Below are 115,343 nucleotides of genomic sequence, written 5' to 3' on the forward strand. Positions count from 1 at the left end.
CGACGACCCGGCTGAAGTAGTAATCCCGCGGTGAGTTCACGTAGGTGTTGAGACTCGACTGGCTGATCGTTTCGACGGGTTCTGGAGACACGTTAACCGGTTCTTTCCCGAACCCATCACCGGCTTGTGCTGGGGGTCGATTCTGATGGCTTGTTGCAGGCAGATCGGAGAACCGATCGTAGTCTGCCTCGAGGAGCTCTTCGAAGTACAGACACGGCGTGACGGGCGATCCGCCGGTCGCGTCTTGGACGAGATAGTGTTGCTGATTTCCGCTCTGTAACAGCAGTTGGAAGCTCTTGAGGTTCCGCGTGAACTGTGCGTCCTGATCGACCCATGGGCGACGTGGTGCCGAGTGCGTCCACCGGTCGTCGAGGCCTAGGTAGAAGACGACTTCACGACCCACGTACGACGCCGATTTCGCGTCGGCGAGCAGTACGCCCTCGTTCTCTCGATCGACCGGTACTTCGTAGGTCTGGAGGTAGAACGACAACTCGTCGACTCGCGATTCAGTGACGAATTCGTCGGCGATTTCGAGCGTCTTGAGCTCCTCACGGAAGGCATCGAGCGTGTCGCCGAAGCGGCGTTCAAACTCCGAGAGAGCGTTCGCGAACGTGTACTCCTGGATATCGTGTGAGTAGTCGATCAGCCACGAGAGTTCTCCATCGTCGAGTTCGTGCAGTCGCTTGTCTGCGTCACGGTCGTCGACGTCGCAATCAAAGGCCGTCAACAGTGACCGGATCTCGCTCACTCGGGTATCCGTCCCGCGGTGGGCGGTCCGAAGGAGATGGAGGAACAATCGGTGGTCGCTGCGATCGGTAAAGCCTGGTCCGCCGAAAAACGGGATGTCGGCCGCTTCGAGCGCGGACTCAATGAGCGGCGAGTACTCGCTTTCCTGATCGAGGACGATCCCCACGTTTTCGGCGTTCGCTTCGGAGACGGCATCGACGACCGTCTCCACGATCGCCGTTGGCGAGTCATGGATGCGGAACGGCGGGAGATCGAACGTCGCGTTAGTGAAGAGGTCGACCGTATCGTACCCGGCCGGTAGATACGCTCGTTCGAGTTGGGTGAGCATTTCGGGTTCGACGACGACCACGTCGAGATCCGGATCGATCGTCTCGGTCGTGAGCTTCATCGACGCCGTCTCGAGTTCCGCGATACGCTCGACGGCTCGTTCGGTGGCGTCGTCGACGTAGGCGTCGTACTCAAAGATCGCGTCGTGTGACCCGTGGTGTTCCCAACACTGGAGGATGTTCCCAACCGCGTACGCACAGCGTTTCCACGAAATGTCCTCGTTGCCGATCATGCCGAGGAATGCGAGGCGATCCTCGGACTCCTGGCGTCGACCGGCTGCGAGCCGGCGTGGCGGGATCGCGAACGGACCGAGATGCGGGCGATCGAGATGGCGGTTGAGGGCACTCGCAAGCGGACCGTCGGGCGTAATGACGAGGTCGTACTCCGCGACGTCGTCGTAGAGTTTGCTTGGAGACTTTGCGCGGGGAAATGGCACATTCGGAGGAGTCGGTGGTGTCAGATAAATCTTCGTCAGAAGATTTTGAGAACCGGCCTACTCAACGAGTCTCCATAGCCAGCTGACACGCCCGCTGTTCCCACCGGGCGTGTCTTGGCCGGTGAGATGCGTTGAAGCCATCGAACACTTCCTACCAAGATATCGGTCTCGCTTCACTCTTGGCGAGGCTGACAGCTTAGGAGGGACTTACCGAGAGCGGCCAAAATAAATCAGAGAGGTCTGAGAACTCAGTCGACGGTCGCTAGCACCCGGACATCTGTTTCCGAGTGTCGTTCACGCTGAGTTCGAGCGCCCCGTTCTTCCAGGAAGTCCTCGATTTCATCTGCCAGCGTATCGGCGTCCTCTCTATCGACGTGTACGATCAGCGTTGGCTGGTCTGGATCGTTGTTGTCGATGACAAGCGATACGTCTTTGAATTCATTTGGCTGTCTGTACGCCTCGAATTCCTCAGCGAGCTTATCCCCAAGGTCATCAAGCTTATCCACTGGATTGGCTGTCATAGGAGGTATTCAACCCCAGAGAAGCCCTTTGTAGTGATGCACCAAAACGTTCGAATCCTATAGTCTAAACGCTGTCACAATATATAATTGTAGTTAGATAGAATACCAGGGTTAATGCCAAGTTTCATCCTCGATTTAGAGATACTTTCGGAAAACGATTCACCAGATTTGGGAGAGATGGTGACGGACGTTCAGGTTCAATCTGGATTCATCGATGAGCTGAAAAGAACATTTACGAATAGATTAGATTCAGAGGAAGAGTTAACGACGAACTTCGAGCTCTCAAGGGTCTATCAGCAATCTTGGACAGAGGATGGAAACGAGGAAATAATAAAGGAGAATATTACATCACTGTCAAAACAGCTACATCCAGTACAAAAGGCCGAGAAGGGATTGTTATTCCACAGTACGGACTCCGAAGTACTCGTGGCACACTACCACGCTAGTGAGGGATGGGTAAAGGATTCAAACGAACTGATCAGCGGAGATCGTGTCGACAAAGATAGCGTCATCAGTATGTTCGCATTAGAGCCATCGGCTGATGGTGACGATTTAGCAGTTGACGCTGACTACTATACGAAGTCAACCACGTTCATGCAGATCTTCGGAGTCCTCTCAGACGATGTGCTTCGGGAGATTCCGGAACGAGAGGTATACATCAACGGAAATCCGCTCTACGACGAGAGGTATACTGTGACGTACTCTTTTGCACGAGACCAATGTTTGACCATGATCAAAGACAGTTCCTTATTGCTCAATTCGGATTCGAACTCGTTCTTAATTGAGAAATCACTCGAAGGCGAACCCCATATGCTGGAATACGATTTTGAAGGAGGGTGGTTCGGACTAACACGGAGCGAAGATATCTCGAAATTCGAGCGCGATACCATCCAATTCAAGCACGGATGGCTGACAGCCAGCCGCATCTACCGGAACCTTGTCGGTAATGAGACAGCGTACACAGAACACAGCTCAAGGGTCGAGTTGTCCGAGTCCAATATACAGAAATTCGAAGGAGAAACCGACAACGGAGATGTGGTGTTCGCAAAACATAGCGATGAAGGAGTTATCAGTCAGGAGTTCGCGGATGATATTCTCCGTGCTGTTGTCGGTACTGAACACTATCGCCTCTACTTCGCGTCTCACCAAACAGTATCTGAAAGCAAGAATCTACGACTGGAATCCGAAGACCATTCCCTTGTTTTCTCGAATATCAAGGCCGACTCAATCGAAGAGGTGGATGCAGTACTTCAGGTGTTGTATGACCAAGCTTCTGACGAGGACCTTCCGAGAAGCAGGAGATACCTGACCGCCGCTGGACTCTTGGCAGGTGTCAGTTATACATCGGATGACACTGCATCAGACTCACTGTCAGGTATAGTAAGGCAGAGCTCCTTCAGGGGCATCGAGGGTTTCATCCAAGACCAGCTTGACTCGGGTGGGACAGCCGAAGCCTTTAGAGGGTCGTTAAATGCTCTCTTCGATGATGTGGGTACGGAGACCAGTACTGCTGACTTGGTGGATGGCGAATTTGATTACGATAGTTTCAGTCGGTTGGTGGAGATGATCGACGAAGCCGGCGAAGGGCTTGGATTGTCTGCTGGTGATCTTAGCGAACTTGACGAGGAAGGATACCGGAGTGTCATCACTGTTGGACTGGATCAACGAATCGACGGTAATCTCACTCGTGAGGCAGAAACCGGACGAGGACCCTCTGATATTCGCCTACGGAATGATGAAGGGGAAGTCATCTACATTGGCGAATGTAAGTACTGGAATGAGAGCAATTCTGGCGTAAAATCGAATCTCGAAAAACCTCTCGAACAACTGGCGACATACGACCAGGGTGAGACATTCAATTCCATCATTATCTTCTTTGAGTCAGATGATTTCCAAGAAATCGACATCCGAAGGGTGTGGGAGAAGATAGATGAAAGGTTGGAGGAACTCGAGGGAGACTTCGAATTGGAGGATGATATGAACGATACCCCGTATTCACGCATCTATCGCCGACCTGATGGAGGAGTAGATGATCGATTCCTCTCTATCCACGTGATCGATGTCAGCGCCCAACAACATCATCAGGTGAGTGCTGAAACCGTTAGCTAACTGTTTCAGTCTCGCACCGTCTCCGATAGCGCGGAGATTTGCTTCGAGAGCAGTGTTTGGCATCTATTGGTTCATCTGGGAAGTCCATGCTTACAAAACTACCCAGCTACTGTGGCTGCTTTGTTGACTTCTCTCGGTTATCGAGGAATTGATCACACCACGTCGGAAGGGAATCCATCGGTCCATTTTCAGCCACAGTCCCATCGCCTGCAATCCGGCTAAACACGCCGTCCCGTCCCCACGCACACACTACTGGCTCCTGGTCTTGATCGGGTCGAGTCACGATTCGCAGCTGGAGCCGCGACGGCTCCTCACTCACATCCTGCAGTACTGTGAGGAGCGCCCCGAGAAGGGGATGACCTGGCGCAAGATGCTGAACCGATGGGAACTCGTCAGCACACACAGCCGAGAACGTCACCGCCACTTCATCAGCAGCAGTCGCAATAGCCTGTGCAATCGTCTGTTCCCCATCCCTGTCTGGAACCTCAATCGGTGCGTCACCTACTGAGAGGCGATATGTACTGTCCGCAAAGTCGAAGTCTCCGTCATCGTACTCGAAGTCAATCTCGTGAATCGTGGTGAATTCGACACCGGCCTCGGCAAGCGCGTCGTTATCGACCAACACTGACTGGAGGCTTGGTGTCTCGAACGGAGGTTGATACTCGTATTCCTCCTCGCCGACGTCGACGAGATCCGGGTGACTGTAGGACTGCCACGCATCGAGTTTTGCTTCGTCGACGACGTCCTGAGCGACGAGATCGTCGACGTCCTCGAGTGACTCTCCGACATCGACGCGGTCGCCCTGATCGCGTTCTTCGAGTTCTTCAGAGAACTCGCGGTCAGCTGATTCGACCGCAGACTTGTCGTCAGCGCTGTCCACGTTCAAGGTCGCATCCCGAATCTGTTGGCTGACGCCGGAGAGTATGGGTTGCATCTCACCGACGACGTTTTCGAAGAGGCCAATCCGGTCGTCAAGGCGATCATAGATGTCCGTCTCAACCGTATCCTCGTAGCTGTAGTTGAGAATGCGAATCTCGTCGAATCGTTGGCCGATACGGTCAATCCGACCGATACGCTGTTCAACCCGCATCGGATTCCACGGCAGGTCGTAGTTGATGAGCGCCCCACACTCTTGGAGGTTTAGCCCCTCACTCGCGGAGTCGGTACAGACGAGGATATCGACCTGCCCATCATCACGTGAGAATTCACGCTTCACGCGCTCTTTCCCGACGTGTTCCCACGTTTCAGAATCGGGGTCGTACAGCTCGCCGCCACGACCGGAGTACGTCGCGATTGTTGCTCCAAGAAGGTCCGCGAGACTGTCCCGGATGAAGTCCATTGTGTCCGCGTACTGCGTGAAGACAATCACCCGGTTGTGACCAGCCCGGTCCAGCTCGTCGAGGTCGTTGTACAGCTGCTGAATCTTCGGGTCTGTATCAACCAAGTCTAAGTCGTTGACGAACGCTTCCAGGGCCTCGATTTCTTCCTCGATAAGCTGTTTCCCCTCTTCAGTCACGCTCGGGATGAGTTCAGAGAGGTCCAGGTCGTCGCTACTAGCATCGAGTTCATCCAGAACGTCCCCGTCGTCGAGGTCTGCGTTTTGTAGCGTTTCGAGGACGACCTGCTCCGCATCACCATAGTCCCGATCACGAGCGCGTTCCCGTCCGGCAAGCACGGTTCGTTGCGCCCGAAGTGTCTCAAGCCGGTGTTTCAGGCTCTGACTGATCGCATACACACTCGACGTGAGTCGCTGTCGGTACGTGGTCATCACGAACCCGATGGCGCGTGTTTGGGCTTCGTCAGTCTGTTGGGCTCGCTTGTAGAACTCACGTGTGTACTCGTCGATCTGGTCGTAGACCGCCCGTGTCTCCTCGGTAAGTTCGATTTTCCGTTGTTCGGGATTCCGGTTCGGAACGGTCGTATCGAGGAGTCCGACCGCCTCGTACTTTCGGAGTGTATCCCGTGTATTCCGGTGGATGAGCGCGTCGACGGGCGTGGACTCCGCGAGAACATCGCGGATGACTCGCCAACCGCCCGGGGAAAGTTCGTCAAGTGCGTCCTGTCGGTCGCTACGGGACGCCATCAACCACTCGTCGGCGTCTTCAGGATAGAGGAGCCGTTTGAGTTTCGTATCCTCGCTCGCCTCGAAGCGGTCGATGTCATAATCTGCCATCGCCTCGTCGACATGGTCGAGGTAGCCGTCGTAGGCGTCTCCATAAGCTCGTGCGAGCCGGCACGCGGTCAGCACACGCTCTTTGGCAATGGCACGGTCCTGTCTGTCCTCATTGATCTCGAGTTCGTCTGCAAGGTGCTGGAAGACTTTTGAGGAGAACGGTCGGTCCGTCGGGATCCGGTCTTGGTGTTCCAGTCCATCGAGCGTGGCTTGCGTGTCCCAGGAAGCCTCCGCTTCGTCGGACTCTGAACTCGGGTTGTCGAGAACCTCGTTGAGGGCCTGCGACAGCCCGTCTCGAGTTTCGAAGAATTCCATGAAGGTATCCCGGTTATCCCAACCACCCGGAAGATCCAGCAACTGCATCAAATCGTAGAGTTCGCCAGAGTGCAATTGCATCGGGGTAGCCGTCAAGAGGTAGTAGGCGTGCGTATAATCGCGAAGCTGTTCGAGAAGAGCGTAGAAATTACTGCCACGCCGAGCGTTGTGCGCCTCGTCGACGATGACGGCGTCCCACACGCCCATCCGGTCTTCCGTATCATGGTCGCGTCCGCGACAGCTTGCCGGGATAACGTTCCGAGACCGGTCGGATATCCGGTCTAAGGGGGCGACCTGATCCCAGCGGTCGTCGAGACGAGCCGTATGCCAGGACATAATGACGACCGTCGGTCCATCCAGCGGCGACGATGCATCGGCATCAGTCGACTGTTGTTCGTAGAGGAACCGCCAGATGGGGCTGTCCGCCCATTCGCGCTCCCCGGTTAGGTCGAGGTCCGTTGCCGATGGTGGATAGTGGTCGCGACCGCGGACGTCCCGGAATACGTGATCGCCCGCTGTGTCCCGGTCAAACCGGACGGCGTTGATGTTGAACTTCTCCCAGAGCTCTTCCTGCCACTGCCGCTGCAGACTCGCAGGAACCAGCAACAACCCGGTTTCCAGCTCGCCGGTGAGTCCGAGCCGGGAGAGTGTAAGACCGGCCTCGATCGTCTTCCCGAGTCCCACCTCGTCACACAGCAAGAAGCTCTGTGGATACGTATTGACGAGTGTGTCCGAGACAACCCGTTGATGCGGCCACGGCGTGATCGTGCTCGCTTCCTCGGCCAGTGCGAGCCCACCGGGCGAGAGCGGTCCATCCTGAATGATGTTCGCTTTGTCGCGCTCCGTCGGCGGAGCTGTACCGTTCGCGATCTGAATCGCTTCCTGGAGATCGCTCTCGGTGTCTGGGGCTTTCCAGTCGATGATGTCCTCTTCGATCGCCTCGGGGAGGTCATACACTTCGACGAAGGGGTGTTCATCACTCCACAGTCGCTCGAAGGTCTCCTCGTCGCCGGCGACGTAGTCCGCCTGTTCAGGAACCCACGACCGATGAACTTTGAACCGCTCATAGTTGCGAGCCCAGCCGCCGACCGTCTCGTTGACGCTGCCCTCGAACGAAATCGTGTTTCCGTCGCTATCGTGGAAGAGTCCAACTTTTGGATGGAAGATCTCCCAGTCGTGAGAGGGAGAGCGTGGATAGGCGACCTTGATGTGGATCCGGCCCTCGCGGAGGAGACGCGCGAGAATACGGAGATTCGCATCTAGGCGTTCGTCATCGAGGTCCTCGAGGTTTTCCTCAAGGCGGTCGGTGAGCGTCTCTAGAACCGGACGGTCTGACTCGTAGAGTTCGGTGCCAACGATGAGACGCATTTCACCATCGTTCTCGACGAGGGCGTGAATGCCGTTGGCAGCAGCCGCGAGTGCCGTACTGGAGAAGTAGCCCGCAATCCGATCGTATTGCTGACTGCGTTCCAGTGCGGGCTCGTAGAAGTCCTTGACGAGATGGGCGCGTCCCTGCTCGGGTTTGCTCTCGTAGATGGACTGCCACTCGCGGTCAAGTAGATTAGTCATACTAGAGGAGTTCCGAGTTAGGCGTGGTCACCGAGTTCGGTCTGTTCGGCCCTGTCTTCTGAGACGTTAGTGAAATCAGTGGGGGTGAATTCGAGACCAAGTGCGTCGTGGGTCCGACCTAAGGCGAGGTCGCGAGCGGCTTCCCATTCCGAACTCCTCTGGGGAAGAACTTGCAGGAGAGCTTTCAGTGTTGCCTTGAAGCCTGCGTCTGTGTCGAAGTTGCGTTCTTTGAGCCAATCGATCGCGACATCCTCGCCCTGTTTCTCGTAGACGTGCATAGCGGCGTGAGCCGCATCGAGGGCGATCGTGTAGGACAGTGCTTCAGGATCGACGGGCGTCCGGTTAGATCTCTCTTCGGGGGGCAATGTGATATCTTGGACGCGGTCCTCATGAGTTTTCAGCTGAATGTCGCCACGTTTCTTCCCCCAAATTTTCGTAGAGCGTTTGATTTCGTCGATATCGACGCCCACGCCGAGGCCCAGTTGGTGACCGTCATCGTAGTGGAAGGTGTCGGATTCGTGAACCAGCCAAGAGAGGATATACCACTCAGTAATGTCGTCCAAGTCTCCGAGTCCTTCACCCTCAAGATACTCCTCAACAAGGACCCGCGTCACTGCTTCACGGGCTTCTTCGAGAGCGCGACGGGGTGGAACCTCGTTATCTTGGTCATCAACAACTGGATAGGCGTCAGCGTAGACTTTCAAAGTTGGTCCGAATGCAGAGATAATCACGTCCGTTTTTGTAAGTGAAAGACCCGAATTAAGGAGTTCGCGGGCAGCATCCTTAGCAACGTCTCGTGTATCTGTACGAACATCACTCCAAAGGGTCGGGGTCGAGTCCGTCTCGTGCTGATTAGCATCAACGGGTTTGCGGCCCGTGAGGAGTAACGTGCTGTCGGCTGACCCGCCACCTCGGGTATCGGTCCTCTGTGGCATTTCACTCGTGATGGGATGTGTCGAAGTTACAGTAAACCCAGATCTAATGAGTGATTTGGTGAGAGTATCCCACGCGCTGGACTCCTTATGCGTGAACATGACGGTCATTACTCCACCAGGCTCAAGCACTCTGTAGAGTTCCTGAAAAATCTCTGCCATTTTATCTTCATAATCTTCAGAGGCGAACTCCTTTTTGGACTTTAAGCTATCTGCGACTTCCTCGTACTCAGCGACATTCGCCACAGCCTCGTCATCCTTATCTGAGAGTTCACCGGTGAACATCTCGGGGAAAGTGTCCCCAAGGTATTCTTTCAACCAAACGTAACAAATGTCCGAAAGTTCGGAATAGATAATGCTGTCGTAGTACGGCGGGTCAATAACAACCGCCTGGACGGTGTCAGATTCAATATTCAAGTCGGCTGCGTCGCCGACTAGAACCTCCGATTCGGGATCTTCGATATCTTGAAGATATGAGACAAGCTCCTCGTAGGAGTCGCGGACACGATTGAAGTTATCTTCCCATGATTGATTTCCTGCACACAGGTTGTTATCAACGAACGACCATTGGAGTGTGAAGTGCTTCCCGCCAAGAGCATTTGCGGGGTATCCTTTTCCAGTGTCGAGTGGTGCAAACCGTGTATTTCGATCAATAGCCTTACTGGATACAAGAGAGAGAATCGTGAGGATAGCTTCTGCCTCCTTCCCTGAGTGGCTTTCGCGGATTTCGTCTTCTACTTCCTCAAAAGCTCGAAGATACTCATAATGAGTGACGAGTTGGCGATCAATAAACGCATCTCGCCATTTACTGACTCCGTACGGGCCAGCTCGATCCTCATCGCCGATGTACCGATCTTGAGTGAGAATTGTATTCAGTCGGAAGTCAGATTCCGTACGCTCAGAGGCTTTTTCACAGGCTTTGTAATCTTCCTTGGTCGGGGCCCGCCATCCAGAACCATCGTTGACATACTTGACACCGTAGATTGTCGTGTCATACTCGCCATTCTTAAACGCTGTACGGATATCATCTGACTCCATCACGACAGGACAATTCAGACATTCTGCGCCACTTCGGGAATGAGGGCCATTCTGAGGGTTGAACTCGTTTTTCGATACCTCATCAGGTAGCCGTACACAGTCGTACTCGACACTTTTCGTTTCTTCATTCAGACGCGGGCGGGCAGCAACGCCGCTTGTCGACGACTGTTTCTGAAGCCACCACTTCTTCACTAATGGTATTTCGAATCCACAGTCAGGGCAAGTGACGATATATGTACAAGCATAATGGGATGGACTACGGCGGTCGTTCTCACTAGGGAAGTACTCTTCAAGCCGCTCTGAACCGAGCTCATCAACTTTGTCACTCCACCGGTTCAATTCGCTCTGCAGAGAACCCACCTTCGGCGCGTACTCATTCATAACCTTGAGCATTAGCGACGGGATGGGATTCAATTCGTTTGCAATCGTTGGGAGATCGTACCGGAGTGCTTCAAATGGAATCACACCGCCACCAGCTGTTGGATCTAGAACGGTAGGTAGTTCTCCGTCCCATTGACGCCGAAGAAGTTGGTGAATTTCATTTCGTTCGTTCTCACTCGGTGACTGAGTGAATGGACGGGGGTAATCGTAGTGGTCTTCTAGTGTTCCATCCCGTTCATCCTCATTACTCTTCTTTCGTGCGACGTATTCTACAATACTCTCACCGTCTGTTCCTTGAGATGGGCCAATCTGCATCCACCGAAGCATATCGTCAGCATCAACCCTCGAAGGTAGGACAGAAGCTAGGACGGCAAGTCGGGAGGCGGGAGTTGGTCGCCGCGCAAACCAAGGATGAAGATACCGGTGAGGCGGCATATGTTGGGGGTTAGCCTCTTTTAGATTCTCGATTCCAACTGCCTTGAGCGGGAGATTCCCCTCAATAGCAAGCTGATCTAATTCGGATTGCCCATCGATATCAGGGTTATTTTGAGTCATGGAAAATCACTCAATATGGTCCGTCAGCAGCACTCGAAGGGCCTTTTCGCCGTTCGGACTCGACGGAGACCGACACTTTGCGTACCAGTAGTAACACTCCTCATCGCTCATCCGTGCAACACCTCGAGCCAGCGACCGCATCCGGTCGATACGCTGGATCGGCTTCACGCCACGGAAGGCAACAGCAAGCCGTACGCCTGCTGTCTCGGGTAGGAACACGAATCCAGCCCCCCCAGTGAGAACTTCTGATGAATCTCCTGGCGTGCCCTCAATCGCCTCCCGGACGACGTCCTGGAGCGCACGTACGCGGGTCGGGTCAAGCCGTGCGACCTTTGCGCCGGCCCACTCATCCCACGTCCAACCATCGAGCTTGGAAAGGAGGTCGTCGCCAGCGATGTCCGAGACGAGATCCTCGACTGGTGTGATACTCAGCGAACGACCATCTCGCTCTAGGCGATCGCGGCGGGCTTCAGCCTGTTCACGAGGGAGTAGTTCGTGGAGCGTCCACTCGCCGCCACCGTCTGTCTCTCGTCGGACGAGCGTGAACGTCGGGCGGCCACCGAACATACTCGTCCCGTAGCGAACCAGCCGATCCTCCTCTGTTCCCTCAGCGGGTGAGGTCTCAAATTCCGAACCGCGACTCGCCATCAGACCGTCACCTCCGAGCTCGCCTGAATCGGGCCACGCCCTTCGACCCGGACGTCGATGTTGCCCGCATCGAGGTCATTATCGAGGGCAGCGAGGAGGTCGTCACCCTCGTTTGTGATCGGTTCGGGCTCGTCAAACTGGAAGCGGAACTGGATGGTCTCTCGATCATCGCCAAACGAGCCGGGCTGGTCGATCACGTCCCGGAATCGGCTCGGTGAGCCTGTGAATTCTGCACTGTACGTCCCGTCGTCAGTCCGGGTTTCGTACTGCATTCGGACCGTCACCGAGTCTTCACGGGCTTTGAATCCGGGGCGCTGGCTGACGAACTTGGCCGCCTGGAAGGGATCGTCCCCACCGACTTGGATAGTCACTTCTTCGATCAGCGGCGTCCGGTCAGTCCCGGCCTTCGATTCCGCATCTCGACGGACTTCCGAGAACGCCCGCGAAGCGGACATCATCTTCTTGCTCGCCTCCCAGGATTCCTCGGGCTGGCACTCCTGGCATCGACCTCGTTCGTCCAGCAGCTGCACGCTAGCGACCTCTTTGCCACAGGAGCTACAGGTCGTATCGGACTGGTGTTCCTCACAGTAGTAGGGTTCGCTGCCTTCTGGGTTTTCAACCTCCGCCCCACACTCAGCACAAGTGGCAACCGTCTGTTCTGGCCGGTCGATTTCGTCGAGGTGGTCGTCGACGAGCGCGTCGATCTCTCGATAAACGACGAAGGCGCCCCCGATCTGGACATCGCTGTCCCGAATCGAGGTCTCGATATCGGGGGATTCCGCGAACGGTTCCGGGTGGGGCCACGTCGACGGCTCTGTCGTCCCAGCCCAGTACGCCGCCCCAGACTCGCCATCCCAGTATGCGTACCCGTGGTCACTAACGAGAGAGGAGACAGTCTCTCGAATCGGTTTCGTGCTGAAGAGGTAATCCAATCCCGGCTTCTTCGCGTATTGGTTGACCAGCGCTTCGGTGGACATAGCGTCCTGGGTCTGTTGCCAGAGTTTCTGTTGGACGTGGGCCGACCCACGAGCGCCGGCGTCGCGTTTCACGATCTTATCCTCGAGCGTTGTCTGGACAGCGTCAACCAGTGTCGTCCCGCCGTTGGATTCGGTCACACCGATAGTGATGTGGGTAAGCCCGTCCCGGTCAGGGTAGTAGAGGTGCCGGTAGACGTTCCGAACGAGCTCTCCGAGCATCAGCTGTGCCTCGTCGCTCCGTTCTCGAAGCTCCTCGATTTGTTCCGAGGAGAGGTCGGATTTCTGTTCAGGGCTATCAAGCAGAGCCTCGATAGCCTCGAGACGCCGAGCTTCGTCGATTGCCGCATCCATTCGATCAGTGTCAGGGGCGAGGAACAGAGCGTAGTTCTTGTAGATTCGCGTCTCAGTCTCTCCCTCGTGTTTTGCGGCTTGCTGCTCGTAGAGCTGAGTCACCCGAGTCGGCGGCGTATCGCCGCCGTCTTCGACAGCAGCGGTGTCCGGATGCATCACCGCGAGCTTCGGGGTATCCGGGGTATCCGGTAAGTCCGCCGGCGATTCAGGGAACTCCACCGGCTGGAAGCCACCATCGCCGATTTCCTTCGAAGTGAGACGGTTCTCGAAACGCGAATGAGCACTCGCTTCGGGGGTAGACTCGATCCGCTGGTCGATAATTCGGATCAGGTTTGGTTCTTGCTTGAATCGGAGGCGCTCTTCCTCGTAGAGGAAGTAACACGCGACGTCCATATCGTCGCCCCGGAGTGCGGATAGTGCGGCATCGTAGTCGTCGAAATTCAGATCGGGATGGCCGATAGCGAGGTTCAGATCGGCGTGAGTTAGGCCTGCGGCCTGTTCACCGTATGCGAGGCTGTGCCAGAGAACTGTCGTCGTCAGATGGGTACCGAGAGGCGGTAGGCCGTTTTCGGTCCATTTCCGGTCCTCAAGCTGGGCGTGCGCGGTACCATCGTCGTCGTAGATGTCGGCGGTCACTGCGGGGCCGAGATCGACGAAGTCGAATAGGCGCTCACGAAGGATCGTCTGAATACCCCCGCCAGGATCATCGTCGGCGACTGTGAGGTCGTAGATCCGGATCCAGTGGCGATCGTAACTGTCGGGCTGGTGATTCCAGAGGTAGTAGACAGCTCGTGCAAGTAAGCGGAGGGCGTCACGAGTGCGCTGGAATCGAGGGATCGTATCGATCTTGTCCGTGAGAGCGTCGATTAAGGAGGGATGGAAGGGGTATTCGCGAGCGAGGACATCCACGTAGCCAGCGTCGGTGGCTTCCTGTGGATACTGCCGGTCTTCCTGATCATAGAATTGGAAGTATGAGTCAGCGGCTTCGCTCGCGGCGTTTTCTGGAACTTCCGAAAAGAGTCGGTGCTGAAGGACTTGTCCGATCTCGTTTTCGTCGGTCGGTGTGACCGTCTTGTGCTGCCGCCGGCCGATCTCGTTGACCTCCTCAATATGATCACGGACGCCATCACGAACCCGGTCAGCCTGCTCACCAAACGCCGTATCCGCGATAGAGTAGACGACCGTGACGTGCTCCGACTCGGCAGCCGCTTCGAGGAGCGCCATCACGAACGAAAGCGTCTGATCGGCGAGCGTCTTGTCGCCGACAGGCGTGCCCGCGGCTTTGTTCATGTAGTCGGCGATTTCGTCGATCAGAATGAGGGCCGGCTGGTCGTGCTGAGCGAAGAGTTTCGAGAGAGTCCCCTCACCGGGGGCGTCCCGGTCTTGGTCGTAGTCCTTGAGGTACTCGTAGCCATCGAGCCCGTAGAGCTGGTACGCGAGTTCACCCCACATCGTCCGGGTATTCGGGGCATCCGGATCGTCGTCGGCGTGACGGGCATCTTTGCTGTCAGCTTTTGTGCCGATGAAGACCCCCGTCGCGATGTTGAGGCCCTCGGCTACCGCATTCTGGTAGTCAGCTGCAAGTTCCACATCACTGTCTAGCAGGTAGTGCGAGAGGCCGTCAATATTGGCAGGGTTCTCAGCAAGATGGTACGAGGCGATGAGGTCATGCGTTTTTCCACCACCGAATCGCGTGTCGAGACAGAGAATACTCGAAGTATATGACCCCGGGTCATACTCTGTCGTCGCCAAGAAACGGCCTGTGAGATTGGAGAGCAGCGTACGGAGCCCCTCCGTGGGATAAGTCATATCGTAGAACGAGTCGGGGTCTCGATAGACTGGTGCTGCCTTCTCAGGGTTGTGGACGACAGTCGAGAGTTTCGCAGCAAACTGTTCCTCCTGGAGTGAGCCGTCTAAGACATCATCTCGTGGCTGACAGCTTTCAAGAAGAGATGGATATTTGCTATTCATGGAATCCGTGCACCAGTAATAAATCCTTCAGATGTCGTAGCTGAGGACTTCTCCTGTAGTTCTAATTGATTAAATGTCGATGTTCTTGATGCACAATTAGTCACAGATTTCCACAGAATCAGACCCAATTTCAGGCCAGAAGGTGTCGTCCGTCCGGCACACTTACAGGGCTCTTTGTTCATCTGTATTCCGGATGGAAACAGCTCCCAAGAAGAACTCACTAGTCTCTTACCATGGGAATTTAGCATAGTTTAGTACATGTGTCATTGCACACCTCAAATGGCTTTCGCTAATACTTGTTAGTTTGCTCGTTGATATTTTTTATTAACGGGTAGATTATTGTCAGCGAATGATTCGCCCTGTAAGTTACTCACACTCTTTTTTAAAAAGTGTCGCGGGATACCGGTCTACGAAATGGGAGGTTCCCGTCGGGATCTGAGCGGTAATCAGATGATCTCTCAAAAAATGTCCTCTGAATCCGGTCACCATTATGAGTGATTCTAAACCGACACCGCCTGGAGAAGCTAACACCCAGACTATTTACGATACCTGCGAACCTCGTCAAGATGTTCTTACCGGAGAGCTCGCGGAAGACCAATTCGCAGCCAGTCTCGCGGACGTCGCCCATAGCGATGATGCCCCCATTGTCTACGCTGACACCCAACTCTTCTTCGAGAAAACCTACCCCACTAGCGGTCTGCAGGAGCTTCTCACGCGTCTCGCAACCCGTTTCGTCGGCGCACATAACGACGACTACACCGGCACGAACGGCATTCTCCGACTCGACACCAGCTTCGGTGGCGGGAAAACCCACAACCAGATCGCCGCGTATCACCTCGCAGAATCGCCGAGTGCTGTTCCCGACCTGTCTGACTTCATCCTCAACCAAGAAATCGCCGATGAGTATACAGACGCCGCTGCACTCGGCCTCGACGTCAACTCGGCCGTCTTCGTGGGCACACACGTCGACGCCGAGGATGCTCGCTCGAACTACGACGACCCTGACGCCCCCGCGACGAAGACGATGTGGGGAGAAATGGCCTACCAGCTGTTCGGGCGGGAAGGCTACGAGTTCCTGCGCGAAAACGACGAGAATCGAACGCCTCCAGGAACAACCAAACTCGAACGGCTCTTCGAGCGGAACGACAATCCGTCGCTCATCCTCATTGACGAGATTGCCGCATATCTCGAGCAAGCTGCCGCTGTCGAAATCGGGGATTCGACGCTCGCGAAGCAGACGAATACCTTCCTGATGTCGCTGCTGTCCGCGACGCAGAACAACGACAAGATCACTGTTGTCCTCAGTATCGCAGACACCGCCTTCGCCGACCAAGCCGAAGACGTCCGTGGTCTCGTCTCCGAGACCATCTCTGAGTTCAACAGTATCAGCGACCGTGTCGAGGGCTCCATCACGCCGACGGAGGACAACGAAATTGCCGCTGTCCTGCGACACCGCTTGTTCGAGAGCGTCGCGGAAGATGGGCGCGATACGACTGTTGCTGCCTATATGTCCCTCTACACGGGTGATCGGGACTCCTTCCCCGACAGTGCGGCTAACCCGGAACACCGAGACCGCCTCGAAGACAGCTACCCGATTCATCCGACGGTCATCGATACACTCACAGAGGAACTGGACTCCCTCCCGTCGTTCCAGCGCACTCGTGGTGCGCTCAAGCTGCTCTCCCGCGCAGTCTACCGCCTCTGGCAGCACCAGAGCGACTACCAAGAACGCCACTTTGTCCGTCTGTTCGATATGTATCCCTCCGATGGGGACGTTCGTTCGACGCTTCTCCGACTGTTCTCGTCGGTCGACATGGACTTCGAGGCCGCGATCAAAGCCGACATCTTCTCGGAAGATGGCACGGCGAACGCAGAGGAAGAGGACCGGAATTGGGTCAAGAACGGACACCCCCCACTCGGAACACATCTGACGACGGCAATCCTCTGGAAAAGCATCGTGAAGGGCGCCGACGGGCGCGGCACTACACGCCGGCCTCTTCGACACGCGATTGCAAACACCGAAGTCGAGCTTGCGCACTACGACGACGCGCTCAATAACCTCCTTGGAGAGGGACGTCGGTCTGCGTGTTTCTACCTGCACGGAGACAACGGTGAGAAGATCCAGTTCAAGTCAGAGCCGAACCTCACGAAACTCATCGATTCCGTCGTCGAGCAACTGCAAGACGGGCTCGCCCGACGGCATCTCGAGGAAGCCCTTGACGAGGCACTCGGTCAGGGCAGTCTGAATGTGATTGTCGGACCGGAGGAGCCACACGAGATCCCGGATACGGCCGACGAAGCGCATCTGTGCGTGATGGACTTCGATACGGTCACCATCACAGACTACGAGACCGTCCCCGAGGCAATCCAAACGCTATTCAAGAATACAGCATCGTCGAGTGGCGGACAGAAAACGCCACGGGTGTTCAAGAACAACGTCGTCTTCCTCGCGGCGAGCGCGAACGACGTGACCGACGCGAAGCGGACCGCAGAGCGCGTCGCCGCCATCAAACACATCCAGAATAATCTCGGCGACCAGTACGAGCTCAACACCGAACAGCAGGACAAGCTCGGTGAACGCCTCGATAGCGCGAAGGGAACGCTCGATCAGGACATCAAAAAGGCGTATACGCATCTCTACTTCCCGACTGGAGATGGCCTGGCTCATCGGAACGTCACCACCGACAGCACCATCCATCAGAGTGTCATCGAGAAGCTCGATGAAGCAGGCGCGATCATCCCCGAAGGAGAGGACGCCTACGGTGTTGACTGGTTCGAGGCGACGATCTGGAACGTCGGCTCGACCTCGATGACGACGAGAGCGATCGAAGAACAGTTCGGGAAACGCCAGGATGCGGAGATTCTCCTGTCACCCATCCCACTGCGAAAAACGATCGCCCAGCTCGTCCGTGAAGACGGGTACGCCTACTGGGACGAGGAGCAGAAGACCGGGTACTACACGCCCGAGACGACGCTCACTGCAACCGATCACGAACTCGACGACGCGAAGAATCTGCACGCGGGCCTCAGCTATCAGGACGTGAAGCTCTCGCAGTCGCACACACTCTACACCTCGCTCGATGAGCTGGTCGACGACGTCGGGAGTGAGATCGACTGGGAGGAACCCGACGAAGACGAAGAGCAAGAGGACGAGACTACTGACGACGATGATGAGGAGACTGGCGGCAGTAGTGGCGGCGGTTCAGGTGGCGATGACGAACCTGAGCCGTTCAGTAAACTCATCGAAGTTCGCACCTCTGAGCCCGCACACGTCTCTCGGGCCCTGCAGGAAATGCGGGCTGACATCGCGGATGAGCTTACCAGCGCTCGCGAGGAGTATGACGGACACCCTGACGAACTAACGCCCATCGTCGAAGGCGTCTGGATCCATCTGGACGGGGCTGATGCGTGGAAGGGCGCGTGGTTCACTGCGAACAAACTCAGCAACGATGAGGACTTCGCAGAGGACACGACGATGGACTTCGATTATGAGGCCAACGACGGAGCCGACTCGAAGTCGGAGTTCGAAGTCGATTTCAATGGACGCCCGGAGGTCTTCGCAAGCCACCTCCGATTCAACATGGAGCCGGAAGATCTCGCGAATCCGGATGGTGGTCGTACCGCTGAAGCCGAGTTCGCGATTGAGTTCGACGAGGGCGATGACCGTCTCTATGGCGACACCTTCGACCACCTGGACGAGCTCCTCGCGGTCGACAACGCGTTCACCGTCACGATGCACACGCAGATCCGTGTGATCGAATCCAGCGAGGTGACCCAAGTATGAGCCAGGGCATCGCCGAGGGGAATTCGTTCGCCTTCACCACCGGCGCGTACGGGAATCGACCGACGTTCGTGTTGACGCGTGATCGGGTCGACGACCAGCACGAAATTACGCTCTACGAGCTGGCGCCCCGTGATATCGCGACGGCTCGACGAGAACGGTTCGAGAGAGTACAAAAAGCAGTAAGCGTCTCAGTACGTGAACTGGAGGAGGCCATTATCGGCGATCGTTCCCCGTCCGAACTCCCCGGGGCAGATGACGCGGCGTACGATTGGGACGACTGGTGTGCGATTCGTATCGCGACGTTACGCGGCGGGGCGTTCAACGAGGTGAGTTTCCTTATCGAATCCACCTTCCGGGAGCTGAGTCTTGATCCTGAGACCGTCTGTACAGGCGACCCCGCAAGCGTCAGTCTCCCCGAAGCGGCCGGGGTTCGACTTTCGATCGCGTTCCGTGCGATGAAGCCGATGCGACGTCGAGACCGTCTCCGTGAAGTCGCAAAGGGAATCGACCAGATGAGCCTGGGTGAATGCTACTACTGGCACGCCAAGGCTCGCTCGCCGTCCTCGCCCAGCGGTACGAAAGCACTTCGCGTTCTGCTCGCTGATCATCTTAAATAATAATGTCTGAGAACAATTCCGCACCCGATAGTATAGAGCAAGAAGCACCCGACAATGTAGCAATTGAATCCCGACTGCCTCTAACAGCAATTGACATTGAAAGTCAAAAAGACATGAAGTCAGGTCGTTATCATGCACTAAGAGGCCTCCACAAATGGTTTGCTGGAAGGCCTACCCCTGCGGCCAGACTTTCTGTTTTGGCATCTGCTTACCCTGGCCAAATAGAGGCCGACAAACTCCTCAAGATTATGCGATTCGGACCAAAAGCGATGGAAGAAGGGATCTCTGACTATATACAAGAGAAATTCGCACAAGATCGGAACGGAAAAACAATCGATGAACACTACGGATATCCTAATCCGAATACGATCTCCCCAACCGAGGTTCAACTCTCAAATTTCCACGAGGAAGTCAAAGAAGCGTGGGGAGGTGACCTACCGACTCTTCTCGATCCGACCGCTGGACGAGGGATTATCCCATTCGAATCGATTCGATATGGATTTCCGACGATTTCAAACGAGCTCAATCCAGTACCGTCGCTGATTATTAAGGCAGGAGTGGAGTACGCCCCAGAAGTAGGCTCGCTAGAAGAAGACGTAGAAAAATGGGGAGAGAAGATTCATAAAGAAGCTAAAAGATCAATTGAAAAGTACTATCCGACAAATTCTGAAGAACGCACCATTCTGAGCTGTGCGTGTACATACATTATTAGATGTGACTCCTGCGGTGGAGACATTCCACTAGTATCGAAGTGGTGGTTGAATCAAAGTTCAAAGGGGGGAGCTGCTGTCCGACCAAAGTACGAAAATGGAAGTGTTGAGTACGAATTCGTCGATATGGACAGAACACCTAAGTCGGAATATGACCCGGCCAATGCACCTGTTTCTCGGGGAGACGCAGAATGTCCCTTCTGTGGAGTAGTTACAGAAGAGAAGCAAATACGCAACAAAATCCATGATGGGGATTTCGAGTACAGTGTATATGGTGTAAATTATGAAGATGCAAGCGGTGATCGGAAATACCGAGCCGGAGATGAAGTTGACAATCAGGGAATGAAAAAAGCGGCGGAGCGGGTCGAAACAGACTTCGCCATGCTGGATTTTCTCTCTGAGCCAGTCGAACACGGATTAAATACATCGCAAATCAAACGGTATGGCATTGACCAGTGGCAGGACATTTTCATCCCCCGCCAACTGGTTGTGCATTATGAATACCATCAAGCGTATGAAAAGTTCAAAGATGAGATTCAGAGGGAATACTCTGAAAGGAGATCTAAAGCGATATTAACTATTCTAACACTTGGTGCTAGTAGGGCATTTAGCTTCAATTCTCGTCTTTCACAGTGGTACGATTCTCGGGGGTATCCTGACCCACTATTTACCGACAATAATTATGCAATCAAGAAAATGTTCGGGGACAATAATTTGTCGGCTCCGAGAAGGGGATATGTGCAGAGTTTATCACATGTTTTGGATTCCTATGAGGAATTGGCCACATATGATGTGTCAGGTGATCTTGAAACTCACTCGATAGACGCTGCATCACTTAATACCGAGATATCTAAAGGGGATGTCGATATTGCAGTAGTTGACCCTCCGTACTATAGTAGTATCATGTATGCCGAGCTCTCAGAGGCATATTACGTACTTCAAAAAAGATATTTAAAAGACATATTCCCAGACCTGTTCAGCTCTACTCTCCCGAATAAGGATGATGAAGCAGTAGCTAATCCATCCAGATTCAACGAGATCGCCGGTGATAATGAATCAAAGAAGGAGTTAGCAAACCAATTCTATGAAGATAAAATGAATGATATTTTTTCAGAAATTCATAGATTACTAAGTGGAAACGGGATCATGACGGTCATGTTTACACATCGGGATATGGATGCCTGGGATACCCTAACTACTGCTCTAATTGATGCTGGGTTCGTTATTTCAGCAACACATCCCATCAAGACAGAGAAGACAGACCGTGTAGGACTCCAAGGAAAATCTAGCGCCGACAGCTCCATCCTATTGGTCGCTCGAAAAACAAGTGAGACCTCCTCCGATGAGTCGACGTTATGGGAGAATATTGCGCGCGATATCGAATCTCTTGCAGAAGAAGAGACAGAGAAAATTCTCAATTCAGAGTATAATATTTCGAAGACAGACACCGCAATTGCAGTATATGGTCCTACGCTTCAACGATTTGCAGAAGCCCATCCAGTAGTTAATAAGAAAGGTGAATCGATTAGGCCCCGAAAGGCGCTGACAGAAGCCCGTAAAGCGGTCACAAGTGTGATCGCAGAGAAATTCCTTAATACAAAAGGGTTTGAACAGCTGGATGCGTTGACTCGTTGGTACATCCTCGCATGGTTAATCTACGAAAACGATACGATACCATATGATGAAGGACGGCAATTAGGAGTAGCCGCAGGAGTCGACATTGACGATATAAAACGTTCCACGAAATTATGGCGAGGAGGAACCGAAGTCACCCTCCAAGGTTATCAGGACAGAGTTCAGGATATTATTCTGCTACAGGACGATAGCGTTGATAATCCATCCTCCAGAAAATATCCAGTAAATCCCACAGACACGAGGTTCACGTATACGATCGATCTAGTACATTCTGCGCTTCACGTATATGATCGTGACGGCCCCAGAGCAGCGTGGAAATGGCTTACAGAGCGGAATTTGAAATCCAACGACGAATTTAAAGTTGCAATTACTGCACTACTGGAAGTACTGCCAGAAGACGAAGATATGTATGAAGTTCTGACCAATTTGATCTCAGGTGAGACAGGAGACTATCTCGATATAAATGTTGATCATATCGATATGTCTGGTTTAGAGAGGCAGACTTCCTTAGAAGAACACGACAAATGACCCTCAGGGACGCCTCATGGGAGCCGGTGTACGAGAGCGAGTTCCAGACCAACCGGACGCTTATGGAGACGTTCTACCGGCCATTCCTCAACGAGATCATCCGCTACGACCGGCTCGCCGGCTATCTGAGTCTGCGTAGTCTGGCGGACGCTCTCGAAGGGGTTGACTCCCTCCTCGAGACTGATGGAACAGTACGTGTCATCGCTGGAGCCGACCTCCAGAAGCGCGAGAAGGGAGCGATGTTCCCTGATGCAGATGAACCCCTGGAACCGTGGGTTCAGTCCCAACTCACCATCATCGCGACCCTCCTCGACCGCGGCGACCTCCAAATCAAGGTCGGTGACCCCAAAGGCGGTGACGGGATCTTCCACCCGAAGCTCGGCATCGGTGTCGATCGCGAGGGCAACAAGATCAGCTTTGAGGGGAGTATCAACGAGACGCTCAGTGCGTGGCAGTACAACTACGAACGCTTCAAAGTTCATCGCTCCTGGAGCCGCGGCGAGGCGAAGTATGTCGAGGAAGACGTTTCGACGTTCAACGCACTCTGGAACGGCTTCCACCCCTCCGTCGATGTCTTCGAGCTCGACGAAGCTGCCCGCCAGGACCTTATCGACTGGAAGGACACCGATGGAATGCTCGAGGAACACGTCGAGCGCGTCAAGAATCACGACCCCCAGACGACGGTGCCCGAAGACGATACCGCCGGTGTGGTCTCGATCGCCGGACGGACACCAGGAGGAATCCACCTCGCAGAGGAGATCAGTACTGTCACGCCCTGGCCCCATCAGCGAACGATCTCCGATACCGCGGTCAGTATCTACCCGAACAACCTCCTGTTCTGTGACGAGGTGGGGCTCGGCAAAACCATCGAAGCAGGCCTGACGCTCTCACGGCTGATGCAGGTCGGGGAGGCTGAGCAGGCGCTGTTTCTGGTTCCTGCAGGGTTGGTTCAGCAGTGGCAGAATGAACTCCTCGACCGCTTCAATATCCACGCCTACTATCACGAACGGTCCTACGACGGCGATTACATGATCGGCCCTCTCGGAGACGCAGAGGGTCACCGTATCCCCACATCCGGAGCGATCGACGCCGACGCGTGGGAGAACACGCCGATTGGTTCGTTCGTTACGGATAGAGATGAGTCAACCGTCGTGATCGAGTCGTGGCATACCGCCCGCCGCGAGGGCAATCAGGGACACGTCGCCCCACGCATCGACGAGAACGTGTGGGATCTCACAGTCGTCGACGAGGCACACAGTGCTCGCGAGGAGACGAAACTCTACGACTTGCTCGGACAGGCCGAAGAGGCCTCCCGGTGTCTCTACGCTCTCACGGCGACGCCCATGCAGCTGAATGTTGGCGAGCTCTACGATCTCCTTCGACTATGCGATCTCCCAGAGGGTTGGGACGACAAGGACCGATTCGTCGAGTTCTTCGAAACACGGCAGGCACTCGAGGACAGCCTCAGTACCGTCGGCTCTCGGTATCAGAATATAGCCGATGGACAGCAACAGGTTCTCCAACAGTTCCAGAAAGAGCTCGATCTGGAGGAGGACGAAGGCCGACCAAGAATTGAACGGTTCGGGAAACTCATTCACGAACATCTCACGTCGAATCCCGGCTACGACGAGCAGGCGAAGGCGCTAGTCGAGGCGACGGACACGGAGTCAATTCAGCAGCGGAAAGCCCTCGAGAAACTCGTCGGCGTGCGCGAAACCTCACCCCGATTTGACGATCCGCGCTCGCTCATTTTCGACTGTGGGCCAACGGAGTGGAGCGCACTAGTGGAGGCTTCTCAGTGGGCGACACCGGTTCAGTCCCGCATCTTCCGGAATACTCGAGCGGTATTGGAGCAGTGTCAGGATCTCGAGCTGCTCGACGATACGGTTCCGACTCGGGATGTCGAGACAAAACGTATCGAGCTGGGTGACGCAGCCCCGCTGTACGATCAGGTAGAGCAGTATATTGATGAGACGTATAAGCAGTCGCAGAAAGTCCTGACAGGGAAGGAGAAACTCGCGTTGGGCTTCGTGATGACCACGTATCGTCAGCGCCTGACGAGCAGTCTACACGCCATCAAGCAGAGCCTCCAGCGCCGGATGGAGAAGCTCGACGAGAAGGTTGAGGACATGACCGAGGAGGTCTCCGAGCTTAGTAGGGACGCCGGAGTGACGGAGGCGACCATCGACGAGGCGATCGGCCAAGCATCCCTCGACGCCTATCAGCCAAGTAGTCGTGGTGCCGCCGACGTGATTCAGGCGGAGCGGACGGCCCTCCAAGAGTTCGTGGACGATCTCAGGCAGGCCCATACCGACCCGAAGGTAGCGCAGTTGCGCCGCGACATTCGCTCGCTCCGTCAGAGCGCCCGTGATAACATCATCATCTTCACACAATATCACGATACCCTCGAGCATATCCGTGAGACCCTGACAGACACACATCCGAACGTCGGTACGTACAGTGGTGGTGGCGGGATGCAGTACGACGAAACATCCGGAGAGTGGGTGAACGTCGGTAAAGAGGCGATCAAGCGCGATTTCACTGACGGGGACACCAATATCCTGATCTGTACAGACAGCGCGAGTGAGGGGCTGAACCTCCAGACTGCAGATGCGCTGATCAATTTCGATCTGCCGTGGAATCCGATGCGGGTTGAACAACGCATCGGTCGAATCGACCGTATTGGCCAGAAGAACGAGGTCGTGAAGATCATCAACTACGCCTACAAGGACAGCATCGACGGCGACATCTATGAGGAACTGGAGGGACGGTTACAGCTGTTCGAGAACGTGGTTGGGCCGATGCGTCCGGTACTGAACAGCATCGAACAGGACATCAAAGACGCTGTTATGGGTAGTTCCGGGTCTGATGACACTAGAGAGCCCAGTGAACAAGTCGTCGAAGAAGCGGACTCACGGGCAAAACGTGCCCAGGAGAAAGCCGAGGAGACCGGGCTAGCAGGTGAGCCAGAAGAGGTGTCGACGAAAGAGGCGATAATCGAAAGTTCCGGACTTGACGGGTGGGAACCCTATTGCTATCCCGCATTCGATGAGATCGGGACCGGTGATCGGTCGTATGAACCGTTGGTGAGCTTAGAGACGATCGAGATACAGCTTACGCAAAGCGACCGCCTCGAAGAGACAGACTGGTCGTTTACTGCCCTCCGGAACCATGCCCGCGCCGACGACTACGAAGATATCGTCGACGATGCATACGTTCTGGAACTGCCGGAGGAGGGTGCAGTAGCAATGCCGGAGTCGCTCGGAGAGACAGCTCAGGCAGAGCTTGGAGGGGGTAGCGGTGTTGTTGTGACGTTCAAGCCAGAGATTGCTGAGCAGTTCCCGTCAATTCGGCTGCTCCTACCTGGAGATCCACTATTCGAAGCGCTCGTCCGCGAAGCTGCTCCAGCAGAAGTTGATAATGTCGAGTTCGTCTGTGGCCAATATGGAGAAAGTGGATCTTCAGTTACTCGAAGTAGCCGGGTTGCTGATGCAAAACAGGCGGCTGTTGTAGAGCCCGCAGTAACGAGTGAAAGAGAGATTAATCTACTAGGGGGGTCGAATCCAATAACAGATATCGACGATGCTGAGCAGATTGTTCTAAATTGGTTGTCGCAATTTTAGCAAAGTAAATAGGTAATAATCAACGGTCACTATGTAAAATTATATCTGCATATTCGTTACGTAATCGAGATTGTTTGAGTACTATTATATTAATTTGAGCAGATACAGGCCTGCTTGACAAACACACTAGTTTCCAATATAGCTGTCCTACGTATCACAACATAGTTTGGCTTACCAGTACACGGGAGATGGCCGTATTCATGCCACCTACACATGAAAGCACACTCACCGAGCGTGATTTCGAACGACTACTTCAAGCCACCCACCGAATGAACGATACCAATGCAAGTTTGGAGGCTCATGCTATCATCCTTATTGGTGGCCGTTTAGGACTTCGCCCAGGCGAACTCACGCATCTCTCTGGAGAGTGGATCGATTGGCAACGGGAGATGATTCGAATTCCAAACCATCATTCCTGTAATAAGGGACGCAACGGCGGCTTGTGTGGCTACTGCCGTCAAGCGGTTAGTCAACAATCAGACTCGGCTAAAGAATATGCAAAACTCAGTAAAAAATACTGGCAACCAAAAACATCAGCAGCAGCTCGTGCTGTGCCTTTTCATTTTTCGTCTCGAGTCCATATTGCATTAGAGTTTTTAGATGAGGAACACGGAGGGTGGCCGTATTCATTATCTACACTTCAACGTCGACTCAATAGCGCGCTTGAACATGCTCCAAAATTACAGTCAAATACAACATCACCGCATGGGCTTAGAGCAACGGCAGCTTCCTATCACGCTGGTCGTGGATTAGATATGACTGCGCTTCGAGCAATGTTTGGCTGGAAAGATTTGGAAACTGCTCAACAATATTTGAATGTAGATGGTGCTATGACTCGCCGAGCTCTTACTAGTATTCATTGACGGTATGACCTGTGGTGTTTAGTTAGTAGCATTGTGTCAACGAGCGAAGCCTAGAAGCCATGATTCTGCGGTTTCCGGTTCAACGTGGCTGAAGCAATTCGAGAACGACAAGGTTCGACGCTTTAGTACTCGACCCACACTCTAATCCGGATGAATTGGTGAAACGGTGGTGGGGGTCTTGAGGTATTCGTGACCATATTCGGGCTAACCGACCATCCGAATATCTGGATCGACCACGAGAATATCGTGGTTACTCTCCTGGGGCGAGTTCCTGAGAGATGTGTAATGTCTCCAGTCTTCCGAGATAGCTATCCTCAACTCCTCAAATCGAGTGTTGACCACTCTCCCGTTATGAGTCAAGTATCCTTCCGGCTGAATTAATTCCTGAAACACTGGTGGGTGTCTTGTAGATTTGTCTGAGCTCGCCCCTCCCCGGCTCGAAATAGAATTCGTGAACTCCTGACGACACTCTCGCTACATTGGTGAAACAGTGGTGTGTGTCTTCAGACTGCCATCGATCTGTGGGGGCCACACATCACGTTTGCAAGTGAAGAACGGAGATGTGGTACTATTACCGAATCTCGAGCAGTTTCACTTGCAGTAGTGGTGTGTTGTTCGGGCTACTCACCCGTGACTCTCATTTGATGCACTGCACTTGCAATTACGGTATGTCTCTCGCCTTAATCTCTCAGACTCTTACCAAAATCATGGCCAGATTAGACAGGAACTGTTAGGTAAGAACATGGGTAGCTGATACGCTGTAGGAGCGGTCCGTGCTGAACAGTCCGGCAAGCACGTGTGAGCGGCAGCGACAGTATCACGGCCAGGTGGTCAAACTGCCCTACATTTCCCGTGCTTACAGCGGCACTCCGGGGTGCATACTGCTCCGCCCATGCTCCGCATCCAAAATGGATGGCGGTGAGCACACATAGTGTCGAATCTCGTCTCACTATTCAAATTAACGGCTCTGTTGTAACTCTCAGTAGTTGATAATTTTCTACGCTCACTCGTTCAGTACAGGGTAAGCGATTACCGAAGCGATTATCCATCTATCCGAAATGTGCCAAGAACCGCCTGCTGAATATAGAGGATGTACTCAGCAAGCGGGTGTCGTTCGTTCCATTCCTTGAGCTAGTAAAAAACCGATAAGTAGGAGTGCCGATAGATTTACTGGGTATTTCATACGGGTCGTTATCCTTCGATACAACATTGTACTTCACACAGAATCAAGCTGTAAGCAACGTGCTATACGAACCTTGTCTAGCTACATACTCAGTTCATCATTCAGTTTTTGGGCGTTCCGTCGGAGCCGATCAGACTTGACCCAGTAGCTGGCGTGCCACGTCGTAATCACCCATAGATCCTCTGACTCAATACGGTATAAACCGCTGTATGCACCTTTCTCGAGTTTCGGATGATAGCTATCAATCACAGGCGAATCCTCTGAATACGCCTCGATCTTATCTTCCGGGTTATCTAGATAATCCCACACCGTCTTCCAACCATCCTTCCCAACGCAAACCAACACTTTCGGCTCGACAACATCGAATATTTCTTCAGCAAACCTTTCCCTCGCCTCCGACTTACTCGGTCCTCCCAGCCCGCTGATGTATCCATCGTCCGGAGTCGCCAGCTTATACATCCAAGTATAACAGACATCCCCAAAGAAGCCATCCAGCGGAGAGTCCTCGCTGCAGTCCAAGTAATCCTCCAAACTCCCAGATCCGTCCATCAAATCCAGTTCGCTGCGAAGACCGTCAATCAAATCACTGAACATATTGTCCCGATGGGTCAGGAACCCGTCCAGATTCGCAGCCACCTTCGCCGCTTTCCATTCTAGATCGGCGCCGACCTCGTGCTGACGTCCATACTCACCATCCGTGAACGTAGAAAGACTAAGCGAGTTCTGCATCCCAGGGTTCAACGTCGCCATCATTACATCCTGACCGCAGGTAGGAGTAACCCGGTAGAAAGCCTCCAAAGGAAGCTCTTCGTCCCCGAGGAACTCCCGAACGTCTTCTTCCTCAGTGATCCGCCCATGGGTGAAGGCGTTGACCTGTTCAAAGTATTTCTCTGGATCTATGACGCCGCTGCTTTCTAGTTTTGCGATGTAGTCTTGGGCCAGTTCCTTGTGGAATTCCCGGGCGTCTTTGTCGAAAGCTGTCATCTATCGGGGTGACCTTTCGAGACTTCGTTATTTAACGTACCGCTAAAACAAGGGGAAGCATGTCTCGCTCAGTACCGTTGCGATCCCTCATTCCCTGAAAAGTGTAATAAGTATCGTAACCGGTCAACAGGATGCCCAACTAATGATTGTGGACAGGCTCATATGAAAACAAGTCATCCATCAAATCCATCCTCTGAGGTTGTATTCTGTGCGTTCAGCATCTTCGAGAAGAGTGAGGAGATCCCTCTCAGGCCCCAAACTGGCGGCTTGTTAACTTATCAGGAAGTACTAAGTGTTACCCGATCTGCGACCCGAACTGCAAATCTTCCGCGAAAAACTCGGGCAAAGACCCGACTTGCCAAAGCACAGCAACGAATATTGCATCCATATCCTCCCGCATAGCACGCTCGAGCGGGGTGTCTTTGAACGTACGCGCGTACTGCGCTGCGAGGCCAAATGCGAACATGAGCGCGAAACCCAGCACGTTCTCCTCAAGGATATCAACGTGCTCCATCTCTCTCTGCGGCGTCTTAATCGAAGTGGGGTGTGCGCCGAAATCGCTGAGCCGCCCAATTAACGCATCGAGCGACTCATACTCATCGGTGAGCGTGCCGAGGAGATGCCGTCGAAGCCCGTCCACATAATCTGCGAACGGGAGAGGGTCAAACGGGCCATACTCGTTCTCTCGGATTTCGGACCGCGCATCCTGGAATTTCTGTTTCGTCTTCTCTTGCTTCCGGTTCATCTCTCTTACGACAAGGTACAATTCGAGGAGTACACGGATCCGTGAGTATGCCGTGCTGTAGTGGTGGTATTTCGCGGAATGATATACTGAGAAGAGCGCTCTGACTCCTCTACGGAGATAGAACATCTGCATTTTGTGTTCGTCGCCGATGACATCGCCGTGCACGTGCCGTAGGCCGGTGTCAGTATCGTGGAGATTCTGCGTGGCCGTGAGAAGTACTCGAGCGTACTCGCCGTGCGGGTGGTTCAGGTCGGAGTAGTCCTCGGCGACTTCCTCGTGGAGGGCTTCAATGGCTTCAAAATCGTATTGACTCCACATGCAGGATGTATTCGTAGTATGTCGTGTCCCGGTATAAGGATGAGTGTGTCACTTTAAGTTATGTTTCGAACAGAGAGTCAGTTTTATCCTGTCCTGTCTTCGACTACCACTATGTTCTCTTTCTAACTGACTTTCGGACCTTGCTGAATATGTGCCCTACTTCTTGACGGCTTCGGAGAAATGAATTCTCGGAGGAGTCCTTTTATCAACGATCTCCTAATTGGTAGGATAATGTCCCTCCTTCAAGGTGTCCCCGTCGGTCCAGAACTGTTGACCGTGGAGGCGGAGCATCTTTTCGTCAACCGCAAGCTGATCCTCGGAGACGGTCGAGATCGGCTGTAGATCAGCTTTATGAACCCAGTCGTGAATAGCGACGTGACTCCGTTCAATTCCATACTCACCAAGTAATTTACTTATTTCGCGTAGTGACATACCAGCCAAGTGGCAGCGGATCCCTACTTCAATCGCCCACCGCGGAGTTCGATCTCGCTCCACAAACGACAAGTCGATCCACGCGATACCTTCGCTGAGGCGGTCGAATTCTGCCATAGACACTCAGAACTCGTCCGCCTCATCCTCTAACTTAACGCGATCTTGGTATTGAAGCTAACTTTTAATACATATAAATTCACAAGAATAGGCAGTCTTGAATGATGAGGAGTCTGCTCAAAGCGTGATCGATCTAAGCTTCTCCCAGTTCGCGGGACTATTCTTTGGGATTATCGGCACCGGGAGCGGGCTTTTCGCCGGCGCGTATCGTGTTCTCAGTCAAGACTTGCCGATTCCCTCGGCAGCTGTACTGTCAGGTGTCACTTCACTCGTGATTATCGCCTTATTAATCAGCTTGTACAACCGAATTACGATTGAACGTTTGAAGCGGGGGGAATTATGACTCCAGACGATGTAATTGAACTGTTCGTCGCAGGAATCATCCTTGTTATTGGTGCGTTCGTCGTTGCGACGATCAGCGCGCCGAGTATCGCAAGCATCCTCGATAACATTATTGTTGAAGTTATATCCGGTCTTGTCTATGTAATGGTCGTCTTCGTGATCATTGCGATGTTTTACCAACTCTTCAAAAACATATGAATTCCCAAACATTCAACGCGGCTGTAGAATATTTCCTCAAGAAATCACATGAGTAGAACTGCTTAGAGTCGGGAAAATACAGTTGAATTGCTGGATTCGCGCCCTGTATTCAGCGAGCTACGTTGAACATCAACGGAAGTCGATAGAACTAGTGACGATAGGTTCGCCCTTTTCAGCAACCGGCTGTTTCAGACAAGAATATGTCTGAAGAAGAGGATTTTAACAGGGCCAAATTAACTTATACCAAATATGAATAAGACGCGTCACACACAATCTAATTCAAAATGGGAACTCGGTAGCAACCTTCGGAGGCGTCGGGACACTACCGGCAGTCGCATCCCCACCCCTACTACATTCCAGAGAAGTTGCCCGTCTCATCCCCAATCGAGATCGACGACGAGCTCCACACCGGTGACTGGGATTCCGGCCGTTTCCGGAAACCGGATATTTCCACAATCAGAATCGAGTGGAGGCGGAGTAATAGCGGAAGCGTTCCAACGGCGATCAGAGCCTTTCCGGAATCCACCCAGTCATACTTTTATGACTCACACCGGAACTAGTCACTCACCGACAGATGATTCGCGATGCTCGCGTTCTCCGTGCCGGGTTCGTCCCTCGTGAGGTCGAGCATCGCGACGCCGAGGTGAACCACCTTTCCAGCGTCCTCGAGCCGATCACAAACGACGAGCCCGCCGACACGGCGATCGTCACCGGCCCAAGCGGCGCCGGTAAGACCTGCATCTCGAAGTTCGTCACCGAGCGCCTTCGCGAGGAGGTTCTCGACGTCGAGGCGACCTACGTCAACTGCTGGCGGAACCACACCCGATTTCGTGCGCTCTACCAGATTCTCGACGATCTCGGAACGACGATCGACATCCACCGTCAGTCGACACCCCACGACGAACTCACCAATCGACTCCAGGAGTACGACGGTCCTCGAACCGTGGTCATCCTCGACGAGGTCGATCAGCTCGAGGACCCGAGCATCATCTACACCCTTCATGATCTCCCACAATTCGCGATCATCTGCATCGCGAACACGGAAGAAGAGCTGTTCAGTCAGATCGACGATCGCCTCGTGAGCCGCCTCCGGTCGAGCGAGCACGTCCGGATGGACAAGTACCACGACGACCAGTTGTTCGACATTCTGCGTGCTCGCGCGAAGTGGGGCCTCGACGAGGACGTCATCGTCGACGACCAGCTCTACCGGATCGCGGATGCGGCCGCCGGCGACGCCCGCCTCGCGATCGGAATTCTGCGGACCGCGGCCAGCAAGGCCGATCGCGAGAACTGCGACCGGATCACCGACGACATCCTCCTCGACTCAGCCGAGGATGCACGTGCCCAGATCAAACAGAAGAGCCTCGAGTCGCTCACGCCCCATCAGCGCGTCGTCTACGAAATCGTGCGCGATCACGGGCCAATTGGACCGAGTGAGATCCACGAGCACTATTCCGACGACGTCGACGATCCTCGAACGAAGCGGACGGTCCGGACATATCTCTCGAAGATGGTCCAGTACAACCTCCTCGAGGCCGAGGGAACGAGTCGGGATCGGGAGTACTCGATCGTCGATTCGAAGGTCGCTTCGCCCATGGGGTGACCAACCTCGCTCACTACTCGTTATTTGACGCTCGCCGTTTGATCAGGTATCCGAGTCCACCTGCTGACGCGATCGCCTGTAGTACACCGAACCCAGGTTGTTCCTCAGCCGTTACGTCATCCTGCTCTGGAGTCGGACTCTTCGTTGGTTCCGTACCTGCTGTTGAGACATCGCTGGAGTTCGCCGCACTACTCTGTGGATTCTCAACCACCTCGATCGGACTCCCACTTACTCGTCTCCCATCAACACGAAACTCGTACGAGCCAGGAGTGTCGAACGAGTGCTCAAACTCGATCGTCTCGCTTTCACCAGGCGATATCTGCTTTTGTTTCGTACTGATCTCTCGCTGATCGACGCTCAAACTCGGCGTTGCGGTTGCAACACGGCTCACTCGATTTTCGATATCGACGGTCACGGTGACCGACTCGTCGACGCCGATTTGATCAGCGGATCGGCGCACAGATAGTCCGAACAATGCGTGCTCAGCCGTCGAACGTTCTCGGTGAAAGGCGACGATATCATCGAGCATCTCCCCGTTCACCAAGTGTCCGACACCCTCGTACACTTTGGATGTCATACTCGCGCCGGCTTCTTCGTACACGGACATCGTGATTGGGAGCCGTTCCGTGATCCGGTTTTTGCCGTAGACGTCGACAGCCCGATCGCCATACTGTGTGGAGATTCCGTAGTACCCTCGTGGATCCGTTTCCGGGAGTGGCTGGTCTTCTTCACCGTTGAAGAAGAACTGATCAATGTTCATCCAAGCCTCTTCGTCGAATGATCTCCCCGTGAGATCTTCATAATCAGCCGTACCGAGCGGATAGGGCAGGCGTGTCCCGTTCAGCGTGTCGTGGGGGAGCGGAGCTGCACCCGTCCCGCCAACCGAAATGGTGCTGACTCGACCTGGATGCAGGAACGCAAATCGCGACGTGAACGTCCCTGCTCCCGAAAATCCCTCCATGTGAATCAGATCGCTTACTGGGTATCCTTCATCGCCCAGTCGTTCTCGAGCGTCATCGATCATGTTCACGATCTGCTCGTCAACCCGCTCGATCGTCTCTTGTGGGAATGCGTCGGTTGTAATGTCGTCCAATCCGGTTTCCGGCCGTAACGTTTGAATCGCTAAGGTTTGGACGAGATCTAGTCCGTCTTCGGGTAACCGCGGCAATCCGGGGATAAGCCCCGGGAATCGAAGCTCACCAGCAGCCCGGAATTCACTATCGGTGATTTGGTCTTGCAGTTCATCCCGTGTTTCGACCCGTGGGGCATTGTTTGGCTGAACGTAAATCGGACGTTCAGTTGTCTGATCTGTCGTGGGTTTAAACAGAGCGTACGGAAGGTAGAATCCGGAATCAGGATCGGCTTCAACGAGTTCGACTGCCGGTCCTGCATCCGCAATTGACTCATCAACCGCCACGAGTGCACTATCCCGGGCAAGAAGTTCATCATCAGCCCAGATCTCGGCCCGTATCTCCTGTGTTTCGGGGATTGGCTTACTCAGTTCGAGAGGTCGATCGGTAACGTCGGTACCGGCACCCAGTTCGATCGTTCGATAGTTGATGTTGGTTCCGTCGACTTGATGATCCGAAATGATGATGAGTGTGGCTTCGACGTCGGTTCGAGCCTCTGCGACGACGATCGTCTGACCATCCGTCTCTTGATCGTCGATCGCGATCGACGCATCTGTGGACTGAGCAGAGACTGATCCTGAGTGACCGATCGCAGCCACACCGACAGCCGAGACGGCTGACCGTTTCAAAACTCGTCTCCGGCTCCACGACGGAGTCTCACACCACATTATAACACCGAATGCAGATGTGAATCACTAAATGATTTGTATATCGTACGTACATCCAGTCCGATCGCGTTTGTTCTCAAACGATATCGTAGACAAACGTAGCGAACAGCCTCGTAGTCACTCACCTTGCTCTTGAAGAAAAATATTCACAATGAGACGCGTGTTTTGTGGATTAACAATAAGACGATATGTGCCATCCAGTTCGGCAGTATGTGTTTCCATCGTCGTCTCCGACGATCGAGGTCCTGCAGTAAGAACATCGTTTCCGTTCGGATCTTGCAACGTAAATGAACCGGTATATGGGGCGCTCTCGGAGCCCGTATCTCTCACACTAACGCGGATCTCGGTCCCAGCCAAGACGTCAAACTCTACCGTTTCGGGACTCCGACTTACGGTCTCAGAAATATCTGAATCCTCGCCAAGAGAGATGTTTCCTTGATCTAGCTGATATGCGGCCCACACTCCAACGGAACTCACTACCACCGTCCCAGTGGCGCCGATATAGTGACGTCGGTTCATAGAGTAATTCCAGTACAATTTCGGTGCTTTCTATTAACATTTACTCAGACGGGGTTGATACTCCTCTGACATTGGTTTATTCAGCACGGCCCTTCGAACAACAACGCCATTTATCGGAAAAGTTGGTTGAGAGTCACAACCAAGTAGCCATTTTATCCTGCAGCGTAGATTGCGTAATTGAGTATGACTGCAAACGAAACCCATCCGAGATACGGAACCAGCAATGCGGCCGCGATACGACTAACCCGAGAAAATAGAACGATTGTGGCAACAATTGTGGCCCACAGCAGAAGGATCAAAACGAGTCCCAGATCAGCTCGCTGAAGCCCAAAGAAAACCGGTGTCCAGCCTAGATTCAGGGCAAACTGGATGGCGAATATACTGAGAGCGACTTGGACAGATCGTTGATCCGTTCCATGCCGCCAGACGATGAATAAAGCTGCTCCCATCAGTGTGAACAGGAGCGTCCATACGATTGGAAAGAGAATTTCCGGTGGATAGAACCACGGACGGTCGATCCATCCCGTATCTGCACCAAAGAATACCGCCGGTAATGCCCCAAGCGCATTCACCGATAGAATCACCCCAAGGGCGATAACTCCCTCACGTGTCGTTAATCCATACCGTTGAAACATGCCTCCCTCTACTCTAGGAGTAAAGGTAGTGGTTGCGTCTGATGAGACTTAACGTACGTAACCTGCGGGCCGTCGTTGTCTGCGTGGGCCGCGGTCACGCTGATCGACGTCGGCCAAGAGGCGACCTGCGGTTGTGCTTGGCGATGCAACGGACCTGATTCTTCGGCGATCGGTCACGAGATCGACGTGAGTCGCCGGGCAGATACGGTCGTTCACCAGGGATACGGATGAGTGTTGGGCGACGATCGACGGAACAACAAAGGGGGAATGCAGCCAATCAGGATGTTGTATGATGTTGGGGGGTCGAATGGGTCGGAGTCAACTTTCCTAATTGGCTACACGGGAGATTCACACACAGATGAGAAAAAAGACCGTCGGAACCGGACTGCACAGCCGGATTTTCGTGGAATTTGGACCGGCCTTGATGCCGGCGCGATCGTTCTGGTCGTAATCAACGTCGTCGCTGGATATCATCAGCCTGCCACCCAGTACACACCGTCCCGTTCACGACGGGCGACAGCCTGCTCGTTCATGGTCTCGTAGAAGGCCACGAACTCTTGGGCAGTCTCCGGTCCCGATTGATCCACCGACACCACTCCTCGAAGTCCTCGGCGCCGGACTGATCGGCGATGTCGCGAAGCGATCGGGCTTTGGTTCGATCGTGTATTCGTAAGCCGCCAAATGGTGTCAAAATATAGCTGACACAACTGCTTACATTCATCTGCTCCGGCAGACAGCCACTACTTCGAGTCTGTTCTTACTCAGATTTAGGAAAGTATCTCACTAGCGGACTCGGTAGCTCTGATACGTTTTTCATCATCACGGTAGTAGTATTCATCAAGAGTCGTTGAGAGGTACTGATAGACCTGTTTTCCACTTTCTAAGTTCCATTCGGATGCGAGCTCTTTGTTGCTCGTTGGTTCCAGTCGGAGAATGTCCTGTAACCTTCGTCGGTCAGTATCCGATAGATCGCCGTCTGGTGATAATGATTCCTCGTCCGCCGACACGTCGGCATTCGGTGTATCCTTCGGCTTTGCATCAATTTCGCCGGCCGGTTCGAATGGTGAAGCAACGAGGGCTCGCATTTGTTTGCGGGTCTCTGGCGTGATATCGAACACGAATCGATACTTGTGTTGGACCCATCCATCGGTTTGGTCTCCTTCAAAAACGTTCTGAGAGTAAATCACTCGATCAACATCGACGCCGATTGGGATTTCCTCTGGCGCAACGACACCCAGTGTTTGGGTCCCCGGTTCCATGTCCACGAAATCCACGCTATACTGAGCTGGAAGCGGCGAATACTGTTCAGTAGCCAAGAATGAGTTCTGCATTGACTCATAATTGTACCCGTCTGTTCCAACATACTTCGTCTCCGCTGATCCCTGCCATTTCTGAACGTATTCAGACGTGTTCTCGATATGGAACAGGGCGAGAAATCGATTCGAAGTGTTTGCTGAATCACGCTTGTGCTCCCAGACGAGATCAGTAATGTCCGTTCGAAAGAATCCGAGGAGAGATACTTGAACAGGACCTTGGTGGATCGACAAGTCATCCGAAAGCCGTCCACGAATTGTCTCGGATGTAACTGGCGTGCTCAACCCGAGTATCGAATCCGCAAAGCCCTCGAATGCAGCATCACGATCCTGCCGCTGCTGTTTTGTCCCAGTACTGTCTTCGATCTGGTCGTACGCTTCCTTGATTCGCTGAAATTCTTCTTGATCCCCTCCTTGGTCTGGATGGTGTTTCTTTACCAGGGCCTGATACACTGCCTTGACAACTTCCTCGTCGGCATCCGGATGAACCCCAAGAACGTCGTAGGGATTGGCCATATCGGGTGATTCGTGAGAGTCATTATAGTCTTCTCGTTGGCCACCTCACACTGGGCTAGTTGCTTTATCGGAAGGCTCCAAGCCCTGACAGAGGATCCGATTCGCGTCGAACTACTCATACACGACACTGTTGAAATCCTCTTTTCAAACATAAACATAACACAGCCGATGAAAAAAGGTGTCAACCTTAGCGTGAAGAGTGCGGCCGAGTAAGGGTGAGTTGGTGACCCGAAGATGCTCGAGCCCAGATTAAGCAGAAGAGCCTCAAGTCACTCACGACCCATCAGCGGGTCGTCTACGAAATCGTGCGCGATCACGGGCCACTCGGGCCGAGTGAGATCCACGAGCGCTATTCCGACGACATCGACGATCCCCGGACGAAGCGGACCGTCCGGACGTATCTCTCGAAAATGGTCCAGTACAACCACCTCGAGGCCGAGGGAACGAGTCGTGATCGAGAATACTCAATCGTCGATTCGACGGTCGCTTCGCCGATGGGGTGACCGTGACGCCGTCACCTATCCGGAACTACACTCACCGAGGCCTGCTTGGTTGTGGTTCGATGACCAGCGGATCATCGTTTCCGGGATGTTGAGAGACCGTCGTGGCGATGATTCCAAGCACTGTACCCAGATCTTCCTCTTTCGTTGAGCCGGTTGGGTCGGTACTCATACTGAATCGTGCTATCGATTACCACAGATCCTTATCACTAAGAGAACTGGGTCAAAAGTGGCTGGATATGGATAAGGAGGAGTTAGTTAACTACGTCGACCAATCAAAGTCTCTTCTCGAGTCGTCCCCGCAAATGGACGAACAGAATACGCGACGAAAGCTCATTGAGCCGCTTCTGGAGTTGCTGGGTTGGGATATGCTCTCCTCCGAAGTCGAATTAGAGTACTCGGTCCAAATGGGTGTGGGAACGAAGAAAGTCGATTATGCCTTGGAATTAGAGGATGCACCAGTGGTTTTTGTCGAAGCAAAAGGAGCTGACACGGCTATTTCATCAGGACACCGAGACCAACTCACGAGCTACATGCGCCAGACTGGTGTGGACTGGGGGATGCTCACCAACGGAACGACGGTGGAACTCTACAAACGAAAACAGGATAGCCAGAGGCCTGACGAGATACATCTTGGTAACATAGATCTGAATGATTTACCGGACAGGATCGGGTTACTTCGGGCCTTCTCTCGAGACTCTATTGCATCCGGAGAATCAGAGACGATCGCCGAAAACGTCGAGACCACCCGCCGAGCTGCGGACCAACTTCGGGAAAATAAAGCGGAGATCTCAACGCGGATAGCGGGTGTCGTTACAGATGAAATCGGAGATGCCGTCTCACAGACAGTGCAGGACGGGGCAAAGCAATTCGTCGACGTGTTAGCGTCATCTCTCGAACGCCAAGGTCGAGATGATTTCTCGATAGGAGGAAGAAACATTGAGGAAATCGAACACGGCGATGAGTTCGAGTGGACACCTGGTAAGGGGAAAGACGCTCTCGCGGGAACGATTGCACGGGCGGATATCCCCGGACCGCCGAATAGCCAGATAGCCATCTTCCCCACGAGAATCTCAGGCATTCAGTTCCTCAAAGAGAACAACGCCTGGGGGTTCGTCCGAGTTGGTCAGGATCCCGACTATGCAGCGTTCTACGTCGCGGGTGGCCCGATGGAAATCCAATACATCGCGTCTATCAAAGAGATCGTTCCTGCAGAGGAGGCTACTTTGGCTCGCGACCAAGAATCGTACATTGGCGACGAAGCAGATTTTGACCCCGGTGATCAGGTTGTCATCTTCGAACCCGGCAGTTTGTATGAGTTAGAAGACCCGATCCGGTACAAGAACAAGGCACCGCAGGGTCGTGTTTACACAGACCTGAAGACGTTCAAGAACGCATCGACTACAGAGGACGTTATTTGACTGACGATTCCTGGCTAGAGTTCGTCTCTCATCGAAAGACGGTGGCGGGATAACCACTCTTTCTGCTTTGGACCGGCGATCGACCCGATTCGTCGGCAGCATCCTCAAGGAGATGGGAGGTGTCGATTACACAGGCAGGTCCCGAGATGATCGTTGTGTCAATTGCCGCAACGAATCCGCCACGAAGCAGATTCCCGATCGTGTCGTAGGAGAAGCCACGTGTCCCGTGGAATACGGAGTAAACCGTCGCTACAGGGATGTAGCCCGCATCAACGGGGGACAGTGCCGCTCATGATGTAGTAGTCGTGGTAGGGTTCTCCGCCCCACAGTGTTGCATCCATCAGCGGTTCGTGTGTGACATCGGAGAAGCCCCCCTGGAGGAGCACGTCGCTCAGTTCGTCGGGCGGTCGGCCGTGGTACATCGGCAGATCGTCGTGTATGGCTTCGTACTCGTCCCACGGCTCGTCGTGGTTCCAGTACCCCTCGATCAGGAGAACCCGCCCACCTGGCTCGACGACGCGTTGCCACTCCTGCAGTGCTGTAGTCGGATTGGGAAGCGTCCAGACAAGGTGGCGAGCGGTTACCAGTTCGGCGGCGTCATCCGGCAGGGCGAGTCGCTCCGCGTCCCCTTGCTGGAACGCGATCGAGTACTCGGTCTGTCGAGCCTTCGATCGGGCGTGTTTGAGCATCTCCCGGGCGACGTCGACGCCCACGACGTCGTGGCCGAGTTCTGCGAGCAACAGCGAGATGACCCCTGTCCCACAACCGACGTCGAGTATCCGATGGGAGTCGTCCCCCGTCCATTTCCGCAGCACTGAGAGCCAGCGGTCGTGCTGTTCCTCGGAGTGGATTCCGTGTTGACGCTCCTCGTCAAATGTTGCTGCCCGCCCGTTCCAGTGTTGCTGGACGAGGGGCTTGACGGTATCATCGCCGTGCGGTGGCGGTGTCATAGCGAGATTTCTTACTCGTGTTCGCTACTGCTCTGGATTTTCATAGTCCTACGGATTCGATCGAGATACACGCTATCTCACAGCTGATTCGATGGCACGCGCTGTCAACAGCTATCCCGAGCTGAATTCGCCGAGTCCCGATTGCTCGTGTTCGAGCGGTTCGATGATCTTCGGATCGTCGTTGCCGGGATTGTTAACCCGCGTGGAGACCTCGTAGGCCGCTAAATCGTCTTTTGGATACGGCTGACACAACCGCTTGCGTGCATCTGCCCCGGCGGAGAGCCACTCGGACTCGACGTCTTTCGGAAGGACGACCGGCATTCGATCGTGAATCGGCTTCATCAGGTCGTTCGGATCCGTTGTCAGGATCGTTACACACGAGATCGACTCGTCGGCACCGTCCCAGACGTCCCAGAGGCCGGCCATCGCGAACGCCGGATCACCCTCGCGGTGAATCCGGAAGGGCTGTTTCGATCCTCCGTTCGTCGATCGCCACTCGTAGAAGCCCGACGAGAGGACGAGACAGGGTCGAGAATCCCACGCTCGGTCAAAGACGCGTTTCTCGTCTGCGGTTTCCGAACGAGCGTTGATCATCCCCGCTTCGGGCTCGTCGGCCCAGAACGGAATCAGGCCCCAGTGGTAGGTGTCGATCTCGTCGGAGGCCTCGTTCGTGATGATGTGGAGATCGTCGCCAGGCGCGATGTTGTATCGGGGTGTATACCCGCCGTCCGCGACGACCTCGGCGTCGAATCGAGCCTCGAGGTCAGCCTGATCGATGAAAAGCGAGTTTCGGCCACACATACATCCGGGTCCGACCGGGAGAGTCTTCAACGTATCTGGAAATGTGAACGGCTCTGACTCGTTCGATTAGAGCTCGGTCGGGGGCAGTAGCTCACAGAGAACAGCTACTTGGTCAAAAAGTGCGTCGAAGAGCCGTTCAGTCGGTCGATATAGCGCGTGGTGTTCATCAACAGAATAAGGCGTTTTCTCATCATCTGTGTGTGAGAGAAATCCGCTTTCAAGGAGTGGAGCAAGGGCACTTTCCAGTGCAGTTCCGGAACGGCCAGACTCGACTTCGAGTGTGTGTCGAGAGAACTCAGAAAGGAACCGTGTACGAGGCGGTCATTCAAGAGTTCCCACACCTCATTCCCTCCCGCTATGTGTGCGCAGTACAGAGCTGAGTTCTAGATGTTATGTGTTGGGCGAAAATACCGCTCGATGGTTCTGTTGAATTCCTCAGCGGCTGATACAAACGGCCTGCTGAATAGAGGGCGCGAATCTTTCACGAAGCACTTTGTAGACTTCAATTAGAGGTTGAAGACCCAGCTGGATCATTAAATGAATCGCGGGTCAACAAGTGTAATAGATCAAATCGACTCTGGTCAATCTTCTGCCTCTGATTCAATTTCCTTCTCGCCCTTGGCAACCTCTCTTGCTTCGAGTGCTTCTTCAATCACGACCTGCCGTTGGGCCTCATCGAGGTCCTTGTCAAGCGCGTCCAGTAAACCGTCGAGGAACTCGTCGATGTCTTGATTGACATTCACCTCGGTGTCCTTGATGACTACTTGCGGTGTGGTTTCTTCAGCAGGATCTTCTGAATCTTTCAGGCGGGCTTTCCGCGCCTCATAGACTGCCCACGCTGCCATCGCAAGTTCCAGGATAGTTACCCAATTCTGAGCGACAGCTTGCAGAAAGAATGCTCCAGCAGCTGACTTTTGGACTTCAAACCGGGCGGGGATATTGCCTTCATCGACAACTCCTTTCAGCCTGTGATAATCGTCCCCAAAGCCTCTGTATTCAAAATCCACCGCATCCGGATCCCAATCATCTTCGGCACTGTTTGAATATCCGACGAGAGTGATACTAAACCCACCGAGGATGTCTTTCTCAATCTCATTCAATCGATTTCTCTCATCTTCATAGATCCCCACTCCACCAACAAGATGTGTCTTTTCTTCAGCTTCTCTGACACCTGCCCATAGAATCTCACCTATTATTTCGTCTCTCTTGTGATGGGCAGAAACAAGCCTTCGTTCGGGGTGTTCCTTCATCGACTCAACGAATTTGGGATACAAATCAGCTGGCACAACGTGACCGTGTAGATCGGCCTCAGTAGTATTGAGAGAACCTCTGATACAGGCACAAAGCTGCTTATCCGTAACTCTGTCAAACTCTATGTCATTATCAGGTTGCACGGGTCGTGGACTAAAAGATGTTCCAATCGGTAATAGTATTTGACCTTTCCATAAGTAGGGGATTATGAAAATCTTGCTGTGGTGAACTGATACTCTGTATTCAGCACGGCTCTAAGAACATATCACTGGTTGAGGATTTCAACAGAGCCCGCTCGATATACTAAGACTCATTCAAGTCTGAATCCTCACCCTCACCACCCACTTCTTCCTCGCCATTATCCTCGGACTCGTAGCCCTTCGTCCAGAGATAGTAGGCTATGTACCCTGCGATCGCTGAGACTACAATGAAAGATCCGGCCTTGATCTCGACTATCCGCGAATGGGAAGGGGAGATGATGAACAGCAACCCCAGAGACATCTCAGTCAAGCCGACAACGAGTAAGGCGAAAGACCTCCTCAGTCGCGTGGACTTGTCCTCCAAAACACCCCAGTTGCTGTTGACTGTCTTGGCATAGTTTGTAACTATGATAGAATCATACTCATCAGCCTCTAACTCACTCTTAATCAAGGATTCAGCAGTATCAGTCGAAGGCCCAAACCCGATCTTGATCCCCAGCATCACAATAATCGCATAGACAAGGGACGCGAACAGGCCGACTATCCCGATCAGGACCGGCGGAGTATCAATCAGGGCGATACTAGGCGTCGAATCTGAGGTACGCAGCAGGACAGAGATACCTGTGAGATAGATACCGATGAGTGCGATATTCGCTCTGATAGCCTTCCAGGCCTTATCCTCGAAGTTTGAGACCGACTGAAACTGGTCGGCCACCATCGACTGATATCTATTCGCTAAATCGCGCTTAGAACTGATTGCCTGTTCTCCTCCTCCAGAGGCCTCCCCATTCTTTTCCTTCTGCCCCTCCTTTTCACTTCCAGACATAGATTCAGTACTCGCCTTTCTCCGGCTCAGTCAGGTCGCTCGTGATAGTAGTCTGTGTAGAGTCGTCACGGATATCTGACCGAACAGAGGTACCGGTGTCGACAGCGTTTTCGCAGTACCATTCTGCGAAGATGTGAGCTAAGTCAGCCAGATCAGATCGACGGGTGACAACGTCTTTGTGATCTCTTCGTTTGTCCTGGAGATTACGGAACTTAACCCGGTACTCGTCGTCAGATACCTGTTCAGCAGCCTCGACTCCAACGAGATACTCCAGTGTAGACCGGATCCACTCTTCCCGAACTCCGTTGCCAGGGATGTATTTCCGGTTGAGCATCGCATAGAGTTCGTCAACCGTGACCTTGAACTCGATAATCCGGCGCGGATTCTTACCCTGCCAGATGACCTGTTCGGTGTCATCAAGGCAGTTGAAGAATACGTTGTGCCAGAGGTAACAGGCGAAGTAGAGTTCAGAGAGTTCCTTGTTACAGAGGACGCCTGTTGATTTCTTGTCGTCGAAGAATCCAGGCGGTGAATCGATGGTCTCGAAGCCGCCGTCCCCTATGGAAAGACGAGTGCTGATCTGCTTACGTTCCGGGAGCACGTTGTCTCGGAAGTTCTGATCCACCTTTGACAGTCTTCCAAACTCGTATTTCGGATTCGTGTTTTGATCGACGTAATCGTAGCTGAGCAGTACCAGATTTGAGTCGAACTGAACCTCTCCCTTGGAGAGGAAGTTCTGGACCCTGTGTTCCGCCGTCTGAGCATTCTGATTGCTGATGAGCAAGGCGATATCATATTTTTCGGGTATCTCGGTATCTGACCCGTTGACCCGGAACGGATAGCCCTGGTCATAGCCGGAGATTTCCTCTAAAAATTTCTTCAGATCTTCTTCGTCTCGAGGAAGATTATGCTGGACGTCGAACAGGATACCGTAGTCTTCATCGAAATAGGCTGTAAAGGTCGGAGTCAGCTCTGACCCGTTGTACTGGATACTTTCCTCTGGAAAGCGATCGAAGGTGAAGTCTCGGAATTCAGAGCTATATTGGTCATCAAGGAACTCTTCCCAGGCAGAAACGACATCGACGTATCTGTCGTATCTCTCAAATCTATCGAAGGTTTGGTCAACGCACTGTACGAAACTATCTGACTCTGTCACGGGTGGTTATGCTGCTGAGAAGTAGTCGTCGAAATCGCGTTCCTGCTCCTCCTCGGCTTTGACTTCCCCCTCAAGGAATCCTTTGTTAATTTGGTCGCAGATCCTGCTCAGTGACTTTTTCGAGGCGTTGAATCCGGGGATGATCGAGATATCGCTGTCCGATGTGAGGTAAACATCGACGCTGGTTCCGTCGTCGAAGTCGAGAACAGATGCGTGCATATACGGATTGTCGTGGTAGACAGTAACAGAGGTGCGTTTTATCCCCTTTAGTGCCTTTATCAGCCGTTTGTTCTCCTCGACACCAGTTATCGAGCCTTCTTCGTACTGGATTTTGATTGGGTCTGTATCTCGAGATCCGTACTCTCTGTCACGGTCCTGGAAGAGCTCTCCTTTGTCAGAGATGAAGGAGGCTAAGCTGTTCAACAAGACGTTGAAGTAGAGGTCGCTGGAGCCTCGGATGTAACGAGTTGCTCCGTTACGGGACACGAAGAACTGGAATGCCGTACCCGTATTGTGAACGGTGAGTTCGATTTTGTCGACGTAGAGATCATTGGTTGAGGCCTCGTTGAAGACTTCGTAGTATGGCTTGTCCTCGTGGTATTCGATTTGCGTGTCCTCTCCGGTCGACTTGAGAACGGCTTTTTTCACCACGAGATTGCCGTTCACACGGTTATCGAAGTTCTGGATAAGGCGGCGGAGATCTTCGCTGGACAGGAAAGATCCAGTAATCTCCGAAGGGAGAGTCTCGATGTAACGGGTGAGCGCTTTGTCGAAGAAATCCTTGTCAGAGACCGTGAAAATGGTGTATAGTTTCTCCTCGGAGTGACTTACGATGAAGAAGTTATCCTTGAACTGCCGGGAGCCTCCTTCGTACGACTCGCCTTCGATCTCTCTGATCAGGCGACCGCTCGTGAAGACCTCTTGATCCTTGACTGAAACACTGTATTCCTCTAATGGGTATTTGTCGAAGATCTCTTTCGGAGTACGCTCCGAGATAACAGTTAAGGCCCGGACAGGTTCTTCGCGGTCCTCTATAAGCTCCTCAATGTATGCACGGAAGGAAGTCTCCGTCTCGTGTTCCGCGAAATCGTAAAGAGTGCCTGTCCGTTCCATTTTTCAGTGTGTGTTTTGTCAGGGATACGTTTACAGGTCCGAGTCTTTTTCCAGCCTGATTATTATTCTTTTCCTTGAGTCTCACTCTTGCCTCTGGCGATAGCGACTCCTCCCTACTCTATGCTACACACTAACACGACTTATAAGCTGGCAAAGCACAGTAATAGTGTATCATAGACCGGTTGCCACACGCGACAGCTGACCCCCGAATCACTCAATATAAAGAGACTGAGCAAACGGACCATTTCTGATGCTCCTGAAAACAACCACCGTGTAAACAGTTCTATGGCACCCCAACCGCGTACAGCAACTCAGGACGTGAGCGCGTCGATCAGCGAACAATTCGTTGAGCGCAGTACGATGGGCGCGTTCAATACTCGTCGAGTTTGACGTATGTTCGAACGAAGGGGGAAAGCTCGTTCAAGGAACCAGTAGCATGGACGATTCCAAGGTCGTTGAGTGCATGTTGGTCTTTGGTGTCCAGAGACTCGCCAAGGGGGTGGAGAACTGTTTGAAGCACATCGTGGTACCGTGAAGTAAGGAATTCCCGGGCAACGACGTGGACATTTGCGATATTTCAAGTTGAGTGGATTGACTCGTGGTGATCGGGGTTTCGGTGGTCGACGTGGGTTCGTGGGTAGCTCATAGTGCACCTCTTCCAACGTGGCGTTGAGCATTAACATTCCGAGCAGTCAGACTCGAGACTGCAGCTGTGTAGGTTTAACCAACACGCCGCCGGCAATACGGCCGGATGTTGGTTAACACGAAGAACACGGGATTCAGGAACTATTCTCGGAAACAGGATCCAAACAGAGGCTACCCGGGACTGTGCCGGGATTGGAGGGAATCAAGTCGAATTCCCTGAAACGCGGAAGCGACACGCCGCGGCTTATCGAGAAAGTGGACCTCTAGTCGAGTATGGGAGAACACTCAACGTCGAACCGATTGGCGGTGGACCAGCCGACACGGGGAGCCGACCGCAATCGGTCCCTCGCTGACCAGGCCGATCCGGCTACGGACGGGATGTTGTTGCCGTCACTCGGCGACGGCATCACGCTGCTCGACGTCGAGGGAGGCCGCGGCGTCCCAATCCTGCAGTCGCTCGTGCTCGACCATCTCCTCCTGCACGACGGGCCCGCCTTCTGGGTCGACGCAAATGGTCACGCGACGACGACGACACTCGCTCAGATCGCGCCCAGTCAACGGTTGCTCAACCGAATCCACGTGGCACGCGGATTCACCGCCTACCAGCACTACGGCGCCGTCTGTGATCTCCCGTCAGCGGTGAACAAGTCGATCCAGATGTCCACCGCCGATTCAGGGACGGCCGGTCGAGGGGCACCAGGTCACGACGAGGACACGTCGCCCCACACGCCCGCCCTCATCGTCGCACCGGCCGTCGACGCCCAGTACCGCGCCGACGATACCCTCGGCGAGGCCCACGCGAAAATCCTTCAGGCTCGAACTCTCGCCCGGTTGGCGACCTACGCCGAGGGGTACGACATCCCGGTGCTCATTACGCGAAACGAACGAAACGAATTCACCGAGCCGGTCGCGACGGTCGCCGACCACCATCTGGAGTGCGAGCAAACTCGGATAGGCCCACGGGTCGTCGGCGAGGACTTCGAGACGCTCGTCTATCCCGTCGACGACGGCGCGTACTACCAGACGACGTTCGCGTACTGGCGGCAGCTGCTCGCGGCACGCGCCACGCAGGTCGGCGTGGAACCGAGGACGCCGGCGCCATCGACGCCGACCCCAGAGGGTGTCGGCACGGGGGTCACCGCTGACGGTGAGACGGTGGCGGCCACCGCGGACCCCTTGCTCGATGCGTGGACCGCAACTGGGGCAGGAGGACGATAGCGATGGGGCGGACGAACCCAACCTACCGAGATGCGCTGCGGGCCATCGAAGAGCGCTGGGCGGAGTTCCGCCGGGCACTGCGGCGTCGCGACCAGCCGCGCTTCGACCGGCTGTTCGAGTACGCCCGCGAACACGCCGACGCGAGCGGGCTATTGAACCACCAGAACCCGCTGCTGCCGGCGCTGTTCAGCATCGATCTCGAACAGGAGGCCCGCCTCGACGACCACGAGGAACGTCTAGCAGAGCTTGAGCAACAGCTTTCGGAAACCGTGGTCGAACAACAGCAATCGCCTACCGAAGGCACCACTGGAGGATCAAAATGACTCAGTTGACGACAATCGCCTTCGACATCGAAACAACGGGATTTCAGGCCGGTGATGAACTCACAGTAGTTGGGTTTGACTCGGCGGTCTCGTCGCGAGTGTTTCTCCATACCGGAACGGCACCACAAGCAGACCTCGCGGATCGGCTCAACGACGCCCTCCAGACACCGGTACAGCTCTCACTCCATGACAGCGAACAGGGCCTCCTGAACGAACTGGCAACGTTTGTCGCATCGACACTCACTCAACGTGATGCAAAGCTCGTTGCATACAACGGTGAGCGGTGGAACGGAGGATTCGACCTCCCGTTCCTTCGCACACGGCTCTGTACACACGGCCTCGACTGGCCGTTTGGCACGTTGCCATACGTCGACGTGATGGACGTCTTCGAGACACGCTTCAATACGAGTGAAGACACGCTGAGTGGCGTATACGACGAACTGATCGGCGCCGGATTGAACGAGCTGGATCCATTCACCGACAGTAGCGAGGCAGTCACAGCATGGGAGGAGGGGGCCTACGGGCCACTCATCACTCACAACGTCGCCGATATCCGACGAACTCGAGCGTTGATGGAGCTTGCAGAACGGTATTGCTCAAAGTCAGATTTCTCTATGAAGTCGCTGGAGCCGATCGCTTGAAGAAATCGCGTCTCAGTAGAGATTCGTGGAGGAAAGCACTTGGATTGGTTCCTACGGCGGGTTGCGACCTGCATTGAGAGGTTCATACGAATTCGTGTGGTAGGCGACCCGCCAGAGTTTGAGGACGGCGCGAGTGACTAACTCTTCGGGAGACTGTGTGATACAAGACTCCTCGACCTTGTCTGGGTCAGAATTCGCATTCGGCGGTGGGTGGTAGTGTTCTAATCCGGGGACGTGGATGTAGTCGCCTGCGTGTGGGTGCTTCCCCCAGCGCAGATTCACCCCTTCCGTGTCGGTGTAGTGGAATTTGTAATCATCTCGTGTCGTCCACTGGATGTCGATTCGGGCCTCATCGGCCGCACATAGTCCGTCGTCAAGCACAACTTCGAGGACGGATGGATGGAGGTAGTCGTCGAGTTCAGCTGTTGCGAGCGGTTCCATCTCCTCGACGACGTCACGAATCGTCAGTAGCGCCGGCCGATCCGTAGCCCCCCGGAGAGTATGGGTTTCTGCTTGGTCAGACGAATCTCGCATTGCTCAGGCAGGGACGCTGTCGTCAGTCGAGCGATGATCGGTGTCGACGAACTGCTCAGCGTTCCCAATCGAGAGGGCAGCGTTCGCAAACGCGAGGTTCCGCCGGAGCGTCTTCCACTCACGAATTGTCTCTGGGTCGATCTCCTCCTGTGGGGATCCGGCCTCGGTAAGAGCCTGGTTCGTCTGCTCGACCGCCAATTCTTCTGGCGAGTCCACACCGAATTCGGACCGGTACTCGGTGAGCTGCTCGCGCATTTCCTGGATTCGTGTCACGAGTTCGTCAGTCGAGACATGCTCGAGGATGTCGGCAGCCTGTTCGACAACGAGTGATTCAGGTGAGCGACGATAGAGCGTACCACCCTGGTCGCCAGGTGCCGTCTCGACAAATCCTTCGTCAGCGAGTGTGTTCAGGTGCTTTCGCGCGGTCTTTGGAGCGGTCCGTGCATCGTCAGCCACCGCATCAGCTGAGACGGGACTGTACGTATGCGCGACGACGTGTCGAATGCGCTCGTAGGGCGTTGTTTCGGCCTCCCATTCCTCACCGACCGCCTCGTTGATGTCCCCAAACTCCTCCGGCGGGTTTCGGTCGCTCATATGGAAACGCACGGGATAGAGGAACATAGTCCTTTGGTACATTCCTATATTACTTCTATTGGAGAGTACACCGACTGAATCCAACGATATGAATTCCGGAAACCGTTCAGAGATAACGGAGAACGGACAAACGGCCAGAGAACACCAGTAGAGGCGCCCTTGGAGGCCTACGTTGAAATCCGGAAACGACACGCCATCGCTTATCGGCGACTCGAACGTCAGAGAGACGTAGATGCCGTTCAGCATCGACTTCCTGGATGACGGCCGCGTCCTGGAGTGGGAGGCAACCGCCGACGGCGCCGTCGCGACCGAGCGCGATGACTACACCCCGCGTTTCTACGTCGCTCCTCGCGACCCAGCGTCCGGCCTCGACCTCACGACACTTCAGTCGGTGTACGACCAGCACCCGGATGTCGTCGCGACCGAGCTGGTTGCGCGACGGCCGGACTTTCGACGAGACGAGGAGGCCGTTCTCGCGGTCGACGTCGCCCACATCGACCGCGTCACTCCACTCGCCCGGCAAGCGCGCCAGCTGTCGGACTATCCAGTCGGGGATCTCGCTTGTTTCAACGTCGACTTCTCGCGAGAGTTCCGGTACTGTCTGGAGACCGGCGCCGATCCGACGCCGGCGAGCGAGCTGTCGACGCTCCGGCTCAGCGTCCCGGTGACCGAAACGAGCAACGACGTCTACGAGAAACTACACGTCGCCGGCGACGCCGTCACCGGCTCGCCAACGGATCTCCTGACCGCCGTCCAAGGGGCACTCGAAGCGCACGATCCAGATGTTCTGATCTCCTCGACGAGCGAGATCGTCCCGACCCTGTACGAGATGGCGACGGACGCCGGCGTCCACGACTTCTCGCTAAGTCGGTGGCCGGACGTCGACTATCAGCAGCTCGCGAGCCGGTCGACGTACTCGAGCTACGGCCGCGTCGGTCACTCGCCGGCGCGGTACAACGTCCCCGGGCGGGCGATCATCGACCAGTCGAACACGTTCTTCTACGGGGAGACCAACCTCGACGGCGTTCTCGACCTCGTGTCGCGCTCAAAGAAGCCCATCCAGGAACTTGCGTGGGCGTCGATCGGGAACGTGCTCACGGCGATCCAGATCTGCGAGGCCCACGACCGCGGCGTCCTCGTCCCATGGAACTCCTGGCGCCACGAGTTCTACAAGCCGATGGGGACGCTCCACGACGCCGACCGCGGCGGGTTCATCTTCGCGCCCGAGGTCGGCCTCCACGAGAACGTCCATGAACTCGACTTCTCCTCGTTGTACCCGAACATCATCTGTACCCGGAACGTCTCGCCGGACGTCATCCGGTGTGACTGCCACAGCGACCGCGACGACGTCCCCGGCCTCGGGTACTCGATCTGCGACGACCGGGGCTACCTCGTCGACGTGCTGCAGCCGATCATCGACGCTCGCGACGAGATCAAGGCGGCCATCCGTCGCGAGAAGGATCGAGACAACCCCGACGAGGAGCGGCTGGCAGAACTCGAGGGGCGGTCGGGAGCGCTAAAGTGGATCCTCGTCGCCTGCTTCGGCTATCAGGGGTTCAGCAACGCGAAGTTCGGCCGCATCGAGTGCCACGAAGCGATCAACGCGTTCGCTCGCGAGATCCTACTAACGGCGAAACAGCGACTGGAAGCCGGCGGCTGGCGCGTCGTCCACGGCATCGTCGACTCCATCTGGGTGACCCCGGACCCCGACGTCGACGACGCGGACCGCGAGGACCTCGAGGCGCTCGCGACGGAGATTACGGAACGCGTCGAGATTCGGCTCGAACACGAGGCTCACTACGACTGGGTGGCGTTCGTCCCGCAGCGCGAGAGCGACGCCGGGGCGTTGACGAAGTACTTCGGCAAAGTCGCTGGCGACGACGAGTTCAAGATCCGAGGCATCGAAGCTCGGCAGCGTTCGACCCCGCCGTTCATCGAGGACGTCCAGCGGGACTGTCTCGAACGGCTCGATGCCACGCGGTCACCGGATGCGGTACTCGGACGGCTCGAACGAGCAATCGACGAACTGCAGACGGGCAACGTAGCAGTGGAGCGGCTCGTCGAGCGGAATCGTGTCTCCAAGCCGCTGGAAGGCTACTCACAGAACACCCAGAACGTGGCCGCCTTGAAACGAGCTCGCGAGCAGGACCTGGCAGTCCATCCGGGCCAGGATATCGAGTACGTGGTCCTCGACGACGAGAAGACCTCGCGAGAACGGGTCGCGTTGGCTCACGAGGAGATCGAGTCGTACGATCCGTCGTACTACGAAACGCAGCTGGTCAGAGCTGTCGAAAGTGTGTTGTCACCGCTTGGCTGGGATCGCTCGAAGATCCGTCGCGAGCTCGCAGAGACACGGGTGCCGGAGCTGACGGCGTTCGGGGCCTGCGAGCAAGATTAACCAACACAGGGATCGATTGAGAGAGCTTTGTTGGTTAACCACGATTCTCACGATGACGAACACCCATACCCCGTATGCGATATAATTCTCATCGTCCAAACTGGCGCCCATAGCTGTATGTTCGACTGAGAGTGGCAAAGTGGGTTACTCTAGAGTGAACTATCCCACCCTACCGCTCGCCTGACAGCTCGCGCTTGAGGGTGGGGCTTCCTGTTTCCACGACGCGCTTTGCATCCGCAACAGAGGACACAGGGAGCGCAGTCTCCACAGGCGTTGATTCGGAGCGTCCCGCTCCTAACCGCTTATTCACACCACGAGAAAGAATGTTCCACGCCGCGTTCGCGTCTCTATCCGCCTCAAACCCACACGCCGGACACGAGTGTTCGCGCACCCACAGCGGCTTGCCCGTCGAAACACCGCAGGACGCGCATTCCGTGGTGGTTCCTGCCGGATCTACGGCGACGAAGTGCGTGCCTTCGCGCTCGCATTTGTATTCTAGCATCCGCAGGAACGTCCCCCACGCCGCCCCTGCGCGGTTCCGTGAGTTGCCGGGGAGTTCGACCAGTCCGGCGGCGTCCAAGTCCTCTACGGCCACAAGGTCGTATTCTCGGGCGTAGTAGTTCGACAACTTGTGGAGGAAGTCGCGGCGCTTACTCTTCAACTCGGCGTGACGCTCGGCCACGACCCGGCGCTGTTTCTCCCAATTCGCAGACCCGTGTTCCTTCCGCGAAAGGTCGCGCTGTGCGCGTTCCAAGCGTTCGCGCTCATCGGATAGGTCGAGGGATTCGATGGCGGTCCCGTCGGTGTCGTGGGCGTACTTGAGAATCCCAACGTCGATTCCGACGCGCTTCTCGGGGTTCTCCGGTTTCTCCGGCGGGTCGTCCGGAGTTTCGACGCCGAGAATGGCGTACCACTTCCCAGTCGGTTCTTGCTTGACGGTGACTGTCTTGATTTCGGTGTCGTTGGGTAGGTCGCGGTGGAACGTGAGTGGGACTTCTCCTAGTTTCGAGAGCCATAGTTTTGTCCGACCGCTCGTGTTCTTGAGCTTGAAGCCGGATTGACTGTAGGTGAAACTGCGGTACTCGTTCGGTGCTTTCCACTTGAGCGTCCCCACGCGGTAGCCATTCTCTTTGCGGCCGCGAAGCGTCGAGAGGTTGTCGTACAGCCGTTGTACGACCTTCTGTAGCACCTTCGAGTGAACGTGTTTCAGGTCGTTCCACCATTTCTTGAGACTCGGCAGGAGTTTCTGTTCGCTGTATACCGAGGTGTTGTCGGTGCGGTTGAGTCGGTGAAGGAAGTGGTTGTAGACCTGTCTACAGGTATCGACAGACCACGCTAACCGTTGTTCGAGGGCGTCGGACGGGTGGAGTCGGTACCTGTAGTTGTAGTTCATCGAGTGTGCTACTCGTCGGGTTCGGTGGTCCGGACGACTTTCACGTCTGCGCCACGCCAACCCTTCGGGACGAGAACGTGAGCGCCGTTGCCGGTGGCTTTGGCCGTCCCGTCGATGACTTCATGACCTTCGATTTCGTGTCTGTCCATCACCAATGTTTATATTATGTTTTAACATAAAGATGGCGGTGGGCCTGTAGGCCGAGCGTCGGACGGGTTTGCTACCTGTGCGGCGTTTACGAGAGCAAAGCTCTCGTGTGCGGACGAGACGCACAGCGTCTCGTCAACGCTGTATCCCCTCCCTACTCGCTCGCTCCGCTCGCTCGTTGAGGAAGGGGCCTTATCGCCTCAATTCAGGTAAACTACGAAGATCCTCATCTATTTAACCAACTAATCCGCGTCTAATCGCATCTCGTGTTGGTTAATAGCCTTGATGACTTTCCCTCGACTACTTAGACACATTCGCCTACGTTGGCACCCCACAGATACATTCGTGCCCTTGTCGAGACCGCCCAGTCACGTATGCATGAATCTCGGTGGCGAGCTCATACATCGCGTCAGCACGCGATGCTGAGGCGAGCCCGTCCTGATAGTACGTTTTTGCCCGGTGGTCACGCCAGAGATCTGCGAGATCAGCCCCATCGATTCCCCGAAAACACCGGTCACCGCCGCCTCTCGGTAGACACCAGGATGCGTTCCGGGGAGATCGTCCGGCTGCATCGTGCCGCGTTCGAGGAGGCGGAATTCCACGGTCCGTTCGATAGCGACGAACGACGCTTCGATGACGAGGGTGTAGTAGCTTGCATCCTGAAGCGCCTCGGCGCCGGCGAGCAAGCGACAGGCCTTCCGCAGCTGAAGGAGGGCGGCATCCTCGACATCAAGTCCGGCCTCGATATCTGTTGGGCGGCGGTCGAACGCGGCTTGCACGTTGTCGATGAGTTGCTCGATTCGCGTACTACTCATCGGCGACGACCTCCTTTCGGAGCGAGTCAAGGTCGCCGCTGCCGTACACCGTAATACCCTCCCCGAATATTTCGCGGAGTTTTGACCCGGCTCTGCGTGCGCTCTCGGCGGATTCAACATACGGCTCGAACGCGAATCGGTCACCGTCGAAGCGTTCAGACTGGAGATCAGCAACGACGTTAGTAATTCGTCGGCGAGCTGTCGTCCGGTCGCCATCGACGACGACGAAACAATCAATGTCGCTCTGGCGGTCAGCCTCGCCCCGAGCGACGCTCCCGAAAATAACGATACCGAGGAGGTCGTCGACGTCGTCGCCTTCGACAAAACAGGGACGCTCACGAAAGGTGAGCTCACCGTCACTGACGTCGTTCCATTGAACGAGAATTCGGAGGAAGACGTCCTGCGGTGTGCCCGCGGGCTCGAACAACGGAGCGAACATCCCATCGGCGAGGCGATCGTCGCTGAGGCCGGCAGCATGGGAGTCGCCGAGCGCGAGATCGATGATTTCGAGAGCATCACCGGCAAGGGCGTCCGGGCCGACCTCGACGGGACGCCCCACTTCGCTGGCAAGCCGGGGCTGTTCGAGGAGCTGGGATTCGACCTATCACACGTCCACGCGACCACTGACGGCGGTGTCGTCACCCAGACAGCCAGGCAGATGTGCGACCTGAACAACTGCCTCGACCTTCTCGACGAGACCGTCCCCGAACTCCAAGCAGAAGGGAAGACCGTTGTCCTCGTTGGAACCGAAGACGAACTCGAAGGCGTCATCGCAGTCGCCGACGAGATCCGACCGGAAGCGAAGCGAACAGTGACGCGACTCAAGCAACTCGGCGTCTCCCGAACGGTGATGCTGACGGGTGACAACGAGCGGACTGCCCGCGCGATCGCCGAACAGGTCGGCGTCGACGAGTACCAAGCCGAATTGCTCCCCGAAGAGAAGGTGACCGCGATCGAGGAGCTCGTCGACGAGTACGACGGCGTTGCGATGGTCGGGGACGGTATCAACGACGCGCCGGCGCTCGCCACCGCCACAGTCGGCGTGGCGATGGGGGCAGCCGGGACCGACACGGCGCTGGAGACTGCAGATATCGCTCTGATGGGCGATGACCTCGCAAAGCTCCCGTACCTCTACGAACTCGCAAACGATGCGAACGGCGTCATCCGGCAGAACATCTGGTCGAGTCTCGCTGTAAAAGCCGGGCTGGCAATGGCAGTCCCGTTCGGATACGTCCCTATCTGGCTCGCTGTCCTCGCTGGCGACGCCGGGATGACGACGGCCGTCACCGGGAATGCGATGCGACTCTCTCGAATCACGCCGGAGACAGACACCGAAACTAACGCTCTGGAGGGATAATATGGGGACAGAGAACGAGGAAACTGTGAATTCCCATATGGTGGCCGACCAGCGAGAATACCCGTTCGGACTCTCGTCTCCGCAGTTTGCCGTCCTCGTAGTGCTCATTGGGCTCATCGGCCCCGGTTTGTTGGTATACACTCTCGAACAGGCGAACCTCTCTGCCGTAGCTGATCTCGTGTGGATCGTCGGCTATGGCACAACCATATTTGTCGTTTGGTTCATCTGGCTTCGTCCGCTCGACTTCAGTGGCTCCTCCGCCCAGGATACATCGCTCACCGAGGAATCGGAACAGTCCGACACAGCACCTGAAGAAGGCGATAGCGAGACCGAACCCTCGGACCGTACTGAATCATCGGCGGAGGATTCGCCGTTGGCGACCGAAGATAGGTCGAAGGAGTCTACTCAAGAAAACCCAGAGTCCTCAGATTCGAAATAGCTCTCCCTCCAAAATGAATGTATGAGCCCCCACGAGCATACACAAGATACGGCAGAACACGAATCCGCGTCTGCAACAGGTGGCAGTACGCGCCGGCTTGCACTCGTCGCGGTCGTCAATTTCCTTGGATTCGTCGTCGAATTGGCTGGTGGACTCCTGTTCGGGTCGGTCGCGCTTATCAGCGACGCACTCCACATGCTGTTCGATATGCTGGCGTACGCGATGGCGTTCGGCGCGAGCTATACCGCCGAACGGTTCGAGGGTGGCGAGGCGTGGTCGTACGGTCTCCACCGACTGGAGCCGGTTGCGGCCTTCCTGAACGGCGTCTTGCTCCTCCCGATGGTCGGATACATCGTCTGGGAGTCCTACCAGCGGTTCCTCGAGCCGGTGGCGATCAATCCAGAGTTGACGCTGATCATCGCGACGGGTGGCCTGCTGGTGAACATCGGCTCCGTGTACGTGTTGCAGGGTGGTGAGATGAGTCTCAACGAACGCGGGGCGTTCTACCACCTGCTCGGTGACGCCGGGGGATCTGTTGCGGTAATCGTCTCGACTGCCGCCGTCGCAGTGTTTGACCTCCCTATCGCAGACCCCGTGGCGGCCGTGCTCATCGGGCTGCTGGTGCTCGCGTCGGCTGGGAACGTCCTCCGAGAAAGCACCTCGATCCTGTTGGAACGGAGCCCGGTGTCGTCCGAAGAACTCCGGGATGAATTGACGACACTCGATGGTGTCGACCAGATCGAGGATCTCCACGTCTGGCAAGTCTGTAGTCAACTCACCGTGGCAACCGTCCGGTTCACCGATACGGCGACCACTCTCGAAGAGCAACGGGGGATTCGATCCCGAGTCCACGACCATCTCACGAATCGAGGGATCGATCATGCGACCGTCGAGTTCGTCGGCCACGTCGACCTCGACACTGACCCTGCCGGCACCACGAACCACTCCCACTAACCATGTCCATCACAGCGTCCAGTCGAATGTTTGAGGTACTGGACGAAACGAATGAGAACATCATTGCGATTCGCGTCGGGCGGGGCACGCGAGCAGGATACCAAGAGCTGTACTCGCTCCTCGTCGAAAAGAGCGACCAGTACGAGCATATCCACGTGTATGAGGAAGTTCCGAACTGGACGTTCAGGACGTTTCTCACACATCTCCACGGAGTGGTTCCCGATCTCCGGTACGGTTCTGACTTCGATATCGCCCGGTACGCCGCAGTCGGAGACTCGAGATGGGCGAAACTCCTCTTCGACTGGTGGCGTGCGATCCGACCGATCTGGCCAGTTTCGCCCGACAAGATGCGATATTTCGACGTTACGGAACGCGGGCGAGCTCTCGACTGGCTTCGGGAAAAGGTTTAGTTACGAATACGGTCGACGCCGCCGACGACGATGAGGAGCGCAGAGACAAGCGTCAGGCCGAGTTGTGGTTCCCGGAACCAGAATGGCGTTGACGGAACGACTGCCCGAAGCCCGACCAGCAGTAGTGAGAGGCCCGGCACGCCGGCGTCAGGGCTGTCGACGCTGCTTCCCTTAGTCGTGTACTTCGGGGCTCCGACAGACTCACCGTAGGGCAGTCGGTCGGCTTCGTATGGAATACGCTCTGTTCGAACGCTCCAGACGACAGTCCCGGATTCGTCGACCTCTACGAGTCGCCGGTTGAGCGTGTCGGTGATGAGCGTGTTTCCGTTCGGGAGTCGATCCGCATCCCGGGGCCAATCGAGCTCGACACCCGCTGCCCGATCAAGAGCCCACGCTGGCTCCCATTTACCGGCCTCCGTTCGATGCAGTTCCACGACTCGGTCGTTCTCGTTATCAGCGACGAGGACGGCACCATCCCCGAGCCACTGGGGGTTGTGCTGGTGGTTGAGCACGTCGGGGTCACCACATCGAATATCGCCATCATTGTCATAGTCGTTCAACTGGCCGGATTTCCGGCAATTGGCATCGTTCGAATCGGTCGTATCCTCATTGATAACCTCAACGACGCCCTCGCCGCGCTCGATAACGAGAAGCTGGTTGGCATTCCGTACTGAGACGAGATAGCGCCCAGGGCCGATGACGTCCACGTCGTTGATGTGCAGCCAGTCGGTCGTCGTCGGATCTTGTGGGGCGTCGTAGAACGAACTCGCATTCCACTGCCACGTAACTTCGCCGTTCTTGACAGTAAAGATACGCTCGTACTCCATATCCGTCACAAGGTATTCTCCCGTCTGAAGTCGTTCGACATCGTGGACTTCGCTGTTCTTGTTCGTTCGCACCGGGAAGCTATACTCCGAAAGCACCCGAGTGTCTTGACCGGGGTCGATGACTCGGAATCCCGTTCGGTACAGGGAGACTCGTACGGTCCGCACGAAGCGTACCCGCTGTCCATAAACCCAGCTAACACTGTTCCGTTCTCTGTTTGCGTGACGTCGAAATAGGTATCAGCACTCGATTCACGCCAGGTAGTGTTCGTACCGTTGAGGAGGTAGACGCTGCCGTATTCGTGCCAGCCTGGGCCACCCCCCTGAGACCCGACCAAGGTTCGGGACGTCTGATCTGTCTCCGAAGCCGTCCCAATCGCAGGGGCGAGCATTGCACTGCTAACAAGCGTGAGAACGAACAGAACCACGCCGAAAAGGATTAGGTAGCTACCCCGACGGAGATCAGGAACGGCACCATTCGGAACGGAGTTCATTTCTGGATATACAGCGAGTACATGATGACCGCGAGGCCAAGGGCGACGAACAGGCTATTGATGAGTACGCCGAGGGCCAATCCGACAGAAAAGAACTGATTGGCCACTCCAGTCAGGATTGCCCCGAGTGTGATGATACCGAACCCGACACCAAGGACGCGGAGCGAGTCCTCACCCGTACGTCGATAGGCTTTAAATGCAATGTAGGTGATCCCGCCACCGAGAAGCAGGATTACGAACTTGACGACTGCAATCGCCGTGATGACGCCGTTCATACTTCGTCCCCCATCATCGACCAGATATCTGCAAGCCGTTCGTCGGTAGATTGCGGCGGCCGATCGACATTCACTGAAAACGTACCTGTGTCGTCCATAGAGATCGTGACGTCCTCGAACGACCGTTCGTAGTAGGTAACCCGTCCACCTCCAGGGTTGATCGTCTCTTGTTCTCGAACGAGGGAAGCGGAACTGAGGAGTTCTAATTTTCGATACAGCGTCGACTTGGGGATGTCACATGCGTCGAGGAGTGCGTTCGCAGTCATTGGTTCGATAGTTTCCCGGAGAATAGTCCGACACGCGGGATCATCCAGCGCATCGAGGACATCCTGCAGCTCCGAAGGGTCCTCGGAAGACACTGAATTATCTCCCATTATTCGAGAATACGTGTTCGTCGGGAAATGGAGTCCGATTATGGACGAGAGGCTCCATCGGCACCCCGTATTCATTACGGATCCGGGCTGGGGAGTGTTGATGGCTGATCCATCCAATGAGGGCAAACATAGTGACACAGTTATGAAACGTTATGATTCCTGTTGAGTTTCGAGTCGTTGTTCGCCGGCGTCGGTAATCTCGTAGAGACCCCTCCCGCGCGGAACAATACAGCCCTCACTGTGGAGATGAGTACACGCTTGGTTGATAGTGATCGGGTGCCCATCGACGATATTAGTGATCTCCATCACATGGCAAGGTGACTCGTCAACGAGCACCTCCAATACTTCGATCTCGGTCTGTATTGAGAACACGGTCATAGTAAATAACGTGTCATTGGTATATCCGTAGCTGTATTTCGCCCGCAAAGGCCGGCCGGTCAGTCATGCTGCGCGTACACCTCGAGAAGCTCTTGGTATCGATTCCGGATCGTGACTCGACTCACGTGGGCGACCTCACTCACCGTCTCCTGTGTGAGCTGCTCGTTCGTGAGGTGGGTCGCAGCATACAGCGCGGCAGCCGCCAACCCGGCTGGACTTTTCCCACTGTGGACGGCATTATCTGTAGCTACCTCAAGCAGTTCCCGCGAGCGCCGTTCTGCTTCGTCGCTCACGTCAAGCGATGACGCGAATTGTGGGATATATTGCGTGGGGTCCTCGGGCTTGATCTCCAGCCCGAGTTCTCGGGACAGATATCGGTACGCTCGCTGGATCCGGATTTTCTCGACACGGCTGACGTCGGCGAATTCAGTCAGCGGCCGTGGCATTCCGTGTTGTCGGGCAGCCGCGTACAACGACGCCGTCGACATTCCTTCGATCGAGCGACCCGGGAGCAGGTTCTGCTCTACAGCACGTCGGTACAGGACGCCTGCAGTTTCCCGAACCGATTCCGGAAGTCCCAGGGCGGACGCCATACGACTGATCTCCCCAAGCGCTTGCTTGAGATTCCGCTCGTGGGCATCCTTCGTCCGGAACCGCTCGTCCCACGTCCGAAGGCGCTGTAATTGAGCACGTTTGCGACCCGAGACCGCCTGTCCATAGGCGTCCTTGTCCTGCCAGCCGATAGTCGTGCTGAGTCCCTTGTCGTGCATCAGCTGCGTCGTCGGAGCCCCGACCCGACTCATTTCATCGCGTTCATCTGACGTGAACGCACGCCACTCAGGACCGTGGTCGATTGGATTATCTTCAAAAACCAATCCACAGCTTTCACAGGTCGCCTCACCGCTATCGCCATTCTGGGTGATATGGCCCTGACACTCGGGACAGGTGTTGTCGTTAGCAGACTTCACCTCACGGTCGCGTTCATCTATTGACCGTTCCTGGGTATGTTCTTGAGACATCATAATCTCGGCCTATAGGGGTTTTCCCTACAAACCGTGGGTTTTCTTAACAGTCCCGTGGGACGGCTCCTCAATGAATCGCTGGCGGTGTCCCACTCGCTGGGAATCCGGCCTAACACTTTGTCTCCAAGACATCAACTCCTCACACCGCAAGTCAACGTCCCTACCCACTATTATGTCTCAAGCCCGACTCCGCTGGCACGATTTGCGAACCACAATTTCACAGATTCCGGTCGAGTACAGGCATATCGCCGGTTTCACGCTACTAGTGACGTATATCGTGATGCTTCTCGGAGCCTACACTAGTGCAATCGGTGCTGGACTTTCCTGTCCTGATTGGCCAACCTGCTACGGGACGTGGGTTCCCTTCCTTCAACCCGAGATCATTGCTAACTCGCCATACTCTGCACTCCAAATCTTCGCTGAGTGGGCTCACCGTGGACTGGCGATGACGGCCGGGGTTCTGATCGTCGGCACGACCCTTGGAGCGTGGGTGACACACCGGAATACCCCGATTGTCAAATGGTCGGCCACGGCCGCTCTCGCCCTCCTTCCGTTACAGGTTATCCTCGGAGGATTGACCGTCACGGAAGATCTCCAACCGATCATCGTGACGACTCATCTTGGCGTGGCAATTCTTATTCTCCTCTGTCTCCTGACGACCTGCCTCGTCGCATATCTCCGCCGCTGATGCCCCTTGCGTATAACACAATGCCACAGATACCGACGATTCAGCTCACTATGAGAGCAGAACACGGAGCCTATGAAATCTACACTTGGAGTAGTGATCACGAATGACTGCCCATACCTGCCCGATCTGTACAGATCAATTCGAAACAGCGGGAGCAGCGCGCGACCACACATGGAACGCTCACAGCGCATACCACTATTGTGGTGAACAATTCGGTGACGAAACTGACGAGCAGCTCTATAGACACTGGCTCGTCGCGCACCCCGACGACCTCTCACGTGTGGATTACAAACGGGCTGAGACAGTCGTTGATTCACTCACGTTCTCAGAGCGGCTCTCCGAGGGAGGTGTCGGGGCTGCTGTCGGAGGACTAACCCGCCGACAGCTTCTCCTCGGCGGTGGTGGTGCCGCCACTGCCGGTCTCGTGATCGGCGCCACCGCTCTCTCTAACAATACGAGTACTGAGCCGGATGACGACGCGACTGCTGGAGGTGATACGGGTGCCGTTACCACTGCCCCGATTCCCGACTCGCCTGGAGACTTCCGCTATGCGACGATGGGGTCTGCTGATGCCGATGTCACGGTCACATACTTCGGGAGCTGGAAGTGTCCGTACTGCGCCCAGTTCAGTACGGAGATGCTTTCACAACTCGTGACGGACTACGTGGAACCAGGAACAGTCGCGCTCGAGTTCCGCAATCTCGCATATATCGGTGGCGACCCGTTTTTGGGCCCCGATGCACCGGCAGCCGGTCAGGCCGGATTAGCCGTCTGGAACACCGACCCAGCCTCGTACTGGCCGTTTCACGAATACGTGTTCCGGAATCAGCCGCCCGAAAGCGACCAGTGGGCGACCGCCGATAGGCTGGTTGAGTTTGCTCAGGCAGCAGGCGTCTCCGAGACAGCGTCGATCCGCAGGGCGATCCAAGAAAACCAGTACGACGACGCGCTTCGGGCGACTGACAGGGCTGCGAGCGATTCCGGTGTCGACGCCACACCCACGCTCCTCATCAATGGCACGACGGTCAACCCACTCGGAAACGAAGAGCGAGCAAGACAGTTGATCGAAGATGCAGCTGGATCAAACTGAGTCATGGATGTCCGACGGACGATTCTGGCTTGCAGGCGGGGCAGGCGTCGCGGCGATTGCAACCTTCGGAAGCCTCTGGTTCAGTCTCGGCCTCGGTCTCGTTCCGTGTACCCTCTGCTGGTACCAACGTATCCTCATGTATCCGCTCGTCGTCGTTCTCGGCGTTGCCGTTCTCGAGAGCCACAACACAATCTGGCGAACGGTCGTTCCACTGACCGTGATAGGAGCTTCAATCGCGGGATATCACTCCGTACTCCAAGCAACAACGGCCTCATGCACCTTTGCTGGCCCCTGTGCAGTCGTCCAGTGGCAGGCACCAGTACTCGGACTCACGATTCCGAATCTCTCACTCATCGCGTTCGTGTTCGTTACGATTACAGTCCTCGCTGGATCCAACCTCGTCGAACCTGAACGTCAGCTATGAACAAAATCACTACCGCGGGATGTCTTGGAATGAATAGCGCCGCAATCGACCTATCGAAGCCAGCTTGTAGGGTGGAGCCCTACGCTCACATCTGATTAATGTCGTCGATATCTCGCTTCCGGTCTGTCGCCTCGGCGATTGGTCTCACGTATGGGTCATACGTCGCGGGGGCTATCGTAATCCTTGCCGTCGCGACAGTCGTCGGGTTGTTCGGAGTCGACCTCGCATCGCGCCCAGCCCTCAGACTGGTTGTGAGTACGTTCTTCCTTCAAGGAGTGACGTTTGGGGGCATCGCCATTCTCTATCTCAAAGGCCGTGATCTCGGATTGGGATTCGTTCCAGTTCGTCTCCCTGGCAAACGTGATGGGGCGGTGATTGTTGGCGGGAGTATAGCGATTTTGGGGTTGCTCTTTGTGGCGTCCTCAGTAATCACAGCCCTCGGTCTGAACTCGGCTCAGAATCAGATCGTCGAGGTCGGGCGGCAAAATCCGAGTGTATTTCTTCTTCTGATCCCCCTCCAGTTCCTGTTGGTCGGCCCGGGAGAAGAACTGTTGTTCCGGGGCCTCGTACAGGGCACCCTACGTGAAAGTCTCCATCCGGCTCGGGCAATCATCCTCGCAAGCGCTCTGTTCGCATCGATCCATCTCTTCTCGTTGTCAGGGGAAGGCAAACTGGTGTACATCGGTATCGCATTCGTTCTGGCCCTCGTACTGGGAGCAGCATACGAGTACACGGACAATATCGCAGTACCGGCTGTGATTCACGGGACGTATAACGCGGTGCAGTTCGCAGGGGCTTATCTGACGGCGACGGGCGGATTCTGAAAAACTGACCACTTTGTCGCCTCAATTTTTGACTCCTAACGGCGACCAAGTATAGATGAGAAGCCGCCATCTCCATTCGCCTTGTGCCGAACATATCCACGCGCTGTCCCGTGAATTGGGACACCGCAGTCGCCCTATGTTTAGGCCACCCAAAATACCGAGTGTATTATGACCACACGTTTCGGCGCACCCGGAACCGGACTGTCTCGGCGTGAGTTTCTCGCGGCAACTGGCGCGACCGGCATCGCTTCGTTAGCAGGCTGTTCTGCGGGCGGAGCCAACGAGCCAGCAGCAACGAGCGATACGCCCACGCAGGCACAAACTGACTCGCCTAATCTCCCCTACACCAGCCCTCCAACAATCGTCAACGTCGACGAGCAGGGTGGCGAAGTGACGATGCGGACTCAGCAGGCCCGCCACGCGGTCCACCCGCTCGATACAATGGGTGGGCCCGTCGAATTCCCGCGCGTCTGGGCGTTCCAGGCCGACGACAACGACCCCAGCGTCCCAGGCCCAATTCTCAGAACGACCGAGGGTAACGCGATGGAGGTGACACTCGATAACACCGATGGCCGACGCCCCCACACGATTCACTTCCACGGAGTTCGCAAGACGTGGGAGAACGACGGCGTCCCGACGACGACCGGGATTCAGGTCCCGCCAGGGGAGACACACACCTATGAGATTCCCGCTAACGTCCCTGGAACGCATTTCTACCATTGTCACTTCCAGACCCACCGACATATCGACATGGGCATGTACGGGATCTACCGAGTCGATCCCGAAGGCTACGAACCGGCGGACCGCGAATACTTCATGACGATCAAGGACTGGGATTCGCGGGTTCCGCGGAAGTGGGCCGGTGAGGCGGACTTCACATACAATTCGGCCAGTCGCAATCCGGACGTATTCACCGTCAACGGGAAGAGCGCACCCCGGACGCTACACCCCGAAGAAGGGTCACCGATCATCGTCGACGAGGGCGACTCAGTTCGTATCCACCTCGTTAACGGTGGGTACATGTCGCACCCGATGCACATCCATAACCACCGCTTCCAGCGTGTCGAAAAGGACGGCGGGACGATTCCGGAGGCTGCCCGCCACGACATGGACGTCACGAACATTGCCCCTGCTGAACGACACACGATCGAATTTACTGCCGATGCAGACCCCGGTATCTATTTGATGCACTGCCACAAGGTCAACCACGTCATGAACGGCACGTTCTATCCCGGCGGGATGCTTACCGGCGTGGTCTATCGGTCCGTCATGGATACGGACATCTTCAACCAGCTTATGGAGTACGCCGGTTACTCCACGTAGAGACTCTCTACACGACGACCAGGACTGGGTCCAACTGAACGATAGGGGTTACCCGGCTCTGGTGGATTCCTGTTGCATGTATCGGAATAAATCTGAATCAACACAGCTGGGGGCTAGCATGGACCGCAACCCAGCGGACTTCGGCTACTGAGTCGGCCTATTATGGACTGGCGCGGAACTCGCCATGTTTCATTCCCAAGAAGAACGCGATGACCGAGAAGACAATCATCGAGGGTAGAACCATCATAAAGACCGTCGAGGAGGTCATCACGGTCGTGAGCGCAATCGCCGCGACAGCGACAATTACGACGAGGGGAGCCACCGAGCGCACAAAGTCGAATTCCATATGTACTGTTGTGACCGGATAGACAAAACCGTTAACAAAGTAGATTTGCTGGAAACCGGCACTGACACGGGGCGAGCGGAAGCCCACCCCTTCACAGTAGTTGATGAAGTGGATTATTTGATGTGTTTGACGCCCAATCACGCCGATTCTGAGAGTCGTGCACCCGGTCCACGGGGTCTTTCGATTCCATCGCCGAATTTGCCAGCACTAATCGCAGCCAAATCAGCAACTACTGTTCAGCCATGGGAGGACATCAAGACTGAGTAGAAGGTGAAAGAGAGAACTACTCATATTGGGAGATGATCTCCAAGATATCGACAAACGTCGCCAATACCGGATAGTCAACCTCCAGACCCTCATAGAGGTACGAACAGAGGTCAGTGTAGGCATCCACGTCTGCCGACTGATCGATTCGATGAGCGTGGATTTCCTCCTGCCGTTGCTGGATCCAACTCTTACATTCATCGTTCAACATGTGAAGCGTGTCGTATCGATCGGTCAGTTCAGTATCTGAGATTCCCTGTGATTCCGTAGAATCAAGTTCTACTATCGCCTCTCGGATCTCTTGACCTGTAGATTGTGCGTCTTTGAGCGTAGTGAATTCAGCCTTGAGCGCCTCCAGAAAGACCCGGCGGTTGTCAATACACTGCTGTGCGGCCTCGAGGAGTTGTTGTTTGATGAGCGGTGAGAACGTAGTCGCTTCCGAAATTAGAACCAGCACGTCGACACCGAATTCGGCACTGAGGCTCTCCTCGAACGAATCACCGTACACGTCGCTGTAGTGGCCGACCGCCATCACAGTATCATGATACCACGGCTCGATGGTATCACGAATCGACTTCTCTTCGGATGTAAGGTTCTGATCCACTCCAACAACGGACCGTTCGAACCGAGGAGTCTGTGTGTCAACGGTCTGAATACGCTGGTGAAACCGTTGGAATGCTCGACATTCGCGTTCGACCTCGCGTCGTTCTCGCCGAACACTATCGAGGGCAGCATCCGTGTATGTCGGCCACGAGCCTTGTGCGAGCGTCATCGACAGCGTGTGTCTCCGTACTGACGGTCCGAAGCACTGTCAGTGTCGACCATATGGTGTACAAGTGATTCTGGAGCGCACAGCTCGCAGGGTACGCGACCGCCTACCCGGAGAACGAGCTGTACGAGACGCTGCCTTGATCGACGATGGTCTGGCTTTCAGGAACGTCGCCGTCCGGCGGCATACTCCCCTCCGCGGGACCGCCGGGTTCGCCAACGACAATCCGACCAACCATCTCCAGGGACTTGTGCGGGATACAGAAATAATCGTACGTCCCCGTAGTCTCGAACGTATGCTCGTAGGTCGCACCCTTTTGGCTCAGCGTTTCACTATTGAACGCCTCCGCTCCCTCGGGGATCCGAGTTACTGAGGCCGAACTCGTGCCCTCTTTGTAAGCGGTTGCTGAGTGGCTCCCACTCTGGATTTCGAACGTGACTGTCTCACCTGATTCGACGAACAGCCCGATTGGATCGAAATAATACTCGCTCCCTTCGGTGACCATCATGACAGTATTCGAGTCGCCCGACCCACCAGCCGTCTCCTGCGTTGCGGTCGTGGTCGGCTCGTCGCCACCGTCCCCGTTCCCCGAACTGCTACATCCTGCGAGACCAGTTACGCCACCTGTTGCTAGGATTCCAGCTGTCTTGAGAACTTGTCGACGTTCCATACCGGGATATCAAAGCCCTCAGCATAAGGGGAAACGGCGGATTCCCAGTGAATAGGACACCGCCTGAATTTGAAGTACTGGGGCCACAAGTTCGAGATGCTCCGTTAGTGTAGCTCGGCCAATCATCTCGGCATCTCACGTCGCGGACCGAGGTTCAAATCCTCGACGGAGCATTCCCCATTCGTTCCATTGCTCTACTCAGAACCCTCACAGATGGCCACCGCACAAGAAGAAACCGAGGAACACATTTTAACCCGTTATGTCTCTGTAGAGATCTGTGCAATCACCAGCCCGTGTCTGATTGTTCTTGCCACCGCCACGGTCGTATACAGCTGGCCACCGGCTGTTCTCGGATGGTTTGTATCCGGCTTACTCGGACTTCTTGTCGCCGTAGCTTCCGGTCGGACATCAGCAATCAAGCCCAGTCTCGTCAAGTGGCCCCGGCCTGAGTCGAGAGGCGATTTAGCGGTGAATGCCATCGCGTACAACGGCGTCTTGATTATTAGCACCGTCCTCGGGCAAATCGTGTGGACAGCAGCGAATAGTCTCCTACTCGCTGCAGTGGTTGGAGCCGTTCTTCCGGTCTGGTTCCTCAAGCATATACAGTTCCTCGTATTTCTGGACAGCGAGTGAATTCACCGTGCCGGTCATACTTTCGGAGGAGGATATTTCCACACCCAGCATGATCCAACGACAGTCAAACCCAGGATATCAGGGGTGAATCAGTCAGGTAGAAGTGGCTCCCTGTCCAAGACAGAATAATGTCACCAGAAGAGCGTCAACCACGTGGGGCCCCCTCCCGTGGACAGACCTCTCGAATCGGATCTATTCGGCCACTCTCTGTACTTCTCGCAGCGATTGTTACGCTCACTCAGGTTCCCGTCGCGTCCGCCCACGGTACAACCGGAAGCGGTGGACTCTCGCAAGGACACGGTGTAATTATTGCTTTCGTTGGTGCCGTTATTCTCGGTGGATTCATCCTTCTCAAACGGACAGATCGGATCACGGAGACAACCGCTCTGTACGGCGTGTTCGCCGGTATCGCTATCACTGCACTCGGAGCTGTACTCTTCGAAGGGCTCTCCCCAGATCCGACATATACTGCGAGTTCGATGCCGTTCCCCCGAGCGTGGTATCAGCCACTGGCGCTGCTGAGTGGCTTGGGCATCATGGTCGCGAGCTTCGTCGTTGGGTGGCTCCGCTGGCCATCCCGACCACGGTACACGTTCCTCGGCATCCTCATGGGATTGTGGATCTCGTACCCCTACCTCCTTCCAGGACTGGCAAGCGATACGCATCCACTCGGGTACGCAATCGTCCTCGGCACGCCAATCCTGGTCGGTTATGTCGTCTGGAAGGACGCAGGGAGTGTCATCCGCGCAGTCATGCGTGATCCAGTTGCGCGTCGCTTCGGCATCGGCGTCGGTGTCGTGTTAGCACTCTTTTTCGTCTCTATAACAGGATACCTCTCGTTTTTCCCCGAGGAGGGCTTCCCCGAAGAGGTGACGGTCGTCGTTCTACCCGCAATCTATCAGCTAGTATCGTGGCCGACGCTCGAAATCGCGATTCCGCATCTCCCGTTCATACATATCCCGTTCTTCCTAGCCCTGTCACCCGGCCAGGTCATCGTCGTCGGGATGCTGAGCGCACTCATCGGATTGAACGCCGCGCTCATCGCCCGGCACTGGCGCGTCGAGGAACGAGCCGGCATGACCGAAGGGACCGCCGGAAGTGCTGCAATCGTCGGGACGTGTACCTGTGGGTGCTGTGGGCCACTCGTTGCGAAGATCGCGGTACTTGCTGCCGGGCCATCGATTGCCGCCCCTCTCTACTGGGTCTTCGTCGATTCGGCCTCGCCGCTCAGTGCAGTATTCATCGTTGGAAGCTTCGTCCTCTTCACCGGAAGTCTGATCTACTCGGTCCAAGCAGCCCGACAGCCCGATCAATCGGCTGCCATCATCCCGGCCGACTGAGGTAAGGTATCTACCGTGATCTCACGGTACCAAGGGGGACAAATGTCTCAATATATGAAGGGGAAACGTCGTCAGTACGTGTTTTTGGTACTGGCAGCGGTACTGATCGTTGTCGGTACCCTCGCGACCGGCTTCCTCCTGTCGACCCCGTTCTACCAGATCTTCTCTGGAGCTATCATCGTCGCGGGCTTTGCGGTCGGGTACGCGGGCCTCAGTGTCTTCGAACTTCTCAACTGAAGCGATAGGAACCGACTCCACCCGGTTACAGCAGGTATCTGCCGCTTCGCGGGGTTAGAGCCGCTACTCGGTAAGCAGGTCTCGAAACGAATTCGCCGCGAGGAGACCGCCGGTCGCCACGACCGCTCCCATCGCAAACACCGGATTCAGCAACCCCGTCGCCGCAAGGGGCATCGTGATCCTATTGTAGAGCAGCGCTAGCCCGTTGTTCTGTTTGACACGCCGACGAGCTGCATCTGCGAGGTCGAACGTCGTCCCCACCGCTGCGAGATCGTCATCGACGATAGAAATATCCGCGGCATCGGACGCGAGTGCCGTTCCACCACCGAGCGAGATTCCCAGGTCTGCGGTCGCAAGAGCCGGTGCATCGTTCGTTCCATCACCAACCATCGTAACCTGTCCCCGGGACTGTAACCGCCGGATCGTCGCGGTCTTGCCTGCCGGCGGGACCCCCGCAAAAACGTGATCGACGGCAGGATGACTGTCGAGAAAGTCAGTGGCAGCCTCGTCATCACCGGTCAGAACGACGATCTCGATATCACGGTCATTCAGATGCGTGAGTGTGTCATCCCAACCCACCCGTGGTTCGTCGCCCACGACGATGACGCCCTCTGCATGACCGTCACGACCGACGACGACCGGAAGGTGACCGGCCGTTCGTGCCTCTGCGGCACGCGTCTCGATCCGCTCGCTAACCGACCACCCCAGTTCCGCGAAGAGATCGAGATTCCCGACGAGAACGCGCGTGTCCTCGACGACTCCTTCGACGCCGGTCGCGTGGCTCGTGAATTCAGTGATGTCCGCTGCGTACTCGTGGTCACTGCCATCGGCAACCCCCCCATCGGCTCTTGAGCGATCGCCCTCCTGATTCCTTTGTGCAAACGTATTCACGATTGCGTCGGCCGCTGGGTGGGATGCTCGCTGTTCGAGGGCCGCGACGATTGCAAGCAGATCCGACGGTGCATCCGCCTCGAGGACATCCATCTGGCCGGTCGTGAGCGTCCCCGTCTTGTCGAAGACGACGACGTCGACGTCCCGAAGGCGCTCGAAGACGGTCTCGTCGAAGATGACGATGCCCCGCTCTACCGCTTGTTCGATACTGGTTGCCACCGAGAGCGGGGTTGCCAGGCCAAGTGCCCACGGACACCCCACCAAGAGAACTATCAGCGCCGTCAGGACGGCGACGGGAATGCCAGCCCCCACCAGAAGCGACCCCAATCCAGCGAGTACCGCCCCACCGACAACGACCGGGATGATGACTGACGCGAGCCTATCGGCCTGCCGCTGGACACCGTGATCCCCACTCTGGAGATTCCAGACAGAGGTGATGAGGCGATCGATACTACTGGTTGTCTCATCGCTCACCGTGAGGACAGCAGCCCCATTTGTGACGATCGCCCCGCCGACGACCTCGTCCCCAGCTTGTTTCGATACCGGTAGCGACTCGCCCGTCACGATCGCTTCATCGACCGTGCACTCACCCTCAGCGAGAACACCATCGACTGGGATGCGTTCGCCCTCACGGACGAGAACCCGTTCCCCGGGTTCAAGACCGTGTACGTCGACCATCGTCGTCGTCCCATCGGCGCCATACCGCCTGGCTTCGGTGACGTGGGAGATAGTGAGATTAGTCAGGCGATCCATCGCTCGCTGCTTGCTCAGTGATTCGTAGAAGATGGCAGCCACCACACTCGCGGCAACCACGATCGTGAGATCGTAGAAAACGTCGATCCGACCGAGGAGAAAGGCGATCGTACTGTACACGTAGGCACTCACGATGGGGAGTGCGACAAGCAGGTCCGTGTTCGGCTGTCGCATCTTCAGACTGACATATGCACCCTGTAACAGCGGCAGGCCGGTGAACACGAGGACGACACCCGTCAGAACGAGAAAGAGCGGCAGGATCAACAGGCCATCTCCACCGCCGATCCCGGACGCACTCGCGTACATATCGAGCGTCCCCTCACCAAAGAACGACGAGAGCTGCGCCGGATAGAGGAGGACCGCATACGGGAGGAGCATGAACGTCCCGAAAATGACACCAGCAGCGTAACGAAATCCCAGCACCTCGTCAATCCCTCGTTCATTCTGCTCGTCCGACCGGCGCGACTGCCCGATTATAGTCGGTGCGTCATCGCTCCCTCCAGCACGGAGGGTTGCCGAATAGCCGAGTGTACTCAGGGTATCACAGAGAGTCTCCTTCGAGACGCGGTCAGGGTCGTATGTGATACGGATCGTCTCGGTGACGTAACTCGCCGCGGCGTCAGTGACGCCCTCGCAGCCTTCAGCAACCGATTCCAGAAACGCTTCACACGTCGCACAGTGCATTCCGTCGACCTGGAAGAAGGCTCGTTCCTCAGTCCCCGTTGGACGCGGATCTGCCTCGCGTTCGCCCGCTCTAATTCCGGATTCATGTATAGTGCCGTCTGTCGGGGCCATCTGACTGTGAACCCCATCGCTACCGAGCCCCCGATGGACGTTTCGACAACCATCACAGCAGAAGACGATGTCGTCCTCAGCCACGACTCGATCGTCGGGGACAGCCCTACCACAAAGCGCGCACGGGGGAGATAGTGATTGAGATGAAGACACAATTGATTACCACCTGCTGACAGCGGGCCGATCACAGACACGGAGCCTCAACGGCGACCTCAGCCGAAAGGACATTACCGGAGATACAGATGCCTCGATATTAAACGCTATTCGGTGACGAGTATACTCGTAGATACCCTTGGTCCGAATCTCCGCCTTTGAGGACCAGAGAGAACATATGCCACCCCTCAAAAATTGGAAACAGACGGATGCACGATCTGACTGGGTTTCAGCGGGACATCTTGTACGTAACTGCTGGGCTCGAGGAACCACACGGGCTCGCAATCAAGGCCGAACTCGACGACTACTACGAACAGGAGATCAATCATGGGCGGCTCTATCCGAACCTCGACGACCTCGTCGACAAAGGACTGCTCGAGAAGGGTGAACTCGACAAACGAACGAACGTGTACACGGTCACACAACGCGGGGTGCGGGAAATCAAGGCGCGACGTGAGTGGGAAAGCCAATATTTAGAGGACGTGAACGCACCCACGACGTCGTAGAACCAGGCAAGTAGAACTCAGTATAAAAGCGGGACTGCTTTACCCACTTCCCACGAATACACAGTTAGATGGCTCGGCTCGTTTTCTATCACCACCCACAGGCCGAGAATTTCTCACTCAAATATAGCTCGGCATCGGTAGCAGAAATTCGTTCTCAGCGGGAGCGATCCGACGAGTCGACAAAGCTCATCGGGTATCCCTTCGAAACACCGGTCTATGTGCTCTACGAAGGCGATTCAGAGATCGAATTAGCCCAAGACATCAACTTCGATCAGGAATGGCTGAGCGACCGTATTCGTGACCTCCCCCGTGCTGGACAAGTTGTCGCATTCCGATTAGTGGAATTGCTCGAAGCCGCTGTCGATGCTCGCGAAGAGGATGAGTTTCGACTCTACAAGGAGTTCGAACCACAAAAGATCCAGCAGGGACTTGATCACGTATCCTGGGGAGCACCACTCCCGACCGTCGCTGGAGAGGTGATGTCGAATTTGATTCTCCGACATTCCCTCCCGAATGCGAATCATCGAACTGGCATCGCGATGCTTCAGTTCTGTATTGAGAGTGTGGATCCGGATTTTGAGATGTCACGAACACACGTCGACGACGATACCTGGCGAGAGTGGGTCAATCCCTACATCGTCGATTCCAAGCGGCTCATCACGGTCCGACGGAACAACCTCCGTTTCAAGCAACTCGAAGACCTGAACGTCGACCTCGTCGAACGGAAAGACGGAATCCAAATCCGATTAGCCGAGTTCGAGCTGGATATGCACTGGCGAGAAGCCCTTTCGAAGTACGCTGAGCAGCATGAATCCCACTGTACGGACTTCGCGCAGGCAGTTCTCGAACGTGCAGAACGGGACGATCTGCTCGACCGTCAACGACCCACGAAACAAGAGTTCATCACGTATCTGGAGGACGGACTCGTCGAACGTGACTTCAGAGAAATGTTCTGATCAGTCGCGAAGCTCGGCGACCGACTGACCGACCTCACGGACGTGTTCACTTCGCTCAAGATCAAGTTCTTCAGCGAGGTAGTCGACCGTCTCTTCGAGGCTCATACCGAAAAGAAGTCCGTCAAGCAGTATAAACCTAGTGCTGGAGCAGCCAAATAGCTGATCAGGAGAAGTGTCTTTTTACGCCGTACGACTTATCCTTCTGGTAATGAGTGAGGAAGAAGACGAGGAACCGAGTAGTGAAGCTGATTTTGAGGAGTTGATGGAGGCGATTCAGGAGGAGCGCCAGGAGCGTCAGGAGCAGGTATCGTTTGAGTGGGTAGAGACGGTTCGTGAGGCCGGCGAATTATGGCGTAATGTAGGAGATATAGAAACGGTTGCTGAGGAGACTGACTTGTCTGTGGAGACGACGAAGGAGGCACTCACGGTTTACCGATTGATCTTCGAGGATCCCTCGGATGTGGCGACGAAGGCGTCGAGGCCATCACGAGCGTACTTTTCTCTGGAACAAGAGTTGAAGGAGGAGTTCGACGAGGGGAATGACGATGAGCCAGTTGAAGATCTGCTTCGAGAGTATGTCGGTGCGCTGTACTTGGACCACGATATTGAGGATTTGTCAGTAGGTGAGCCACCAGAGGAGGAGACGCCGCCGCTACCCTTTGACTGGGAAGGATTGAATCTGGATATGAGTGAGCTAGTTCCGAGTGTTGAAATCCCGGCTTCCACGATTGCTGCGGTGGCTAATATTCCGGACATCCACGATACGGTTCTTCAGAATCAGACTTCTCTTTTAGCTGGCGTGGTGGGTTCAGATCTGTTTCGAACGGAAAAAATGGTGGCAAGTGCCCTCCAGCCGATTATTGCTCAGCAGGAGATGGCACTCGCACGGAGTTTGGCTCCATTGACTGCGGTCATTGAGGAACAGCAAAATATGATTGCTCGATCAGCTGCTTTGATGCTATCTGATGTGATTGCAGATATCCGGGTTCCTCAGTCTGTATTGGCTGATTTAGCGGCAATTCAACCGTCCGTAAGTGCGGCAGCTGCGGCCAGTGGCTATCCGTCTTCCCAGTTTGAGAGGTCGGTTGTTGATCCGACGTCGACGACAAGTGTAGACGCCGAGCCGTTGGAGGCTACTGCCGAGGTGGTTCCGGAGGCGGGCCCTGCTGAGACTACTGTGGATGCTACTCTGCCGGATGCAGGTAGTTTCTCTTTTGAGTTGGCGTTGGAGGTACCGACTCAGATTACGTATTTCATTTTAGCAGGTTCTGAGACCAGAGAGTGGTTTAATGAGCAACCTACAAATTACCAGCGGGCAGTTATTGGAGGGATAGCGGGGTATATTGCTTACTCGATGACGTCGAAGTGGGGTGCTGCAGGGTACGCTGCCGCGGTTCTGACTCCGTTGATCCGGCAGATGCTCAAAAACGAATAGTCCTCAATTGGTCATCTACCCTGTCTTCTTGAAAACGTATTGTGTTGAGAGCGCGCCTACAATTATGTAAGACTATCAATCTCTTCTAGTGCTTCAGTTGCGACGTCGCCGAGTTCACCAGCTTCAATATGTGAGTACCGCTCTCTCACCATCTCCTCAGAGTTGTCTAAATACCGGGCAGCGACGGTGTAACCAAACGCACGAACAAGAACCTCACCCATCCCGCGGCGACCACCGTGGGGGGCAAGATATTCGTGTTTTGGATGGTCGATGTCGATCTCTGCGGTCTCCGAGAGTCGCTGAAGAATCGACCGTGCTCCATCCGTTGTGATCGACGGCGGCCGAACGTCCTCGTCGAGAGCCAACAATAGGTCGCGAGCGTACTCCTCACGTCGCTCATCGATTGCATCCGGGTGTTCCCCTTGGTCAGCCAGCTCGTCCCGCACGAGCCCTGCGAGCGTCCGTTGGTCGAACGTCGGAAACACCGGCCAGCGCTCCGTCGGTGGGTCCATCAGCCTTCGATAGCTCCGCAGCGGCGAGATCACCGGGTCAGGGAGACTCGCGGCATCCCACTGCTGTTTCTTCCGGTAAACGTCCATACTCCCGTCGTCGAGCGAGAGGTCCTCCCAGCGGACGCCGCGCCGGCGCGGATCGTTCGGATCCCGAAGGAGTTCCCCGACGCGGACAGCTGTGTACGCGAGGACGAACACCAGAGCCCGGTCACGAGCCGCCTTCAACGCCGCGTAGTGCGCTCGCTGCTTGTCGACGGGATCAGTATCCTCCGGGAGTGTCGTGTACGCCTCAACGGCGTCGCGGGCACGTTCGTCGACGTTCTGGGTAAGCGCGTGGCGCTGCTCGGACGTCCAAGCCTGCTGGTCACCGGGCTTGCGGCCGTCGTCCTCCGGCAGCGGCGCCATCGCACTCGCCCGCTGCGCGTAGTGCGCTTCGAGATATCCCTCGTTGACACACCACCCGCACCACGCAGAGATATAGCGGTAATAGGTTTGTACCGTATTCTGTTTGAGTCCTCGATCTCCACCGAGATGCCGGGCGTACTCCCGGAAGACGCGTTCGTCGAGATCGACGAAGGTCGGCTCGCGGTCGAGGTCGTCGGGGACGATCCCGGTCCAGCCGTCGGCGCCGCGGTGGCCGGCGGCCCACTCGGCGAACCGCTCGAGCTCGCGTGCAGCGTTACGCCGATAGTTCCCGCCGTCGCCACCGCGGCCTTTCCCCTTGTCCTGGAGGTAGCGCTCGAAGGAACTCGCGAGTGACTGATCGGTGCGTTCTCGGGGTGTCATGGTTCCTCGTTCGCGTACTGGTAAGTCGGACGAGCATCCTCGAGGAGTGCTTCGACGATTTTCCAGAGGATCAGGGAAGGAGTCTCGTGTTCAAATGTGATCCCCCAGCGGTCCTCCGTATCAGCAGCTGAGTACTGGAAATGCGCCTGTCCGAGATCGGGATGGTCTTCGTCCTGGTGCCAGCCGGCGTGAAAGCCCGTGTTCGGGTCGGTGTAGTTGATACGGAACCAATCGTGTGGGTCCTGTCGATACCACTTGACGGTCAGTTCCGGCGAATCAGGGCCCGTTGGGGGATCAAGGCGGGCTGGATCAAAAACCGCCCGCAGCTGCTTGGCCTCGATATCGTCAGGTACGAACTCGACCGCCGAAATCTGTGGCACACGGTCAAGGACGTCTCGCTTCAGCTGGGCGTAGAGGTTCGCGTTCGGATCACCACCTGGATGCGGGACCGACATCCGTTAGCTGCTGGCCTCAGCAGGCTCTGTCGTCGGCGCGAGAAAGTCCCATTCGCGGATGGCGAAGCCGACGATCTGGATACGCCGTTGAAGGTGCTCCCACTCGCGGGCGATTTCACGGCGCCGATCTTCCTCATCAGCGTCCAGAGCCTCGTCAGCGAGCGTCCCGCGAAGCTGGTTCGGTGACTCGACGCCGAATTCGTCCTCCCAGTCGCGGATCTGCGTCTTCATATCGGCGAGACGATCCGTGAGTTCCTCGACAGTGTGTCCGCTGTCCCGGAGGCGCATCGCCTCTTGCATCGCCTGACGACGGTAATCGGGGTAGTACGTGGTGTGAGTACCGCTGTCGTCGCGATGGAGGATGCCATCGTCAACGAGCCGTTCGAGGACGCGTTTCGTCGGCTCGTGTGACCAGCCCGCTTCGGAAGCGATCCAGTTGGCTGTCCGCGGCTCCGACAACTGCCGGGCGGTCATCCGCACGCGGTCTTCACCCGTGGTCTGGCGTTCCATCAGGCCCTCGGAGTTCGATTCGTCTTCGGTCATACAACATCGTTCGGGCTTTGTCTTAATATAGGTTGAGGTCATTCGTTCTATACCGAAAGTACTCCTTCGCCTATCGCTTCGACCTCAGCTGAGGAGAGCCAGAGCAAACTCGAACCCGGTCTCAGTGGCGCTACCCCGGAGGAAGCGCCGTCGTGAGGCGGTTGCAGCATTCGTGCTTCACCGACGGCGTCGGGGTACTTCAAAGTGGTCGTGATTACGGGCATAATCAAGACCAATGTGCAAAATAGATCGATCGATGGAATTCAGGGAATACGAGCCCCAGAGAGCCGATTCTCACACGATAGAACAGGCATATACCGTATTATGCTATACAGAATTTTCCTGTGCATCCACCCACAGTCTCGGAGGATGAGCTGGTTTTGGGTTGAATCGCCATCTATCCATGGTCATTCTCACCACTCAAGGGCCGTTTTTGAATCTCTGAGTTTGAACTACCGGACAAGCGTACGAAATTGTATGGATTTTAGCGCTCCTGAATAGAGTTGCCACTTCCGAACGGCAGACTCAGCGAGAGCTCAGCGGGTTAGTCGTGTGGAATCAATGCTGAGGCAACGAGCTCAACACACTCACCCGCAGTCAACACGGGTGCGTAGTCCATCTCACCGTCGACGCCTGCTTTCAGCAGGAAGTCGGTGAGCCGCCAGATATTGTACAAGAGGACCGCGAACACGAAGTAGAACAAGCGAACGCGGTAGTCTTTCGAGGAGGTCTTCGCGAGAAAGTCACCTTTGATCGATCTGTACTCGCTCTCGATCTGCCACCGACGGCTGTAGCGCCGACAGAACGCCTCGGCCTCATCGGGCCCCACTCGGAGATTCGTCGCGAAGACGGCTGTCCCCTCCCCACTCGTCGACGGCACGTACAGGAGCCGCATTGGATGCGATCCGGATTCCACATGGATAGAAGCCGACTCAACAGCCACCTCTTGGTCGTCTCCCTCCATTTGTTCGAGTACATCCCGTTCGGAGGTGGAGACCCGCTTGGGTATGAGGTAGTTCACATCGAGGTTTGAGAGTGTCTGGAACACCTGTATCGAGTCGAACTCCCGATCACACAGCACTGTCTCGATTGGAACATACTCTTTCGCTCGTCGAACGAGCCGTCGCACAGTCCGATGGATCTGATTCGACGGGTTCTCATCCCACTCAGAGCTCTCTCGAACCGGTTCCACGGCGAGAACGAGCGGGATATTCTGTCCGATGATCGAGAGCGTTGCGAATTTGAAGGCTCGACTGTCTCTGTCTTTGGTCCCGCTGACCATCGGCATCTCCTCGGTATCCCCGTAGTAGGGAATGGCGGTGATATCGATCGCGGCAGTGACTGACCGGCGGAACGATGCTTCTGAGGCGATCACGGAGAGCAAGCGGTCCGTTGTCTCATTGAAGCCGTTTATGAGCTCGTCAGGTTCGAACTGCTTGACGGTGCGGAGGTGGGTGTCGCCATGCGGTCCGTACTCTTCGCCACGACGATATTGGAAGCGAGTCGCCCCCTGTGAGGTTCCGCACCGAACCATCCCCATGAACGTCTGTAGCTCGAAAAATTGTGTGTCCTCGTACGAGGCGTTCGACGCCCGATCCGAGTCGAAGTGTCTATAGGCGTGATCACGTGCGAGGCGCGTCGTCTGGATGATCTTCTCCTGTGAGAAGGATTCGTCTTCTACTGATTCTGCGGCTTCCTCAGTATCCTCGACGATCTCTGCCTTTGGCCGAACCTCGGGCGCTGAGATGTTACGATCGTGGACCTCTTTGACAACGAATTGGGCGGCAGCGTGGACGTATTCGTGGATCGCGTCGTCGAATCGGTTCCGCCATGCCCACGAGAACGCCGATTCGTCGGGCACTCGGCTGAAGCCGAGGATAGTCGCTACTTCCGGTTGGCGGGTGAGTAGTCGAGTGAAGTTGGCGTATGAGTCACCCGTTATCTCCATGAACACGAACGAGAGCACCATCGCGCGAAACGAGAGTGACGCAGGATGCCACGCTGGATACTCGTCTTCGATCGCGTCTATCGAGTGATCGAGGTTCTCGAACGCAGTGACGAGATCGGTTTCTTTGAACTCGTCACGGATGGTGATCCCTAGCTGGTACGCTTCGCACAGAGTGCATTCAAAAATTTTCACTAGAAGGTGAATCGTCAGAGGTGCTCATACAATATACTGAGGAAGGTTACAAATCAACGCTTTGAGTGGAAACGTTGAGTAGAACACGAATTTGCAGCTAGATTGAAATACCATTCAAGTGATATATGCTGGCTTGATTGTGGTCAATACCTTACAGTGTTACCTGAGAAGAGCACCCAGGTAAAGCACAAAGAGAGCCAGAACAACGGAATTGGCTCTGTTGAAATCCTCTGAGATTTACATTTTCGTCCTGTAATTCCACGAAATGAAGGCTCTCCCGAAGTCGCAGATTCTCCGGTTTACTGAGAAAGCGATCCATCTGGCCCGGCGAGCAGTCTCTCGATACTCCTCGAAGCTCTCCAAACACCGCTATACACCCTCTTAACACGTTGTTCTGTTGTGTCTCAAAGTTCGGAAGAACACAACTTATCGTGGCCTGCTTGACGAACTGATCGGGATGCCACGTATTCGTCGTGTTCTCGGGGTAGCCGAACTTCCTACTCCATCTACGCTCTGTAAGGCATTCAATCGACTTGATATGACCGTATGGCGTATCATATTGATTCTCTCAGCGACCCTACTTCCGGCAAGCGTCATCGGAATTGATGCGTCAGGATTCGACCGCAGTCACGCTTCGAAACACTACACGAAACGAGGCAGAACTCACGATTCAGCAGCTCAAAGTAACACTGCTGGTCGATACGAAAGTGAACGCAATCCTCAATCTCCACGTGACGACGACACGGAAACACGATAGCCAGATCGCCCCGTCGTTGATCAAGCGCAACCCCGAGAGTATTGACGTTCTGCTCGGTGACAAAGGCTACGACGACCAGAAAATCAGACGACTTGCCCGTCAACGCGAGGTTCGGCCACTGATCAAGCATCGTGAGTACACATCGCTCCATAAGGCATGGAACGCGCGGTTAGACGCTGAACTCTACGGCTAGCGAGGTCAATCCGAGACGGTCAACTCTACGCTCAAGTAAAAATATGGTGCGTTCGTCCGCTCACGATACTGGTGGAAACAGTTCCGGGAACTTACCATCGCCTGTCTCATTCATAATGTAGACCGATCACTCTGAGCAGTCAATACAGGTGAAGTATCACTCACGATTGAGTCGTCTGTTCTATCTCATCGAAGAACGCCTCAACACGGCTCGGATTTTATCACAAAATGCTCGATAGGAAGATAGAGTCTCGCCAGCAGATGCCTCTGACTCCCATTGATGCACTTCTCCATCCCACCCATCCGGACGGAACTGTTCGAGAGAGCACCCTATCGTGACAACATAGTCGGCGTCCTCAATATCGGCTGGCGTGATTTCTCGCGGTATTCGGTCGCTGATGTCGATGTCAGATTCTTTCATCACTTTGACAACCTCGTCATGGACGCTGTCGAATGGATTGACGCCCCCCGTTACAATTTCAACATCCATCCCTCGCTCATCTCGTTCACGTTCTACGAATTCCGTTGCCATCTGGCTCCGTCCAGCGTTCCCTACACAGACGAATGCGAGTTTCAGACTCCTATGTTACAGTCGTAGCGGCAAGAGTATGAGGGCTTAATCGCCTTGTATTCTGTCAGAAAGCACAATAGGCGTAGGGCGCTCCGGTAGAAGCCAAGACGGAACCACTCTTGTAAGAACGACCATTCCGGTCAGTTCGATAAGCGTCTGCGTCACGACAACGGCCGGAGCCAACTCATAGCCTGCCGGGAGCGCCAGCGCTAAAGGGAGAACAACCAACGAGTTCCGGGTGACTGAGGTGAAAACGAGCGCGCGACCCTCGCCAACGTCCATCCGGAACAGCCCGGCAGCCAGCCGCCCGAGTAACGGCATAATGACGAGAAACGCGACATATATCGGAACGGCTACCACAATCTGACCGATTGAATCCTGTACGCGGGGGAGCTGCGAGGCGATGACGACGAACAACGTTACACCCATCATCGGGACGGGCAACCAGCCCATCGTCGCTTGCCACGACTCGCCGCTTGGAGACCGTTCCGCCCATACTTCGGTGAGCCACGCGAGCGCAAGTGGAAGTGCGATGATTATCAGGAACGCCTCGATGAAGGGGCCGGCTTCGATAACCTCCGCAACCTCTGTTCCCATAAACAGCCAGAGATACACCGGAAGTAACAGGAGTTGTACCAGCATCAAGGCTGGCGTCGCCGCCGTTACCTGCTCGGCGTTGCCGCCGGCAAGATCGGTGAAGGTGATGACATAGTCGATACACGGCGTCAAGAGAACCATTAACACACCGACGAGAGCGACCGGATCGGTCGGGAGAAACCGAGTGAGTCCCCACACGATGACGGGAACAACGAGGAAGTTCATCCCGAGCGCGGCCGCTAAGAAACGCCCGCCGGAACCGAACGAACGGAATTTCGAGAAACGTTACGTACAGTCCACCTACGTAACAAACTGCAGTGGCGCGCGCTGTCGCGCCCTCGTGGCGCGACGACACTGTGCGAGGGATGACTGAGTGAGTGGAACGAACGAAGGAATCGGTTGGGGAGGGGTGTGGCTGTAGTGCTGCGGCGGTCTGACCTGGTGGGCTGAACGGGCGAGGCGCGCCTCGCGGGATCTGCGGCGGCCCTATCCGAGTGGAACGAGGATATCCGCCACAGATCCCGCCGAGCGGGCCGAGGGCGTTCAGGTCTCATAATCGCTCTCAGTACTACAATCCACTTTGATCCACCAGCAGACACCCAAAGTTGCCCGTGCTACTAGCAACTCTTATCGATCGGTTGTTTCAGACGAGAACTTATCTGAAGAAGAGGATTTCAACAGAACCACGGAATTCAATAGGGCGATCAACCGATTACTCCGCCGACATCTACCTCAATTTTGGCTGTGGTTGCTGGCTGGACACAATCAATAATTATCACTTCAAGTAAGACGGACGCAGTAAATTATAAAGTTAGCATTATCTAATTATTTCTCAATGCTGAGCGCGATCATGGAAGACTATCTTAAAGCGATCTATTATCTCCAGAACGAAGCGGACGACCGGGTACGAACCTCGGTGCTCGCTGAGTATATGGATGTAGAGCAACCGACGGTTACCAGTATGATGAAAAAGTTATCAGAGCGTGATTTCGTGCTGTACGAACCCTACAAGGGAGTTGAGCTCACTGATACTGGAGTTCCCATTGCTCTCGAAATTATTCGCCATCACCGACTGTTAGAACGATATCTGACGGACCACCTCGAGTATGATTGGGCAGAGGTACACGACGAAGCAGATCGCCTCGAACACCACATCAGCAGTAAGTTTGCCGACCGGATTGCAGAGCAGCTAGGACAACCAGCGGTTGACCCGCATGGCGACCCAATTCCCACCGCGGATCTGGATATATCGGGAGCAAAGGATGGTGAACGTCTTGTTGATCATCAAGTGGGTGACAGCGTTCAGATCGTACGGGTTCCGGACACCGATCCAGATCTCCTCCGGTACCTGTCCAAACATGGGATTCTCCCCGGAACTGTCGTAGATGTTGTCGAGATTGCGCCATTCGGAATGGTCACACTTGACCCTGATAGCGGAGATGATCCGGTTGCGCTACCCGAAGAAGTCGCATGTTCCATATCCACCCAATCTCTCACACAGAGTTCTCACTGAGAAGCTCGGAAGTTTGCTAGTATATTTTTAGTTTAGACTTGCTCAAAGTTTAGATAGATCTAATTTATATATTGGGCTAATCCACTATCACATATGGGTATCCGAATAGTCAACCCGTCGAGGAGATCATGCCCTCGATAGATTACGAGAGTGCGGCAGATGTCACCAAACGACTCGAACAGCGTTTGGTTGAATCACTCTCTGGTGAAACGAGCGTCAGTCGTCGCACGGTACTCGGCAGTCTTGGTGTCGCGGGAAGTGCTGCCGTTGGACTCGGGAGTTCACGTGCAAGTGCGTCACTCGACCACGAGGGCGATGATACACACGGTAACTTCGGTGCGGTGGGCGAATACCGAGATTTGGACTTCGATCCGCACGAGTTTCTCGCCGCGTTCAATACCGGAGACAGCGGGCAGGATAACGTGCCGCAGCAAGTCTACGAGGAGGATGGTCGAACCGTACGGGAGTTCGAATTCACCGCGGTCGACACAACGATCACCATCGCTCCGGGCGTCGAGTTCCAAGCGTGGGCGTTCAACGGTCAGGTTCCGGGGCCCACGATCCGTGCCGTTGAGGGCGACCTAATCCGCGTTAAATTCACGAACCTGGGTCGGCACGCACATACGATTCATCCGCATCTGAAGAATCTCAACCCGCGAATGGACGGAATCCCCCAAAACGGGCCTGGTGTCCTTGAAACGGGTGAATCATTCACCTACGAGTGGATCGCCCAGCCCGCCGGTACGCACTTCTATCACTGCCACTCGCTCCCGCTGAAAGAACACATCCACCGGGGACTCTACGGCACGATCATCGTCGATCCAGACCCCGAACGGGTCAGGGAGAATCCACGCGACTACGTCAATTACCCCGGCCCGATTACCGACGACATGCGGACGCGGTTCGTCGAAGAGGCGAAGAGCCGGAACCACGAGTACGCCGAAAACGGCGCCGTCAACGAGATGGTCATGGTGATGAACTCGTTCGACACCAACTTCGACGGCGGGAACGAGGTCTACGCGGCGAACACACGGGCGTTCGCATACGGGGTCGGTAGTACCGACGGCACCGGCAACTGGACGGCGGGCGAGACGAAGCGTCCCATCCAGATCGACAAGAACGAACGGCAACGCGTGTATCTCTCCAATGCGACTGAGTTCGACCTCATCAACTCGTTCCACACGCACTCGCAGTTCTTCGATTACTATGACCACGGGACTACGCTGACACCGACGCGCAAGACCGTGGACACGATCATGCAGACGCAGGCGCAACGCGGTATCATCGAACTCGACTACTCAGATCACGAACCCGGGCTGTACATGTTCCACGCCCATCAGTCCGAGTTCGCCGAACTCGGCTGGATGAGCTTCTTTGAGGTGGTCTAATATGGCGAATAAGACACAAAACCCGACGCCAGACGGTGGTGTATCTACTGAAAACGAGGTCACACAGCCGCTCGGACTACCGCGATGGGTCAGCGCGATACTCCCGGTCGTGTTGCTCGTACTCGTCTTGGGTGTGTTCGCGTTTACGTCACCACTCGCGAGTATTCAGAGCCAGAGTGGTGAACCGCTTCCCGACGTGACGATCACGCACACGACGCTTCCGAGCGACGAAACGGTCGTGTTACACGTAACGAACAACGGGCCCGATTCCGTGACGATAGCACAGGTCCTCGTCGATGAGGCCTACTGGAATTTTCAGGTCGAAGGAGCTGGTGGCGACCAAACGCTCGCTCCGATGGAAAGCGCACAGATCGTGATCCCGTATCACTGGAATCCGGGATGGGATCTCAACGTCGCCCTCGTACTCTCTGACGGGGCGACATTCGAGAATACGATCGTCGCTCCGAGTCAGGCACCCGGATTCAGCCTCAGCCTGCTCTGGACGCTTGCAGTCATCGGGCTGTTCGTCGGTGTGATCCCAGTCGCATTAGGAATGCTGTGGTTCCCCTACATCAAGACGATGAGCGATCGGTGGCTGCACGCCGTGCTCTTGTTCGCGGCCGGCGTCCTCGGTTTCTTGGCGTTCGACGCCGGGTTCGAGGCGTTCGAACTCGCTCAACGAGTTCCGGGCGCGTACGAGGGCGACCTTTTGGTCGTCTTCGGGATCCTCGGCGCGCTCACTCTCGTTCAGGCAATCAGCGCGTGGCGCAAAGGCCGTGTCGCCGCCGGTGACAGTCGGGCGAGTAACGGTCTCTGGATCGCATATCTGGTTGCGATCGGAATCGGCCTACACAACCTCGCGGAAGGGCTGGCGATCGGGAGTTCGTTCGCACTCGGGCGTGTGTCGCTCGGCGCGTTCCTCGTGATCGGGTTCATGCTCCACAACGTGACGGAAGGCCCGGCCGTCGTTGCACCGGTCGCCCGCGGAGAGCGTCCGTCGTTCAAGCACTTCGCCGCGCTCGGCGTCATCGCCGGTGCCCCCGTCATCCTCGGCGGGTGGATCGGTAGTCTCGCGTACTCTCCGACGATCGGAGCCTTCTTCCTCGCGATCGGGGTTGGTGCGATCCTACAGGTCAACTGGGAGATCGCGGGAATGGTTCGGGATGCAGGCGGTCGCGTGGCTAGCGCCACGAACCTGCTCGCGTTCCTGCTCGGCCTCGGCGTGATGTACGTGACCGACTTCTTCGTGGCGCTCTGAGAGGTACCATCCATCTCTGTTCCAATGGCACTCAAATCCTACAATCGACGGACGGTATTGCGACTCAGTACTGCCGCCTTGGCGACGCTCAGCACCGCCGGATGTTTGAACGGACAGTCACCGTCGACCCTGACCGTCACGATGCCCGACGATCACACGTTCGAGCCGAAGACTGCGACGATCGAAACCGGAGGGACAGTGACGTGGACGAACGAGAGCGACGTCCAGCACACGGTCACAGCGTATGAAGACGAAATTCCTGCCGAGGCCGTATACTTCGCAAGTGGTGGCTTCGAGTCAGAGCGTGCTGCGAGGAACCGGGTTACTGAGGGACTCATCGCCCCGGGAGAGAACTACGAGCACACGTTTGATCAACCCGGAACGTACGGGTACTGTTGTATTCCGCATGAAAGTTCTGGAATGGTCGGGACAGTTCGAGTGAGATGATCTGACAGGAATGTTAATAATCTAATCCATAGTATTTATTAATATTTAACATAATATGGACCAGATATCGCAGTAGAGTTAATAAATCTGTAGCGGCAAGCGGTGAGTAATGACCTCACCTGACGACGATTCCCACGACAAACGTGGCGAACCACCGAACCGAACCCACACGCACGAAGAGGGATCTCAGCATCGTCACGAGTCTATTCAGCATACAAAGGGTGTCGATGACACCCCACCACCACACGGACAAGGGGATGTTACACAGTTCTCAGTTCCGGAGATGGACTGTCCCTCGTGTGCAGGGAAAGTTGAGAACAGCGTCGAAAAACTGGACGGGATCAACAGTCTCGACCCGCAAGTGACGACGGGAACGTTGACAGTCTCATACGACCGCGAGCAAACCAGCGCTACCGAGATAGCGGATCGGGTCGAAAAAGCTGGATACACCGTCGAAGACGTCGACGAAATAACGACGAAATTCACGGTGCCCGAGATGGACTGCCCCTCGTGTGCGGGGAAGATCGAAAAGTCACTCGGCAAAGCTGGAGTCACAGCATATGAGACCCAGCCAACGACCGGAACCGTCGTTGTCACGTACGATTCTTCGGAAACCAGAGAAGCCGAGATAATCTGTGCTATCGAACGTGCTGGATACGAGGTTACAGACAGTTCGAGCGACGAGTCCGAAGGTCAGAACGCGACCGAGGAACGCGAGAGCATCTGGGTGAGTCCGCGGGCACTCAAGACGTGGATCAGCGGTGGATTCGTTGCCCTCGGTCTGCTCCTTGAATTCTTCCTCACTGGGCAGAACGTACAGATTGCGAGCCTTCTCGGCACGGAGCTTTTGATTGCTGACGGACTGTTCCTTGTCGCCGTCGCCTTCGGGGGCCAAGAGATCCTTCGCAACGGATACTACTCAGCGCGGAATTTGAACCTCGATATCGACTTCCTGATGTCGGTAGCTATCCTCGGGGCGTTGATCGCGAGCCTCGCATTCGGTGAAGCGCTTTACTTCGAAGCCGCCACTCTCGCGTTCCTGTTCAGCATCGCCGAGCTGCTGGAACGGTACTCGATGGATCGCGCCCGGAATTCGCTCCGGGAGTTGATGGACCTCTCGCCGGACGAAGCGACCGTCAAGCGAGACAGTAGTACGGAGACGGTTCCCGTCGACGAGGTCGCTGTCGGTGACGTCGTCGTCGTGAAGCCGGGCGAGAAGATCCCGCTAGACGGGACCGTCGTCGACGGTGAAAGCGCGGTCAATCAGGCGCCCATCACGGGGGAAAGCGTGCCCGTCGACAAGACGATGGGAGACGAGGTGTACGCCGGCACGATCAACGAAGAGGGGTATCTCGAAGTGGAGGTTACCTCCGAAGCCGGCGATAACACGCTCTCGCGTATCGTGGAGATGGTCGAAGACGCTCAATCGAACAAGACCGAGCGCGAGCAGTTCGTCGAGCGCTTCTCGACGTACTACACGCCGGTCGTCGTCGCTTTCGCCATCCTGACGACAGTGGGGAGCCCGTACGTCCTTGGAACCACGTGGCCCACGGCCGTCGTCTACGGGCTGACGTTACTGGTACTGGCCTGTCCGTGTGCGTTTGTCATCTCAACGCCCGTCTCTGTGGTATCTGGTATCACGAGCGCCGCGAAGAATGGGGTCCTGATCAAGGGCGGTAACCATCTCGAAGCGATGGGCGCCGTCGACGTCGTCGCCTTCGACAAGACGGGGACGCTCACGAAAGGTGAACTAACTGTCACTGACGTCGTTCCACTGAACGAAAATTCCGAAGAAGATGTCCTCCGATGTGCGCGTGGGCTCGAACAGCGGAGCGAACATCCCATCGGCGAGGCAATCGTCGCTGAAGCCGGTAGTATGGGGGTCGAAAAGCGCAATATCGATGACTTCGAAAGCATCACCGGAAAGGGAGTGCGTGCCGATCTCGGCGGCACGCCGCACTTCGCCGGGAAGCCGGGTCTGTTCGAGGAGTTAGGCTTCGATCTCTCACACGTCCATGCGACGACCGACGGGGGTGTCGTCAGGCAGACTGCCCGGCAGATCTGTGATCGGAACAACTGCCTCGATCTGCTCGAAGAGACAGTTCCGAAGCTTCAGTCGGAAGGGAAGACGGTCGTCCTCGTCGGCACAGAAGACGAACTTGAGGGTATCGTCGCCGTGGCCGACGAGATCCGTCCCGAAGCAGCGCGAACGATCGCTCGGCTCAGGGATCTCGGCGTCTCACGGACGGTCATGCTGACCGGCGACAACGAGCGAACTGCTCGCGCGATCGCTGATCAAGTCGGAGTCGACGAGTACCGGGCAGAACTGCTCCCAGACGAGAAAGTGGCTGCCGTCAAGGAGCTCATTGAGGAACACGAGGGCGTCGCGATGGTCGGTGATGGCATCAACGACGCTCCAGCGCTCGCGACGGCAACGGTGGGTATTGCGATGGGCGCAGCCGGAACGGACACCGCGTTGGAGACGGCCGACATCGCACTAATGGGTGACGACCTCGCGAAGCTCCCGTACCTCTACGAGCTTGCGAACGACGCAAACGGCGTCATCCGGCAAAACATCTGGGCCAGCCTCGGTGTCAAGGCCGGACTCGCACTTGCGGTCCCGTTCGGGTACGTTCCCATCTGGCTCGCCGTCCTCGCCGGCGACGCGGGAATGACGATGGCCGTGACCGGGAACGCGATGCGACTCTCTCACGTCGAACCGGAGACAGAGAACAACTGACGCTTGAGAGTCGTAATACCGGACATTACGAATTTATCAGATCAAAACGTATGAGTCAACACGGGCATGCTCACGAAGAGACGGAAGAATATGAACTAACAACCGAAACAGGCAGCAGTACGCGCCGACTTGCCCTCGTAGCGGTCGTCAATTTCCTTGGCTTTCTTGCCGAATTGGCTGGTGGACTCCTCTTCGGTTCGGTTGCTCTCATCAGCGATGCACTCCACATGCTATTCGACATGCTTGCATACGCGATGGCGTTCGGCGCGAGCTACACCGCGGAACGATTCGAAGGCGGTGCTGAGTGGTCGTACGGACTCCATCGACTGGAGCCGGTTGCTGCGTTTCTCAACGGGATACTGCTCGTTCCGATGGTCGGGTACATCCTGTGGGAATCATATCAACGGTTCCTGGACCCGGTTGAGATCGATCCGACAATGACGCTGATCATCGCCGGCGGCGGCTTGCTTGTCAACTTGGGATCGGTCTATATCGTACAAGGGGGCGAGATGAGCCTCAACGAGCGCGGCGCATTCTATCACCTTCTCGGCGATGCCGGTGGATCAGTCGCGGTGATCATTTCGACACTCGCCGTCGTCACGTTCGATTTACCTGTCGCCGACCCGGTGGCTGCCATCTTCATCGGCGTGTTAGTGCTCGTTTCGGCAGGAAAGGTACTCCGCGGAAGCACCTCAATTCTCTTAGAACGGAGCCCTATCTCACCGGATAAACTTCGAAATAAACTGACAACTGTCGATGGCGTTGAAGACGTCGACGACATACACGTCTGGCAAGTATGTAGTCAGTTGACCGTAGCAACAGTGCGTCTTCAGTATGAGCCCACATCACTAGACCAACATCAGGCGATCCGCTCTCGCGTCCATCAGCTTCTTTCCGACCATGAAATCGATCACGCAACCGTCGAACTAGTGGGTGAGATTGAGATGGACCCGGAGATTGCCGACAACACGAGTCACAACCACTAATTTTCAAATGACAGAAATAACGACACGGATTCAGTCTGTCGGGAGTGCAGTTGGGCTCACGTACGGCTCAACGGTTATTGGGTCGATAATTGTCACCATCGTTGCCGCACTGCTGGGCGCATTCGGGGTCGATGTAACCGCTCGTCCATCGTTGCGCCTCGTAATGAGCACGATCTTGTTACAGGGGGTGACATTCGGAGGGCTCTCAATCCTCTATCTCAGATTCCGAGATCTCGACTTCGAATTCGTTTCGCTTTCGATTCCGGACAGGCGAGATGTTGCTGTAATCATCGGGGGGATAGGTACACTTCTCGGATTGCTCATTGTCTCATCACGCGTTATCTCCTCGCTCGGACTGGAATCAGCAGAAAACCAAGTAGTAACAGTTGGTCAGCAAAATCCGACAGCTTTTCTAATTCTCATTCCTCTATCATTTCTGCTAGTCGGTCCGGGCGAAGAGCTGTTATACCGAGGACTGGTTCAGGGGACACTCCGAGAAACGCTACATCCAACCCGTGCAATCGTTCTTGCGAGCGCCCTCTTCGCATCGATCCATCTCTTCTCGTTGAGTGGAGAAGGGAAGCTCGTGTACGTCGGTATCGCATTCGTTCTAGCTCTGGTACTCGGTACGACCTACGAGTACACCGATAACCTCGTTGTTCCGGCTCTGATTCACGGTGCGTACAATGCGATTCAATTCACGAGCGCGTATCTGACGGCAACAAGTGGAATGTAACTGTCTGCTATCTGTGGGTCTCAGATCTCAGTTCTTTCGACAGCAAACCCTCAGTTTGCTTGTGAAGCCCGTCCGACTGTTGCCGAACATATTCGCTTGCCTTCTCAAAAACAGGAATTTTGCAGTCCTCGTTTGTCGCGACAGCCCAATGTGTCGAATGAACCATGACGACACCTTTCGGCGCCCCCGGAACCGGACTGTCCCGGCGAGAATTTCTTGCTGCGACCGGCGTGACGGGCGTATCGGCGTTGGCGGGCTGTTCATCAAAAACAATTAACGCCCCGACAGCAGCTACAGGCACACCGAGTGAAGCCCAGACGACATCGTCTGACCTTCCCTACACCAGTCCTCCGACGGTGGTCAACGTCGACGAGCAGGGAGGCTCTGTGACGATGGGGACGCAGCCGGCACGACACGCCGTCCACCCGCTCGATTCAATGGGTGGTCCAGTTGAGTTGCCGCGTGTCTGGGCGTGGCAGGCCGACGACAACGATCCGAGCGTTCCAGGCCCGATCCTCCGTACGACCGAAGGTAACGACATGGAAGTGACGCTCGACAACACGAACGGGCGTAGACCGCACACGATCCACTTCCACGGTGTCACGAAGACGTGGAAAAACGACGGCGTCCCGACGTCGACCGGGATCAAAGTTCCCGCGGGCGAGAAGCACACCTATGAGATTCCGGCGAACGTTCCGGGGACGCACCTGTATCACTGCCACCTCCAGACCCACCGCCACATCGATATGGGGATGTACGGGATCTTCCGGGTCGATCCCGAGGGCTACGAACCGGCGGACCGGGAGTACTTCATGACGATCAAAGATTGGGACTCGCGGATCCCGAAGAAGTGGGCTGGTGAAGCGGACTTCACGTACAACACGGCCTCACGCAATCCAGACGTCTTCACCGTTAACGGGAAGAGCGCGCCCCGGACGCTCCACCCCGAACAGGGCTCTCCGATCATCGTCGATAAGGGCGATTTAGTCCGCATTCACCTCGTCAACGGTGGGTACATGTCCCACCCAATGCACATACACAACCACCGCTTCCAGCGCGTTGAAAAGGACGGCGGGATCGTCCCGGAAGCCGCCCGACACGACATCGACGTCACGAATATCGCCCCCGCGGAACGGCACACGATCGAGTTCACGGCTGACGCGGATCCCGGGATCTACCTCATGCACTGCCACAAAGTCAACCACGTGATGAACGGGTCGTTCTACCCCGGCGGCATGCTTACCGGGGTGGTGTACCGCTCCGTCATGGACTCGGACATCTTCAGCCAGCTCATGGAGTACGCCGGCTACGAACCGAACTGACACGATCAGAGACACCTTTCTGAACCATCCCGAACGGGACTCTACAGAATGGTCCCACGCGTATACAGACTCCCGGGGAGGTCACGCAATGCGTCTCGGAGGAGCGAGGAAGAGACAGATAATTGTGTGCGGATCACAAATCACTCGTAATGGCTCTGAGAGGCCGTGGAGAGAATGCAGATGGCGACGGACCGGGGCCTCGGCGGAGGTCGATCCGACTGCTCATCCTGATTTCTGTCGGGGTTAGCCTCCTTTCGCTGATCCCAACAGTTTCGGCCCACGGTGGCGCTGAGTCGTCGGGTCTCTCACAGTCGCACGGACTGGCGATCGCAGGTATCGGCGCCTTCGCAGTCGGTGCGCTCGTCCTCCTCAAGCGAAGGGGGAAGATCTCACCGAGAACCGCACTGTACGGAATTGCGGTCGGCATCGGAGTTGCTATCGTCGGCGCTATCCTCTTCGAGGGACTGGCTCCGGATCCGACGTATCAGGCGGATTCAATGCCGTTTCCGCGGTCGTGGTATCAGCCGCTCGCGATAGGAACTGGCCTGTTAGTCGTGGTTGCGAGTTTCATCACCGGACTCGTGCGATGGACGACACGTCCCCGGTATATGGCTCTGGGAATGCTGCTTGGCGGCTGGATACTGTATCCGTATCTGCTGCCCGGCTTCAGCGGCTACACCAACCCAATAGGGTACGGGATCGTCATCGCGACACCGCTGCTCGTCGGATACATTCTCTGGAAGGACGTAGGCGCGGCGCTGTCGACGATCCTTCAGGATCCGGTGGCGCGTCGGTTCGGATTCAGCGTCGGAGTCATGGTGAGCCTCTTCTTTATGGCGACGACAGGATACCTGTCTTTCTTCAATGAAGAGGGGGACCCGCAAGAAACGACTGTGACGGTTCTGAACGTACTGTATCAGATAGTGCGATGGCCAACCCTTGAGGTATTGCTTCCCGATATCCCGTTTTTCATCGCAATCTCTCCTGGAGTGGTCATCGTGCTCGGACTACTCGGCGTCCTCGTGGGGTTGAACGCGGCCGCCGTCGCTCACTCGTGGCGTCTCGATCGGCAGGCGGGGGCGACGCAGAGCACGGCCGGGACAGCGACGGTCGTCGGTGCGTGTACGTGTGGATGCTGTGGCCCACTCGTCTCCCAAGTCGCCGTCATCGCGGCCGGCCCGACGATCGCGGCGCCGATATACTGGATCTTCGTCGATTCGGCGTCGCCGCTCAGTTCAATATTCCTGTTAGGGAGCATCGCACTGTTCACCGGCACGCTGGTGTATTCGATTGACTCCCCAGCACCTGTCCGACAAGAGTCGTCTGAGATCAGTACGGGGATCACAGAATAGACATTCCGGCCACGCCGATCCTCGGTTACTGGTCCCAGCGAGCCCTATTGAGCGCGAAGTGACGATTAACGGGCTAGTAACTCGGATTAGGACGCCTCGGACGGGGGATACTGTGGCTCTAGCGAGGAAGTACCAATTAGGACCGCTACGGGCTAACGCGGAATTCACCATGTTTCATTCCGAGGAAGTACGCGACCACGGAGAACACGATCATCGAGGGAAGAACCATCATGAAGACGGTCGAGGGTGTCATCACCATGGTCAACGCGACCGTTGCGACGGCGACAATCACAGCGAGCGGAATCACTGAGCGCACGAAATCAAATTCCATAGTAGTAGTAGTAGCGTCTGGACAGGAATAGTACTTTACCAACAGAAGCGATATGGATCCAGTTAGCGACTACAACGATCGGATCAACGACGGGGGGAACGATGGACAGCCACTCTCCATACTTCGTCAGTAGAACGACCCGGAATCAGGTTCGTTCGGAAATATACCTCGCTACCCGAGGAGTTTCCGGCGAGTGTTTACCGCGAGCACCCCACCGCCAGCAATGACCGCAGCCGCTGCCGTCAGCGGATTGAAGAACCCGACAGCCAACGCCGTGAGGGCGATGCCGTTGTAGGAGAACGCGAGGAGATTGTTCTGTTTCACGCGACGGCGGGCCGCTCCCGCGAGGTCGAAGGCGGTTTCGACGGAGCTGATGTCGTCGTCGACGATCGCAACATCGGCGGCGTCGGCGGCCAACGCCGTCCCGCCGCCCAGCGAGATACCGAGGTCGGCGGCAGCGAGCGCCGGCGCGTCGTTGGTGCCGTCACCGACCATCGCGACCTGGCCGTTGGATTTGAGCCGCCGGATCGTCGCCGTCTTCCCCTCCGGCGGAACCGTCGCAAAGACGTGCGTCACGGCGTCGTGTCGCTTGAAGAAGTCTGTCGCCTCCTCGTCGTCGCCGGTCAGGACCACGATCTCCGTGCCTCGTTCCCCGAGCCGAGAGACGGTGTCGTCCCAGCCCTCTCGCGGCTCGTCCCCGACGACGATCAGTCCCTCTGCCGTCCCGTCGCGACCGATCACAACCGGTAGCTGACCGAATCCCTGAGCGTCGGCGACCCGAGACCGGATGTCGTCGTCGACGGTCCACCCCTGTTCCGCGAACAGATCGAGGTTCCCGACGAGAAACGACGTGTCGCCGATCACGCCGTCGATACCGGACCGGTGGTTCGTGAACTCGCGTATCCGATCGGCGCGTTCCGCTCCAATAGCGTCATCTACCGAATCCGACTGCTCCTTTGTGCCGTCACCCCCGTTACTGCCCGCGAATGCCGTCGTGATAGCGTTTGCGGCGGGGTGTGACGCCCGTTGTTCGAGCGCGGCGACAGCGTCGAGCAGCTCGGGGGGCGCGTCCGCTTCGATCACCTCCATCTCCCCAGTTGTGAGTGTCCCCGTCTTATCGAAGACGACGATATCGACGTCGCGGAGCCGTTCGAAGACTGTTTCGTCGAAGATGATGATCCCGCGCCGGAGCGCACTGGAGAGACTCTTCGCGACCGACAGGGGCGTCGCAAGTCCGAGAGCCCACGGCGAGCCGGCAAGGATGATCAACAGCGCGAGGAGGACGGCATCTGGGAGACCAATCCCAAATGCGAGTACACCGACGCCGCCGACCGAGACAGCGGCTCCGACGACGAGGGAGACGGCGTACGACGCGAGTTGATCGGCATGGCGTTGGACGGCGTGAGTCGCGCTCTGTAGGTCCCAGACGGCGGTCGTTATCCGGTCGATACTACTCGTTACGTCTGGGCCGACACGGACCAACGCTGCACCGTCCGTCACGATCGACCCCCCGATCACGTCGTCTCCGGCGCGTTTGAGCACCGGAAGCGATTCACCTGTCACGATCGCTTCGTCGACGGTACAGCTGTCTTCAACCAGTTCACCGTCTATTGGAACACGTTCGCCCTGTCGAACGAGCACGACATCCCCTGTATTGAGATTCTCCACGCGAACTTCCTCAGTCTCTCCGTCCGAGTCGTACGTTCGTGCACTCTTGACCTGTGATATGGTGAGCTCGGTGAGACGATCAAGTGCCCGCTGTTTGATTGACGATTCGTAGAATACCATCGCGGTAACCGCGGCCGTGACGATGATCGCGAGATCAAAGAAAATGTCGTTTTGCCCGAGGATAACGGCAGCCGTACTGTACGTGTACGCGCTGATGGCGGTGAGCGCGACCAACAGATCGGTGTTCGGGCGTCGCATTTTGAGACTGATATACGCGCCACGCAACACTGGCAGACCGGTAAAGACGAGAATGATACCAGTCATCACGAAATACAGTCGGAGAAATACGAATGCCCCTTGGCTGTCTAACCGAAATGCGCCCTCAAATATTTCGAGCACTTGCCAGTCGAAAATCGACGCGAGCTGCGCTGGATAGAGGATCGCAACGTATGGGACCAACAGAAACACACCGAAGAGGAATCCAACGGAGTATCGCATCCCCAAGAGCTGGTCGTCTCGGCGCTTTCGAATCCCACCCATCTCCCGTGATCGACGTGTCGTGCCACCGGCCTCTCCCACGTCTGATGAGGCATCCTCACGGAGATACGCCGTGTACCCCAGAGTGCTCAACGCCTCGCGCAACGATTCCTTCGAAGCAGTGTCTGGATCGTGTTCAACTCGGATCGTCTCCGTGACGTAACTCGCCTCGGCGCTGGTCACTCCCTCTTGTTTCTCGGCGAGAGATTCAAGATACGCCTCACACGTCGCGGAGTACATACCGTCGATCCGGAGAAACGTCCGAGAACGATGCTGATCAGTAGGAACCGCGTCTTCCTCTTGATCGATCCTGTTCTCAGTTGTCTGGGTGGTATCGAGGGAATCGGGAGCTCCAAGCGTCGTGTACACATCGTGGCACCCACTTGAACAGAATGACCGCTCACTAACAGTCTCGAATGTGGAAGATTGAATCACACGGCCACACAAGTCACAGTTGCCAGTCATATCTCAGTATCGGTGGGTCCGTCTATCTGTCCGATATCAGATCGATATAAATAGAGATGATGGTACACTCTTTGTTTCCCAAAGTGCTTAAGTGGTAGAGTGTCAATTGCTTATACCTCGGTACGCAGGTCGTGTTTATGTCTTTGTTGCTCTCTCCTACTCAGACACATTCTGTAGTAAATATCGTGTCGATCGATGATGTCCACGCCTATACAGTACATCCTGTCGATAGTATAATATATAGGAGGACTCAAAAACATAAATAATAGTATATTTTAATAACGAAACGAAGGCACGCATCAGATCCATCCTCCGAGGTTGTGCGTTCGGACCCGGTTCCGAGAATAATCGCAAGAATGCAAGCAGATGGTTTGCTACACAATCTGCATAATGTACAATGCGCACGAAATCTGAATGATGAGGGAAATCACCCAAATCCAATGTTAGTCGTTCGTAGCTTGCTCGCTCAGCATCCCCACAACTTCCTGAACACGTTCCGCATCGGCTTCGATACCACGCTCCCGGAGGATCTGGAGGGCGACCTCATCACCATGATCCGCAATTACCCGGAGACACGCATCTTGAAACTCTCTTCCCTCAAATTTGGGAACATCAAACATAGAGCACGCAGCAGTTACCGATGATCGCATCCGGGTGACGCCATCCCACGTGTCCTCCCGGACATAGAAGCCGTGCATATCGGTCTCATCAAAGGAGAAGGCCGGTCCACCGGTGGATTCGTCCACATCCTCCTCATCCTGCTCAGGAATGGACTCAGTCTCCGACTCTGTGTCCTCAGTAGTTATCTCTTCATCCGGTTGCGGTTCATCCTGGGTGTCAGTACGTTCGTCGTCATCCGATTCGGCTCCTTCCCCCGTTTGTTTGAGCTGTTCAGCGACGTCCCCGAAACGGTCGTCCTCATTAGGCATGGCTGTGTTCCTCCACGAGGTCCGCTAAGTGGTCGAAATTCGTGATCTGGTCGCAATCTTCGTCGAACTCCGAGACCGGCATTCCTTGCTTGAACGCGCGAGAAATCGCGGTCCGTTCGCGAATCCCTGGCTTCGGAATACTATCGATGGTGCGTCCCGAATCATCGAGGGCATCGAAGATCTCCGGGTCCACACGAGCGTACTCGGGGACGAATGAACCGAACTCCCGGTTGAGATTTTCAACGAGAGTCCGATGCTCGTTGCGTTGTCCCATTGTTTCGCGAATCATATTCGGAGTGACTGCGAGGATATCCAACCCGATATTCTGCCGGATTGGGGAGATCTGGCGTTCAATCATCTTATTGAGGCCGTTGATCGAGCCAGCACGCGGGATTAGCGGGATTATGACGCGCTGGACGGCGATGAGGGCGTTGTCGGAGAGTTTTCCACGGCCGCCTGCGGCATCAATTATCACGTAGTCGTATCCGTTTTGAATGAGCGGATCGACGACGTTCCGTCGAAGCTTCACGTCTGCGAACCGTTCGTCCTTCAGCCTCGTCTCGACGTTCTCGAGCTCGTTACTCGACGGGAGTAGGTGAACGCCGAAGTCCGTCTCTATAAGCAGGTCTTCGGGGTCCTCACCATCGATAAGGGCGTCACCGAGGTTCGCATCTCGGTCGTACGTATCGTCGTATCCCAACTGGGTCGTCATGTGCCCGTCCTTATCCAGATCCAATAGTACCGTCTCATGGCCACGAGCAGCGAGTCGATCAGCGATGTTGAGCGCGATCGTGGATTTCCCTACCCCTCCCTTGAGCAACGAGACAGCTGCTCCGGGGAGCCCTTCAAACTCGTCAGCACTCATAGCTCAGCACCCCGTAAGAAGCGGATTTTGTACATTTTGTAGGTAATGTACATTGGGTAGATGTTAAAGGTTGCGCGAGTTTTGTCGATAATGTACGTTTTGTACTGGTCATACGCGGTCAATGAAGCTCGTCCATGTTAATTCTGTGTCAGACAGATTGCGTACGCTATCTACATAATTTACATTTTGTACATTATGTAAATTGTTGGCGCAATCTCAATTGTCATAGTCACCGTCGACTCTACGCAATCTACATAATTTAGATTATCAGCATTTCACACGTATTCATCGCAATCTTTGCCACCCACACGAACCAATTGAAGAAGCCCAATTTGCATTATCTACATTATCCACATTATGTGGATTGGCTATGAGATCTACATTCTTCAGTCATTCAATAGGAGAGCCCTGAGTGATAGAACTCAGACAGAGCCGTTCTACCCAGTCCTCTAGTAAGTCTTTTAACTGTTACCGGATTATTGGTAACCACCAGATGTATGAGGTGCTCGACGACACCGCGGCGCAGGTCATCCTCACTATCGAGAGTGGTGACTCCATCCGCCGTGTCGCCCAACACCTCCACACACCGTACGAGACAGTGAGACAGGCCGTCAATCGGCTGGAAGACGCAGGCTACGTCTCCTATGACGACGGCCTCTCAGTCGTCGACGAGCGCGTACGCGACGCAGCACTCGAGCTCGTCGCTGCCAGCGCCGGCGTCAGTCCACCCTCCATCGAGGAAACATACGTCGTCCCTCAATTCGGTGACTGGCCGTTCGCGTTCACGCGGATCGACGCCGTCTACGTGTGGACTCAGGGCGGCTACCAGATCGGTCGCGAGCCCGACGACTATCCACTGTTCCTCGCTGTTCGTGAGCAGGACGTCGACGCCTGGGAGGGGTTCTTCGAGTCCTTCGACCTCCCGACCGCATTCGAACGACAGCCCCAAGACGAGCTTAACGAACCGCTACAGATGGTCCTCGAGCCCCGCCCATCACTCGACATCGAATACGTCGAGGGGTACCCGGTGATACCGAGAGCAGAGGCGATCGAGTACATGCGCGAGAACTACGCCCAGTTCCAGTCGGCGCTGGCGATGCTCGACCAGATGTACGAGGACCTCGACCTCGGCGTCACGTATCGAGAGACCGAACGGGCCCAGCCATGAGCTTCAACAACCGAAGTGACGCGCTCATCGAACTGCTCGAAGAGCTCATCCAAGAAGGCCACGAGTACGTTCTCGTCGGCGAGTACGCTGTCTCAGCGTTCAATGCTGAGAGCGCGAAAAACTAGAGTCAAACAGTCCTCGGACACAGCGGTTCGATCACCCGTCGTGGTCAATATACCCGGCTTCCCATTCAGTCCGAGCTTCGATCTCTCTAGTGCCCCGGCGAGTAGTGTTGTACTCGTTGGTCCGCCGGTCGCGCTGACTTTTTTCGATGAGTCCCTTCTCAACGAGCGTGTCAAGGTTGGGATAGAGCCGACCATGATGGATTTCCTTTTCGTAGTAGTCCTCGAGCTCGTCTTTGATCGCGAGTCCGTGGGGGTCATCAAGTCCGGCAACTACGTACAGCAGATCGCGCTGAAAGCCAGTGAGATCGTACATGTCACAATTTACTCGTTCGAGTTTTGAAATACTACTGATCTGGCTCTGTTTAGAGCTAAGGGATTCATCACTCCTCTCGTGGGTCACCAACCGGTATTTCACCATATTCTGGACATGAGAACCATCCCTGTCCGAATGCTCCACCCATCCCTTGGTCCGGGTTCCATTCGTGTTCATCCCCATAATGTGGATAGTCTACCAGCGGAGGGTCAATCTCCAACGTGATCGATGAAATCCTCAGCGAGACCCACGCAGAATTGAGCATCACTTATCGCTCTCTCACCATCTGGTGTGTCAAATATGAATGATGGCCCAACGTCAAGTGCGGGTGCTCCATATTTCGCTAGTTCATAGAACCGTTCCCAAAACTGAGTTAGGAAAATTGCCCTGATTATCTCATCTTTCCGCTCAAAATCGACAGGTACTGAATTATTGAATCTATCTGTCTCGTGAGAACTAAAGGAGATGTCATGAGTTGGTTTGAACTCTTCATCTACGGCTTTATACATCGACTTAACGGCGATCTCAATAGATAACTGACAATCAATAATTATATTTTGTATGTGTCCGCCAATATCTCTCGTTTTGTCCCCATCTCTACTTGCCAACCAAATCAGATGCTCATCGGGGATCTCATCCAAATCCTCACCTGCTACAATTTCATCGGTTCTGGTGTCCATTGGTAGAAAATCTGGGCCGACATTCTTGTTTGTCACTCTATCAACGACCGAGTCTAGCCGCCGCCTTGCTTCGTTAACTTGCGTTTTTGCGTAGTCCAGATTGTCAGTCTCATTATTCATGATCTCTGGATGTAAATTGCTACAGATATATCTTTCCACAATGTAGTTACTAGTACCAAAGCATCTAGAAAATAAGCCAGTAGGAGTTTCCCCACTAGCTTCAATCCGGGACTACTTCACTAGTCCAGATGGTAGTTTCGAACGGTTGTAGAGGTGAGGTGATACCGCACCGGATCTGGAATTAGGCTGATTTTGTCAAATGTGTCGGGCATCTCGAAGTGGTCCGACTCCTCGGTTGCTTCCACTACCTCGTTGAGTTTCTGTCTCCGACTTCGGGGTGTTCCAATATCGAGGTAGTTTTCGAGGTCATCAGGGCCCGTTCCGACGTAGTCGGCTACTTCGTCCCGGAGTGTTTCCCCATTCTCGTTGAACTTCTCAGGCTCCTCCGTGCGGGGAACGGGTGTGCCTCCGTCCGTCGTCGGAGGATCCATGCTCTGGATATGGTTTTTTGCCCGGGTGATTTCTTCATTGACAGCCGGCGGCATGTCGTCGCCCATAGGGAACTCGCCGTCACGTTCACGGATGACCCACCAATCCGGATTGGTAGGGTCAGTGGAGCCGTGAATAATTTTGGCATCCTCTAGATTGCTGACCACCGTACCGGTATTATGGTCAAGGGCCAGATCCATCTCCTCCAAGGTTTCTTCTAGTTCCGACTTGGAGAGATCGAGCCCTTGGGGTCGAGTTCCAACCCAGTAATGGGCTGTGAGTGCCTTGATTTGATCCTCAAGGCTGGGGTGATTGTGGTGTCGATTCTGCAGATCGCTGATGAGGTCTTGCAAACTCAATGTCTGTTAGGTGACGAAGGGTTTCTTCGCCTCTCCGCAGTAAGATTTATAAATCGACAGAGATAGCACCTCACTGTCGTCACCAACGAAGTGCTTGCTCCGAAGAGGGATCGTTCGGACCTGCTGCCACAGGTTCGAACCCATCTGACTTTTCCAGTTGTGTATCATCTTTAGTTGCTTTCTTTCCACTTGCAGAAAGGCGGTTGGTGTATTTAAATATTTCGCAGATAAAAATTCTTATACAATTTTTTAGGCATGCCAAAATAGAGGGGTTAGGGACCCACAACCCCCGAGATACTAGGTAGAGTTTGTTCTACAAAGTTGCCAGATCAGCATAATCAGCGATTTCAACACTACTTGAATGAACCTCCACACCATGCATAAACGGTTTTTTAACTCCTTGAAGCCGGAAAACGGGGGAGTATAACCGATCTACAACTGTTCCCGGATCGCCGGCACTATTGTTTGCGGGTCGGGCTGGTCGTCGAACTCGTCGATATTCGCTTCGAGGAGGTTGCAAATCCAATCCGCCGAGAAGTCATCCGCTTTTCGACGTACTGTTCTACGAATGCGTGCTCTGTTGCAGTTAGAGCACCACACCCCATCTTATTCAACTCAATTGTGACCTAATTGGCTCTGTTGAAATCCTCAGCAGCTGATAGTTTTTCACCCAATCGCTCAGTACAGAGTATGTACAGAACACTTAACCAACACCCAAAACTGTGAGTGAATATGTCCGATGACGACAAGGCGAGGGCAGAATTACAAAAAGGCGAAAGGCATTGTAAAGAAGCGGGTTGTAAGACTCGAATCGGAACAGAACACAGGTATTGTCCTGATCATCGTTAATGCTATCCGGGTCTTTGATAACTTCTGCTGCAATAGGCCTCTTTGTATTTCAGGCGACGGTACATCTATTTGTTAACCCATATTCCCCAATTCAGGAACCGACAAGTCCAAACGCAAATCAAATGGTTGCTCAGCGCGGTTCCCGCGCGATTGGTATCTTTGCGGTTGTTCTTGTGGTTGTGAATTTTATTATTGACCCCACTTCTGAGATAATCAACGTAGAATCTCTCGCATTAGTAACTACGCTGATCTCGGCTGGCTTCCTAATGCTGGCATTTGTACTCGAAGTTATCGGAGGTCTAAACGTATTCCTCTTCAAGATTCAGGAGGACAGTCTGACATATGCAGGTCTGCTACTCTTTACTGGACTCTACTTTGTTCTCAGAGGAGTAGACGCCCCGCCATTGCTGACAATCCTTGTTCTCGTTTTTATTATACTTTCGTGGACTGTCTGGATAGTATATAAAATCGATTACCTTCTGAATATTCAACAGATGGAGTGGGATGCGGTTGATGACAGCCGTTATAATGTAGGTAAACGGGTACTCAACAGGCACAAAGTGAAAATTACTATTCTGGTGTTTTCAATCTTGATTGCTCTGTTGTTCTACGCCTTATGATTTGAAAGGTGATCTAATCGGATAACTTCATATGAGTCTCTGTTGAAATCCTATTCTTCAGACACATTATCGACTGAAACGTCTGGTCGCTGAAGAATGCGAATGTCGCAACCGGTTCTTTGCTTTTCAACGCAACCTTATTGGTATTCGAGCTAGGTTTACCTCAGAAATATAACCTAGCCTGTTGATTTGCCACTAACAAATGTTCGATGACAGTATTGATAGCGTCACTGCTACTGTAGATGCCTACAACTCACGCGGGGAGGTGGAGTTCACTTTGTATGAAAACGGCACCGTTGGTGGCGAATCAGTAGGTACCTTTGAAGCACCAGAAGCAGGAGAACATTTCAAGAAGAATGTAGAAGATAATAAACCAATACCCAAGGAAGATTTTCACGCAGAAATGGCCGAGGGGGGTGAGATAACTCTTCTTGATGCTCGGATTGGCATGAAACGTCAGGGATTCCAGTGGAAAAATACCCAAATCACACAACTTCATCCCCGACGCCTACAAATTGACTCTCACAATAACGAACCTCTCATTGGTAGCAGTGTCACGGTTGAAATCGATTTGTTGAACGCTGAATATCTTCCTCAACCTCGATCAGAACCGCGAGACCGACCGATGTTAGAACGTGACTCTTGGCAGGTCAATATTGAACCAGTGAATAATCACAGGAATCGTATTGATCTTATTCAAGAACGCAAGCAACCGGTGCGAACGTCGAAGCTAATCGTTGAGCAGCATGATAATTGCCCGCCGAGGATCCATCTACAGCGCGCGTTAGAACGGATAGAGCCACTGATACGGTTGTTCGCGGTTTTACAAGGCGTTCTCCCCGCACCTATACGTGCGAGCATCACAACAATCGATGGGAGATCCCCATCGTGGCGATGTGAGTCATGGATTACAGATTATCGCCAAAGTGTCGGTTGCGCGCATACCGGGCATCCATTTCCGAATCGGAGTGAAGCTCGTGTATTGTTTAACGACGGGTATGAAACGTATTTAGACGAACTTGATGAGGAGACATTTAATCGTGCGATTAGTTGGTATATCGATGCGTTGATCTACGGACGAACGGTAGATGCCCGAATGGCGTCACTTGCATCTGGGATTGAACAGTTGGCTGAAGGTCATCGAGCTCGGGATAAGGAGAGTGGGAAAACAGCGCATAAAATAAAAAATCTTATTGACAAATTGGGGGTTGAGTTCGAGGATTTGGCGGAGTTCTCAGGAACGTTTACAGACGATGCTTTGGATGGTTCGGATCCGAATAGGATATCCGAGTATTTTTACTCTAAGTCAAGAAATTTTGTTCTTCACGGAGATGAAAAGGTTGATTCGCAGGAATTGAATCTTGACTATGAGGCGACCTTGTGGTTGTTCCGCCGGATTCTTGTACGACAATTCATCAAAGCCGAAAATTACGAGAATTTAGACACACTGAGTTGCCTATCACCGAACCGAACAAATGCCGGTTTTACTGACTGATGGAGGCTCTGCCTAGGGGATTCTTATTAAGACAACTTGTGTGTTACAGTGTTTGCCTGTGTTGACCGATCCGGTCTGATCGTATCTGGGGATAAATCTGTGTGAAATTTACGCGCTGTATTCAGCAAATCGTTGAGGACATATCACCGGTTGAGGATTTTAACAGAGCCAATTCGACACGTACGCACGACTCAGGATTGAGGAGGTAGGGTGTGTCAGTGGAGGTCAATATCGGTGGCCTCCTCCAGCCGCTCAACACGCTCGCGCAACTCTTCGAGGTCAGGATCCTCGGTTCGGGCGTCCTCCAGCGGGCGGATATCGGTGAGCGCGTCGTCGACGCGCTCGTTCTCGGCCTCGCCGGCGAGGTAGAGGTCGCGCCGATCTTGGTGGAGGCTCCGGAGCGTCGACTCGGCGATGCCGGTGTCGTCGGCGACGGTCGCGAACGAATCACCGCGGTCGACGCGGGCGAGAGCCTCACGGACGTGTAGGAACTCGGTGGGATCCACGCGGAGGTAGCCGTCCTCGACGACGAACCCTGCCGGCGGCCTCCCGGTCCACTTTCCGGCGGACTGTGCGGCGCGGACGCCCGACCGGATTCGCTGGAGTTTTTGCTGGTGTTCTATCTGGGCGAGGTCACCCATCAACCGAGCGACCATGCTGTATATCGTCTGCTGGAGTTCGCCGTCGTCGACGTGAATCTTCAGGCCAACGTCGAGGGCCTCGACGCCAGTGTCGTGTTCCAAGCAGTGTTGGATGAACTCGTGAATCTCAGTCGAGCCGAGGCGAGAGAGCCGGCTGATCTCGTGAACGACCACGAGATCGAACTCTCCACTCTCGACGTCGTCGAGGAGTTGGTTGTAGACCTCGCGAGTGTCGGTGTCGGCGGCGCCGGAGACGATCTCCGGATACTCCTCGACGTCTTTGACACCGAGACGCTCCAGATGTTCGCGCGCCTCGTCGAGCTGCCGAGACACGTCCTGATCCGATGTCGAGACCCGGGCGTAGATCGCCGCGGTCGTGGGTCCGTTTTCGCTCATGTTTTCGAGGACGTGCCACTGTCTTAAACAAGTGGGTGTTTTTGCGGTTCTATCTATACCACTACCTTCTCGACGCAGTTGAGATCAGTGTCCTGTACAGAGAGGTAGTGAAACAGTAGGAATACTCAGGTGTTGGTAGGTCGACCAGTGCAAGACTTGGAGGATAAATTCAGCACAGTTGCTGAAATCTATCGCTCATGAGGATTTCAACAAATCCCTTTTTATTTATCGACATCTGAGACTACTGCTCTAATTGGTCAGATGACCGAAAGTTATACCTTGTTCTCGGCTATAACTCGACAGACAGAGGCTACATACGTGACGATCACGGACGCGGACCGGGAAACCTTCCAGACCACCGTCGAGGAATTCCGCCCGCAAATTACTGAGGACATGTGCCTTCCCACAGCACTGAAAAACGTCCTCGACGAATTTGCCGACCGCCACAATTCCGATAGCCCGCTCAGCCTCAGCGACATCAACGACATCTGTGACTACCGGGCTGGCGGTGCCTCCACCTCCCGCAACGTCCCCGCGAAACTCGATCCAGAGATCGAAGACTACGGCATCGAAACCAAGATCATGTTCAACGCGACATTCGAGGATCTCGAAGCCATCATCGATGACAACGACCGCTCACTCCCCATCATCGAGCTGGACTCTACATACTTTGAGAGCGTCGACGGCTATGACCCCCGTGGCGGCGTCGACGGGTATCAGTGGGACCACGTCGTCATCCCGTTCACCGTCAACGACGAGACCGTGTTGTTCTACGATCCGTTCGAGGAGATCTTCCAGCGCTCTACCCGTATCGATTCCCCACCCACCCAAAGATCCAAAACCCAGTTCTACGAATGGTGGACAGCAGCATCCTCCCGTTGGACGATGTGGCTACAGCGAAGCGACCAACAAGTCCTTACAAACCCCCAGTTTAGACAGGAGGACGAGGAGTAATGGCCAGTACAAACGCAGGGCCCGGAAACCGCCTGAAATTCCACAGCTTCGAAGAGATCCGGCACGGCCGGGCGGAGACCGAGCTAAAGCACCGGTACGGCCGCGGCATCTACGTCAACGAGATCCACGAGACATCCAACGACGATCTGGTCATCTCGCTGGGCAACACCGTCCCGAAGGATGTCTCCGATTCACTTGAGCAGGACCGCGTCCTGCAGTTCATCAATATCCGAGATATCTACACGCTACGCGGAGAAGCCACCGGTGAGGGTGCGTATATCGTTAACCTCCCGGACCGCGATGATGTTCATGAAGGGTTCGTACAGCGCCGCCAGCAGATCATCGACCGGCTTGACTGGTCGATGGCAAAGGCAATCTACGAACACGTCTTCGAACTCACACCGGTGGAGAACCAGTTGAACGCGATCATCCAGCTGGTGCGGTGGGTACATGAAGAGGAATCGATCCCGCTGTCTCGGCTCAAGGATGCACAGGGCTCCGGGAACAGTGAGGAGTACGTTCAGGTCTTGTCCGATCTCGGGTTCTTGACTTTTGATGGTGAGATGGTAGCTGAAGGCGAGAAGATGCAGGAAACCCAGTTGCTCGAACTTGATAACGATCAGTACGTCAAGACGGTGATCGGGAACGTCGTCAAGGAGGGGTATAATGTCCTACAGGATCGCTTGGAACTGCGGATGCTGCGGCACTACCCGAAATTCTGTAATTCATACTATTACGATGCTCTTCAGCGCCAAGACCCGAGCCTACATCTAGACGTAGACGCGGTCACGCGGAACTACCAGCGCCAGTACGGTGAGGACATTGACCCCTTCGTGGTCAACGACAAGCTCAACGAGCTGGCAGAAACGGAAGTCATCCAGAAAGACGGCGAGTACGTTCAGTCAAATCCAGATGTCTACCGACAGGTCGCACAGGAATCTCCGGTAAGCTGAGAACACGCTACTGTTTGAGGCTGCGGTGCTCACAGTTCGGAATTAAACTATGTCTTGGAGTCCGCCTCATGGACCAGCATGGACTTGACCTGCGTATTCCAACTGGCCGGTGAACATGGCTACAAGTTAGTCCCCTTCTTCGTCGCCTTCCCAGTCGAACGAGATATCAGCTAGCTGGGTTTGATCGACGTCACTAAGCCGGTACTGCTCGTCGTACTCTTTGACGTACTCAACTTCGTCTTCATCTAGTCCGTACATCGGACCGAGAAGCTCGTCAGCCTTGTCAGCAATCGGTTTAACAGCCGAGATAGTGTCGAATGTCTCTCGAATGTTCCCGAGGAATCGGTGTTCCATCTCCTCCCAAAGTTCGTCGGCAATGTCGTGAATTTTCTCGCTTTCTTCCTCTAAGTCACTATCATCTGGGAATGGGAATGCGTCGATAGACTTCCAGTTCACATCACGCTCGTTCTCATAGACCATCCAGTACATGTAGAACAGAGAGGATTGGAGGAGGAGGAATGCTGTTTTTTGTTCAAGTGCCGAGTTGAAGTACATCGGCTTGAAGTCTCTTGATTGTTCACCTGATGGGTAGAGATCTTCAAGGAATGGGTTGATAAAGTAGGCTGGGTGGTAGCTTCTCCAAACGACATGAGAGGTGCTGTTTGAATCGTTCCGAGTCATCTTGTCCCGGAAAACGGTGTCAGAACTATTTTTCAGTTTTGTAAGGATATTCTTGACATCATCGTCGCCGATCTTGGGTAGACTGGAGTCCCCACCGCCGCCTATCTTATCGCCTAGCACAAGACCCTCAATTGGTTCGTACTCGATGTTATCGAAAACTTCCTTCCGGTTGTCCTCAGTAAATCTGAGGAATTTGCTGGTTTTGATCGACTTATCGTCTCCTCCATCAGTTTTCTCAGCGGTAATTATTCCTGTACGGGCTTGTGAACCCGCGAAAACTTGTGAGGGCCGTCGAGTAAAGCAAGCTACTTTTCCTTCAGCGAGGTTCCCCCTGATTACTTCACGTATGGTGGAAGCATTACCCTGGTAGGCAAACATCAGGGCCACAATATTGCCAAAGTAGCCGCCTTCATTCATAATCTGGATCTGCCGTTCAATGAACGGACCAACAACGTCGTTCACATTCTCAGTCTTGTATCCGGCAGTGAACCGCTTCTCTAAATCACTTTGAACGTCACCGTACGGAGGATTACCGACAACTAGATCAAACTCGACAGCGTAACCATTGCCGCTCTCTTTTTCTCGTGCTGCCTCTGGGAACCGGACAGGCCAGTGGAACGGTTCGTACGACAGATTCGGGTTATCAGGTTGAGAAGCAAACGATTCCAGTTTATCTATGTCGCTTTGGAGCGGCTGCCTCTCTACCTCAAAAAAGAACTCATCTCCAACAAATCTGGAGATTGAATCAGCTGTATTCAGATCGCCTTCTTCTAATTTCGCACTCTTCCCATATCGAGGTTCGACGTTGAATCCAGCATCTTCAAGCCCCTGTTTTGTATCGTCAGATAGTTCTTGATTGTCGCTCCGTCGGAGAGTGACCTTCTGAATAGACGGATACAGGCTGTCTAATCCATCGATTAGATCTTCCCAATCAGATTCAGACTCCACCACTTCTTCGATGTAGTGGTTCATCTGATCGAGGAAGTAGTCGTTTAGTTCGGGTCTCATCTCCTCGATACGACGGTCAAGTTCTCTACGAGAGATATTTCCTTGCCGGTACTGATTCCGGATATCACGGAAGCTGGAAAGATCCAGTTCGAATGAAGTTAACGCAGTCTGTCCTTCGCTGCGAGGTGGAAGCCCGATCAGCGAGTTACCCGGAACGATGTTAATGTCGATGTTTGGCAGTTCGCCGTAGTCCTGTTCCCAGCCCTCTTCCACCATTTTCAGCCATACTCGGAGTTTTGCAATTTCGATAGCGATCGGATTGATGTCGACGCCATAAATCGAGTTCAATACTAGCTCTTTCTTAGACTGGTAGACCTCGGCATCAGATAGATCATCCCCGTACAGGCCGCGGAGAAGCGACATCCGAATCCGGTGTATCTCGTCCATTACACCTGTCAAAAAGTGACCGGAACCACAAGCAGGGTCAACAACTTTCAATTCACCCAACCTCTGATAAGCCTCGTTTAATGCATTAGGATCGCTGAAGTACCCCTCTCGTTCTTCGATTTCCCGTAGCATTTCCCCGAGCTCATAGTCCCTAACAAGCTCTTGAGCTGTCTCCTCATCCACATTGGAACTCTCGGAGAGACGAGTACTGTAGGCGTCAACAAGGATCTCGTACGCCTTTGGATCAACAGTCTCCCTGTTAATCAACTGGATTACGTCGCTCGGGGTGTAGTATGCTCCCTCGTCTTTTTGGCTTTGACCACTGTTGATGTGGTTAATCGTCATCTCGAACACTTGGCCTAGAACAGAGGGATCGAGGCTGCCGTTATCCTGTTCAAGCTCAGACCCTTCGATAAGGTCCCGAACCACGGTAATTAGCATCGGGTCGTCGACGTCGTACTCCCGTTCCTGCTCTTCCGGTGCGAATAGATTCCCATTCAGGTACTCAACGTCGTCAAACCAGCCACCGCGATGCTTCGAGATCCGGTCGTCCTTCTCAGTATTAAACAGGGAGTAGAAAATCGGCTGAAGCTGAGTCTTGTACAGGCCGCCAGTAAGCTGGTCAACATCTTGTGCCTCTTGGTACTTCTCCACCCGCTCTGTGAGGAATCGCTCCGGAAGAACTTCGTTGTCCTCTAGGAATTTGACGAACAGCAGCCTATTCACCAGTTTGATAGCGAACTTCCGTTTGTCGCCCTCTGAAGCAGTTTCAGGGGCTTGGATATTGTCGATAAGAGTTGTATCGTAGTCGTAGTCGTTGGAACCTTCTCCGAATAAGATCTGGACGTACAGGTCGTAGAACTCCTCGATACCCGCCTGTTTCTCTCTACGGATTCTTTTCGGAGCTTCCTGAGTTAACAACTGGTTGAAGCTGTCGTGGCTGAATGTTTCATAGAACAGTTCAGCTTTTTCATCTACGTCTACCTCTGAGACACCGGTGTGCGAAATTGAGGTACGTTCGGAAGCTATTTTCAGCAGTTCCTGGCGGAAGTCGATTGGTGTCGGATCGATTCGATCGTAGTCAAGGTAGTCTCCACCGAGTTCGACGCGGATTACTGTCCAAGTGATCCCGTCCGTGGCGATACCGTATTCGGCTCCTTGGCTTGCTGCCCGGTTATTCAGGTAGGTCTCGATATCTTCGGCAGCGTCTTCGGATCCGTTGAGTTTCTTGTCCTCGCCAATTACCTTGACATCAAGGTTGGTAATTCCGAAGTCAGGATATCCTTCTCCTCCACCGTGGATCTCTGGCTCCCAGTAGAGATCGACTTCTTCGAGAAGCGGACGGATGAGGTGTCGGCGAATCCAAGGCTCGGGCTGACTTCCTAACTCTGCGGTGTTTGGACTGTAATCACCTTGTAGCGTCTCTTCCAGCTTTTGAGGGCCAAGGTGGTCGTCTAGATCGTCGACGAAATCCTCTAAGATAGAACGGACTTCATCCGGACCAGGCATGGATAACAGGTACGTTGACTGGTCGGGACTTAATCGCTTCCCCCTGAACATATTCATTTATGTGCTGCCGAAATATCGGCGTCAGAAGTCCACTTTCTCCCAGTCATTTTCGAATCTGCTCTGTTGAATCCGCAGAAGGAGTTGGGATCGGTCACTCTGTACTCGACTTAGGAGCGCTGTCGAGAAAAGTCAGAAATGGATTCTTGGAAGAGAAAGTGAAGATCGAAATCGCCAGGTGGATCGATCCAACTCCTCGACGACGAAGAGTGAGTTGATCGCCTCTTCAGAGATCATGATCGCCGTGCGGTCATCGAGTTTAACAGAGCAGCTCTTCACATTATTGTAGTCCGAGACAGCAGAGAGTCAATTGTGGTTGTGATTATTGCGCTAATTCCTCCCACTCGGTCCTACGACAGACCCGAAACAGGCGTTTTTTGTTCACACGACGTCCTCAATGCTGTCCATACCCTGCTTTTCACTATCTTGATGGGTATCCTTGGGACATGTCTGATCCGACAGCACCGGTATCGGGTCGTGATTGGTGACAATCGTCGTACTTCTCCTGTCGCTGGTCGAGTGGCGCGGCCGGAACGCGCTCGGATCGTGTGGAACTGGTACGGGAAGGTCAAGCCGTGAGGCTGACGACATGTTCACTCTTCACTGTTTTCGATGATCTCAATGATCTGCTCCGGGTAGAACGCGAAATTAACATTCAGCGGGCCTTCCTCTATCGAATGCGCGGGCGATTGCAGAGTCGATGAGTGAATTCCGAGGAAGTACCGCTGCGGTTGCTTATACACGACGGGCCCGCCATCCATCTGATCGATTATCGACGGTGTTGTGAAGATTGGGCTTCCGCTCATCCCGGAGTGCGTGTTCGCGTCTGTTGCGAACGCGAGATTCCCCATAAATCCGCCGCCGTAATGACTAGAGATCAGGGCACTCCGGATTATCGGCATGTAGTCGTTCGGTTCGATCACTGGGTACCCAACAATCATCGCTTCCTCACCTGCTGTTATCGGTCGTTCATCAGGGAGGAAGTTTGGCGGGCCGATCGGTTGATTGATGTAATCATCCAAATCGTCGTACAATTCGAGCACTGCCAGGTCGGGTTGCGGTTCAGCGGAGTGTTCCATCCATTGCCGCTCGCCGTCCTTCACTAAATCTAGTGGGCGGCTGATACGGAGCATCGGTGCGTCCGCGTTGTCTCGCAGGTAAATCCGGGCTTCCTCGGCTACGAATTCTTCTTCGCCGTCATCGTTCTCCTCAACGAAGACGTGCCGGTTCGTGACGAGATAGTCTGTCTTCTCGTCTTCCTGCTCGTATCGGAATAGTGTCCCTGTTGCGTGACCGCCGCCCGGTAGTTTGATCGGTGTGACGCACAGGAATAGCGAGTCTAAAGGGTTGTTCGGCATGCTCATGTTGTGTTCCGGTAGAGTAGGCCGGGTTATTGACGTTGGTGATACATCGAGTAAGACCCGGGAAGGCCCGTTAAACGACCGTGCCTCCTACCCGTAATCGTAACCGGGGTGGCCTGGTCACTGCGCATAAACAGTGAACGGTTGCTTCAACGCATCTGAGGCGAAAGAAAAAAGCTTCCGTCCTACATGGAATCTCTATATCGGTCACACCGCTGCTGACAGCAAGCAAGTAGCTGACAAAGCCGTTGCTGTATTGAATACCTGCTGCTAACCGTGATATAAAATCTAGACTAGAGGGGTTACAGCGGCCTTACTCGTCGTCGGAGGTGTCGCCGGGCCGTGTGTTGTCGGGGCTGTCTCCGCCCTTGAATGTCTCGTGGGATCCGAATTGTCCGAGGTCGGGGGCTTCACCGTCGCCGGAGGAGCCGCCGTCACCGGAGTTTCCTTCGTCGGTCATACTGTAAAGAGGAATAGTGTACCTACCACTAAAAGGATGACGCCGAGGATAAAAGCGAGCGAGCTGTCGACGCTCCGGCTCAGTATTCCGGTGACCGAAACGAGCAACGACGTCTACGAGAAACTGTCCGTCGCCGGCGACGCCGTCACCGGCTCGCCGACGGATATCTTGACCGCCGTCCAAGGGGCACTCGAAGCGCACGATCCGGATGTCCTGGTCTGCTCAACCAGCGAGATCATCCCGACTCTGTACGAGATGGCGACGGACGCAGGCGTCGACGACTTCTCGCTGAGTCGGTGGCCGGACGTCGACTACCAGCAGCTCGCGAGCCGGTCGACGTACTCGAGCTACGGCCGCGTCGGCCACTCGCCGGCGCGGTACAACGTGCCCGGCCGGGCGATCATCGACGAGTCGAACACGTTCTTCTACGGGGAGACGAACCTCGACGGCGTCCTCGACCTCGTGTCGCGCTCGAACAAGCCCGTCCAGGAGCTCGCGTGGGCGTCGATCGGGAACGTGCTGACGGCGATCCAGATTTGCGAGGCCCACGACCGCGGTGTCCTCGTCCCGTGGAACTCCTGGCGCCACGAGTTCTACAAGCCGATGGGGACGCTCCATGACGCCGACCGCGGCGGGTTCATCTTCGCCCCCGAGGCCGGCCTCCACGAGAACGTCCACGAACTCGACTTCTCCTCGTTGTACCCGAACATCATCTGTACCAGAAACATCTCACCGGACGTCATCCGGTGTGACTGCCACAGCGACCGCGACGATGTCCCCGGCCTCGGGTACTCGATCTGCGACGACCGGGGCTACCTCGTCGACGTGCTACAGCCGATCATCGACGCTCGCGACGAGATCAAGGCGGCCATCCGTCGCGAGAAGGAACGGGACGACCCCGACAAGGACCGGCTGGCGGAGCTCGAGGGACGGTCGGGAGCGCTGAAGTGGATCCTCGTCGCCTGCTTCGGCTATCAAGGGTTCAGCAACGCGAAGTTCGGCCGCATCGAGTGCCACGAGGCGATCAACGCGTTCGCTCGCGAAATTCTGCTGACGGCGAAACAGCGGCTTGAAGCGGGCGGCTGGCGAGTCGTCCACGGCATCGTCGACTCCATCTGGGTGACGCCGGACCCCGACGTCGACGACGAGGACCGCGAGAACCTCGAGACGCTCGCGACGGAGATCACGGGACGTGTCGAGATTCGGCTCGAACACGAAGCTCAGTACGACTGGGTGGCGTTCGTGCCGCAGCGCGAGAGCGACGCCGGCGCGTTGACGAAGTACTTCGGGAAGGTCGCCGGCGACGACGACTTCAAGATCAGAGGCATCGAAGCGCGGCAGCGCTCGACCCCGCCGTTCATCGAGGACGTCCAGCGGGACTGCCTCGACCGGCTCGATGCCACGCGGTCACCGGACGCAGTGCTCGGACGTCTCGAACGAGCAATCGACGAACTGCAGGCGGGCAACGTAGCAGTAGAGCGGCTCGTCGAGCGGAACCGTGTCTCCAAGCCCCTGGAAGGCTACTCACAGAATACCCAGAACGTGGCCGCCTTGAAGCGAGCCCGCGAGCAGGAACTGGCAGTCCACCCGGGCCAGGACATCGAGTACGTAGTCGTCGACGACGAGAAATTCTCGCGAGACCGGGTCGCCCTCGCCCACGAAGCGATCGAGACCTACGACGCCTCGTACTACGAGACGCAGCTAGTTCGAGCGGTCGAGAGCATACTGGCACCTCTTGACTGGGATCGGAACGACATCCGACGAGAACTCAACGGAACACATGTAGTCGGTATCACGGACTGGACCTGACGAACCCCCTCCCCCCTTTTTCGAGTTGTAAACTCGTGACGCCGGGGAGGGGGTGAACAGCAAGAGGGACTGCAAAACAGCCGATTGTGGTGGATATACGCGATAGAGAGGCTGAGTGTCTAATCTTCTAACTTGCGATTAGATATGCGAAAGTTTATATCACACGTTACCTTACCATAACCGCACTAGGGATAAGAAAATATATCGTCTAGCTCAGCTAGACGATTGATGTCTCGGGATGTAGAGGACGACTTCATCCCATTCGTGGTTCTCATTCCGTGTATTATCGCGTCTCAACACCTCTACACCAATTTTAGTTACCTCACCTCTCGTTACACTACGTCTTGGATGGCCTGTTCCCCCGCGACTTACAACTCGAAAAAGGGGGGAGGGGGTGAAACATTCGAGATCACCAAAGCGGCTTCCCCGGCAATCATGTCCAAAACCCGGTATTCCTCTCACTCGTGAACGGATTCTACGAGTGGCGTTCTTTCGCAAGCATTCTGGCGCTTACTACTCGAAAACGGGGAGTATGAGAAAGACCGTATCACCCTGAGCATCATTCACAAAATCCGGATTATGTGGATTTTGCTCCGAGATCCACCTCGACTCACTTCTCCTTACAACGTGAGGGTGGGAGCATCGAACCAGGTGTGTTACCGCCCCCCAACATCTTACAACTCGAAAACGGGGGGTCCGGGTCATCAAGGAAGTTCGACGACAGCGAGCTTCGTCGAACCGTTACAACTCGACAACGGAAGGTGATAGATTCCGAAGACGGTATCTGGCTCATTCAGAGAATACGCGGCTGTAGTC

The 115,343-nt window shown here is 55.2% G+C and carries 87 protein-coding genes, 1 tRNA gene and 9 pseudogenes (1 of these 97 running past the window's edge); 47 read left to right on the plus strand and 50 right to left on the minus strand.

Annotated elements, in window-relative coordinates; all coding sequences use genetic code 11:
* Together ACFQE9_RS01765 and ACFQE9_RS01770 are read right to left on the minus strand one after the other, a co-directional pair.
* A protein-coding gene (locus tag ACFQE9_RS01765; protein WP_379739427.1) for a PD-(D/E)XK nuclease family protein crosses the window boundary here: on the minus strand, positions 1 to 1,510 show its 5' portion. The gene continues 1,076 nt to the left of window position 1, outside the view; the window shows 1,510 of its 2,586 coding nt (coding positions 1-1,510); the start codon lies at positions 1,508 to 1,510; the stop codon falls past the left edge of the window.
* A gap of 248 nt (positions 1,511 to 1,758) precedes the next feature.
* On the minus strand, positions 1,759 to 2,031 hold the full coding sequence (locus ACFQE9_RS01770; protein ID WP_379739430.1) for a hypothetical protein: 273 nt from the start codon (positions 2,029 to 2,031) through the stop codon (positions 1,759 to 1,761).
* Positions 2,032 to 2,145: 114 nt separating this feature from the next.
* On the opposite strand from ACFQE9_RS01770, the gene ACFQE9_RS01775 reads away from it, so the two are divergent.
* Positions 2,146 to 4,140, plus strand: coding sequence for a hypothetical protein (locus tag ACFQE9_RS01775; protein ID WP_379739433.1), 1,995 nt, complete (start codon positions 2,146 to 2,148; stop codon positions 4,138 to 4,140).
* Positions 4,141 to 4,246: 106 nt separating this feature from the next.
* On the opposite strand, the gene ACFQE9_RS01780 is transcribed toward ACFQE9_RS01775, so the two are convergent.
* From ACFQE9_RS01780 to ACFQE9_RS01795, 4 genes are read right to left on the minus strand one after another with little or no spacing between them, the layout of a single operon-like run.
* Positions 4,247 to 8,197 carry a helicase-related protein gene (locus ACFQE9_RS01780; RefSeq protein WP_379739436.1) on the minus strand — a complete coding sequence of 1,317 codons (3,951 nt, stop codon included), beginning with the start codon at positions 8,195 to 8,197 and terminating at the stop codon, positions 4,247 to 4,249.
* A gap of 17 nt (positions 8,198 to 8,214) precedes the next feature.
* Positions 8,215 to 11,103 (minus strand): DUF1156 domain-containing protein, encoded by a 2,889-nt coding sequence (locus ACFQE9_RS01785; protein WP_379739439.1) that lies wholly within the window; start codon positions 11,101 to 11,103, stop codon positions 8,215 to 8,217.
* A 6-nt stretch (positions 11,104 to 11,109) separates the two neighbouring features.
* Entirely contained in the window at positions 11,110 to 11,751 is a 642-nt protein-coding gene (locus ACFQE9_RS01790; RefSeq protein ID WP_004594464.1) for a DUF7680 family protein, read from the minus strand.
* Positions 11,751 to 15,050 (minus strand): ATP-binding protein, encoded by a 3,300-nt coding sequence (locus ACFQE9_RS01795; RefSeq protein ID WP_379739443.1) that lies wholly within the window; start codon positions 15,048 to 15,050, stop codon positions 11,751 to 11,753. The genes ACFQE9_RS01790 and ACFQE9_RS01795 overlap by 1 nt, the downstream gene beginning before the upstream one ends.
* Before the next feature lie 490 nt (positions 15,051 to 15,540).
* Here ACFQE9_RS01795 and ACFQE9_RS01800 point away from each other — a divergent pair, with 490 nt between their 5' ends.
* From ACFQE9_RS01800 to ACFQE9_RS01820, 5 genes are all read left to right on the plus strand, one after another.
* On the plus strand, positions 15,541 to 18,834 hold the full coding sequence (locus ACFQE9_RS01800) for an ATP-binding protein (RefSeq protein WP_379739446.1): 3,294 nt from the start codon (positions 15,541 to 15,543) through the stop codon (positions 18,832 to 18,834).
* Complete coding sequence (locus tag ACFQE9_RS01805) at positions 18,831 to 19,451, plus strand: DUF7680 family protein (protein ID WP_379739449.1); 621 nt, start codon at positions 18,831 to 18,833, stop codon at positions 19,449 to 19,451. Before ACFQE9_RS01800 ends, ACFQE9_RS01805 begins: the two co-directional genes overlap by 4 nt.
* 2 nt (positions 19,452 to 19,453) lie before the next feature.
* The gene (locus ACFQE9_RS01810) at positions 19,454 to 22,324 is read left to right on the plus strand and encodes a DUF1156 domain-containing protein (RefSeq protein ID WP_379739452.1); all 2,871 of its coding nucleotides are present in this window, start codon (positions 19,454 to 19,456) and stop codon (positions 22,322 to 22,324) included.
* The gene (locus ACFQE9_RS01815; protein ID WP_379739455.1) at positions 22,321 to 25,947 is read left to right on the plus strand and encodes a DEAD/DEAH box helicase; all 3,627 of its coding nucleotides are present in this window, start codon (positions 22,321 to 22,323) and stop codon (positions 25,945 to 25,947) included. Before ACFQE9_RS01810 ends, ACFQE9_RS01815 begins: the two co-directional genes overlap by 4 nt.
* A 200-nt stretch (positions 25,948 to 26,147) precedes the next feature.
* The gene (locus tag ACFQE9_RS01820) at positions 26,148 to 26,810 is read left to right on the plus strand and encodes a tyrosine-type recombinase/integrase (RefSeq protein WP_379739458.1); all 663 of its coding nucleotides are present in this window, start codon (positions 26,148 to 26,150) and stop codon (positions 26,808 to 26,810) included.
* A gap of 36 nt (positions 26,811 to 26,846) precedes the next feature.
* Here the strand turns inward: ACFQE9_RS01820 and ACFQE9_RS01825 are convergent.
* The 4 genes and pseudogenes from ACFQE9_RS01825 to ACFQE9_RS15200 form a co-directional block, all read right to left on the minus strand.
* A pseudogene (locus ACFQE9_RS01825) lies at positions 26,847 to 26,942 on the minus strand (IS6 family transposase); the annotation flags it as partial.
* Between the two features lie 1,132 nt (positions 26,943 to 28,074).
* Complete coding sequence (locus ACFQE9_RS01830; protein ID WP_379739462.1) at positions 28,075 to 28,977, minus strand: hypothetical protein; 903 nt, start codon at positions 28,975 to 28,977, stop codon at positions 28,075 to 28,077.
* A gap of 295 nt (positions 28,978 to 29,272) precedes the next feature.
* Positions 29,273 to 30,040 (minus strand): hypothetical protein, encoded by a 768-nt coding sequence (locus ACFQE9_RS01835; RefSeq protein ID WP_379739465.1) that lies wholly within the window; start codon positions 30,038 to 30,040, stop codon positions 29,273 to 29,275.
* A gap of 252 nt (positions 30,041 to 30,292) precedes the next feature.
* Positions 30,293 to 30,589: pseudogene (locus ACFQE9_RS15200) on the minus strand (IS6 family transposase); the annotation flags it as partial.
* Positions 30,590 to 30,928: 339 nt separating this feature from the next.
* On the opposite strand from ACFQE9_RS15200, the gene ACFQE9_RS01840 reads away from it, so the two are divergent.
* Together ACFQE9_RS01840 and ACFQE9_RS01845 are read left to right on the plus strand one after the other, a co-directional pair.
* Positions 30,929 to 31,129, plus strand: a complete 201-nt coding sequence (locus ACFQE9_RS01840; RefSeq protein WP_379739468.1) for a hypothetical protein — start codon at positions 30,929 to 30,931, stop codon at positions 31,127 to 31,129.
* Between the two features lie 574 nt (positions 31,130 to 31,703).
* Entirely contained in the window at positions 31,704 to 32,732 is a 1,029-nt protein-coding gene (locus ACFQE9_RS01845; protein WP_379739471.1) for a Cdc6/Cdc18 family protein, read from the plus strand.
* A 13-nt stretch (positions 32,733 to 32,745) separates the two neighbouring features.
* Here the strand turns inward: ACFQE9_RS01845 and ACFQE9_RS01850 are convergent, their stop codons facing one another.
* The 3 genes from ACFQE9_RS01850 to ACFQE9_RS01860 all read right to left on the minus strand — a co-directional run bounded on the left by ACFQE9_RS01850 (position 32,746) and on the right by ACFQE9_RS01860 (position 37,513).
* Positions 32,746 to 34,461, minus strand: a complete 1,716-nt coding sequence (locus tag ACFQE9_RS01850) for an alpha/beta hydrolase (protein WP_379739474.1) — start codon at positions 34,459 to 34,461, stop codon at positions 32,746 to 32,748.
* A gap of 740 nt (positions 34,462 to 35,201) precedes the next feature.
* Positions 35,202 to 35,684, minus strand: coding sequence for a TspO/MBR family protein (locus ACFQE9_RS01855; protein WP_379739477.1), 483 nt, complete (start codon positions 35,682 to 35,684; stop codon positions 35,202 to 35,204).
* 767 nt (positions 35,685 to 36,451) lie between these two features.
* Positions 36,452 to 37,513, minus strand: coding sequence for a DUF5797 family protein (locus ACFQE9_RS01860; protein WP_379739480.1), 1,062 nt, complete (start codon positions 37,511 to 37,513; stop codon positions 36,452 to 36,454).
* A gap of 230 nt (positions 37,514 to 37,743) precedes the next feature.
* Here ACFQE9_RS01860 and ACFQE9_RS01865 point away from each other — a divergent pair.
* Together ACFQE9_RS01865 and ACFQE9_RS01870 are read left to right on the plus strand one after the other, a co-directional pair.
* Positions 37,744 to 38,016 (plus strand): annotated as a pseudogene (locus ACFQE9_RS01865) (BlaI/MecI/CopY family transcriptional regulator); the annotation flags it as partial.
* A 236-nt stretch (positions 38,017 to 38,252) separates the two neighbouring features.
* Positions 38,253 to 39,434, plus strand: a complete 1,182-nt coding sequence (locus tag ACFQE9_RS01870) for a type I restriction enzyme HsdR N-terminal domain-containing protein (protein WP_379739483.1) — start codon at positions 38,253 to 38,255, stop codon at positions 39,432 to 39,434.
* Between the two features lie 269 nt (positions 39,435 to 39,703).
* Here the strand turns inward: ACFQE9_RS01870 and ACFQE9_RS01875 are convergent, their stop codons facing one another.
* The 6 genes from ACFQE9_RS01875 to ACFQE9_RS01900 form a co-directional block, all read right to left on the minus strand.
* Positions 39,704 to 40,384 (minus strand): class I SAM-dependent methyltransferase, encoded by a 681-nt coding sequence (locus ACFQE9_RS01875; protein ID WP_379739485.1) that lies wholly within the window; start codon positions 40,382 to 40,384, stop codon positions 39,704 to 39,706.
* Between the two features lie 111 nt (positions 40,385 to 40,495).
* Positions 40,496 to 41,185 carry an SOS response-associated peptidase gene (locus tag ACFQE9_RS01880; RefSeq protein WP_379739488.1) on the minus strand — a complete coding sequence of 230 codons (690 nt, stop codon included), beginning with the start codon at positions 41,183 to 41,185 and terminating at the stop codon, positions 40,496 to 40,498.
* Between the two features lie 581 nt (positions 41,186 to 41,766).
* Positions 41,767 to 42,579 (minus strand): hypothetical protein, encoded by an 813-nt coding sequence (locus tag ACFQE9_RS01885; protein WP_379739491.1) that lies wholly within the window; start codon positions 42,577 to 42,579, stop codon positions 41,767 to 41,769.
* A 160-nt stretch (positions 42,580 to 42,739) separates the two neighbouring features.
* Positions 42,740 to 43,462 carry a hypothetical protein gene (locus ACFQE9_RS01890; protein ID WP_379739494.1) on the minus strand — a complete coding sequence of 241 codons (723 nt, stop codon included), beginning with the start codon at positions 43,460 to 43,462 and terminating at the stop codon, positions 42,740 to 42,742.
* A 4-nt stretch (positions 43,463 to 43,466) separates the two neighbouring features.
* Positions 43,467 to 44,618, minus strand: a complete 1,152-nt coding sequence (locus tag ACFQE9_RS01895; protein ID WP_379739497.1) for a hypothetical protein — start codon at positions 44,616 to 44,618, stop codon at positions 43,467 to 43,469.
* 6 nt (positions 44,619 to 44,624) lie between these two features.
* A complete protein-coding gene (locus ACFQE9_RS01900; RefSeq protein ID WP_379739500.1) occupies positions 44,625 to 45,731 on the minus strand; it encodes a hypothetical protein in 1,107 nt (368 codons plus the stop codon).
* Positions 45,732 to 46,649: 918 nt separating this feature from the next.
* Between ACFQE9_RS01900 and ACFQE9_RS01905 the strand changes: the two genes are divergently transcribed.
* From ACFQE9_RS01905 to ACFQE9_RS01915, 3 genes are read left to right on the plus strand one after another with little or no spacing between them, the layout of a single operon-like run.
* Positions 46,650 to 47,594, plus strand: coding sequence for a hypothetical protein (locus ACFQE9_RS01905; RefSeq protein ID WP_379739503.1), 945 nt, complete (start codon positions 46,650 to 46,652; stop codon positions 47,592 to 47,594).
* A gap of 2 nt (positions 47,595 to 47,596) precedes the next feature.
* The gene (locus ACFQE9_RS01910) at positions 47,597 to 47,917 is read left to right on the plus strand and encodes a DUF8156 family protein (RefSeq protein WP_379739506.1); all 321 of its coding nucleotides are present in this window, start codon (positions 47,597 to 47,599) and stop codon (positions 47,915 to 47,917) included.
* On the plus strand, positions 47,914 to 48,558 hold the full coding sequence (locus ACFQE9_RS01915; protein ID WP_379739509.1) for a ribonuclease H-like domain-containing protein: 645 nt from the start codon (positions 47,914 to 47,916) through the stop codon (positions 48,556 to 48,558). Before ACFQE9_RS01910 ends, ACFQE9_RS01915 begins: the two co-directional genes overlap by 4 nt.
* Before the next feature lie 51 nt (positions 48,559 to 48,609).
* Here ACFQE9_RS01915 and ACFQE9_RS01920 read toward each other — a convergent pair whose 3' ends face one another.
* Together ACFQE9_RS01920 and ACFQE9_RS01925 are read right to left on the minus strand one after the other, a co-directional pair.
* On the minus strand, positions 48,610 to 49,092 hold the full coding sequence (locus tag ACFQE9_RS01920) for a toxin-antitoxin system TumE family protein (RefSeq protein WP_379739512.1): 483 nt from the start codon (positions 49,090 to 49,092) through the stop codon (positions 48,610 to 48,612).
* Positions 49,093 to 49,095: 3 nt separating this feature from the next.
* Positions 49,096 to 49,686: a DUF7342 family protein gene (locus ACFQE9_RS01925; protein ID WP_379739515.1), complete on the minus strand. Its 591-nt coding sequence runs from the start codon at positions 49,684 to 49,686 to the stop codon at positions 49,096 to 49,098.
* Between the two features lie 232 nt (positions 49,687 to 49,918).
* Here ACFQE9_RS01925 and ACFQE9_RS01930 point away from each other — a divergent pair, with 232 nt between their 5' ends.
* Complete coding sequence (locus ACFQE9_RS01930; protein ID WP_379739518.1) at positions 49,919 to 52,084, plus strand: type B DNA-directed DNA polymerase; 2,166 nt, start codon at positions 49,919 to 49,921, stop codon at positions 52,082 to 52,084.
* Between the two features lie 169 nt (positions 52,085 to 52,253).
* On the opposite strand, the gene ACFQE9_RS01935 is transcribed toward ACFQE9_RS01930, so the two are convergent.
* The 4 genes and pseudogenes from ACFQE9_RS01935 to ACFQE9_RS01950 form a co-directional block, all read right to left on the minus strand.
* On the minus strand, positions 52,254 to 53,477 hold the full coding sequence (locus tag ACFQE9_RS01935; RefSeq protein WP_379739521.1) for an RNA-guided endonuclease InsQ/TnpB family protein: 1,224 nt from the start codon (positions 53,475 to 53,477) through the stop codon (positions 52,254 to 52,256).
* 8 nt (positions 53,478 to 53,485) lie between these two features.
* Positions 53,486 to 53,626, minus strand: coding sequence for a DUF2080 family transposase-associated protein (locus tag ACFQE9_RS01940; protein ID WP_379739524.1), 141 nt, complete (start codon positions 53,624 to 53,626; stop codon positions 53,486 to 53,488).
* 316 nt (positions 53,627 to 53,942) lie between these two features.
* Positions 53,943 to 54,439 (minus strand): annotated as a pseudogene (locus ACFQE9_RS01945) (DUF8154 family protein).
* A pseudogene (locus ACFQE9_RS01950) lies at positions 54,432 to 54,752 on the minus strand (nucleotidyltransferase domain-containing protein); the annotation flags it as partial. The pseudogenes ACFQE9_RS01950 and ACFQE9_RS01945, both read right to left, overlap by 8 nt.
* Here ACFQE9_RS01950 and ACFQE9_RS01955 point away from each other — a divergent pair.
* The 4 genes and pseudogenes from ACFQE9_RS01955 to ACFQE9_RS01970 form a co-directional block, all read left to right on the plus strand.
* Positions 54,741 to 55,796, plus strand: a pseudogene (locus ACFQE9_RS01955) (heavy metal translocating P-type ATPase); the annotation flags it as partial. The pseudogenes ACFQE9_RS01950 and ACFQE9_RS01955 sit on opposite strands and share 12 nt — an antisense overlap.
* Before the next feature lies 1 nt (position 55,797).
* The gene (locus ACFQE9_RS01960) at positions 55,798 to 56,235 is read left to right on the plus strand and encodes a hypothetical protein (protein WP_379739527.1); all 438 of its coding nucleotides are present in this window, start codon (positions 55,798 to 55,800) and stop codon (positions 56,233 to 56,235) included.
* Positions 56,236 to 56,256: 21 nt separating this feature from the next.
* Entirely contained in the window at positions 56,257 to 57,189 is a 933-nt protein-coding gene (locus ACFQE9_RS01965; protein ID WP_379739530.1) for a cation diffusion facilitator family transporter, read from the plus strand.
* A gap of 26 nt (positions 57,190 to 57,215) precedes the next feature.
* On the plus strand, positions 57,216 to 57,599 hold the full coding sequence (locus tag ACFQE9_RS01970) for a SpoIIAA family protein (protein WP_379739533.1): 384 nt from the start codon (positions 57,216 to 57,218) through the stop codon (positions 57,597 to 57,599).
* On the opposite strand, the pseudogene ACFQE9_RS01975 reads toward ACFQE9_RS01970, so the two are convergent.
* The 4 genes and pseudogenes from ACFQE9_RS01975 to ACFQE9_RS01990 all read right to left on the minus strand — a co-directional run bounded on the left by ACFQE9_RS01975 (position 57,596) and on the right by ACFQE9_RS01990 (position 60,966).
* A pseudogene (locus tag ACFQE9_RS01975) lies at positions 57,596 to 58,917 on the minus strand (arylsulfotransferase family protein). The gene ACFQE9_RS01970 and the pseudogene ACFQE9_RS01975 overlap by 4 nt on opposite strands.
* Complete coding sequence (locus tag ACFQE9_RS01980; RefSeq protein WP_379739536.1) at positions 58,914 to 59,192, minus strand: DUF7521 family protein; 279 nt, start codon at positions 59,190 to 59,192, stop codon at positions 58,914 to 58,916. Before ACFQE9_RS01980 ends, ACFQE9_RS01975 begins: the two are co-directional and overlap by 4 nt.
* On the minus strand, positions 59,189 to 59,566 hold the full coding sequence (locus tag ACFQE9_RS01985) for a helix-turn-helix domain-containing protein (RefSeq protein ID WP_379739539.1): 378 nt from the start codon (positions 59,564 to 59,566) through the stop codon (positions 59,189 to 59,191). The genes ACFQE9_RS01980 and ACFQE9_RS01985 overlap by 4 nt, the downstream gene beginning before the upstream one ends.
* Before the next feature lie 437 nt (positions 59,567 to 60,003).
* Positions 60,004 to 60,966 (minus strand): transcription initiation factor IIB, encoded by a 963-nt coding sequence (locus ACFQE9_RS01990; RefSeq protein WP_379739542.1) that lies wholly within the window; start codon positions 60,964 to 60,966, stop codon positions 60,004 to 60,006.
* A gap of 172 nt (positions 60,967 to 61,138) precedes the next feature.
* On the opposite strand from ACFQE9_RS01990, the gene ACFQE9_RS01995 reads away from it, so the two are divergent.
* From ACFQE9_RS01995 to ACFQE9_RS02015, 5 genes are all read left to right on the plus strand, one after another.
* Positions 61,139 to 61,654: a COX15/CtaA family protein gene (locus ACFQE9_RS01995; RefSeq protein WP_379739544.1), complete on the plus strand. Its 516-nt coding sequence runs from the start codon at positions 61,139 to 61,141 to the stop codon at positions 61,652 to 61,654.
* A 103-nt stretch (positions 61,655 to 61,757) separates the two neighbouring features.
* Positions 61,758 to 62,744, plus strand: coding sequence for a DsbA family protein (locus tag ACFQE9_RS02000; protein ID WP_379739547.1), 987 nt, complete (start codon positions 61,758 to 61,760; stop codon positions 62,742 to 62,744).
* 7 nt (positions 62,745 to 62,751) lie between these two features.
* Positions 62,752 to 63,168 carry a disulfide bond formation protein B gene (locus ACFQE9_RS02005; RefSeq protein WP_379739550.1) on the plus strand — a complete coding sequence of 139 codons (417 nt, stop codon included), beginning with the start codon at positions 62,752 to 62,754 and terminating at the stop codon, positions 63,166 to 63,168.
* A 98-nt stretch (positions 63,169 to 63,266) separates the two neighbouring features.
* The gene (locus ACFQE9_RS02010) at positions 63,267 to 63,992 is read left to right on the plus strand and encodes a CPBP family intramembrane glutamic endopeptidase (protein WP_379739553.1); all 726 of its coding nucleotides are present in this window, start codon (positions 63,267 to 63,269) and stop codon (positions 63,990 to 63,992) included.
* Between the two features lie 168 nt (positions 63,993 to 64,160).
* Entirely contained in the window at positions 64,161 to 65,315 is a 1,155-nt protein-coding gene (locus ACFQE9_RS02015; protein ID WP_379739557.1) for a multicopper oxidase domain-containing protein, read from the plus strand.
* Positions 65,316 to 65,475: 160 nt separating this feature from the next.
* Here the strand turns inward: ACFQE9_RS02015 and ACFQE9_RS02020 are convergent, their stop codons facing one another.
* The 3 genes from ACFQE9_RS02020 to ACFQE9_RS02030 form a co-directional block, all read right to left on the minus strand.
* Positions 65,476 to 65,661 (minus strand): DUF7333 family protein, encoded by a 186-nt coding sequence (locus ACFQE9_RS02020; RefSeq protein WP_159670581.1) that lies wholly within the window; start codon positions 65,659 to 65,661, stop codon positions 65,476 to 65,478.
* A 283-nt stretch (positions 65,662 to 65,944) separates the two neighbouring features.
* On the minus strand, positions 65,945 to 66,697 hold the full coding sequence (locus ACFQE9_RS02025; RefSeq protein WP_379739561.1) for a DUF7260 family protein: 753 nt from the start codon (positions 66,695 to 66,697) through the stop codon (positions 65,945 to 65,947).
* Between the two features lie 103 nt (positions 66,698 to 66,800).
* The gene (locus ACFQE9_RS02030) at positions 66,801 to 67,364 is read right to left on the minus strand and encodes a plastocyanin/azurin family copper-binding protein (RefSeq protein WP_379739564.1); all 564 of its coding nucleotides are present in this window, start codon (positions 67,362 to 67,364) and stop codon (positions 66,801 to 66,803) included.
* 98 nt (positions 67,365 to 67,462) lie between these two features.
* Here ACFQE9_RS02030 and ACFQE9_RS02035 point away from each other — a divergent pair.
* The 4 genes from ACFQE9_RS02035 (at position 67,463) to ACFQE9_RS02050 (ending at position 69,574) form a co-directional block, all read left to right on the plus strand.
* Positions 67,463 to 67,537, plus strand: a tRNA-Glu gene (locus tag ACFQE9_RS02035).
* Positions 67,538 to 67,577: 40 nt separating this feature from the next.
* Entirely contained in the window at positions 67,578 to 67,997 is a 420-nt protein-coding gene (locus ACFQE9_RS02040) for a hypothetical protein (RefSeq protein WP_379739567.1), read from the plus strand.
* A 128-nt stretch (positions 67,998 to 68,125) separates the two neighbouring features.
* Positions 68,126 to 69,337 carry a hypothetical protein gene (locus ACFQE9_RS02045; protein ID WP_379739570.1) on the plus strand — a complete coding sequence of 404 codons (1,212 nt, stop codon included), beginning with the start codon at positions 68,126 to 68,128 and terminating at the stop codon, positions 69,335 to 69,337.
* 54 nt (positions 69,338 to 69,391) lie between these two features.
* Positions 69,392 to 69,574 carry a hypothetical protein gene (locus ACFQE9_RS02050; protein ID WP_201289634.1) on the plus strand — a complete coding sequence of 61 codons (183 nt, stop codon included), beginning with the start codon at positions 69,392 to 69,394 and terminating at the stop codon, positions 69,572 to 69,574.
* Positions 69,575 to 69,637: 63 nt separating this feature from the next.
* Here the strand turns inward: ACFQE9_RS02050 and ACFQE9_RS02055 are convergent, their stop codons facing one another.
* The gene (locus ACFQE9_RS02055) at positions 69,638 to 72,013 is read right to left on the minus strand and encodes a heavy metal translocating P-type ATPase (RefSeq protein WP_379739938.1); all 2,376 of its coding nucleotides are present in this window, start codon (positions 72,011 to 72,013) and stop codon (positions 69,638 to 69,640) included.
* Positions 72,014 to 72,375: 362 nt separating this feature from the next.
* Between ACFQE9_RS02055 and ACFQE9_RS02060 the strand changes: the two genes are divergently transcribed.
* From ACFQE9_RS02060 to ACFQE9_RS02070, 3 genes are all read left to right on the plus strand, one after another.
* Complete coding sequence (locus ACFQE9_RS02060) at positions 72,376 to 72,672, plus strand: PadR family transcriptional regulator (RefSeq protein WP_379739572.1); 297 nt, start codon at positions 72,376 to 72,378, stop codon at positions 72,670 to 72,672.
* 68 nt (positions 72,673 to 72,740) lie between these two features.
* Positions 72,741 to 73,628 (plus strand): DUF8172 family protein, encoded by an 888-nt coding sequence (locus ACFQE9_RS02065; protein WP_379739574.1) that lies wholly within the window; start codon positions 72,741 to 72,743, stop codon positions 73,626 to 73,628.
* A 208-nt stretch (positions 73,629 to 73,836) separates the two neighbouring features.
* Positions 73,837 to 75,063, plus strand: a complete 1,227-nt coding sequence (locus ACFQE9_RS02070; RefSeq protein WP_379739577.1) for a hypothetical protein — start codon at positions 73,837 to 73,839, stop codon at positions 75,061 to 75,063.
* A 62-nt stretch (positions 75,064 to 75,125) separates the two neighbouring features.
* On the opposite strand, the gene ACFQE9_RS02075 is transcribed toward ACFQE9_RS02070, so the two are convergent.
* The 4 genes from ACFQE9_RS02075 to ACFQE9_RS02090 form a co-directional block, all read right to left on the minus strand.
* Positions 75,126 to 76,361, minus strand: coding sequence for a phage integrase SAM-like domain-containing protein (locus ACFQE9_RS02075; RefSeq protein ID WP_379739580.1), 1,236 nt, complete (start codon positions 76,359 to 76,361; stop codon positions 75,126 to 75,128).
* A complete protein-coding gene (locus ACFQE9_RS02080; RefSeq protein ID WP_379739583.1) occupies positions 76,358 to 76,816 on the minus strand; it encodes a hypothetical protein in 459 nt (152 codons plus the stop codon). Before ACFQE9_RS02080 ends, ACFQE9_RS02075 begins: the two co-directional genes overlap by 4 nt.
* 3 nt (positions 76,817 to 76,819) lie before the next feature.
* Positions 76,820 to 77,401, minus strand: coding sequence for a DUF7342 family protein (locus ACFQE9_RS02085; protein WP_379739586.1), 582 nt, complete (start codon positions 77,399 to 77,401; stop codon positions 76,820 to 76,822).
* Between the two features lie 502 nt (positions 77,402 to 77,903).
* Entirely contained in the window at positions 77,904 to 79,499 is a 1,596-nt protein-coding gene (locus tag ACFQE9_RS02090; RefSeq protein WP_464384445.1) for a transposase, read from the minus strand.
* Positions 79,500 to 79,764: 265 nt separating this feature from the next.
* On the opposite strand from ACFQE9_RS02090, the pseudogene ACFQE9_RS02095 reads away from it, so the two are divergent.
* Positions 79,765 to 80,584: pseudogene (locus tag ACFQE9_RS02095) on the plus strand (IS5 family transposase).
* Positions 80,585 to 80,629: 45 nt separating this feature from the next.
* Here the strand turns inward: ACFQE9_RS02095 and ACFQE9_RS02100 are convergent.
* Positions 80,630 to 80,980: an arsenate reductase/protein-tyrosine-phosphatase family protein gene (locus tag ACFQE9_RS02100; RefSeq protein WP_379739589.1), complete on the minus strand. Its 351-nt coding sequence runs from the start codon at positions 80,978 to 80,980 to the stop codon at positions 80,630 to 80,632.
* Between the two features lie 84 nt (positions 80,981 to 81,064).
* Positions 81,065 to 81,911 (minus strand): annotated as a pseudogene (locus ACFQE9_RS02105) (arsenic resistance protein); the annotation flags it as partial.
* Between the two features lie 540 nt (positions 81,912 to 82,451).
* Between ACFQE9_RS02105 and ACFQE9_RS02110 the strand changes: the two are divergent.
* The 9 genes from ACFQE9_RS02110 (at position 82,452) to ACFQE9_RS02150 (ending at position 93,358) form a co-directional block, all read left to right on the plus strand.
* The gene (locus tag ACFQE9_RS02110; protein ID WP_379739592.1) at positions 82,452 to 83,129 is read left to right on the plus strand and encodes a metal-dependent transcriptional regulator; all 678 of its coding nucleotides are present in this window, start codon (positions 82,452 to 82,454) and stop codon (positions 83,127 to 83,129) included.
* 128 nt (positions 83,130 to 83,257) lie between these two features.
* On the plus strand, positions 83,258 to 84,517 hold the full coding sequence (locus tag ACFQE9_RS02115) for a multicopper oxidase domain-containing protein (protein ID WP_379739595.1): 1,260 nt from the start codon (positions 83,258 to 83,260) through the stop codon (positions 84,515 to 84,517).
* A gap of 1 nt (position 84,518) precedes the next feature.
* Entirely contained in the window at positions 84,519 to 85,775 is a 1,257-nt protein-coding gene (locus tag ACFQE9_RS02120) for a ZIP family metal transporter (protein WP_379739598.1), read from the plus strand.
* A gap of 141 nt (positions 85,776 to 85,916) precedes the next feature.
* Positions 85,917 to 86,222: a cupredoxin domain-containing protein gene (locus ACFQE9_RS02125; RefSeq protein ID WP_379739601.1), complete on the plus strand. Its 306-nt coding sequence runs from the start codon at positions 85,917 to 85,919 to the stop codon at positions 86,220 to 86,222.
* A gap of 109 nt (positions 86,223 to 86,331) precedes the next feature.
* On the plus strand, positions 86,332 to 88,962 hold the full coding sequence (locus ACFQE9_RS02130; protein ID WP_379739604.1) for a heavy metal translocating P-type ATPase: 2,631 nt from the start codon (positions 86,332 to 86,334) through the stop codon (positions 88,960 to 88,962).
* 50 nt (positions 88,963 to 89,012) lie between these two features.
* A complete protein-coding gene (locus ACFQE9_RS02135; protein ID WP_379739607.1) occupies positions 89,013 to 89,948 on the plus strand; it encodes a cation diffusion facilitator family transporter in 936 nt (311 codons plus the stop codon).
* A 163-nt stretch (positions 89,949 to 90,111) separates the two neighbouring features.
* Positions 90,112 to 90,684 (plus strand): CPBP family intramembrane glutamic endopeptidase, encoded by a 573-nt coding sequence (locus ACFQE9_RS02140; RefSeq protein ID WP_379739610.1) that lies wholly within the window; start codon positions 90,112 to 90,114, stop codon positions 90,682 to 90,684.
* Between the two features lie 164 nt (positions 90,685 to 90,848).
* On the plus strand, positions 90,849 to 92,006 hold the full coding sequence (locus ACFQE9_RS02145) for a multicopper oxidase domain-containing protein (RefSeq protein ID WP_379739613.1): 1,158 nt from the start codon (positions 90,849 to 90,851) through the stop codon (positions 92,004 to 92,006).
* A gap of 149 nt (positions 92,007 to 92,155) precedes the next feature.
* The gene (locus ACFQE9_RS02150; RefSeq protein ID WP_379739616.1) at positions 92,156 to 93,358 is read left to right on the plus strand and encodes a hypothetical protein; all 1,203 of its coding nucleotides are present in this window, start codon (positions 92,156 to 92,158) and stop codon (positions 93,356 to 93,358) included.
* A 145-nt stretch (positions 93,359 to 93,503) separates the two neighbouring features.
* Here ACFQE9_RS02150 and ACFQE9_RS02155 read toward each other — a convergent pair whose 3' ends face one another.
* The 4 genes from ACFQE9_RS02155 to ACFQE9_RS02170 all read right to left on the minus strand — a co-directional run bounded on the left by ACFQE9_RS02155 (position 93,504) and on the right by ACFQE9_RS02170 (position 98,153).
* Complete coding sequence (locus tag ACFQE9_RS02155; RefSeq protein ID WP_379739619.1) at positions 93,504 to 93,689, minus strand: DUF7333 family protein; 186 nt, start codon at positions 93,687 to 93,689, stop codon at positions 93,504 to 93,506.
* 171 nt (positions 93,690 to 93,860) lie between these two features.
* Positions 93,861 to 96,359, minus strand: a complete 2,499-nt coding sequence (locus ACFQE9_RS02160; RefSeq protein WP_379739622.1) for a heavy metal translocating P-type ATPase — start codon at positions 96,357 to 96,359, stop codon at positions 93,861 to 93,863.
* A gap of 443 nt (positions 96,360 to 96,802) precedes the next feature.
* Entirely contained in the window at positions 96,803 to 97,288 is a 486-nt protein-coding gene (locus tag ACFQE9_RS02165) for a DUF7970 domain-containing protein (RefSeq protein ID WP_379739624.1), read from the minus strand.
* On the minus strand, positions 97,281 to 98,153 hold the full coding sequence (locus ACFQE9_RS02170) for a ParA family protein (RefSeq protein WP_379739626.1): 873 nt from the start codon (positions 98,151 to 98,153) through the stop codon (positions 97,281 to 97,283). Before ACFQE9_RS02170 ends, ACFQE9_RS02165 begins: the two co-directional genes overlap by 8 nt.
* 493 nt (positions 98,154 to 98,646) lie before the next feature.
* Here ACFQE9_RS02170 and ACFQE9_RS02175 point away from each other — a divergent pair, with 493 nt between their 5' ends.
* Together ACFQE9_RS02175 and ACFQE9_RS02180 are read left to right on the plus strand one after the other, a co-directional pair.
* Positions 98,647 to 99,321 (plus strand): helix-turn-helix domain-containing protein, encoded by a 675-nt coding sequence (locus ACFQE9_RS02175; RefSeq protein WP_379739944.1) that lies wholly within the window; start codon positions 98,647 to 98,649, stop codon positions 99,319 to 99,321.
* Complete coding sequence (locus ACFQE9_RS02180) at positions 99,318 to 99,446, plus strand: hypothetical protein (RefSeq protein ID WP_379739968.1); 129 nt, start codon at positions 99,318 to 99,320, stop codon at positions 99,444 to 99,446. The genes ACFQE9_RS02175 and ACFQE9_RS02180 overlap by 4 nt, the downstream gene beginning before the upstream one ends.
* A 31-nt stretch (positions 99,447 to 99,477) precedes the next feature.
* Here the strand turns inward: ACFQE9_RS02180 and ACFQE9_RS02185 are convergent, their stop codons facing one another.
* The 3 genes from ACFQE9_RS02185 to ACFQE9_RS02195 all read right to left on the minus strand — a co-directional run bounded on the left by ACFQE9_RS02185 (position 99,478) and on the right by ACFQE9_RS02195 (position 101,341).
* On the minus strand, positions 99,478 to 99,759 hold the full coding sequence (locus ACFQE9_RS02185; RefSeq protein ID WP_379739628.1) for a helix-turn-helix transcriptional regulator: 282 nt from the start codon (positions 99,757 to 99,759) through the stop codon (positions 99,478 to 99,480).
* 209 nt (positions 99,760 to 99,968) lie between these two features.
* Positions 99,969 to 100,559: a HEPN domain-containing protein gene (locus ACFQE9_RS02190; RefSeq protein ID WP_379739630.1), complete on the minus strand. Its 591-nt coding sequence runs from the start codon at positions 100,557 to 100,559 to the stop codon at positions 99,969 to 99,971.
* A gap of 119 nt (positions 100,560 to 100,678) precedes the next feature.
* Positions 100,679 to 101,341 (minus strand): hypothetical protein, encoded by a 663-nt coding sequence (locus ACFQE9_RS02195; RefSeq protein WP_379739633.1) that lies wholly within the window; start codon positions 101,339 to 101,341, stop codon positions 100,679 to 100,681.
* A 977-nt stretch (positions 101,342 to 102,318) separates the two neighbouring features.
* Here ACFQE9_RS02195 and ACFQE9_RS02200 point away from each other — a divergent pair.
* Entirely contained in the window at positions 102,319 to 102,816 is a 498-nt protein-coding gene (locus ACFQE9_RS02200; RefSeq protein WP_379739636.1) for a hypothetical protein, read from the plus strand.
* A 202-nt stretch (positions 102,817 to 103,018) separates the two neighbouring features.
* A complete protein-coding gene (locus ACFQE9_RS02205) occupies positions 103,019 to 104,311 on the plus strand; it encodes a hypothetical protein (RefSeq protein ID WP_379739639.1) in 1,293 nt (430 codons plus the stop codon).
* 215 nt (positions 104,312 to 104,526) lie between these two features.
* On the opposite strand, the gene ACFQE9_RS02210 is transcribed toward ACFQE9_RS02205, so the two are convergent.
* On the minus strand, positions 104,527 to 105,348 hold the full coding sequence (locus tag ACFQE9_RS02210) for a recombinase family protein (protein WP_379739644.1): 822 nt from the start codon (positions 105,346 to 105,348) through the stop codon (positions 104,527 to 104,529).
* A 318-nt stretch (positions 105,349 to 105,666) separates the two neighbouring features.
* On the opposite strand from ACFQE9_RS02210, the gene ACFQE9_RS02215 reads away from it, so the two are divergent.
* Positions 105,667 to 106,302, plus strand: a complete 636-nt coding sequence (locus tag ACFQE9_RS02215) for a hypothetical protein (protein WP_379739647.1) — start codon at positions 105,667 to 105,669, stop codon at positions 106,300 to 106,302.
* A complete protein-coding gene (locus ACFQE9_RS02220; protein WP_379739650.1) occupies positions 106,302 to 107,255 on the plus strand; it encodes a hypothetical protein in 954 nt (317 codons plus the stop codon). Before ACFQE9_RS02215 ends, ACFQE9_RS02220 begins: the two co-directional genes overlap by 1 nt.
* Positions 107,256 to 107,381: 126 nt before the next feature.
* Here ACFQE9_RS02220 and ACFQE9_RS02225 read toward each other — a convergent pair whose 3' ends face one another.
* From ACFQE9_RS02225 to ACFQE9_RS02235, 3 genes are all read right to left on the minus strand, one after another.
* On the minus strand, positions 107,382 to 110,840 hold the full coding sequence (locus tag ACFQE9_RS02225; RefSeq protein ID WP_379739653.1) for an Eco57I restriction-modification methylase domain-containing protein: 3,459 nt from the start codon (positions 110,838 to 110,840) through the stop codon (positions 107,382 to 107,384).
* Between the two features lie 650 nt (positions 110,841 to 111,490).
* On the minus strand, positions 111,491 to 112,261 hold the full coding sequence (locus tag ACFQE9_RS02230; protein ID WP_379739656.1) for a S1 family peptidase: 771 nt from the start codon (positions 112,259 to 112,261) through the stop codon (positions 111,491 to 111,493).
* 310 nt (positions 112,262 to 112,571) lie between these two features.
* On the minus strand, positions 112,572 to 112,718 hold the full coding sequence (locus tag ACFQE9_RS02235; RefSeq protein ID WP_006629034.1) for a hypothetical protein: 147 nt from the start codon (positions 112,716 to 112,718) through the stop codon (positions 112,572 to 112,574).
* Positions 112,719 to 112,754: 36 nt separating this feature from the next.
* Here ACFQE9_RS02235 and ACFQE9_RS02240 point away from each other — a divergent pair, with 36 nt between their 5' ends.
* The gene (locus ACFQE9_RS02240) at positions 112,755 to 114,527 is read left to right on the plus strand and encodes a type B DNA-directed DNA polymerase (protein ID WP_379739660.1); all 1,773 of its coding nucleotides are present in this window, start codon (positions 112,755 to 112,757) and stop codon (positions 114,525 to 114,527) included.
* Positions 114,528 to 115,343 lie beyond the last annotated feature (816 nt).

The sequence above is a fragment of the Halopenitus salinus genome, from assembly GCF_042662125.1.
Classification (GTDB): domain Archaea; phylum Halobacteriota; class Halobacteria; order Halobacteriales; family Haloferacaceae; genus Halopenitus; species Halopenitus salinus.

What these genes read in the sequence shown, in the direction of transcription:
- ACFQE9_RS01770 (WP_379739430.1), bottom strand. Translation starts at nt 2,031, where the DNA reads ATGACAGCCAATCCAGTGGATAAGCTTGATGACCTTGGGGATAAGCTC.
- ACFQE9_RS01775 (WP_379739433.1), top strand. Translation starts at nt 2,146, where the DNA reads ATGCCAAGTTTCATCCTCGATTTAGAGATACTTTCGGAAAACGATTCA.
- ACFQE9_RS01780 (WP_379739436.1), bottom strand. Translation starts at nt 8,197, where the DNA reads ATGACTAATCTACTTGACCGCGAGTGGCAGTCCATCTACGAGAGCAAA.
- ACFQE9_RS01785 (WP_379739439.1), bottom strand. Translation starts at nt 11,103, where the DNA reads ATGACTCAAAATAACCCTGATATCGATGGGCAATCCGAATTAGATCAG.
- ACFQE9_RS01790 (WP_004594464.1), bottom strand. Translation starts at nt 11,751, where the DNA reads ATGGCGAGTCGCGGTTCGGAATTTGAGACCTCACCCGCTGAGGGAACA.
- ACFQE9_RS01795 (WP_379739443.1), bottom strand. Translation starts at nt 15,050, where the DNA reads ATGAATAGCAAATATCCATCTCTTCTTGAAAGCTGTCAGCCACGAGAT.
- ACFQE9_RS01800 (WP_379739446.1), top strand. Translation starts at nt 15,541, where the DNA reads ATGAGTGATTCTAAACCGACACCGCCTGGAGAAGCTAACACCCAGACT.
- ACFQE9_RS01805 (WP_379739449.1), top strand. Translation starts at nt 18,831, where the DNA reads ATGAGCCAGGGCATCGCCGAGGGGAATTCGTTCGCCTTCACCACCGGC.
- ACFQE9_RS01810 (WP_379739452.1), top strand. Translation starts at nt 19,454, where the DNA reads ATGTCTGAGAACAATTCCGCACCCGATAGTATAGAGCAAGAAGCACCC.
- ACFQE9_RS01815 (WP_379739455.1), top strand. Translation starts at nt 22,321, where the DNA reads ATGACCCTCAGGGACGCCTCATGGGAGCCGGTGTACGAGAGCGAGTTC.
- ACFQE9_RS01820 (WP_379739458.1), top strand. Translation starts at nt 26,148, where the DNA reads ATGCCACCTACACATGAAAGCACACTCACCGAGCGTGATTTCGAACGA.
- ACFQE9_RS01830 (WP_379739462.1), bottom strand. Translation starts at nt 28,977, where the DNA reads ATGACAGCTTTCGACAAAGACGCCCGGGAATTCCACAAGGAACTGGCC.
- ACFQE9_RS01835 (WP_379739465.1), bottom strand. Translation starts at nt 30,040, where the DNA reads ATGTGGAGTCAATACGATTTTGAAGCCATTGAAGCCCTCCACGAGGAA.
- ACFQE9_RS01840 (WP_379739468.1), top strand. Translation starts at nt 30,929, where the DNA reads ATGACTCCAGACGATGTAATTGAACTGTTCGTCGCAGGAATCATCCTT.
- ACFQE9_RS01845 (WP_379739471.1), top strand. Translation starts at nt 31,704, where the DNA reads ATGATTCGCGATGCTCGCGTTCTCCGTGCCGGGTTCGTCCCTCGTGAG.
- ACFQE9_RS01855 (WP_379739477.1), bottom strand. Translation starts at nt 35,684, where the DNA reads ATGTTTCAACGGTATGGATTAACGACACGTGAGGGAGTTATCGCCCTT.
- ACFQE9_RS01860 (WP_379739480.1), bottom strand. Translation starts at nt 37,513, where the DNA reads ATGGCCAATCCCTACGACGTTCTTGGGGTTCATCCGGATGCCGACGAG.
- ACFQE9_RS01870 (WP_379739483.1), top strand. Translation starts at nt 38,253, where the DNA reads ATGGATAAGGAGGAGTTAGTTAACTACGTCGACCAATCAAAGTCTCTT.
- ACFQE9_RS01875 (WP_379739485.1), bottom strand. Translation starts at nt 40,384, where the DNA reads ATGACACCGCCACCGCACGGCGATGATACCGTCAAGCCCCTCGTCCAG.
- ACFQE9_RS01880 (WP_379739488.1), bottom strand. Translation starts at nt 41,185, where the DNA reads ATGTGTGGCCGAAACTCGCTTTTCATCGATCAGGCTGACCTCGAGGCT.
- ACFQE9_RS01890 (WP_379739494.1), bottom strand. Translation starts at nt 43,462, where the DNA reads ATGTCTGGAAGTGAAAAGGAGGGGCAGAAGGAAAAGAATGGGGAGGCC.
- ACFQE9_RS01900 (WP_379739500.1), bottom strand. Translation starts at nt 45,731, where the DNA reads ATGGAACGGACAGGCACTCTTTACGATTTCGCGGAACACGAGACGGAG.
- ACFQE9_RS01905 (WP_379739503.1), top strand. Translation starts at nt 46,650, where the DNA reads ATGGGAGAACACTCAACGTCGAACCGATTGGCGGTGGACCAGCCGACA.
- ACFQE9_RS01910 (WP_379739506.1), top strand. Translation starts at nt 47,597, where the DNA reads ATGGGGCGGACGAACCCAACCTACCGAGATGCGCTGCGGGCCATCGAA.
- ACFQE9_RS01915 (WP_379739509.1), top strand. Translation starts at nt 47,914, where the DNA reads ATGACTCAGTTGACGACAATCGCCTTCGACATCGAAACAACGGGATTT.
- ACFQE9_RS01920 (WP_379739512.1), bottom strand. Translation starts at nt 49,092, where the DNA reads ATGCGAGATTCGTCTGACCAAGCAGAAACCCATACTCTCCGGGGGGCT.
- ACFQE9_RS01925 (WP_379739515.1), bottom strand. Translation starts at nt 49,686, where the DNA reads ATGAGCGACCGAAACCCGCCGGAGGAGTTTGGGGACATCAACGAGGCG.
- ACFQE9_RS01930 (WP_379739518.1), top strand. Translation starts at nt 49,919, where the DNA reads ATGCCGTTCAGCATCGACTTCCTGGATGACGGCCGCGTCCTGGAGTGG.
- ACFQE9_RS01935 (WP_379739521.1), bottom strand. Translation starts at nt 53,477, where the DNA reads ATGAACTACAACTACAGGTACCGACTCCACCCGTCCGACGCCCTCGAA.
- ACFQE9_RS01940 (WP_379739524.1), bottom strand. Translation starts at nt 53,626, where the DNA reads ATGGACAGACACGAAATCGAAGGTCATGAAGTCATCGACGGGACGGCC.
- ACFQE9_RS01960 (WP_379739527.1), top strand. Translation starts at nt 55,798, where the DNA reads ATGGGGACAGAGAACGAGGAAACTGTGAATTCCCATATGGTGGCCGAC.
- ACFQE9_RS01965 (WP_379739530.1), top strand. Translation starts at nt 56,257, where the DNA reads ATGAGCCCCCACGAGCATACACAAGATACGGCAGAACACGAATCCGCG.
- ACFQE9_RS01970 (WP_379739533.1), top strand. Translation starts at nt 57,216, where the DNA reads ATGTTTGAGGTACTGGACGAAACGAATGAGAACATCATTGCGATTCGC.
- ACFQE9_RS01980 (WP_379739536.1), bottom strand. Translation starts at nt 59,192, where the DNA reads ATGAACGGCGTCATCACGGCGATTGCAGTCGTCAAGTTCGTAATCCTG.
- ACFQE9_RS01985 (WP_379739539.1), bottom strand. Translation starts at nt 59,566, where the DNA reads ATGGGAGATAATTCAGTGTCTTCCGAGGACCCTTCGGAGCTGCAGGAT.
- ACFQE9_RS01990 (WP_379739542.1), bottom strand. Translation starts at nt 60,966, where the DNA reads ATGATGTCTCAAGAACATACCCAGGAACGGTCAATAGATGAACGCGAC.
- ACFQE9_RS01995 (WP_379739544.1), top strand. Translation starts at nt 61,139, where the DNA reads ATGTCTCAAGCCCGACTCCGCTGGCACGATTTGCGAACCACAATTTCA.
- ACFQE9_RS02000 (WP_379739547.1), top strand. Translation starts at nt 61,758, where the DNA reads ATGACTGCCCATACCTGCCCGATCTGTACAGATCAATTCGAAACAGCG.
- ACFQE9_RS02005 (WP_379739550.1), top strand. Translation starts at nt 62,752, where the DNA reads ATGTCCGACGGACGATTCTGGCTTGCAGGCGGGGCAGGCGTCGCGGCG.
- ACFQE9_RS02010 (WP_379739553.1), top strand. Translation starts at nt 63,267, where the DNA reads ATGTCGTCGATATCTCGCTTCCGGTCTGTCGCCTCGGCGATTGGTCTC.
- ACFQE9_RS02015 (WP_379739557.1), top strand. Translation starts at nt 64,161, where the DNA reads ATGACCACACGTTTCGGCGCACCCGGAACCGGACTGTCTCGGCGTGAG.
- ACFQE9_RS02020 (WP_159670581.1), bottom strand. Translation starts at nt 65,661, where the DNA reads ATGGAATTCGACTTTGTGCGCTCGGTGGCTCCCCTCGTCGTAATTGTC.
- ACFQE9_RS02025 (WP_379739561.1), bottom strand. Translation starts at nt 66,697, where the DNA reads ATGACGCTCGCACAAGGCTCGTGGCCGACATACACGGATGCTGCCCTC.
- ACFQE9_RS02030 (WP_379739564.1), bottom strand. Translation starts at nt 67,364, where the DNA reads ATGGAACGTCGACAAGTTCTCAAGACAGCTGGAATCCTAGCAACAGGT.
- ACFQE9_RS02040 (WP_379739567.1), top strand. Translation starts at nt 67,578, where the DNA reads ATGGCCACCGCACAAGAAGAAACCGAGGAACACATTTTAACCCGTTAT.
- ACFQE9_RS02045 (WP_379739570.1), top strand. Translation starts at nt 68,126, where the DNA reads ATGTCACCAGAAGAGCGTCAACCACGTGGGGCCCCCTCCCGTGGACAG.
- ACFQE9_RS02050 (WP_201289634.1), top strand. Translation starts at nt 69,392, where the DNA reads ATGAAGGGGAAACGTCGTCAGTACGTGTTTTTGGTACTGGCAGCGGTA.
- ACFQE9_RS02055 (WP_379739938.1), bottom strand. Translation starts at nt 72,013, where the DNA reads ATGGCCCCGACAGACGGCACTATACATGAATCCGGAATTAGAGCGGGC.
- ACFQE9_RS02060 (WP_379739572.1), top strand. Translation starts at nt 72,376, where the DNA reads ATGCACGATCTGACTGGGTTTCAGCGGGACATCTTGTACGTAACTGCT.
- ACFQE9_RS02065 (WP_379739574.1), top strand. Translation starts at nt 72,741, where the DNA reads ATGGCTCGGCTCGTTTTCTATCACCACCCACAGGCCGAGAATTTCTCA.
- ACFQE9_RS02070 (WP_379739577.1), top strand. Translation starts at nt 73,837, where the DNA reads ATGAGTGAGGAAGAAGACGAGGAACCGAGTAGTGAAGCTGATTTTGAG.
- ACFQE9_RS02075 (WP_379739580.1), bottom strand. Translation starts at nt 76,361, where the DNA reads ATGACACCCCGAGAACGCACCGATCAGTCACTCGCGAGTTCCTTCGAG.
- ACFQE9_RS02080 (WP_379739583.1), bottom strand. Translation starts at nt 76,816, where the DNA reads ATGTCGGTCCCGCATCCAGGTGGTGATCCGAACGCGAACCTCTACGCC.
- ACFQE9_RS02085 (WP_379739586.1), bottom strand. Translation starts at nt 77,401, where the DNA reads ATGACCTCAACCTATATTAAGACAAAGCCCGAACGATGTTGTATGACC.
- ACFQE9_RS02100 (WP_379739589.1), bottom strand. Translation starts at nt 80,980, where the DNA reads ATGGCAACGGAATTCGTAGAACGTGAACGAGATGAGCGAGGGATGGAT.
- ACFQE9_RS02110 (WP_379739592.1), top strand. Translation starts at nt 82,452, where the DNA reads ATGCTGAGCGCGATCATGGAAGACTATCTTAAAGCGATCTATTATCTC.
- ACFQE9_RS02115 (WP_379739595.1), top strand. Translation starts at nt 83,258, where the DNA reads ATGCCCTCGATAGATTACGAGAGTGCGGCAGATGTCACCAAACGACTC.
- ACFQE9_RS02120 (WP_379739598.1), top strand. Translation starts at nt 84,519, where the DNA reads ATGGCGAATAAGACACAAAACCCGACGCCAGACGGTGGTGTATCTACT.
- ACFQE9_RS02125 (WP_379739601.1), top strand. Translation starts at nt 85,917, where the DNA reads ATGCCCGACGATCACACGTTCGAGCCGAAGACTGCGACGATCGAAACC.
- ACFQE9_RS02130 (WP_379739604.1), top strand. Translation starts at nt 86,332, where the DNA reads ATGACCTCACCTGACGACGATTCCCACGACAAACGTGGCGAACCACCG.
- ACFQE9_RS02135 (WP_379739607.1), top strand. Translation starts at nt 89,013, where the DNA reads ATGAGTCAACACGGGCATGCTCACGAAGAGACGGAAGAATATGAACTA.
- ACFQE9_RS02140 (WP_379739610.1), top strand. Translation starts at nt 90,112, where the DNA reads ATGAGCACGATCTTGTTACAGGGGGTGACATTCGGAGGGCTCTCAATC.
- ACFQE9_RS02145 (WP_379739613.1), top strand. Translation starts at nt 90,849, where the DNA reads ATGACGACACCTTTCGGCGCCCCCGGAACCGGACTGTCCCGGCGAGAA.
- ACFQE9_RS02150 (WP_379739616.1), top strand. Translation starts at nt 92,156, where the DNA reads ATGGCTCTGAGAGGCCGTGGAGAGAATGCAGATGGCGACGGACCGGGG.
- ACFQE9_RS02155 (WP_379739619.1), bottom strand. Translation starts at nt 93,689, where the DNA reads ATGGAATTTGATTTCGTGCGCTCAGTGATTCCGCTCGCTGTGATTGTC.
- ACFQE9_RS02160 (WP_379739622.1), bottom strand. Translation starts at nt 96,359, where the DNA reads ATGACTGGCAACTGTGACTTGTGTGGCCGTGTGATTCAATCTTCCACA.
- ACFQE9_RS02165 (WP_379739624.1), bottom strand. Translation starts at nt 97,288, where the DNA reads ATGCCTAATGAGGACGACCGTTTCGGGGACGTCGCTGAACAGCTCAAA.
- ACFQE9_RS02170 (WP_379739626.1), bottom strand. Translation starts at nt 98,153, where the DNA reads ATGAGTGCTGACGAGTTTGAAGGGCTCCCCGGAGCAGCTGTCTCGTTG.
- ACFQE9_RS02175 (WP_379739944.1), top strand. Translation starts at nt 98,647, where the DNA reads ATGTATGAGGTGCTCGACGACACCGCGGCGCAGGTCATCCTCACTATC.
- ACFQE9_RS02180 (WP_379739968.1), top strand. Translation starts at nt 99,318, where the DNA reads ATGAGCTTCAACAACCGAAGTGACGCGCTCATCGAACTGCTCGAAGAG.
- ACFQE9_RS02185 (WP_379739628.1), bottom strand. Translation starts at nt 99,759, where the DNA reads ATGTACGATCTCACTGGCTTTCAGCGCGATCTGCTGTACGTAGTTGCC.
- ACFQE9_RS02190 (WP_379739630.1), bottom strand. Translation starts at nt 100,559, where the DNA reads ATGAATAATGAGACTGACAATCTGGACTACGCAAAAACGCAAGTTAAC.
- ACFQE9_RS02200 (WP_379739636.1), top strand. Translation starts at nt 102,319, where the DNA reads ATGGTTGCTCAGCGCGGTTCCCGCGCGATTGGTATCTTTGCGGTTGTT.
- ACFQE9_RS02205 (WP_379739639.1), top strand. Translation starts at nt 103,019, where the DNA reads ATGTTCGATGACAGTATTGATAGCGTCACTGCTACTGTAGATGCCTAC.
- ACFQE9_RS02210 (WP_379739644.1), bottom strand. Translation starts at nt 105,348, where the DNA reads ATGAGCGAAAACGGACCCACGACCGCGGCGATCTACGCCCGGGTCTCG.
- ACFQE9_RS02220 (WP_379739650.1), top strand. Translation starts at nt 106,302, where the DNA reads ATGGCCAGTACAAACGCAGGGCCCGGAAACCGCCTGAAATTCCACAGC.
- ACFQE9_RS02225 (WP_379739653.1), bottom strand. Translation starts at nt 110,840, where the DNA reads ATGCCTGGTCCGGATGAAGTCCGTTCTATCTTAGAGGATTTCGTCGAC.
- ACFQE9_RS02230 (WP_379739656.1), bottom strand. Translation starts at nt 112,261, where the DNA reads ATGAGCATGCCGAACAACCCTTTAGACTCGCTATTCCTGTGCGTCACA.
- ACFQE9_RS02235 (WP_006629034.1), bottom strand. Translation starts at nt 112,718, where the DNA reads ATGACCGACGAAGGAAACTCCGGTGACGGCGGCTCCTCCGGCGACGGT.
- ACFQE9_RS02240 (WP_379739660.1), top strand. Translation starts at nt 112,755, where the DNA reads ATGACGCCGAGGATAAAAGCGAGCGAGCTGTCGACGCTCCGGCTCAGT.